This is a genomic window from Pseudomonas sp. FP2254, assembly GCF_030687695.1.
GTDB classification, from domain to species: domain Bacteria; phylum Pseudomonadota; class Gammaproteobacteria; order Pseudomonadales; family Pseudomonadaceae; genus Aquipseudomonas; species Aquipseudomonas quebecensis.
Map to the genome: position 1 here is coordinate 284,977 of NZ_CP117444.1, position 115,343 is coordinate 400,319.

The 115,343-nt window shown below is 61.0% G+C and carries 86 protein-coding genes and 2 tRNA genes (2 of these 88 only partly in view); 46 read left to right on the plus strand and 42 right to left on the minus strand.

The window, feature by feature from the left end; all coding sequences use genetic code 11:
• Together PSH94_RS01290 and PSH94_RS01295 are read left to right on the plus strand one after the other, a co-directional pair.
• Positions 1-1,772 carry the 3' portion of an ATP-dependent DNA helicase RecQ gene (locus PSH94_RS01290; RefSeq protein ID WP_305436182.1) on the plus strand. Its footprint begins 166 nt before the window's first position, so the window shows 1,772 of its 1,938 coding nt (coding positions 167-1,938); its start codon lies off the left edge, out of view; it ends in the stop codon at positions 1,770-1,772.
• 23 nt (positions 1,773-1,795) lie between these two features.
• Complete coding sequence (locus PSH94_RS01295) at positions 1,796-2,227, plus strand: thioesterase family protein (RefSeq protein WP_305436184.1); 432 nt, start codon at positions 1,796-1,798, stop codon at positions 2,225-2,227.
• Positions 2,228-2,291: 64 nt separating this feature from the next.
• Here the strand turns inward: PSH94_RS01295 and PSH94_RS01300 are convergent, their stop codons facing one another.
• The 4 genes from PSH94_RS01300 to PSH94_RS01315 form a co-directional block, all read right to left on the minus strand.
• Positions 2,292-2,771 (minus strand): glycine zipper domain-containing protein, encoded by a 480-nt coding sequence (locus PSH94_RS01300; protein ID WP_181081018.1) that lies wholly within the window; start codon positions 2,769-2,771, stop codon positions 2,292-2,294.
• A gap of 207 nt (positions 2,772-2,978) precedes the next feature.
• On the minus strand, positions 2,979-5,327 hold the full coding sequence (locus tag PSH94_RS01305; RefSeq protein ID WP_305436186.1) for an FdhF/YdeP family oxidoreductase: 2,349 nt from the start codon (positions 5,325-5,327) through the stop codon (positions 2,979-2,981).
• On the minus strand, positions 5,324-6,160 hold the full coding sequence (fdhD, locus tag PSH94_RS01310) for a formate dehydrogenase accessory sulfurtransferase FdhD (protein WP_305436187.1): 837 nt from the start codon (positions 6,158-6,160) through the stop codon (positions 5,324-5,326). Before fdhD ends, PSH94_RS01305 begins: the two co-directional genes overlap by 4 nt.
• Positions 6,161-6,257: 97 nt before the next feature.
• Positions 6,258-7,145 (minus strand): LysR family transcriptional regulator, encoded by an 888-nt coding sequence (locus PSH94_RS01315; protein ID WP_181081015.1) that lies wholly within the window; start codon positions 7,143-7,145, stop codon positions 6,258-6,260.
• A 132-nt stretch (positions 7,146-7,277) separates the two neighbouring features.
• Between PSH94_RS01315 and lysM the strand changes: the two genes are divergently transcribed.
• Complete coding sequence (gene lysM / locus PSH94_RS01320; protein ID WP_181081014.1) at positions 7,278-7,718, plus strand: peptidoglycan-binding protein LysM; 441 nt, start codon at positions 7,278-7,280, stop codon at positions 7,716-7,718.
• A 47-nt stretch (positions 7,719-7,765) separates the two neighbouring features.
• On the opposite strand, the gene yrfG is transcribed toward lysM, so the two are convergent.
• On the minus strand, positions 7,766-8,428 hold the full coding sequence (gene yrfG, locus PSH94_RS01325) for a GMP/IMP nucleotidase (protein WP_305436188.1): 663 nt from the start codon (positions 8,426-8,428) through the stop codon (positions 7,766-7,768).
• Between the two features lie 87 nt (positions 8,429-8,515).
• Between yrfG and nudE the strand changes: the two genes are divergently transcribed.
• Positions 8,516-9,082, plus strand: coding sequence for an ADP compounds hydrolase NudE (nudE, locus tag PSH94_RS01330; RefSeq protein ID WP_181081012.1), 567 nt, complete (start codon positions 8,516-8,518; stop codon positions 9,080-9,082).
• Positions 9,079-9,915: a 3'(2'),5'-bisphosphate nucleotidase CysQ gene (gene cysQ, locus PSH94_RS01335; protein WP_305436190.1), complete on the plus strand. Its 837-nt coding sequence runs from the start codon at positions 9,079-9,081 to the stop codon at positions 9,913-9,915. The genes nudE and cysQ overlap by 4 nt, the downstream gene beginning before the upstream one ends.
• 62 nt (positions 9,916-9,977) lie before the next feature.
• Here the strand turns inward: cysQ and PSH94_RS01340 are convergent, their stop codons facing one another.
• From PSH94_RS01340 to rfbB, 7 genes are read right to left on the minus strand one after another with little or no spacing between them, the layout of a single operon-like run.
• Positions 9,978-10,433: a YiiD C-terminal domain-containing protein gene (locus PSH94_RS01340; protein ID WP_266247447.1), complete on the minus strand. Its 456-nt coding sequence runs from the start codon at positions 10,431-10,433 to the stop codon at positions 9,978-9,980.
• 26 nt (positions 10,434-10,459) lie between these two features.
• Positions 10,460-11,845 carry a sigma-54 dependent transcriptional regulator gene (locus PSH94_RS01345; protein ID WP_181081010.1) on the minus strand — a complete coding sequence of 462 codons (1,386 nt, stop codon included), beginning with the start codon at positions 11,843-11,845 and terminating at the stop codon, positions 10,460-10,462.
• On the minus strand, positions 11,842-13,650 hold the full coding sequence (locus tag PSH94_RS01350) for an ATP-binding protein (RefSeq protein ID WP_305436191.1): 1,809 nt from the start codon (positions 13,648-13,650) through the stop codon (positions 11,842-11,844). Before PSH94_RS01350 ends, PSH94_RS01345 begins: the two co-directional genes overlap by 4 nt.
• Positions 13,651-13,686: 36 nt before the next feature.
• A complete protein-coding gene (rfbD, locus tag PSH94_RS01355; RefSeq protein WP_305436193.1) occupies positions 13,687-14,556 on the minus strand; it encodes a dTDP-4-dehydrorhamnose reductase in 870 nt (289 codons plus the stop codon).
• A complete protein-coding gene (rfbC, locus tag PSH94_RS01360; protein WP_266245439.1) occupies positions 14,553-15,098 on the minus strand; it encodes a dTDP-4-dehydrorhamnose 3,5-epimerase in 546 nt (181 codons plus the stop codon). The genes rfbD and rfbC overlap by 4 nt, the downstream gene beginning before the upstream one ends.
• Complete coding sequence (rfbA, locus tag PSH94_RS01365; RefSeq protein WP_266245440.1) at positions 15,095-15,970, minus strand: glucose-1-phosphate thymidylyltransferase RfbA; 876 nt, start codon at positions 15,968-15,970, stop codon at positions 15,095-15,097. The genes rfbC and rfbA overlap by 4 nt, the downstream gene beginning before the upstream one ends.
• Positions 15,967-17,049 (minus strand): dTDP-glucose 4,6-dehydratase, encoded by a 1,083-nt coding sequence (gene rfbB / locus PSH94_RS01370; RefSeq protein WP_181081005.1) that lies wholly within the window; start codon positions 17,047-17,049, stop codon positions 15,967-15,969. Before rfbB ends, rfbA begins: the two co-directional genes overlap by 4 nt.
• Before the next feature lie 152 nt (positions 17,050-17,201).
• On the opposite strand from rfbB, the gene PSH94_RS01375 reads away from it, so the two are divergent.
• The 4 genes from PSH94_RS01375 to PSH94_RS01390 all read left to right on the plus strand — a co-directional run bounded on the left by PSH94_RS01375 (position 17,202) and on the right by PSH94_RS01390 (position 23,347).
• A complete protein-coding gene (locus tag PSH94_RS01375; protein WP_305436197.1) occupies positions 17,202-20,111 on the plus strand; it encodes an aminotransferase in 2,910 nt (969 codons plus the stop codon).
• Positions 20,112-20,230: 119 nt separating this feature from the next.
• Positions 20,231-21,337: an agmatine deiminase gene (aguA, locus tag PSH94_RS01380; protein ID WP_305436200.1), complete on the plus strand. Its 1,107-nt coding sequence runs from the start codon at positions 20,231-20,233 to the stop codon at positions 21,335-21,337.
• A 237-nt stretch (positions 21,338-21,574) separates the two neighbouring features.
• Complete coding sequence (locus tag PSH94_RS01385; RefSeq protein WP_181081002.1) at positions 21,575-21,787, plus strand: hypothetical protein; 213 nt, start codon at positions 21,575-21,577, stop codon at positions 21,785-21,787.
• Positions 21,788-22,054: 267 nt separating this feature from the next.
• Positions 22,055-23,347 (plus strand): OprD family porin, encoded by a 1,293-nt coding sequence (locus tag PSH94_RS01390; RefSeq protein ID WP_181081001.1) that lies wholly within the window; start codon positions 22,055-22,057, stop codon positions 23,345-23,347.
• A gap of 73 nt (positions 23,348-23,420) precedes the next feature.
• Here PSH94_RS01390 and PSH94_RS01395 read toward each other — a convergent pair whose 3' ends face one another.
• From PSH94_RS01395 to PSH94_RS01415, 5 genes are all read right to left on the minus strand, one after another.
• Entirely contained in the window at positions 23,421-25,550 is a 2,130-nt protein-coding gene (locus PSH94_RS01395; RefSeq protein WP_305436202.1) for a M48 family metallopeptidase, read from the minus strand.
• A 746-nt stretch (positions 25,551-26,296) separates the two neighbouring features.
• Positions 26,297-26,372 (minus strand) — tRNA-Thr (locus PSH94_RS01400).
• Between the two features lie 122 nt (positions 26,373-26,494).
• A complete protein-coding gene (locus PSH94_RS01405; RefSeq protein ID WP_305436203.1) occupies positions 26,495-27,871 on the minus strand; it encodes an HlyD family type I secretion periplasmic adaptor subunit in 1,377 nt (458 codons plus the stop codon).
• A complete protein-coding gene (locus PSH94_RS01410; RefSeq protein ID WP_305436204.1) occupies positions 27,861-30,014 on the minus strand; it encodes a type I secretion system permease/ATPase in 2,154 nt (717 codons plus the stop codon). Before PSH94_RS01410 ends, PSH94_RS01405 begins: the two co-directional genes overlap by 11 nt.
• 46 nt (positions 30,015-30,060) lie before the next feature.
• Entirely contained in the window at positions 30,061-31,413 is a 1,353-nt protein-coding gene (locus PSH94_RS01415; RefSeq protein ID WP_181080986.1) for a TolC family outer membrane protein, read from the minus strand.
• A gap of 347 nt (positions 31,414-31,760) precedes the next feature.
• On the opposite strand from PSH94_RS01415, the gene PSH94_RS01420 reads away from it, so the two are divergent.
• From PSH94_RS01420 to PSH94_RS01430, 3 genes are all read left to right on the plus strand, one after another.
• On the plus strand, positions 31,761-44,063 hold the full coding sequence (locus PSH94_RS01420; protein ID WP_305436206.1) for a retention module-containing protein: 12,303 nt from the start codon (positions 31,761-31,763) through the stop codon (positions 44,061-44,063).
• On the plus strand, positions 43,946-48,466 hold the full coding sequence (locus tag PSH94_RS01425; protein ID WP_305436208.1) for an S-layer family protein: 4,521 nt from the start codon (positions 43,946-43,948) through the stop codon (positions 48,464-48,466). The genes PSH94_RS01420 and PSH94_RS01425 overlap by 118 nt, the downstream gene beginning before the upstream one ends.
• A gap of 124 nt (positions 48,467-48,590) precedes the next feature.
• Complete coding sequence (locus PSH94_RS01430) at positions 48,591-48,929, plus strand: tryptophan synthase subunit beta (RefSeq protein WP_181080258.1); 339 nt, start codon at positions 48,591-48,593, stop codon at positions 48,927-48,929.
• A gap of 47 nt (positions 48,930-48,976) precedes the next feature.
• Here PSH94_RS01430 and lapD read toward each other — a convergent pair whose 3' ends face one another.
• Positions 48,977-50,923 carry a cyclic di-GMP receptor LapD gene (lapD, locus tag PSH94_RS01435; RefSeq protein ID WP_305436210.1) on the minus strand — a complete coding sequence of 649 codons (1,947 nt, stop codon included), beginning with the start codon at positions 50,921-50,923 and terminating at the stop codon, positions 48,977-48,979.
• An 11-nt stretch (positions 50,924-50,934) separates the two neighbouring features.
• Positions 50,935-51,627: a cysteine protease LapG gene (gene lapG, locus PSH94_RS01440; protein ID WP_181080260.1), complete on the minus strand. Its 693-nt coding sequence runs from the start codon at positions 51,625-51,627 to the stop codon at positions 50,935-50,937.
• On the opposite strand from lapG, the gene PSH94_RS01445 reads away from it, so the two are divergent.
• On the plus strand, positions 51,611-51,787 hold the full coding sequence (locus PSH94_RS01445; RefSeq protein ID WP_181080261.1) for a hypothetical protein: 177 nt from the start codon (positions 51,611-51,613) through the stop codon (positions 51,785-51,787). The genes lapG and PSH94_RS01445 overlap by 17 nt on opposite strands.
• Positions 51,788-51,917: 130 nt before the next feature.
• Positions 51,918-52,877 carry a cellulose biosynthesis protein BcsQ gene (bcsQ, locus tag PSH94_RS01450; protein ID WP_181080262.1) on the plus strand — a complete coding sequence of 320 codons (960 nt, stop codon included), beginning with the start codon at positions 51,918-51,920 and terminating at the stop codon, positions 52,875-52,877.
• Between the two features lie 226 nt (positions 52,878-53,103).
• On the opposite strand, the gene PSH94_RS01455 is transcribed toward bcsQ, so the two are convergent.
• The 5 genes from PSH94_RS01455 to PSH94_RS01475 form a co-directional block, all read right to left on the minus strand.
• The gene (locus PSH94_RS01455; RefSeq protein WP_305436211.1) at positions 53,104-54,303 is read right to left on the minus strand and encodes a methyltransferase; all 1,200 of its coding nucleotides are present in this window, start codon (positions 54,301-54,303) and stop codon (positions 53,104-53,106) included.
• Positions 54,284-54,973 (minus strand): ABC transporter permease, encoded by a 690-nt coding sequence (locus PSH94_RS01460; protein WP_305437709.1) that lies wholly within the window; start codon positions 54,971-54,973, stop codon positions 54,284-54,286. The genes PSH94_RS01455 and PSH94_RS01460 overlap by 20 nt, the downstream gene beginning before the upstream one ends.
• Before the next feature lie 38 nt (positions 54,974-55,011).
• Complete coding sequence (locus PSH94_RS01465; RefSeq protein ID WP_181080264.1) at positions 55,012-55,707, minus strand: ABC transporter permease; 696 nt, start codon at positions 55,705-55,707, stop codon at positions 55,012-55,014.
• Positions 55,708-55,781: 74 nt separating this feature from the next.
• Positions 55,782-56,543 carry an ABC transporter substrate-binding protein gene (locus PSH94_RS01470; protein ID WP_181080265.1) on the minus strand — a complete coding sequence of 254 codons (762 nt, stop codon included), beginning with the start codon at positions 56,541-56,543 and terminating at the stop codon, positions 55,782-55,784.
• Positions 56,544-56,556: 13 nt separating this feature from the next.
• Complete coding sequence (locus PSH94_RS01475; protein WP_181080266.1) at positions 56,557-57,330, minus strand: ABC transporter ATP-binding protein; 774 nt, start codon at positions 57,328-57,330, stop codon at positions 56,557-56,559.
• A gap of 552 nt (positions 57,331-57,882) precedes the next feature.
• On the opposite strand from PSH94_RS01475, the gene gabP reads away from it, so the two are divergent.
• A complete protein-coding gene (gene gabP / locus PSH94_RS01480) occupies positions 57,883-59,274 on the plus strand; it encodes a GABA permease (protein WP_253509992.1) in 1,392 nt (463 codons plus the stop codon).
• Between the two features lie 44 nt (positions 59,275-59,318).
• On the opposite strand, the gene PSH94_RS01485 is transcribed toward gabP, so the two are convergent.
• Positions 59,319-59,732, minus strand: coding sequence for a hypothetical protein (locus tag PSH94_RS01485; protein WP_040265693.1), 414 nt, complete (start codon positions 59,730-59,732; stop codon positions 59,319-59,321).
• Between the two features lie 176 nt (positions 59,733-59,908).
• On the opposite strand from PSH94_RS01485, the gene PSH94_RS01490 reads away from it, so the two are divergent.
• Complete coding sequence (locus PSH94_RS01490) at positions 59,909-60,874, plus strand: arsenic resistance protein (protein ID WP_305436214.1); 966 nt, start codon at positions 59,909-59,911, stop codon at positions 60,872-60,874.
• 87 nt (positions 60,875-60,961) lie between these two features.
• Positions 60,962-62,569, plus strand: a complete 1,608-nt coding sequence (locus PSH94_RS01495; protein WP_305436216.1) for a glycosyltransferase family 39 protein — start codon at positions 60,962-60,964, stop codon at positions 62,567-62,569.
• A gap of 168 nt (positions 62,570-62,737) precedes the next feature.
• On the opposite strand, the gene PSH94_RS01500 is transcribed toward PSH94_RS01495, so the two are convergent.
• From PSH94_RS01500 to PSH94_RS01515, 4 genes are all read right to left on the minus strand, one after another.
• Positions 62,738-62,813: transfer RNA gene (locus PSH94_RS01500), tRNA-Phe, on the minus strand.
• A gap of 103 nt (positions 62,814-62,916) precedes the next feature.
• On the minus strand, positions 62,917-63,189 hold the full coding sequence (locus PSH94_RS01505) for an oxidative damage protection protein (protein ID WP_106577463.1): 273 nt from the start codon (positions 63,187-63,189) through the stop codon (positions 62,917-62,919).
• Positions 63,186-64,253, minus strand: coding sequence for an A/G-specific adenine glycosylase (gene mutY, locus PSH94_RS01510; RefSeq protein WP_305436220.1), 1,068 nt, complete (start codon positions 64,251-64,253; stop codon positions 63,186-63,188). The genes PSH94_RS01505 and mutY overlap by 4 nt, the downstream gene beginning before the upstream one ends.
• Entirely contained in the window at positions 64,250-66,469 is a 2,220-nt protein-coding gene (locus PSH94_RS01515; RefSeq protein WP_305436222.1) for an AsmA family protein, read from the minus strand. Before PSH94_RS01515 ends, mutY begins: the two co-directional genes overlap by 4 nt.
• 324 nt (positions 66,470-66,793) lie before the next feature.
• Between PSH94_RS01515 and PSH94_RS01520 the strand changes: the two genes are divergently transcribed.
• The 7 genes from PSH94_RS01520 to PSH94_RS01550 all read left to right on the plus strand — a co-directional run bounded on the left by PSH94_RS01520 (position 66,794) and on the right by PSH94_RS01550 (position 72,632).
• Positions 66,794-68,455, plus strand: coding sequence for an OFA family MFS transporter (locus PSH94_RS01520; protein WP_266245478.1), 1,662 nt, complete (start codon positions 66,794-66,796; stop codon positions 68,453-68,455).
• A gap of 169 nt (positions 68,456-68,624) precedes the next feature.
• Complete coding sequence (hisB, locus tag PSH94_RS01525) at positions 68,625-69,218, plus strand: imidazoleglycerol-phosphate dehydratase HisB (RefSeq protein ID WP_181080274.1); 594 nt, start codon at positions 68,625-68,627, stop codon at positions 69,216-69,218.
• Positions 69,218-69,856 carry an imidazole glycerol phosphate synthase subunit HisH gene (gene hisH, locus PSH94_RS01530; protein ID WP_181080275.1) on the plus strand — a complete coding sequence of 213 codons (639 nt, stop codon included), beginning with the start codon at positions 69,218-69,220 and terminating at the stop codon, positions 69,854-69,856. Before hisB ends, hisH begins: the two co-directional genes overlap by 1 nt.
• Positions 69,857-70,117, plus strand: coding sequence for a DUF2164 domain-containing protein (locus PSH94_RS01535; RefSeq protein WP_181080276.1), 261 nt, complete (start codon positions 69,857-69,859; stop codon positions 70,115-70,117).
• 89 nt (positions 70,118-70,206) lie between these two features.
• Positions 70,207-70,956 (plus strand): 1-(5-phosphoribosyl)-5-[(5-phosphoribosylamino)methylideneamino]imidazole-4-carboxamide isomerase, encoded by a 750-nt coding sequence (gene hisA / locus PSH94_RS01540; RefSeq protein WP_181080277.1) that lies wholly within the window; start codon positions 70,207-70,209, stop codon positions 70,954-70,956.
• A gap of 83 nt (positions 70,957-71,039) precedes the next feature.
• Positions 71,040-71,810, plus strand: a complete 771-nt coding sequence (gene hisF / locus PSH94_RS01545; protein WP_181080278.1) for an imidazole glycerol phosphate synthase subunit HisF — start codon at positions 71,040-71,042, stop codon at positions 71,808-71,810.
• A gap of 66 nt (positions 71,811-71,876) precedes the next feature.
• Positions 71,877-72,632 (plus strand): ABC transporter substrate-binding protein, encoded by a 756-nt coding sequence (locus PSH94_RS01550; protein WP_305436224.1) that lies wholly within the window; start codon positions 71,877-71,879, stop codon positions 72,630-72,632.
• A 2-nt stretch (positions 72,633-72,634) separates the two neighbouring features.
• On the opposite strand, the gene PSH94_RS01555 is transcribed toward PSH94_RS01550, so the two are convergent.
• The 5 genes from PSH94_RS01555 to gpmI form a co-directional block, all read right to left on the minus strand.
• Complete coding sequence (locus PSH94_RS01555) at positions 72,635-74,221, minus strand: serine protease (protein WP_305436225.1); 1,587 nt, start codon at positions 74,219-74,221, stop codon at positions 72,635-72,637.
• 65 nt (positions 74,222-74,286) lie between these two features.
• On the minus strand, positions 74,287-75,072 hold the full coding sequence (locus PSH94_RS01560) for a divergent polysaccharide deacetylase family protein (protein WP_181080281.1): 786 nt from the start codon (positions 75,070-75,072) through the stop codon (positions 74,287-74,289).
• 1 nt (position 75,073) lies between these two features.
• Positions 75,074-76,390, minus strand: coding sequence for a S41 family peptidase (locus tag PSH94_RS01565; protein WP_181080282.1), 1,317 nt, complete (start codon positions 76,388-76,390; stop codon positions 75,074-75,076).
• 31 nt (positions 76,391-76,421) lie between these two features.
• Positions 76,422-77,717, minus strand: coding sequence for a murein hydrolase activator EnvC (locus PSH94_RS01570; RefSeq protein ID WP_305436227.1), 1,296 nt, complete (start codon positions 77,715-77,717; stop codon positions 76,422-76,424).
• Between the two features lie 187 nt (positions 77,718-77,904).
• Entirely contained in the window at positions 77,905-79,431 is a 1,527-nt protein-coding gene (gpmI, locus tag PSH94_RS01575) for a 2,3-bisphosphoglycerate-independent phosphoglycerate mutase (protein ID WP_305436229.1), read from the minus strand.
• A 150-nt stretch (positions 79,432-79,581) separates the two neighbouring features.
• Here gpmI and PSH94_RS01580 point away from each other — a divergent pair, with 150 nt between their 5' ends.
• From PSH94_RS01580 to secB, 3 genes are read left to right on the plus strand one after another with little or no spacing between them, the layout of a single operon-like run.
• Positions 79,582-79,995, plus strand: coding sequence for a rhodanese-like domain-containing protein (locus PSH94_RS01580; protein WP_078731164.1), 414 nt, complete (start codon positions 79,582-79,584; stop codon positions 79,993-79,995).
• A 1-nt stretch (position 79,996) separates the two neighbouring features.
• Positions 79,997-80,251, plus strand: a complete 255-nt coding sequence (grxC, locus tag PSH94_RS01585; protein WP_181080285.1) for a glutaredoxin 3 — start codon at positions 79,997-79,999, stop codon at positions 80,249-80,251.
• Positions 80,252-80,292: 41 nt separating this feature from the next.
• Positions 80,293-80,772 (plus strand): protein-export chaperone SecB, encoded by a 480-nt coding sequence (gene secB / locus PSH94_RS01590; protein ID WP_181080286.1) that lies wholly within the window; start codon positions 80,293-80,295, stop codon positions 80,770-80,772.
• A gap of 114 nt (positions 80,773-80,886) precedes the next feature.
• Here secB and PSH94_RS01595 read toward each other — a convergent pair whose 3' ends face one another.
• Positions 80,887-81,342, minus strand: a complete 456-nt coding sequence (locus PSH94_RS01595; protein WP_305436230.1) for a tRNA (cytidine(34)-2'-O)-methyltransferase — start codon at positions 81,340-81,342, stop codon at positions 80,887-80,889.
• On the opposite strand from PSH94_RS01595, the gene PSH94_RS01600 reads away from it, so the two are divergent.
• Positions 81,341-81,781 (plus strand): hypothetical protein, encoded by a 441-nt coding sequence (locus PSH94_RS01600; RefSeq protein ID WP_305436231.1) that lies wholly within the window; start codon positions 81,341-81,343, stop codon positions 81,779-81,781. The genes PSH94_RS01595 and PSH94_RS01600 overlap by 2 nt on opposite strands.
• Positions 81,782-82,156: 375 nt before the next feature.
• Here PSH94_RS01600 and ntrC read toward each other — a convergent pair whose 3' ends face one another.
• The 4 genes from ntrC to PSH94_RS01620 form a co-directional block, all read right to left on the minus strand.
• Positions 82,157-83,593, minus strand: a complete 1,437-nt coding sequence (gene ntrC, locus PSH94_RS01605) for a nitrogen regulation protein NR(I) (protein WP_181080289.1) — start codon at positions 83,591-83,593, stop codon at positions 82,157-82,159.
• Positions 83,590-84,675, minus strand: a complete 1,086-nt coding sequence (gene glnL / locus PSH94_RS01610; protein WP_181080290.1) for a nitrogen regulation protein NR(II) — start codon at positions 84,673-84,675, stop codon at positions 83,590-83,592. Before glnL ends, ntrC begins: the two co-directional genes overlap by 4 nt.
• 290 nt (positions 84,676-84,965) lie before the next feature.
• Entirely contained in the window at positions 84,966-85,391 is a 426-nt protein-coding gene (locus PSH94_RS01615) for a cupin domain-containing protein (protein WP_305436233.1), read from the minus strand.
• Between the two features lie 94 nt (positions 85,392-85,485).
• Positions 85,486-86,031 carry a chorismate mutase gene (locus PSH94_RS01620; protein ID WP_305436235.1) on the minus strand — a complete coding sequence of 182 codons (546 nt, stop codon included), beginning with the start codon at positions 86,029-86,031 and terminating at the stop codon, positions 85,486-85,488.
• Positions 86,032-86,271: 240 nt separating this feature from the next.
• Here PSH94_RS01620 and PSH94_RS01625 point away from each other — a divergent pair, with 240 nt between their 5' ends.
• Positions 86,272-87,690, plus strand: a complete 1,419-nt coding sequence (locus tag PSH94_RS01625) for an IS1182-like element ISPfl3 family transposase (protein ID WP_305435191.1) — start codon at positions 86,272-86,274, stop codon at positions 87,688-87,690.
• A gap of 132 nt (positions 87,691-87,822) precedes the next feature.
• Here the strand turns inward: PSH94_RS01625 and glnA are convergent, their stop codons facing one another.
• Complete coding sequence (gene glnA, locus PSH94_RS01630; protein WP_017529544.1) at positions 87,823-89,229, minus strand: glutamate--ammonia ligase; 1,407 nt, start codon at positions 89,227-89,229, stop codon at positions 87,823-87,825.
• A gap of 334 nt (positions 89,230-89,563) precedes the next feature.
• On the opposite strand from glnA, the gene thiI reads away from it, so the two are divergent.
• Both thiI and typA read left to right on the plus strand, forming a co-directional pair.
• A complete protein-coding gene (gene thiI / locus PSH94_RS01635; protein WP_253510015.1) occupies positions 89,564-91,018 on the plus strand; it encodes a tRNA uracil 4-sulfurtransferase ThiI in 1,455 nt (484 codons plus the stop codon).
• A gap of 139 nt (positions 91,019-91,157) precedes the next feature.
• Positions 91,158-92,978 carry a translational GTPase TypA gene (gene typA, locus PSH94_RS01640; RefSeq protein WP_181080294.1) on the plus strand — a complete coding sequence of 607 codons (1,821 nt, stop codon included), beginning with the start codon at positions 91,158-91,160 and terminating at the stop codon, positions 92,976-92,978.
• Positions 92,979-93,074: 96 nt separating this feature from the next.
• Here the strand turns inward: typA and PSH94_RS01645 are convergent, their stop codons facing one another.
• Positions 93,075-93,509: a YkgJ family cysteine cluster protein gene (locus PSH94_RS01645; RefSeq protein ID WP_034095454.1), complete on the minus strand. Its 435-nt coding sequence runs from the start codon at positions 93,507-93,509 to the stop codon at positions 93,075-93,077.
• Between the two features lie 228 nt (positions 93,510-93,737).
• Between PSH94_RS01645 and PSH94_RS01650 the strand changes: the two genes are divergently transcribed.
• The 6 genes from PSH94_RS01650 to PSH94_RS01675 all read left to right on the plus strand — a co-directional run bounded on the left by PSH94_RS01650 (position 93,738) and on the right by PSH94_RS01675 (position 103,416).
• Complete coding sequence (locus tag PSH94_RS01650) at positions 93,738-96,188, plus strand: glycogen/starch/alpha-glucan phosphorylase (RefSeq protein WP_181080295.1); 2,451 nt, start codon at positions 93,738-93,740, stop codon at positions 96,186-96,188.
• 158 nt (positions 96,189-96,346) lie between these two features.
• A complete protein-coding gene (locus PSH94_RS01655; protein WP_305436239.1) occupies positions 96,347-99,925 on the plus strand; it encodes a DUF2339 domain-containing protein in 3,579 nt (1,192 codons plus the stop codon).
• Complete coding sequence (locus PSH94_RS01660) at positions 99,925-101,277, plus strand: DUF3999 domain-containing protein (RefSeq protein WP_305437710.1); 1,353 nt, start codon at positions 99,925-99,927, stop codon at positions 101,275-101,277. The genes PSH94_RS01655 and PSH94_RS01660 overlap by 1 nt, the downstream gene beginning before the upstream one ends.
• Positions 101,278-101,374: 97 nt before the next feature.
• A complete protein-coding gene (locus tag PSH94_RS01665) occupies positions 101,375-102,385 on the plus strand; it encodes a class 1 fructose-bisphosphatase (RefSeq protein WP_060754592.1) in 1,011 nt (336 codons plus the stop codon).
• A 176-nt stretch (positions 102,386-102,561) separates the two neighbouring features.
• Positions 102,562-102,816 carry a lipoprotein gene (locus PSH94_RS01670; protein ID WP_034095458.1) on the plus strand — a complete coding sequence of 85 codons (255 nt, stop codon included), beginning with the start codon at positions 102,562-102,564 and terminating at the stop codon, positions 102,814-102,816.
• Between the two features lie 30 nt (positions 102,817-102,846).
• Entirely contained in the window at positions 102,847-103,416 is a 570-nt protein-coding gene (locus tag PSH94_RS01675; RefSeq protein WP_181080298.1) for a lipocalin family protein, read from the plus strand.
• Between the two features lie 68 nt (positions 103,417-103,484).
• On the opposite strand, the gene PSH94_RS01680 is transcribed toward PSH94_RS01675, so the two are convergent.
• Positions 103,485-104,849, minus strand: a complete 1,365-nt coding sequence (locus PSH94_RS01680) for a formimidoylglutamate deiminase (protein WP_305436241.1) — start codon at positions 104,847-104,849, stop codon at positions 103,485-103,487.
• A 147-nt stretch (positions 104,850-104,996) separates the two neighbouring features.
• Here PSH94_RS01680 and hutC point away from each other — a divergent pair, with 147 nt between their 5' ends.
• The 9 genes from hutC to hutH (PSH94_RS01725) all read left to right on the plus strand — a co-directional run.
• Positions 104,997-105,707, plus strand: coding sequence for a histidine utilization repressor (gene hutC / locus PSH94_RS01685; protein WP_370694752.1), 711 nt, complete (start codon positions 104,997-104,999; stop codon positions 105,705-105,707).
• Positions 105,704-106,264, plus strand: a complete 561-nt coding sequence (locus PSH94_RS01690; RefSeq protein WP_253510022.1) for a HutD family protein — start codon at positions 105,704-105,706, stop codon at positions 106,262-106,264. Before hutC ends, PSH94_RS01690 begins: the two co-directional genes overlap by 4 nt.
• 343 nt (positions 106,265-106,607) lie before the next feature.
• Complete coding sequence (gene hutU / locus PSH94_RS01695; RefSeq protein WP_253510024.1) at positions 106,608-108,278, plus strand: urocanate hydratase; 1,671 nt, start codon at positions 106,608-106,610, stop codon at positions 108,276-108,278.
• Between the two features lie 80 nt (positions 108,279-108,358).
• Positions 108,359-109,807, plus strand: coding sequence for a cytosine permease (locus PSH94_RS01700; protein WP_181080303.1), 1,449 nt, complete (start codon positions 108,359-108,361; stop codon positions 109,805-109,807).
• Between the two features lie 69 nt (positions 109,808-109,876).
• Entirely contained in the window at positions 109,877-110,842 is a 966-nt protein-coding gene (locus PSH94_RS01705; RefSeq protein ID WP_181080304.1) for an ABC transporter substrate-binding protein, read from the plus strand.
• A gap of 71 nt (positions 110,843-110,913) precedes the next feature.
• On the plus strand, positions 110,914-111,765 hold the full coding sequence (locus PSH94_RS01710; RefSeq protein ID WP_034095466.1) for a proline/glycine betaine ABC transporter permease: 852 nt from the start codon (positions 110,914-110,916) through the stop codon (positions 111,763-111,765).
• Positions 111,762-112,586, plus strand: a complete 825-nt coding sequence (locus PSH94_RS01715; protein WP_181080305.1) for a glycine betaine/L-proline ABC transporter ATP-binding protein — start codon at positions 111,762-111,764, stop codon at positions 112,584-112,586. Before PSH94_RS01710 ends, PSH94_RS01715 begins: the two co-directional genes overlap by 4 nt.
• A gap of 143 nt (positions 112,587-112,729) precedes the next feature.
• A complete protein-coding gene (gene hutH / locus PSH94_RS01720) occupies positions 112,730-114,253 on the plus strand; it encodes a histidine ammonia-lyase (protein ID WP_181080306.1) in 1,524 nt (507 codons plus the stop codon).
• 25 nt (positions 114,254-114,278) lie between these two features.
• Positions 114,279-115,343 carry the 5' portion of a histidine ammonia-lyase gene (hutH, locus tag PSH94_RS01725; protein WP_181080307.1) on the plus strand. The gene runs 468 nt beyond the window's last position, so only the first 1,065 of its 1,533 coding nucleotides appear in the window; it begins with the start codon at positions 114,279-114,281; its stop codon lies off the right edge, out of view.

Below are 115,343 nucleotides of genomic sequence, written 5' to 3' on the forward strand. Positions count from 1 at the left end.
CGCTGGTGGTGTCGCCGCTGTTGGCGCTGATGCAGGATCAGTTGGGCTTCCTGCAACGCCACGGTATTTCAGCAGGCAGTATCGATTCGGCGCAAAGCCGAGAGGATGCCAATGATGTGATGGCCCGGGCGCGTTCCGGCGAGCTGAAAATCCTGATGATTTCCGTGGAGCGCTTGAAGAACGAACGCTTTCGCAACTTCCTGCAAAGTGTGCAGATCTCGTTGCTGGTGGTGGATGAGGCGCACTGTATTTCCGAATGGGGCCACAACTTCCGTCCGGACTATCTGAAGCTGCCGGACTACCAACGCCAGTTCAAGATCCCGCAAGCGTTGCTGTTGACGGCGACAGCGACGCCCAAGGTGATCGCCGATATGCAGGCCAAGTTCGCCATTGCGCCGGACGACGTGGTCACCACGGGCTTCTATCGACCGAACCTTAATTTGCTGGTCGAACCGGTCAACGGTGCAGACAAGCGCCGCCGTCTTGTGCAGTGGATGAGCGAGCGGGCCAACCAGCCGAGCATCGTCTACGTCACCCTGCAGAAAACCGCCGAGCAGATTGCCGAGCATCTGAACCGTAACGGCATCCAGGCCGAGGCCTATCATGCCGGCTTGCCCCACGATAAACGCGAAGGTATCCAGCAGCGCTTCATGGACGGGCGCTCCAATTGCATTGTGGCCACCATCGCGTTCGGGATGGGCATCGATAAAAGCGATATCCGTAATGTGGTGCACTTCGACCTGCCCAAGTCCATCGAGAACTACAGCCAGGAAATCGGCCGCGCCGGGCGTGATGGCCAGCCTTCGGACTGCCTGGTGCTGGCCAACCGCGACAGCCTCAATGTGCTGGAGAACTTCGTCTACGGCGACACGCCTGAGCAGGAGGGTATTCGCCGCGTGCTCGAAGACTTGCAGGCGGCGCGTAGCGAGGGGCAGTGGGAGTTCCTGCTGAGGTCGCTGTCGGATCACAGCAATATCCGCGAGCTACCGCTCAAGACGCTGCTGGTGCAACTGGAGCTCAAGGGCGTGATCGCGCCGCGCTACGCGTTTTACGCGGAATACCGCTTCAAGTATCTGGTCGACCCCGAGGCTTTATTGGCGCGCTTTGCCGGTGAGCGGCAACAGTTTGTCGCGGCGATCATCCAAGTGTGCAAGCGCGCGAAAACCTGGGCCACGGTGGATTTCGATGCGCTTTACCAGCAGCACAACGCCGAGCGCAGCCGGGTGGTGAAGGCGCTGGATTACTTCCAGGAACAGGGGCTGATCGAGCTGGAAAGCAAGCAGATGACGGAGGTCTACAGCCTGCTGAATACCGATTTTGACCCACAGCGGTTGAGCGCCGAGTTATACACAGGCTTCAAGCAGCACGAGGTGACGGAGGTGGCGCGGATCCACGCCATGCTGGACCTCTTCGCCACTGAACAATGCCTGGGGCAGCGGCTGGCACGGTATTTCGGCGATGAAAATGCGCCGCAACGCTGCGGGCATTGCTCGGTGTGCCACGGGCATGTCGCGCATCTGCCGGCACCGCCGGGTCTGCCGCCGCTTGTGGATAAAAACTTCATGGGGCTGTGCGGTGATTTTATCCACAGGCATCATGAACATACCGGCCAACTGCCCGGCGCTGAACGGCTGACGCGTTTCCTGGGAGGTATCAGCGTACCGTTGTTTACCAAGTTAAAGGCGCGGGGCATTCCGGGTTTCGCTGCGCTGGAAGACTACCCCTACGCCGACGTACGCGAATGGGCCGAGGCTCATTTGCATGACCTGTAACTTCCCTTTCATGAGAGGTATCCATGCCTGACTCAGTGCCGCAACGTGCCGATTACCCTCACTTCCTGTCGATCATCACGCGCTGGCACGACAACGATGTGTACGGCCATGTGAACAACGTCACCTACTACAGCTTTTTTGACACGGCGGTGAATACCTACCTGATTGAACAGGGCGGGCTGAATATCCATGACGGGGAAGTGGTCGGGTTTGTGGTCAGTTCGGCGTGCGATTACTTTGCGTCGATTGCTTTCCCGGAGCGCATTGATATCGGCCTGCGCGTGGGCAAGTTGGGCAACAGCTCAGTGCAATACGAGTTGGCGGTATTCAAGGCAGGCGAGCAGGAAGCCTGTGCGGCGGGGCGTTTTGTGCATGTGTTCGTGGATCGGGGGACAAACCAGCCGGTGACGATTCCGGGAGTGCTACGCGAGGCATTGCAGAGGTTGGTGGCCTGACCGACAAGCCGATGTGGGAGGTGGCAAGCCCCTCCCACAGGGGTGTTGAGGTGTTCTTTAGAGCTTAGCGGTGACGGTAGTGATGTTTGTTCTTGCGATGCCCGTAGGCGTGACCGCGGCCTGGGTGATCGTCACGATAATAGCGACGGTCGTCGCGACCACGATAACCACGGTCATCGTCGTCGCTCTTGTTGCCCATATAGTTGCCCAATGCACCACCCGCGCCACCGCCGGCTGCGGAGCCGACCAGTGCACCTGTGCTGCCGCCGACGCTGCGGCCCACAACGTTACCGCCGGCTGCGCCCAGTGCGCCGCCAATGGCTGCTTCGCCACGGCTGCGTTTGTCGGCGCCGACCGCGCTGCCGCCCGCGCCACCGAGGGCTGCGCCAATCGTCGAACCGGTGTTGCCGCCCAGCTGCTGGCCGACGACAGAACCTAGAACCCCGCCCAATGCGCCGCCCACACCGGCTTCGGTGGTGCCACCGGCCATGGCTGCGCCACTGACCAGGCCAAGGGACAACAAGAGAATCGAGGAGAACTTCATTCGGGAAACCTCAAGGGGATGACGGCGCGATCCTGAGGCTGTATTGACATTGTGACAATAGAAATCCGACCAGTAACACGAGTTGTACACAATTCTCTAAGTTACTGTTTTAACTATGGAACTTAAGTGATTTTTACGAGTCATTAGCTACTTCGGAACGGCCGCTTTTATATAAAAGCGGCCTTTTTTTGTGTCCGAAATGATCGGTCAAGCCGACCGCGACAGGATCAAACCGCTCTCGCTCGCCGTTTCCAGGCGGATCGCCACAAACTTCGACGTTGGCGTATGGCTGCCATCGCCTGTGCTTTCGAGCGGCACCAGCGGGTTCACTTCCGGGTAATAAGCCGCTGCCTGCCCCGCTGGAATATCAAATGCCAGCAAAGTGAAGCCCTTCACCCGGCGCTCGCGTCCATCCTCCCACAACGACACAATGTCGGCCTTCTGTCCTGGCTTGAAGCCAAGTCGGATGATGTCGGCTTCGTTGACGAACAACACGTCACGCTGCCCCTTGACCCCACGGTAACGGTCGTCCAAGCCATAAATGGTGGTGTTGTACTGATCGTGGGAACGCATCGACTGCATGATCAAATCCGGCACGCGCCCTGTGGCGTGGGTGCGTTCGTGGATCAGATCCTTGGGCAGCACGTTCGGGCGGAAGCTGGCGCGGCCCGATGGGGTGTTCCAGCGGCGCGCACCTGCGGAGTTACCCAGATAGAAACCGCCCGGGTTTTTGATCTTCTCGTTGAAGTCCTTGAAGCCGGGGATGGTGTCGGCGATCAGGTCGCGGATGCGTCGGTAGTCCGCTACCAGCCAGTTCCAATCGACCGGCTGGCTGCCCAGGGTCGCGGCGGCGATGCCGGCCAGAATCGCCGGCTCGGATTTCATCAGGCTCGACAGCGGCTGCAATTGACCATTGGAGCCGTGGACCATGCTGAACGAGTCTTCCACCGTCACCGCTTGCGGGCCTTCGGCCTGGATATCGATGTCGGTACGGCCCAGGCACGGCAGGATCAGCGCCTCTTTGCCGTGCATCAGATGGCTGCGGTTGAGCTTGGTGCTGATCTGCACGGTCAGGTCGCAGTTGCGCAGCGCTTGGAAGGTGCGCGTGCTGTCCGGCGTGGCTTGGGCGAAGTTGCCGCCCAGGCCGATAAACACCTTGGAGCGGCCCTCCAGCATGGCGTGGATCGCTTCGACCACGTTGTGGCCGTTGGTGCGCGGCACCTGGAACTGGAAGCGGCGCTCCAGCGCATCAAGGAACGCGACCGGCGGGCGCTCATTGATGCCCATGGTGCGGTCGCCCTGCACGTTGCTGTGACCACGTACCGGGCACAGGCCTGCGCCCGGACGGCCGATATTGCCGCGCAGCAGCATCAGGTTGGCGATTTCCTGAATGGTCGGCACCGAGTGGCGGTGCTGGGTGATACCCATCGCCCAGCACATGATCACGTTCTTGCCTTTGGCGTACATGCGCGCCGCCTGCTCGATTTCCACCAGGGACAGGCCGGATTGCTCGACGATCTCATCCCATGAGGTGTCGTCGATCCTGGCCAGGTAATCCAGCACGTTGGCGGTATGTTCATTGAGGAAGTCGTGGTCGAACACGGCTTCCTTGCCTTCGGCCTGGGCCTGGCGTTCCCACAACAGCAGGAACTTGGCCATGCCGCGCAAGATGGCCATGTCGCCGCCCAATGCCGGGCGGAAATACGCGGTATTGGTCGGCTTGTCGCCGTTGGTGAGCATTTCCAGCGGATGCTGCGGATGCTGGAAGCGTTCCAGGCCGCGCTCCTTGAGTGGGTTGATGCACACCACCTGGGCGCCGCGCTTTACCGCCTCGCGCAAGGGTTCGAGCATGCGCGGATGGTTGGTGCCAGGGTTCTGGCCCCAGACGAAGATCGCGTCGGCATGTTCGAAGTCATCAAAGGTCACCGTGCCTTTGCCGACCCCCACGCTCTGCGCCAGGGCCACGCCGCTGGCTTCGTGGCACATGTTCGAGCAGTCCGGGAAGTTGTTGGTGCCGTAGGCGCGTACAAAGAGTTGATACAGGTACGCGGCTTCGTTGCTGGCGCGTCCGGAGGTATAGAACTCAGCCATGTCCGGGCTGGGCAGGGCATTGAGATGCTTGCCGATCAGATCGAAGGCCGCTTCCCAACTGATGGGTTTGTAACGGTCGCTTGCGGGGTCGTAGCGCATCGGCTCGGTCAGGCGGCCCTGATATTCCAGCCAGTAGTCGCTCTGCTCCAGCAAGGCGGTGACGCTGTGTTTGGCGAAGAATGCACCATCCACGCGGCGCTTGGTGGCTTCCCAGTTGACCGCCTTGGCGCCGTTTTCGCAGAACTTGACCATGCCGCTTTCCGGCGAGTCGCCCCAGGCGCAGCCTGGGCAGTCGAAGCCGCCGTTCTGGTTGGTCTTGAGCATCATGCGCAGGTTTTTCAACGCGTTGTCGCTGGTCAGCCAGGCATGTGCGACGCTGATCAGCGCGCCCCAGCCGCCGGCCGGGCCTTTGTACGGCTTGTAGCGCGGGGTCGGGGTTTGGTCGGCTTGATGATGATTGCTCATGGCTGGTTCTCCATCGCAGGGCTGTAGACCCGCGGCGCACTTTTCTGCGGCAGGTGGATGAGATTGAGGTTGTGTCGGCGGGCCCATTGCAGGGCCAGGCCGGTGGGCGCCGACAGGCTGACCAGGGTCTGGATGCCCGCGCGCAGGACTTTCTGAATCAGTTCGAGGCTGCAACGGCTGGTGACAATCGCCACGCCACCGTCGGTTGGGAGCTGTTGGCGGATCAACGCGCCGATCAACTTGTCCAGGGCGTTGTGCCGGCCGATGTCTTCGCGGCCCAGCAACAATTCGCCCTGGTTATTCATAAAGACCGCCGCGTGCACCGCACCGCTGTGCTGGCCCAGGGGCTGGAAAGCGCTGATGCGGTGACGCAGGCCATCGAGCCACTCAACGGGCGGCAGAGGCGCGCCGGGCAGCACTGGCAGATCCGGCAGGGCTTGTTCCACGGCTTCTACGCCGCACAGGCCGCAGCCGCTGGTGCCCGCCAACTGGCGGCGCTGTTGCTTGAGGTTCCAGAACGCGCGATTGGAAATCTGCACGTGGGCGTACTGGGCGGAGCCCGAGCCACTGAGTTTCAGGTCATACATGTCACTGATGTCAGCGATGATGCCGCTGCCCAGGCTGAAACCGACGATAAAGTCTTCCAGATCGGTCGGGGTCACCAGCATCACGGCCTGGCTGATGTCGTTATAGGCGATCGCCAGCGCCACTTCTTCGGCCAGCGCGGTGCTGTCGACGTTTGTGCGGTCAAGCGTGCAGTATTGATAGCTCTGGCTGGCCGACGCGGGCGCATCTGCTGCAGGCGCCGCGCAGGTTGGGCGCTGGGCGTTCATGGGGCGATACCACCGACGGATTGATCAGTGGTTAGACTAGGCGCGACAAAGCGTCGCGTCTAATTGCCAGTACTGATCTAGCGATAGATGACGTCGATCAAGGCGAGGCCAGCGATTTCTGATACAGCGCGAAACACGCCTCGGCCAGCGCCGAACGCGGCGCGCTGCGGCGCATGATCAGCCCCAGGCGGGCCAGGGTATGGGCATCCTCGATCGGTTGCAGGCGCAGGTGTTCGGTCAGCGCGTCCAGCCCGCCTTCCAACGGCATCACCGCGCAGCACAAGCCGCCATGTACTGCTTGTAATAACTGATGGACGGCATCGGTCTGCAGCAGCGGTTGCGGGTGCAGGCCGCGGCTGTGGAAGTTGTGGTCGATGGATTGGCGAAAATGCATGCCGCTGGTGAGCATGCCCAGCGGCAGTTCGATCAGCGCTTCCCAGCTCAAGGGTGTGTCGCCGAAGCTGAAGAAACGCTGGTCGTACAGCAGGCCCATACGGGTCTCGCCCAAGGCCAGGGAGTCGAAGCGTTCGGTGTCCAGACGCTCCAGATAAGAAACACCCAGGTCCAGGCGATTGCTGGCCAGTTGCTCAAGGATCTGCTCGGAGCTGAGTGCCGACAGCTCAAAGCGCAGGCTCGGGTGTTCTTTGTGCAATTGCTGCATCAGTGCCAAAGGATCGAAGCTCGACAGCGGCACAACCCCCAGGCGCAACGTCCCTACCAGATTGCCACGACACGCCGCTGCTTCGGCCTGCAAACCGTCGTACGCCGCCAGCACGGTGCGTGCCCATGCCAGGACCCGTTCGCCGGGGGCCGTAAAGCCTTCGAAGCGCTGGCCGCGATTGACCAGCGGCAAGTCCAGCTCCTCTTCCAGGCTGCGCAGGCGCATGGATAAGGTGGGCTGGGTGATATGGCAACGTGCCGCGGCCTGGCCGAAGTGACGGGTCTCGTCGAGGGCGATGAGAAATTTCAGCTGTTTGATGTCCATCTTCGCTCCAGGGCTTATTCCAATGGCGGGGGGATTCTAGCGCGTTTGGGTCTTTGGTCGGGCTGGAACGCATTTGTGTATGACTGGTCTAGTCTTGGGCATCTGGAACTCAAATCCCAAGGAGAGCGCACCATGAGTCTTTTAAGCTTTGTTAAGGAAGCCGGCGAGAAGTTGATCGACCTGTTGACGCCGGGCAATGCCAACGCCAGTGAGCAGTTGAAGGAACACGTAGCCAAGGTGGGTCTGGGTAATCCGAACGTGCAGACCACGGTGGAGGGTGACAAAGTGACCGTCACCGGTGAAGTGGCCACCCAGGAAGAGAAAGAGAAGATCCTGCTGGCGCTGGGTAACATTCAAGGTGTGGCCAGTGTGGATGACCAGATCACCGTAACCGGCCCGACTGTTGCCGCTGCCCGTTTCGTCGTAGTGAAAAAGGGCGATACCCTGAGCGCGATTTCCCTGGCGGTGTATGGCAACGCCAACCAGTACAACAAAATCTTCGAGGCCAATAAGCCAATGCTCAAAGATGTGGACAAAATCTACCCAGGGCAGACGCTGCGTATTCCTGAGTAATACAGGGTTGAAAATGTGGGAGGAGGCTTGCCCCCTCCCACATTGGTTCAGAGCCCGACGATGAGATCGCGGTAGTCGCCCACCGCTGCAAACTCGCCCGTGTCCTTTGGCCCCTTCTTGCTATCCGGTTCTTTCACCGCCAGCAAATGCCCCACACCGAACGCCCCCGCGCTGCGCAGAATCGGCAGGGTGTCGTCGATAAACAGGCTGCGGGCCGGGTCGAAATCGATATCCGCTTGCAAAACGTCCCAGAATTGCGGGTTTTCCTTGGCGAAACCGTAGTCGTGGGAGCTGATCAACCGTTCGAAATAGGGTGCCAGCTCGATGCGTTCCAACTTCAACGACAGCGAATCGCGGTGAGCGTTGGTGATCAGGATGACCCGCTTGCCGGCCTGTTTGATGGCCTGCAAAAACGTGTCGGCATCCGGGCGCAGGGCGATCAAGTGCGCGGTCTCCAGCTTGAGTTCGCGTACCGGGAGGTTGAGTTCCGCGCTCCAGAAGTCCAGGCAATACCATTGCAACTGTCCGGCGTTACGCTCGAACAGGGGCTGCAGTTCCATCTCGGCCATGGCGCGGCTGACGCCATGCAACTCGGCGTAACGCTGAGGCAGGTGTTCCATCCAGAAATGGTTGTCGTAATGCAGGTCGAGCAGGGTGCCGTCCATGTCCAGCAGGACGGTGTCGATGGCGTGCCAGGGCAAAGAGGGCATGGGGCGTTCTCACGTAAGTAAAGATATCCGACGCAGACAATCAGAAAAGCCACGGTATAGTAACCCGATCACGCCAAGGAGCCGCTTATGCGCCAGAAACCCACTGTTCTCGCCCGCGAAATAGTCGCCAGTAGCCGTTTGTTCCGCGTGGAGGAAGTGCAGTTGCGCTTCTCCAATGGCGTTGAACGGACCTACGAGCGCCTGGTGGGGCGGGGTGCGGGTTACGGCGCAGTGATGATCGTGGCGATGATCGATGACGACCATGCGTTGCTGGTGGAAGAGTACTGCGGCGGCACGGACGAATATGAAGTGTCACTGCCCAAGGGCCTGATCGAGCCCGGCGAGGACGTACTGGCCGCCGCGGACCGGGAACTCAAGGAGGAGGCCGGCTACGGTGCGCGACAGTTGGAACACATTACCGAGCTGTCGCTGTCGCCGGGCTATATGAGCCAGAAAATCCAAGTGGTGCTGGCCACCGATTTGTATGAAGAGCGCCTGGAAGGCGATGAGCCCGAGCCGATGCGGGTGGACAAGGTCAACCTGCGGGAGCTGTCGAGCCTGGCGCAGAACGAGCAATTCAGCGAAGGCCGCGCCCTGGCCGCGCTGTACCTGGTTCGTGACCTGTTGACCCAGCGCGGAGCCTTCACCGCATGAGCGAACTGTTTCTGGGCCACCCGTTTATTGCCCCCGTGATTGAATTGGCCCGGCAGGCCGGAGAAGTAATCCTCCCGTACTGGCGCGCCGATGTGGCCGTGACCTCCAAGGCCGACGATTCGCCGGTCACGGCAGCGGACCTGGCGGCCCATCATCTGATTCTCGATGGCCTTACGGCACTGGACCCGAGCATCCCGGTGCTCTCCGAGGAAGATGCCGGTATCGACCAGAGCGTGCGTGCCACCTGGCAGCGCTGGTGGCTGGTGGACCCGCTGGACGGCACCAAGGAGTTCATCGCCGGCAGCGAAGAATTCACCGTCAATATCGCGCTGATCGAAGAAGGGCGCGTAGTGTTTGGCGTGGTCTCGATGCCCACCAGTGGTCGTTGCTACTTCGGTGGCGCTGGCCTGGGAGCGTGGCGGTCGGACGTCAACGAAGCCCCTCGACAGATTCAGGTACGCGAAGCGCCGGGGCTGGGTGAGTCCTTTACGGTGGTGGCCAGTCGTCGACACAGCAGCCCTGAGCAAGAGCGTTTGCTCAAAGGGCTCAGTGAGGGGTTGGGTGAGTTGAAGCTGGCCAATATCGGCAGCTCGCTGAAGTTTTGCCTGCTGGCTGAAGGCAGTGCCGATTGCTATCCACGCCTGGCGCCGACATCGCAATGGGACACCGCTGCCGCACAGGGCGTGCTGGAAGGCGCCGGTGGCGAAGTACTGGAGTTGAGCGGTGCGCCGTTCAGTTATCCGGCGCGTGAATCGCTCCTCAATCCGTTCTTTTTGGCGCTGCCGGCCAAGGCGGCGTGGCGTGAGCGTTTGTTGAGCTTGGCGCGTTCTTAACACCTTAAGGAATCTGACTGGGGGAGCTGGCCCGCTCCCAGAGTTGTTTTGTGTATGGGCTTCTAACGGTGCAGAACGTATTGGCCGGTGAAGGCGACCGCTCGTTCGTCACTCCCCTCGTTCACGATCCACGTATCCAACGTCAACCGCGCCCGACCATAGCGCTGGTAGGTCGCGCAAAAGCGCTTCCACACCTTGTCCTCGGGCGCCTGGCAAATCACCGTGGCGTCCCGTGTCACCGGCAGCGGATAGCTGATCTGCCCCTCCTGAATCACGATATGCCCGTCCTCGATGCCTTCTTCGCGCAGCTGCAGGTGCAGCCAGCCCCAGCCTGCCAGCACCGCGCCGCAGTAAAGGCTGCCGCCAAACATGGTGCTCTTGTGGTTGATATTGGCTTGCAAGGGCAGGTGCAGCTGTAACTGGCCGTGTTGCCAGTCGAGCACCTTGAGCCCCATTTCCCGGGTCAGGGGAATGTCGTGGTGAAGGATGGATTCCAGGTAACGGCTGTCGCGGCTCATGGCGGCCTCTTGGCGGATGGGAAGGGTCATTCGTCGTCGGCACCCTGATGAGTGCTGTCGGCGAAGTTCAGCCCGTGCTTGCGCAGTTTGTCGTGCAAGGTCTTGCGCGGTACGCCCAAGGCTTCGGCAAGGCTGCGCAGGGAGCTGTGAGGGCGGGCGAGTTCGGCGGCGATCAGGCTTTTTTCGAACTGTTCGACCTGTTCGCTCAAGCCGCCCGGTGTAGATGTCAGCACGCTGCCGGTGGGGTTGTCGGCCGAGCTGTCCAGGGCCAGTTCCAGGCCCAGTGCAAAGCGTTCGGCGGCGTTCTGCAGTTCCCGCACGTTACCCGGCCAGCTGTGGCGCAACAGCAATGCGCGCTGGCCCGGTTGCAATTCATGCAGCGGCAGGCCGTGGCGGCTGCTGGCTTCGTCGGCGAAGTGCTGGAACAGCATCAGCGCATCCTCGCCGCGTTCGCGCAACGGTGGAATGCGCAGCGGCGCGACGTTGAGACGGTAATACAGGTCGGCGCGGAAGCGGCCCTGGTCAGCGGCCTGGCGCAGGTCTTCCTTGGTGGCGGCAATGATGCGGATGTCCAGCGGGATCAACTGGTTGCCACCCAGGCGCTCGACTACGCGCTCTTGCAACAGGCGCAGGAGCTTGACCTGCACATCCAGGCTCATGCTTTCGATTTCATCCAGAAACAACGTGCCGCCATTGGCGAACTCGAATTTGCCGATGCGGCGTTTCTGCGCGCCGGTGAACGCGCCGGGTTCATGGCCGAACAGTTCGCTTTCGACTACCGATTCGGCCAGCGCCCCGGCGTTGATCGCCACGAACGGCCCGCTGCGTCGGCTCGACAGATCGTGCAGCGCGCGCGCCACCACTTCTTTACCGGCGCCGGTCTCGCCGAGGATCAGCACATCGGCCCTGGTCGCGGCCAAGGCGCCGATCTGCTCGCGCAGGCGCAGCATCTGCGGCGAATGCCCCACCAGGCGTGTGCTCAGTTGCTGGCGGTCGCTGAGGGCCAGGCGCAGGCTGCGGTTGTCCAGCACCAGTCGACGCAGGGCCAGGGCGCGGCGCACGCTGTCGAGCAAGGCGTCGCTGGCGAAGGGTTTTTCGAGGAAGTCGTAAGCGCCGGCGCGCATGGCTTGCACGGCCAGCGGCACATCACCGTGGCCGGTGATCAACAGCACCGGCAGGTCCGGGTCCTGGCCGTGCAGTTCGGTCAAAAGCTCCAGGCCGTCAATACCGGGCATACGGATATCGCTGACCACCACTCCCGGCCAGTCTCGCGACAGCTGTGCGGTGAGGCCGGTGGCTTCGCCCAGTGGCAGGACTTTCAGCCCGGCCAGGTCCAGGGTCTGGCACAGGGCCTGACGCAAGTGCGGATCGTCGTCGATCAGCACCACCTGAATCTGGTTATCGATACTCATACACTGCGGTCCTCGGACGGTTGCAGACTGACGCCCGGCGAGCCGGCGCGCAATTTCAAGGTTAACAGCGCGCCGCCTTCCTTGTGGTTGGCAAACAACAGTTCGCCACCAAAGGCGCGCATCAGCGTTTCACAGATGGCCAGGCCCAGCCCCAGGCCCTGGGTGCGCGTCTTGGTGGTGTAGAACGGCTCGCTGGCGCGGCCCAGGGCTTCCATGCAAAAGCCCGGGCCGTTGTCGCGAATGTACAGGTTGACGCCCTGGGCGGTGGTTTCGGCACTCAGCCAGAGTTTGCGCGGCGGGCCTTTTTCGGTCAGTGCGTCCAAGGCATTTGCCAGCAGATTGCCCAGTACCTGGCGCAGGCGAGTCTCGCCGGCCTGCACCCATAGCGTGGCTTCCGGTAGATCGCGGATCAGCTCCACCTCCATCGAGCGGCGACGTTTGGCCAGCAGCGCCAGGGCATCGTCGAGCGCGGGTTGCAGGGCTACGCTTTCAGGCGCGTGGCGGTCGCGGCGGGCGAAGGCGCGCAGATGGGCGATGATCGAGGCCATGCGCCCGGTCAGCTCGCTGATCAGCTTGAGGTTGCCGCGCGCGTCGTCTGTGCGCTGATGATCGAGCAGGATTTCGGCGTTCTCGGCGTAGCTGCGGATTGCGGCCAGGGGCTGGTTGAGTTCATGGCTGATACTCGCCGACATGGTTCCCAGCGCAGACAACTTGCCGGCCTGCACCAGGTCATCCTGGGCGCGTACCAGTTCCTGCTGGGCGTGCTCGCGTTCCAGCACCTCCTGTTTCAGGCGCCGGTTAAGGCCTTCCAGGTCGCTGGTCCGTTCGGCCACACGCATTTCCAGTTCGCGGCGGGCCTTGGCTTCGAAAGCGATGCGTTCTAGATAATGTCGGCGGCGCTGCATCAACAACCCCAGCAACAGCATCAACGCCAGCAGCGCCGCGCCGCCCACGGCCACCACGGTGCGCACCGGGCGACTGATCAAGGATTTCGGCGCGAGAATTTCTACATTCCAGCCGGTTTCGGCGATGGCCGTGGACTGCCGCAGCCAGGCGCTGCTGCTCAGGTTCAGCGGCTGTGGGTCGCGCGTCGGGTAGGGTTGGATGGCGATGATGGCCTGGCGTTCTTCGGGGGTAAGCGGCCGCGTGGCGCGAAATCGCCATTGCGGGCGTGAGGTCAGGATCACCACACCGTTGTGGTCGGTGACCAGCAGTTGTTCCGGGGTGTTGCCCCACAGGCTTTCGGTGTGGTCCAGGTCGACCTTGACCACCAGCACACCGATGATTTTTGCCCCATCGCGCACCGCTGCGGCGAAAAAATACCCGCGTTTGGCGGAGGTGGTGCCCAGCCCGAAAAAGCGTCCCAGGCGCCCGGCCATGGCTTCGCTGAAATACGGCCGGAACGAGAAATTGCGTCCGACAAAGCTGTCCTGCTTGTCCCAATTGGACGCGGCAAGGGTCTTGCCGGTGGTGTCCATCAGGTACATCACCTCCACACCGGCCTGGGCGGCGACGTCCCTGAGCAATTGATTGGCGTTGGCCAGGTTGGTGCTGACCTGCGGCGCCGCCAGTGCGCTGCGCAAGGCGGGCAGGTCGCCGAGGATCTGCGGCAGCACTTCGTAGCGGTGCAGGGTGCCCAGCAGGTTGGCGACGTATAGGTCGAGGGTCTGACGGTTCTGCCCGGCCAGTTCACTGCGATAGTAGCGCTCGGCCAGGTGCTCCAGCGGCCATAGCAGCGGCGCCAGGCACAACGCCAGCAGCGCGAGGCTGCGCCAGCGGGGTCTTCGCGGAAGGGGTGGAGTCATGGGAGTCATGCGCCTGTGGGTACAGGCGCATTATGCCTAGTGCGGCTGTGCAAGACACTCGCGCAGTGCGTCCAGCCAGTGCGGTTGGCTGACGTGCCATTCGCGTTGCAGACGGCTGCAGTCGAGGCGCGAGTTCAACGGGCGTTTGGCGGGCGTCGGGTAAGCACTGGAAGGGATGGCTTCCAGCTCGGCGCAGGCTTTGCCGGTGGCCCGCAGGTACTCGCCGATGGCCTCGGCAAAGCCGAACCACGACGTTTCACCCTGGGCGGTCAGGTGGTAGACCCCCCATGCTCCGGCATCCCCGGCCTGCCAACGTTCGATCAGGGCGCGGGTACTGCCTGCGATGGTACCGGCCCAGGTCGGCGCGCCAATCTGGTCGGCGACGATGCGCATCTGCGGCTTCTCCTGCAACAGGCGCTGCATGGTCAGCAGGAAGTTCTTGCCGTGGTTGGAGTAGACCCAACTGGTGCGAAGGATCAGGTGCTCGCCTCCCACTGCCGTAATCGCCTGCTCGCCGGCGAGCTTGCTCTGGCCATACACGCCCAACGGGTGCGGCGTGTCCGCTTCGGTGTACGGCGCCGCCTTGCTGCCGTCGAACACGTAGTCGGTGGAGTAGTGGATCAGCGGCGCGCCCAGGGCCTTGGCCTCTTCAGCCAGGATGCCGGGGGCGGTGGCATTGATCGCGAAGGCCACCTCCGGCTCGCTTTCGGCCTGGTCGACTGCCGTGTGGGCGGCGGCATTGATGATCAGGTCGGGACGATGGGCACGGACCTGCCGGCGAATCTGGTCGGCGTTGGTCAGATCCAATTGATCGCGACCCAGCACGATCAGCTCGCCGAGCGGGGGGAGCTGCTGCTGCAGCGCCTGGGAGACTTGACCGTGTTGGCCGGTGATAAGGATTTTCATGGGAACAAGTCAGCTTCCATTAAACGTTTGCCCGCCTGGTCCTTGACGGACAGTTGCGGCGTCTCGGTCAGTTGCCAATCGATTGCCAGCGTTGGGTCGTTCCACACGATGCAGCGCTCAGCACCGGGCTGATAGTAATCAGTGGTCTTGTAGAGAAACTCTGCGTATTCGCTCAACACCACGAACCCATGGGCAAAACCTTCGGGCACCCAAAGCTGACGATGGTTCTGAGCCGACAAACGGACGCTCACCCATTGGCCGAAGTTCGGTGAACTGCGACGAATGTCCACAGCCACGTCGAGTACCTCACCTGCGGTGACGCGCACGAGTTTTCCCTGTGTGTGTTTCAACTGATAGTGCAAACCCCGCAGCACGCCTTTTTGCGAGCGCGAATGGTTGTCTTGAACGAAATTGCGTTCGAGCCCCGTGGCCTGTTTAAACGTCTTGGCGTTGAAGCTCTCGTAGAAAAAACCCCGATCGTCGCCAAAGACTTTGGGTTCGAGGATTACAACGCCGGGAAGTGAGGTTTCAACCACGTTCACTGGCTATCTCCCGCCAGCGAGTACAGGTATTGACCATAGCCGGTCTTGCCGAAATATTTGGCGCGCTGCAGCAGGTGGTTGCGGTCTATCCACCCATTTTCGTAAGCGATTTCTTCAAGGCATGCCACTTTCAATCCTTGGCGATGTTCGATGGTCTGCACGTACGTCGAGGCCTCGAGCAAGCTGTCGTGGGTGCCGGTGTCGAGCCAGGCAAAACCACGGCCAAAGCGTTCAACATGCAGGTCGCCACGCTTGAGATAAGCATTGTTGACGTCGGTGATCTCCAGTTCACCACGAGGCGAAGGCTTGACCGCCTTGGCGATCTTGATCACATCGTTGTCATAGAAGTACAGGCCGGTCACGGCGTAGCTGGATCTTGGCTTGGCGGGTTTTTCTTCGATGGACAGCGCACGGCCTTCCTTGTCGAAGTCGATCACACCGAAACGTTCGGGATCCTTGACCCAGTAACCGAATACCGTGGCGCCGGACGGGCGATTGGCGGCGGTGCGCAATTGATCGCCGAAATGCTGACCGTGGAAGATATTGTCGCCCAGGATCAAACAGACCGGATCATCGCCGATAAACTCTTCGCCGATGATGAACGCTTGGGCCAAGCCATCAGGCGACGGCTGCTCCGCGTAGCTGAATCGCACGCCGAACTGGCTGCCATCGCCCAGCAGGTTGCGGTATTGCGGCAAGTCCACCGGTGTGGAAATCACCAGGATGTCCTTGATCCCCGCCAGCATCAGCACTGAGATCGGGTAGTAGATCATCGGCTTGTCGTACACCGGCAACAGTTGTTTGGACACGCCCAGGGTAATGGGGTGCAAACGCGTGCCGGAGCCACCGGCCAATACGATTCCCTTCATCATGCAATCAGATCCTTCATGTCGGTGTTGCCCAAACGTTCGCCCTGATAACTGCCGTCCTGGACCCTGCGGCACCATTCCAGGTTATCGAGGTACCACTGCACGGTTTTGCGCAGGCCGCTTTCGAAGGTTTCTTCCGGAACCCAGCCCAGCTCGCGTTCGATCTTGCTGGCGTCGATCGCGTAGCGTTGGTCGTGACCTGGACGATCCTTGACGAAGGTGATCAGGTCGCTGAATTGCGCGACGCCTGCGGGCCGCTGTGGTGCCAGCTCTTCCAGCAGGGTGCAGATACCGCGTACCACGTCGATGTTCTTTTGCTCGTTGTGCCCGCCGATATTGTAGGTCTCGCCAACCACGCCTTCGGTGACCACTTTCAGCAGGGCGCGGGCGTGGTCTTCGACGAACAGCCAGTCGCGCACCTGCAAACCATCACCATAGACCGGTAATGGCTTACCCGCGAGGGCGTTGAGAATCACCAACGGGATCAGCTTTTCGGGGAAATGGAACGGCCCGTAGTTGTTCGAGCAGTTGGTCAGCAGCACAGGCAGGCCATAGGTACGCTGCCAGGCGCGCACCAGATGGTCGGAAGCGGCCTTGCTGGCGGAGTAGGGCGAGCTGGGTGCGTAAGGCGTGGTCTCGGTGAACAGATCGTCCACCCCGTGCAGGTCGCCATACACTTCATCGGTGGAAATATGATGGAAGCGGAAAGCGCTTTTGGCAGGTTCGGCCAGCTTATGCCAATAGGCGCGGGTAGCTTCGAGCAGGCTGTAGGTGCCGACGATGTTGGTCTGGATAAAATCCGACGGGCCATCAATCGAACGGTCGACGTGGGACTCGGCGGCCAGGTGCATGATGGCCTGGGGCTCGAAGCGCGCCAGCACGGTGCTGACGGTGGCCTGGTCGATGATATCGGCCTGGACGAACTCGTAGCGGCTGTTGGACGCGATGCTGGTCAGCGACTCCAGGTTGCCGGCATACGTGAGTTTGTCGAGGTTGAGCACTTCATGCTCGGTGTTTTGGATCAGGTGACGGATAAGGGCAGAGCCAATAAAACCGGCACCGCCGGTGATGAGAATACGCATGTCGGGGAGCCTTTTCCTTAGACGGACATCGAGCGAGTGGGGCATAGCTTGAGTTGTGGCGTCGGGCAGCGCAAGTGCAGTTGGCACCGGGGGTTGCTTAACCCAATGAACAATGGCGATATAGGCGCCTGATAAAAACAGAGATCGCCATCATGCTGCTCGCCACGTTGATCCATCGCGCCAGTCTACCTTGCCCGCAAGTAGGCCCCGATCAAGCAACTCAACTCCTGGCGCAGCACTATAGCCTTGCTGGCACTTTGCAGTCGCTCGGCAGCCAGCAAGACCTCAATTACAGAGTCGACACCCCCCAGGGTCGGTTTGTTCTGAAAATCTGTCGAGGTGACTACGCGGCGCTGGAGCTGCAGGCTCAGCACGCGGCGCTCAGTCATTTGCAGACCCACGCCGAGGTGCGCGTGCCCAAGGTGATCAAGACCCTGGCCGGCGATGAATTGCTCACCCTGGCAATCGGCGGACAAACCCTGCACTTGCGCCTGCTGGACTATCTCGACGGCCAGCCATTGACCCACAGGCCCCACCTGGGTCGCGAGGTGATGGCCGGCTTCGGTGACCTGTGCGGCCGCATGAGCCTGGCGCTCGCGCCGTTCGAGCATGGGGGCCTTGAGCGCACCCTGCAGTGGGACCCGCGCCATGCTCTGGAGCTGATCGCCCACCTGTTGGCCAGCCTGCAAGACCTTGCGCATCGCGAGGCGTTGGAGCGCGTGAGCGCGCAGGTCCAAGCCCGTATTCGGCCCCTGGTCGAGCGCCTGCCGTGGCAAGCCGTTCATATGGATATCACCGATGACAACGTGCTGTGGCAGCGTGATGCCCAGCGTCAGTGGCAGATCCAGGGGGTAATCGACTTTGGCGACCTGGTTCACACCTGGCGCATCGCTGACCTGTCGGTGACCTGCGCGGCCTTGCTGCACCACGCCGAGGGCGACCCCTTTGCGATTTTGCCGGCGATTCAGGCCTGCCATGCCGTGACCCCTTTGCAACGCGAGGAGTTGCAGGCGCTGTGGCCGTTGATCGTCGCACGGGCGGCGGTATTGGTACTGAGCAGTGAGCAGCAGCAACATTTGGACCCGGATAACAGCTACTTGCTGAAAAATGCCGAACACGAGTGGGAAATCTTCCACGTGGCCACCTCGGTGCCGTTCGAGCTGATGGAAGCGGCGATTTTGGGCAGCGTTGGCGAAACGCCGACACCGATCGCCAGCCAGGACTTCGCCCCGCTGTTACCGGAGCTGGTCGGCCGCGAATTCGCGTTGATCGACCTGGGCGTGCTCAGCCCACACTTCGAGGCTGGCAATTGGGAGACGCCCGGCGTCGATCGCAGGTTGCTGGACGAAGCGGCCACGCTGCATGGGTTGGCGGCCAGTCGATATGGGCAATATCGGTTGTCGCGTACTCGTCCTGACACTCCCACCGAGGCGGATACCTTTGCTCTGCACGTGGAGCTGCATGTGCCGCATGGCACAGGGGTGGAAGCGCCCTTTGCCGGTACGCTGCACCACGAGGCCGACGGGCGGGTACGCCTGCAGGGCGTCGAGTTGAGCGTGCATGTGTGGGGTGTGAGCACCTCGCTCAAATCCGGTGCATTGTTGGTCGAGGGGCAACGGTTGGGTGAGGTGGTGGCGCCGCTGATCGTGCAGTTGTGTCTTGCCGACCTCGAACCGCCGCTGTTTTGCACCCCCTCGCGCGCGCAGGCCTGGCAAACCCTGTGCCCGTCGCCCGGCGCTGTGCTGGGGCTGGCCTGCGACGCCGAGCCTGAACTGGACGCCCAGACCCTGCTGGCCCGCCGGGACGCCAGTTTCGCCCGCTCGCAGAAGCACTATTACACCGACCCGCCGCGCATCGAGCGCGGCTGGCGCAACCACCTGATCGACATGCACGGGCGTTCCTACCTGGACATGCTCAACAACGTGGCGGTGCTGGGCCATGGGCATCCACGCATGGCCGCGGTAGCGGCGCGGCAATGGTCGTTGCTCAACACCAACTCGCGCTTTCACTACGCGGCGGTCACGGAGTTTTCCGAACGCTTGCTGGCCCTGGCGCCGGAGGGCATGGACCGTGTGTTTCTGGTCAACAGCGGCACCGAGGCCAACGACCTGGCTATCCGCCTGGCCTGGGCCTTCAGCGGCGGGCGCGACATGCTCAGTGTGCTGGAGGCCTATCACGGCTGGTCGGTGGCGGCGGACGCGGTGTCCACCTCGATTGCCGACAACCCTCAGGCCTTGAGCAGCCGCCCGGACTGGGTGCACCCGGTGACCGCGCCCAATACCTATCGCGGTGAGTTCCGCGGGCAGGACAGTGCGCCGGACTACGTAAGAAGCGTGGAACATAACCTGGCGAAAATCGCCGCCAGCAAACGCCAGTTGGCAGGGTTCATCTGCGAGCCGGTATATGGCAATGCCGGTGGCATCTCGCTGCCGCCGGGTTACTTGCAGCAAGTGTATGGCCTGGTACGCGCCCGAGGCGGCGTGTGCATCGCCGATGAAGTGCAAGTCGGTTATGGCCGCATGGGGCGTTTCTTCTGGGGCTTTGAAGAGCAGGGCGTAGTGCCCGATATCATCACCATGGCCAAAGGCATGGGCAACGGCCAGCCACTGGGTGCGGTGATTACCCGCCGCGAAATCGCTGAAGCGCTGGAGGCCGAAGGTTATTTCTTCTCATCCTCAGGCGGCAGCCCCGTCAGCTGCCGGATCGGCATGGCGGTGCTGGATGTGATGGAAGAAGAAAAACTGTGGGAAAACGCCCAAGTCGTGGGCGGACATTTCAAAGCTCGTCTGGAAGCCCTGATCGAGCGTCACCCGTTGGTCGGGGCCGTGCACGGTTCCGGTTTCTATCTGGGCCTGGAGTTAGTGCGCGACCGGCAAACCCTGGAACCGGCGACCGAGGAAACCAAATTGCTGTGTGACCGGTTACGTGAGTTGGGCATTTTCATGCAGCCTACCGGCGACTATCTGAACATCCTCAAGATCAAACCACCGATGGTCACCTCTCGGCATAGTGTGGATTTCTTCGTCGATATGCTGTCGAAGGTGCTCAATGAACAGTTGTAAATAGTCGATTCTTATCGAGAATAAATCGAGCAGGTTCTTATTTCTGCCCTTGATCTGCTTTTAAAGCCGATTTTTATCCGTTATAAAGTTGGCCCACACCCTTCGGAGCACTGATCGCCATGACCACTTTGCACAGCACCCCTCGCGCCGATGGCTTTCACATGCCCGCCGAATGGGCGCCGCAGACCCAGACCTGGATGATCTGGCCCGAGCGCCCGGACAACTGGCGCCTGGGCGGCAAGCCGGCGCAGGCCGCTCATGTGGCCGTGGCCAAGGCCATTGCGCGGTTCGAACCGGTGACCGTGTGTGTATCCGCCGGCCAGTACGAAAACGCCCGGTCGCGCCTGGATGTGCCAAACATTCGCGTGGTGGAAATGTCCAGCGATGACGCCTGGGTGCGCGATACCGGCCCGACCTTCGTGATCAACAACAGTGGCGAAGTGCGCGGGGTGAACTGGGACTTCAATGCCTGGGGCGGTTTCGACGGTGGCCTGTACGCGCCGTGGAACCGTGACGCGCAGGTAGGCGGCAAGATCCTGGAGATCGAGCGCGCGCCCCGCTACCGTACCGAAGGTTTTGTGCTGGAGGGCGGCTCGATCCACGTCGATGGCGAAGGCACGCTTATCACCACAGAGGAATGCCTGCTCAATCGCAATCGCAACCCGCACCTCGACCGCGCGCAGATCGAAGCGGTGCTGAGCGCCAACCTGGCTGTGGATAAGATCATCTGGCTGCCGGACGGTTTGTTTAACGATGAAACCGACGGCCATGTGGATAACTTCTGCTGCTACGTGCGGCCCGGCGAAGTGCTGTTGGCCTGGACCGATGACCCGCAGGACCCCAACTATGCACGCTGCCACGCGGCCATGGATGTGCTGCAAAACAGCACGGACGCCCTGGGCCGCTCGTTCACAGTGCATAAGATGCCGATTCCGGGGCCGTTGTACGCCACCGAAGCAGAGTGCGCCGGTGTCGATCCGGTGGATGGCTCCCAGGAGCGCAATCCGACCGTGCGGCTGGCGGGTTCCTACGTTAACTTCCTGATCGTCAACGGCGGCATCATTGCGCCTAGCTTCGACGACCCGCTCGACCACGACGCCAGGAATATTTTGCAGAACCTGTTCCCGCAGCATGAAGTGGTGATGGTGCCCGGCCGTGAACTGTTACTGGGTGGCGGCAACATCCACTGCCTGACCCAACAGCAGCCCGCTGCGCACAAAAGTTGAGTGCAGTTGTAACAGCGCACTGACGACGGCCTGTCGCTACGCGTTTTCAGCGTGCAAGGCAAGCCCGCGGCCCCGCAAGGTCGCGGGCTTTTTTATGCGCGGGCGCCGGTGAACAGAGCGTCTTGGCATAGCTCTTGTATCGGTGTTGCCATAGCAGTGGCCCAAGGTCATGACTGCGCAGTTCTGTCATAAACCTTGAGTAAGTTAGCCGCTCACGCAGTCGGAGAGAGCGCTGAAATGAACGCCGAAATCAATCCAATGTACGGACGCCCGCTTCACCCCTCGCGGGTCGACGGTGACGCCATCCATGCACTGGCGCTCTGGTTGAAGGAAAACAGCACGCGGCACGTCGGGCAGCCCGACCCGCGCAGTGTATTGAGTGAACGCTACCCGCAGGGGTTGTTCAGTGAGGATGAAGTGCACGCGTTGTGCGAACTGATGCGCAACTAAGTGTCGTTTTTAGATACGCCATCAGCGGCTGCTTAGAATTATTTCGCCTAAATACAGACGATTCACGAAATTGACACATCATTCAGCACGCGACTAGGATTGCGCCCAACGCCTGTGGCTAACCGCCATGACTCTTCCAATAAAAAAAGGCTCGCGCGATGTTCACACATCCGCGGGCCTTCTTTTTTTGGAAAGTCGACACCAGAAAAGTGACATGGAGCCTGGTGTTGCAGCGCGTACTCAACCCGTAATAAGGAATACAAGAATATGTTGAAGCAACGGATGAGTCTGATCGCTCTGGGGATTTTGAGCGCATCGACAGCAATGGCCAACGACCAGGACCAATCCAAGGGTTTTGTCGAAGACAGCCACCTGAATATCGCTGCACGTAACGCCTACATCAGCCGTGACTACAAAAACGGCAAGCAAGACAAAGCCGAGTGGGGCCAGGGCTTCATCGGCAAATTCGAATCCGGCTTCACCCAGGGCACCGTCGGTGTCGGTGTGGACGTGATCGGTCAGTACGCTATTCGCTTGGACGGTGGTAAAGGCCGCAGCGGCGCTGGCGGTATTGACTTTTTCAAGCAGGGTGACAGTGGCTCAGCCGCCGACGACCTGGCCAAAGGCGGCGCTGCCGTGAAGTTCCGGGTATCCAACACCGTGCTCAAGTACGGTGATCAGTTTCCTAACGTACCGGTTCTGGCCTACGACAACTCCCGTCTGTTGTCCGAAACCTACACCGGCACCTCGATCGTTTCCAAAGAGATCGAAGGCCTGCAACTGGACGCCGGTCACTTCACCAAGGAAGCGCGCAAGAGTGCTGAAGGCACCGACAGCGGTAACCTAAAGAGCATCAACTACCTCGGTGGTAGCTATAAATTCACCGAAAGCCTGTCCGCCGCTCTGTACGCGTCCGATATGGAAGACGTGCTGAAGAAGCAATACGTCAACGTCAACTACGTGCTGGCCCTGCCAGAAAAACAGTCGCTGACCTTTGACTTCAACGGCTACAAAACCAAACTGGACAAGAGCTTCGCCGAACAGCGCGGCGATGCCGATGCCCGTGATAACAAAATCTGGAGCCTGGGCGCTACCTGGGCTGTCGGCCCGCACAGTTTCACCGTGGCCCATCAGCGCAGCACTGGCGATACCGGCTACCTGTATGGCGGCTACCGCGATAACACTCCGGACACCGGCATCGGCGACGGCGGCAACACCATCCTGCTGGCCAACTCCTACTGGTCCGACTTCAACGGCAAGGACGAACGTTCCTGGCAGGTCGGCTACGGCCTGGACTTCACCACCTTCGGCGTGCCTGGCCTGACCTACAACGTGGCCTACGTGCGCGGTACCAACATCGACGACGGTACCAACCGTGGCGATGGCACCGAGCGTGAAATCTTCAACCAGTTCAAATACGTCGTTCAGAGCGGCCCAGCCAAAGACCTGAGCCTGCGCGCTCGTGCGTCCTGGCTGCGCGTCTCCAACAACGCCAGCAACTACAACGTAGGTGGTAACGAACTGCGTCTGTTCGCCGACTACCCGATCAACGTGTTCTGATTGATCGCGCGTTGCGCCTGACTTCAGGCCATAAAAAACCCCGACTGGTTCGGGGTTTTTTTATGCGTGCCGATCAGTCCTGACGGCTTTGCAAAATACTGCGCGCCAGCGAGGCGTTCACGTAGTCGGTGATCAGCGTCAGCCCTTCGTAAGGCTCGATCTTTCGGTTATCGATGCACAACTGCGCCATCTGCAGCACCACCAGGCGCTTCTTCTTGTTGAGCCGCACACCCGGAACGCCAAACACCGTTTTGCGCAGCTCGGGCAGCGGTGCTTCGTCCGTGAGTTCAAGCGTTAGCCAGATGCCCTGGATCGGTTGCAGCGAGACATTAGCGATATGCTCGATCGGCAGCGGCTGCGTCAGGTTGGCAAATACAAAATGCTCCGGCGTGAGGCGCAGCGCGATCTGCGGAGCACGCTTGTAACGACGCACGCCCAGCCACACAAACATCAACGCGATGCTGGCGATGGCCGCGCCGGCACCGAAGGTCGACAGCGGCGTGCCTTTCACGCGCGCCGGGGCGAGCCATGGCAGGCTCATGATCACCAGCCCAAGCACCGCAAACGGCACCGCCAATACCGCTGTGACCAGCGCGCGCCGCCGGCCGCCCTCATGCAGGGCGTGCTCGCCTTGAGCGGAAGCGGCCAATGTTTTCAGCAGTTCAGTTTGTGCCTCGTCTTCGGCGGCCACGGCCTTGATCAAGTCCTCGGACAGCTGTTCGCTGAGGGCCGCTGCCGAGCTGAAGAAAGCCGCGAGCTGCGCCTTCGCCGCTTCGACATCCACCGCGCGGGTGGCGTTGCGTTTGGCCTCTTCCAGCGAAACGTTCAGAGCCTGCAGGCGTTCGCCGTTGCAGGGGTGGGAATCGGTCGGGTGCGGCTGTTGAATGTCCAGCGCCTCGGATGGCAGTTGCAACCCTTGCGCGCGCAACGCGACCAGCACAGCGTCGGTCAGGTCCATTGCCGAGGCCGTCTCGCATTGGCTGATCAACGCTTCTTCAATGTGCGGTTGCAACACCGACACCCGCAACAGCGCCGAGGCCGCCGCCGCATTGCCCGCCAGCCGGGCGCCGGCGGCATCGGCCAGCAACTCGCGTTCGCGGCTCCAGTGGTTTACCGCGTGGTCGAAGCGCTGTATGAAAAATACCCCGAACAGGAACGACGGACGCATCAGCCAGCCCTGGATCAGATCGCTGGCCAGCAGGGTGTCGTGCAGTGCCTCCAGGCTGCGATTGACCCCATCGTAGATCGGCAGAAAGCGCAGGCTGTATTCCGTATCCTGCCCCGCGAAGTGCGCCAGTTCATGGCCGATCACCGCACTGATTTCCGCCGGATTCAACAGCCCCAGATACGGCAACGGCACATGCAGCGTACGCCCGCGCACCGAGGTGTGCGTCGGCAGCAACGTGGCGTCACTGGACGTCACGTAAAAGCCCTGGGCCAGGCTCGCCACAATGTGATCCGGCGGCAATGCACCGAGTTTGACGGCCAATTCATTCACCTGGCGCCACAACCCCGGAGCCTGCTCAGGCATCACCTCGCGCGCGAATATCTCCATGGGCGCGGGCGTGAACATGCCCAGCATGTGGCGCAGTTGCTTGAGCAACAACCAGATCGAATACAGGCAGAACGCCGCAATCACCCCCAGCACCGCCATCAGCTTCACTTCGCCACTGCCCAGCCGGCCGACATGCCACATCCCCAGGCCCTCGTAACACAAGGCCAGCGCGACCGCCGCCGCCATCGCTACCGCATGGCTCACCAGCCCATAGGGCAACAACCGACTGCCTTGGGAGAACACGCGTAATAACGTTTCTCGCGACTGCAACGCCCGCCGCCCCGCCCAGTGCGTCCCGGCCAACGCCGCCAGGCCGATCGCCGCCGCGAGCAAACCGAAGCCCATCACCCAAGGCGCCAACATGCGCATGGCACGGTTCACATGCTCTGCAGTGGGCAACTCGGCTTCGACCTTGTCCAGCCGCGAGAGAGCCAACTCCACGCTGATCTTGCCAGTGGCCAGGTCGATACTCGCCGTAGGGTTTTTGGCCGCGAGCGTTCGCAGCTGCTGCCTGGCGATGCTCACATTGCTGCGGTAATCGGCCATTGCCTTGGTCGTTTCCTCAGCGCGTTGACGCTCCCAGTTACCCAGGGCAGTCAACAGCAGCGGGAAAATCACCAGGAGAGCGATGAGTTTTAGAGCATTCATGGGAGTCCGTTCGCAACGCGGGGTATCGGTTATACCGAAAAAGGCGGGGAGCGGGCAAAGGCTAGGTGTCTTTCCATGCCCGGAGGCTCCGGCCTTAACGCAGGGGCACAAGGTGCTAGGACAATGAGAAGCCCGCAATGGCGGGCTCAAACTCTCTTTTTTGCCGCGTCATACATCTAGCTGTTGCGGCGGGCACCGACGGCGATGACCAGAACCTGAATAGCTTTTCCATCAACACGAAACCCGCATGCGAGTAACGGGGGTCAGAACCCTATTTCTGCCGGGCAGCAGCTAACCCGTGTGCTGCAGCATACCTTCGCGAGTCAATACATGATGAATGGTGGGGAACGTCATCACGTTGCAGCGCGTGCTCAGTCATGCCTCTTTGGCTATGGCGATGAAGTGCGCGCATTTTAGACCTGGGCATTTGGCCGAGGTAGTGATGGTGAATTTTTTAGCTGCTATTCAAGCTGTAAGGAAGGACCCGGCTGGAGTGTCAAAGCGTTTGCCGGTAGGTGATGACGTTGATTACTTTCGCGCGTCGGAAAATTTGCCTGAGTTTGACGGCGAAACGCTGTCGGACCTGGCAGATGGGTCGTAAATGTGAGAATCGGGTCTGAGGCAACCAGACCTCGTTTTTAAGTGTGGACACTTTTTGCGCATTTCGGCCAAAACAACGGCCCAAATTTTTCGCGTTTCCCAAACCCCAGAAACCACAAAGCCCCGCATTGCGGGGCTTTGAGATATGGTGCCGGCACCAGGAGTCGAACCCGGGACCTACTGATTACAAGTCAGTTGCTCTACCAACTGAGCTATACCGGCGTGTTAGGGCGACGATTATAGCGACTGCCGAGGTTCTGTAAACCCCTGAAATCTGACTATTTTTGCGAAAACCCAAGTTTTCGCACATCTCCCTGCATTTCCCTTCACTGCTCGTAAAAATATCAGCGCTCGTGCAATGCCTCTGCCCGCGATTTGATGATCGGCTTGAGCAGGTAGCTCAGGATGCTTTTCTTGCCGGTGATGATGTCTACCGACGCCACCATGCCCGGGATGATCAGCAGCGGCTTCTCATCGGTGCCCAGGTGGCTGCGGTCGGTGCGCAGTTTGATGACGTAGAAGGTGTTCTTCTTTTCTTCGTCCATCACGGTGTCGGCGCCGATGGTTTCGAGTTTGCCTTTGAGCCCGCCGTAGATGGTGTAGTCATAGGCGGTGAATTTGATCACGGCTTCCTGGCCAGGATGCAGGAAGGCGATGTCTTGCGGACGGATTCGCGCTTCCACCAGCAGCGTGTCGTCCAGCGGCACCACTTCGGCGATGTCGCTGCCGGGCTGGATCACGCCGCCGACGGTGTTGACCAGCATCTGCTTGACGATACCGCGCACCGGGGAGGTGACCATGGTGCGGCTGACGCGGTCTTCCAGGCCCTTTGAGGTGGCCTGGGCCTTGCTCAGGTTGGTGCGGGCTTCGTTCAATTGGGCCAGGGCTTCGCTGCGGAATTTGCCGCGGGTTTCGTCGATTTTGCGCTGCACTTCGTTGATCGCCGCCTGGGCGCGCGGGATCGCCAGGGTGGTGCCGTCGAGCATGCCTCGGGTTTCCACCTCGGAGCGCTTGAGGCGCAGTACTTCTACCGGCGATATCGCGCCTTGCTGCACCAGCGGTTCGGACATGCCGATCTCCTGGCGCAGCAGGCCCAGGCTGTTACGGTACTGCTCCTGCTTGGAGCTGAATTCACGCAACTCCTGCTGACGTTGCAGCAACTGTTGTTGCAACCCGCCAATCTCGTCCGCCAGTTGCTGGCGTCGGCTCAGGTACAGCGACTCTTCGTTCGAGGCCTGGTTCGGCGCGGTCTTGCGCGCGTTATCGGAGATATTCAGCGGGCGGTTGTCGACTTCCGCGCTCAGGCGTTCGACGCGCAGTTCCATGGCCACGCGGTCGGCTTCGGTTTCGCCGACGTTGGAGGCAAATCGCGTGTCGTCCAGGCGCACCAGCGGCGCGCCGGCTTCGACAATCTGGCCTTCGTGCACATAGATCTGCGCGACGATGCCGCCTTCCAGGTTCTGGATTTTCTGGATGCGCGAGGAGGGGATCGCTTTGCCTTCGCCCTTGGTTACCTCGTCGATAATCGCGAAGTGCGCCCACAACACCAGGAACACGAAGAAGCCGATCACGCCCCAGATGGTCAGGCGTACGATTCGCGGTGCATCGTCCACCAGCGCCTTTTCCACTTCGGGCAATGGCTGGTCGTCGAGGGAGTCGGTGCCTTTGAAGTAATTGAAGATGCCGCGTTTAAAGCGGCCCGAACCGGATTTAAGCGACACTGATCTGCCCCTTCTTCAGTGCTTCCATCACGGCCGCTTTTGGGCCGTCTGCGAGTATCTGGCCACGGTCGATCACCAGCAGGCGGTCGACCAGGCTCAGCAGCGAAGCACGGTGGGTCACCAGAATCACCGTCTTGTTTTCGATCACCGACTGCAGGCGCTGTTTCAGGCGCTCTTCACCGGTGTTGTCCATGGCGCTGGTCGGTTCGTCCAGCAACAGGATCGGTGGGTTCAACAGCAACGCACGGGCCAGGGCGACGTTCTGGCGCTGACCGCCTGAAAGGTTTTGCCCGCGCTCGCCCACCTGCAGCTCGTAGCCTTGCGGGTGAAGCCTGGCGAATTCATGCACGCCGGCCAACTCTGCCGCTTGCAGCACCATCTCGTCATCCACATAGCGTGCACCGCAGACCAGGTTGTCGCGCAAGGTGCCGGCCAGCAATTGGATGTCCTGGGCCACGTAGCCGATGTTGTGGCGCAACTCGCTGACATCGATCTGGCGAATATCCACGCCATCCACCAGCAGCGAGCCGGAGTCAGGTTGATACAAACCCACCAGCAGTTTGGCCAGGGAGCTTTTACCCGAGCCGCTGCGGCCGATGATGCCGATTTTTTCACCGGGTTTTACGCTCAGGTTGATACCGCGCAGCGCCAGCGTCTGCTGGTTCGGGTAAGTGAAGTCGACCTCACGGAACGTCATCGCGCCTTGCAGCGTTTTACGGCTGAGGGGGCGCTCTTCGAAGTTGCGTTCCTGCGGCAGCTCCATCATCTGGTCCACCGACACCATCGTCACCTTGGCTTGCTGGTAGCGCGTCAGCAGGCCCGAGAGCTGCGCCAACGGGCCGAGGGCACGGCCGCTGAGCATGTAGCACGCCACCAGGCCGCCCATGCTGAGGGTGCCATCGATGATCTGATACACGCCGAAAATGATCATCGCCACGCCGGCCACTTGCTGGATCAGCAGTGTGATATTCATCGCCAGGCCGGACAGCACTTTGACCCGCAGCTCCAGGCGGCTGAGGGTGCCGATGGTCTGTTCCCACTGGTATTGGCGTTCGCTTTCAGCGTTGTTGACCTTCACCGCATCCAGCCCGGCGAGGGTTTCGATCAGGCTCGACTGGCGTTCTGCACTCAGCGCCATGGTGCGTTCCAGGGTCGCGGTGAGTGGTTTTTGCAGAAAGTGGCCGATACCCAGCGCCAGCGGGAAAGCGACAACGGGGATCCACACCAGATGGCCGCCCAGCAGTGCGATCACCCCAAGGATGATCAGCGTGAAGGGCAGGTCAATGAGGCTGGTGAGGGTCAGCGAAGTCAGGAAATCGCGCATTCCTTGGAATTCATGGATGTTCTGCGCATAGCTGCCGACCCGCGCCGGGCGCATTTTCATCGCCATGCCCACGATGCGCTCGAACAGCGTCGCAGAAATGATCAGGTCGGTTTTCTTGCCCGCAAGGTCCAGGCACAGGCTGCGCATGCTTTTAAGCAGCAGGTCGAACAGGTAAGCGCCACAGATACCGATGGCCAGCACCCATAGGGTGGCGGTGGCCTGGTTCGGCACCACGCGGTCGTACACGTTCATCACGAATAATGGCGCGGCCAGGGCGATCAGGTTGATCACCAGGCTGGCGGCGATAGCGTCGGCATATAACCAACGCGAGCGTTTGAGCGTGTCTTTGAACCAGGAGCGCGCGCGGGGGATCAGCGTGCCGCTGGTAACGTCAAATTTATGTTGCGGCTGGGCGAAGAAAACCCGACCGCTGTAATCTTGACTCAGTGCCTCACGGCTGACCTGGACTTCGCCGCCTTCGCTTTCGCTGAGCAACAAGCGCGCGGTGTCACCTTCCCAGCCCAACAGCACTGCACTGCGGCCTTCCTTCAACAACAGCAACGCCGGCAGTGCAATGGTTGGGATCTGCTCAAGCTTGCGCTGCAGCAAACGCCCCTGCAAACCCGCCCGGGCCGCTGCGCGAGGCAGCAGATCCGGGCCCAGGCGCTGTCCGGCCAGTGGCAGGCCGGTGGTCAGCATCGCCCGGCTGGCGGGCTTGTAATGCAGGGAACAGAGCGTCAGCAACCCGTCCAGCAAGGGGTCGTCATGCTGACTGCGCGGGTCATGGTTGAGTTGCGCCACACCTATTTCAGAATCCAAGCTGACTCTCTCTTAATGCAGTTGAACGGTTCAACTCCGTCAAGAATCAGTTCATCCCTGGCAGGTTCACCTTCGTTTTGACTTCGTTTTGCACAACCGATGCCAGCGGCGCAACGACGCCCTGGCTTCGCAGCAGTTGGCCCATATCCGCTTTGATGCGGTATTGCGTGTACAACTGCAGGTTTTTGATCTGCGCCAGGCGCTGCGATGCGGTGAACAGTTCGTTCTCGCTGTCGAGCAAGTCGAGCAGTGTACGCTCACCCAGGCTGAACTGCTGCTGGTATGACGTGCGCACGCGCGTGCTGCGGTCCACGTATTCCTGGGCGATCGGCAATTGCGAGGTGGCGTTGTTGTAGGCGTTCCACGCCAGGCTCAATTCCTGGTTCAACTCACGCAAGGCATTGTTGCGGATATCCAGCGCCTGGGACGCCTGGGAGGCCTTGGACTGCAGGTCGGCCTTGTTGCTGCCGCCCGAGTACAGGTTGAACTGCATGCGCAGCATCGCGGAGTAACCGTTGTCGTGGCCTTCTTCGCCGCCGACATTGTTGTTGGCCGAACGCTGCAGCTCTGCGTCGAAGCGTGGATAGAACGTCGACTTGGCGGATTCGTACTGCTTTTCAGCGGCAGCGATGTCCGATTCGGCCGAGCGCAGCACCGGGCTGCTTTCCACCATCTGCCGGCGTGCCTCATCGAGGCTGGCAGGCATCAGGGCGACGAAGCCCTGCGGCCGTTCCAGTTCATCGGGCTCTTGGCCCACGGCGCTTACATAGTTGGCTTTGGCGTCTTCAAGGTTGGTCTGCTCGGTCAGCAGGTTATTGCGCGCCTGGGCCAGACGGGCTTCGGCCTGGTCCATATCGGCCATCCGGCCGACCCCGCGGCTGGTGCGCAATTTGATCTGGTCGAAGATGCGCTCGTGGCTCTTCAGGTTGTCTTCTGCCAACTGCACCATCTCGCGACGAGTCAGGACATCCAGATAAACCTGGGCAACGGTCAGCGCGGTGCGCTCGGTGGTATTGAGCAGGGCATAACCGCGAGAGTTGGCGGTGGCCTGCTGGCGCCCGACTTCATTCTGCGTCCCGAAACCCTGGAACAGGTTTTGCTGGAGGCGAATGCTCGACTCGCCGCGATTCAGGGTTTTCCAGTCATGGCTGTTGCTGGCGGCGCGGGTCGACGTGTTGTCGGAGCTTTCACGGCCATAACCGCCCAGCAAATCGATTTTAGGCAGGTAACCGCCCTGGGCTGCCCGGACCTGATAGTCGGCAGCGATACGTGCGTTGACGGCGGCCTGAATCTCCGGGTGAACATCCACAGCCTTCTGCATGGCTTCTTGCAGTGTTTGAGCCTGTACGAAACTTGCCGCGAGAACAAACGGCACAGCTGTGAATAAGTGCAAACGCATTCTGATTTTTCCCCGGGGATTGGTTGCCTGAAAGCCGCAACAAACTTGAAATATTGCATGGGAGTGGCAACTCGAAATGCCCGTTTTTATTGGGCGCCGGAGGGCGCAAACAGAAAGTCGCGAAGCCGCTTAAATATCAATGTGACATTACCGGGCGGATTGTTTAGGATGACGCCCAATAGGTCAATACCTTGACGGAAAAGTAATTTTTCTGGCGCGCCATCAAAAAATTGACGCCAGTAAGTTTTCGAAGAAATTAAGTACTCCAGCTTATTGAATCGGCACCAGTGACAGGGCCGGTCTCCTGGGTGGATACCCCCTGAATGGCAATACACGGAGAGTCTTTTATGAGCAGCGTTGCGGTCGTCAAAAGCATTGTCGGTCAAGTGTTCGCAGTATCCCCAGAAGGGATCCGCCGCCTGCTGGTAGAAGGTGATCGTCTGTTCGCCGGCGAGCTGGTCGACACTGGCCCGGCGGGCGCCGTTTCGCTGGAACTGACCGATGGCCGCGTCATTGACCTGGGCCGCGACACCCAGTGGAGCGCCAATGCACCTGACTCGACCACCGACCTCAGCGCCGCCACCGCTCAAGCAGCACCGTCCGTCGCCGAACTGCAGCAAGCCATCGCCGCCGGTGCCGACCCGACCCAAGATCTTGAAGCCACTGCGGCAGGCCCGACCGCAGCCGGTGCAGATGGCGCCGTCGGCGGCGGCCATAGCTTTGTCGTGCTGGAAGCGACGGCCGGTGTGGTCGACCCAACCATCGGTTATCCGACCAACGGTTTAAATGCTGCAGATGCGGCGGCTAACACCCTGACCGGCGCTGATAACAACGGCGTCGACCCGCGCAACGTCACTATTACCCTGACCGCCACGCCGACCATCACCGAAGCCGGTGGCGTAGTGGTTTACACCGTGTTCGTCACTCAGGCCCCCACCAGTGACCTGACCGTCACGCTGTCCAATGGCCTCGCTGTGGTAGTCGCGGCCGGCCAGACCTCGGGCGCCCTGAACGTCACCTTCGCCGGCAATGACACGCCTTACCTGGACGCCTCGTCGATCTCGGCCACCATCGCCGGCACCTCCGGCGGCGGCAACCTGATCATCACCACCGACCCGACGCCGGCCGTCACTCAGGTCAATGACACCATCGACACCACCACCGTTACGCTCACCGCGACGGCTTCGGTGGATGAAGGTGGCAAAATCGTCTACACCGCCACCGTGAACAACGCCGCGCAGACCGACGTCACCATCACGCTGTCCAACAACACCACCATCACCATCGAAGCCGGCAAGACCACCGGCACCGTGAGCGTCGATACCCCAGTCAATCTGGCTGATGGCAAAGACCTTAGTGTCAGCGCGACCATCACCAGTGCGACGGGCGGCAATTACGAAAACCTGGCAATCAACCCGCAGGCAGCCACCACCACCGTTAACGCAGTGGATGACCCAAGTGTTTTGCAGGCGGATAGCAGCACCATTGCCGAAGATGGCGTTGCCACCGGCAACGTGCTGACGAACGACAGCGATATCGACAATGTCTTGTCGGTCGCTACGTTCAACGTCGGCGGTGCGACGTTCATCGCCGGTCAAACGGCTGTCATTGCTGGCGTCGGCTCCATCACCATCGCGGCTGATGGCGCTTACACGTTCACGCCGGTCAAGGACTTCAACGGCGACGTGCCGCAGATTGGCTACACCACCAATACCGGCTCGAGCAGCACGCTGGTGGTCAAGGTCGACGCAGTGGACGATCCGAGTGTCCTGCAAGCGGACAACGGCAGTGCACGGGAAGACGGCGTTGCTACCGGCAATGTACTTGCCAATGACGTTGATGTGGATAACGTGCTGAGCGTTGCCACGTTTAATGTCAACGGCACCACTTACACTGCGGGCCAGACGGCCGTTATCGCGGGCGTTGGCTCGATCACCATTGGTGCTGATGGCGCTTACGCCTTTACGCCGGTTAAAGACTTCAACGGTGATGTGCCGCAGATTGGCTACACCACCAACACTGGTTCCAGCAGTACCTTGGACGTGAAGATCGACCCGGTCGATGACGCCAGCGTCCTGCAAGCCGACACAGGCAGCGCGACGGAAGACACCGTTGCTGCCGGCAACGTGCTGACCAACGACAGCGATGTGGACAACGTGCTGACCGTTGCCAGCTTCAATGTGGGTGGAACCACTTACTCCGCTGGCCAGACGGCCATCATTGCAGGCGTGGGTTCGATCACCATCGGCACCGACGGCGCTTACGCCTTCACCCCTGTCAAAGACTTCAATGGTGATGTGCCGCAAATCGGCTACACCACCAACACCGGTTCCAGCAGCACCCTGGACGTGAAGATCGACCCGGTCGACGACGCCAGCGTTTTGCAGGCTGACACCGGCAGCGCCAAGGAAGACACGGTTGCTACCGGCAACGTGCTGACCAATGACAGCGACGTCGATAACGTCCTGACCGTTGCCTCCTTCAATGTGGGTGGGACCACCTACACCGCCGGCCAAACCGCCGTCATTGCTGGTGTGGGTTCGATCACCATCGGTGCCGACGGCGCTTACGCCTTCACCCCTGTCAAAGATTTCAACGGTGATGTGCCGCAAATCGGCTACACCACCAACACCGGTTCCAGCAGCACCCTCGACGTGAAGATCGACCCTGTCGACGATGCCAGCGTCTTGCAAACCGACATCGGCAGCGCGAAAGAAGACACCGTTGCCACTGGCAACGTGCTGACCAACGACAGCGACGTCGATAACGTCCTGACCGTTGCCAGCTTCAATGTGGGTGGGACTACTTACGCCGCTGGCCAGACGGCCATCATTGCAGGCGTGGGTTCTATCACCATCGCTACCGACGGTGCTTACGCTTTCACGCCGGTTAAAGACTTCAACGGCGATGTGCCGCAAATCGGCTACACCACCAACACCGGCTCCAGCAGCACCTTGGACGTGAAGATCGACCCGGTCGACGACGTCAGCGTCCTTCAGGCCGATACCGGCAGCGCGAAAGAAGACACCGTTGCCACTGGCAATGTGCTGACCAACGACAGCGACGTGGATAACGTGCTGACCGTTGCCTCCTTCAATGTGGGTGGAACCACTTACACCGCCGGCCAAACCGCCATCATCGCGGGTGTGGGTTCGATCACCATCGGCACCGACGGTGCTTACGCCTTCACCCCGGTTAAAGACTTCAATGGTGATGTGCCGCAAATCGGCTACACCACCAACACTGGCTCCAGCAGCACTCTCGACGTGAAGATCGACCCGGTCGACGACGCCAGCGTCTTGCAGGCTGACACTGGCAGCGCGAAAGAAGACACTGTTGCCACTGGCAACGTGCTGACTAATGACAGCGACGTGGACAACGTCCTGACCGTCGCCAGTTTCACCGTCAATGGCACTAACTACCAAGCGGGCCAGACCGCTGTTATCGCCGGCGTGGGTTCGATCACCATCGGCACCGACGGTGCTTACGCCTTCACGCCGGTTAAAGACTTCAACGGTGATGTGCCACAAATCGGCTACACCACCAACACTGGCTCCAGCAGCACCCTGGACGTGAAGATCGACCCCGTCGACGACGCCAGCGTCTTGCAGGCCGACACCGGCAGCGCGAAAGAAGACACCATTGCCACCGGCAACGTGCTGACCAATGACAGCGACGTCGACAACGTCCTGACCGTCGCCAGTTTCACCGTCAACGGCACTAACTACCAAGCGGGCCAAACCGCCGTCATTGCAGGCGTGGGCTCGATCACCATCGGTACTGACGGCGCTTACGCCTTCACCCCGGTTAAAGACTTCAACGGTGATGTACCGCAAATCGGCTACACCACTAACACCGGTTCCAGCAGTACCTTGGACGTGAAGATCGACCCGGTCGACGACGCCAGCGTTTTGCAAGCCGACACCGGCAGCGCCAAGGAAGACACCGTCGCCACCGGCAATGTGCTGACCAACGACAGCGACGTCGATAACGTCCTGACCGTCGCCAGCTTCACCGTCAACGGCACTAACTATCAAGCGGGCCAGACCGCTGTTATTGCTGGTGTGGGCACAATCACCATCGGCACCGACGGTGCTTACGCCTTTACGCCGGTTAAAGACTTCAATGGTGATGTGCCGCAGATTGGCTACACCACCAATACCGGCTCCAGCAGCACCCTCGACGTGAAGATCGACCCGGTCGATGACGCCAGCGTCCTTCAGGCCGACACCGGCAGCGCGAAAGAAGACACCGTTGCCACCGGCAATGTGCTGACCAATGACAGCGACGTGGATAACGTCCTGACCGTCGCCAGCTTCAATGTGGGTGGGACTACTTACGCCGCTGGCCAGACGGCCATCATCGCGGGCGTGGGTTCGATCACCATCGGTACTGACGGCGCTTACGCCTTCACCCCGGTTAAAGACTTCAATGGTGATGTGCCGCAAATCGGCTACACCACCAACACCGGCTCCAGCAGCACCCTCGACGTGAAGATCGACCCTGTCGACGATGCCAGCGTCTTGCAGGCTGACACTGGTAGTGCCAAGGAAGACACGGTTGCTACCGGCAACGTGCTGACCAATGACAGCGATGTGGACAATGTCCTGACCGTTGCCAGTTTCACCGTCAACGGCACTAACTACCAAGCAGGCCAAACCGCTGTTATTGCTGGTGTGGGTTCGATCACCATCGGTACTGACGGTGCTTACGCCTTTACGCCAGTCAAAGACTTCAACGGCGACGTCCCACAAATCGGCTACACCACCAACACCGGCTCCAGCAGCACCCTCGACGTGAAGATCGACCCTGTCGACGACGCCAGCGTCCTGCAGGCCGATACCGGCAGCGCCAAGGAAGACACCGTCGCCACCGGCAACGTGCTGACTAATGACAGCGACGTCGACAATGTCCTGACCGTTGCCAGCTTCACCGTCAACGGCACTAACTACCAAGCGGGCCAAACCGCCGTCATCTCGGGCGTTGGCTCGATCACCATCGGCACCGACGGCGCTTACGCTTTCACGCCGGTTAAAGACTTCAATGGTGATGTGCCGCAAATCGGCTACACCACCAACACCGGTTCCAGCAGCACCCTCGACGTGAAGATCGACCCCGTCGATGACGCCAGCGTTTTGCAAGCCGACACCGGCAGCGCCAAGGAAGACACCGTTGCCACCGGCAACGTGCTGACCAACGACAGCGACGTCGATAACGTCCTGACCGTTGCCAGCTTCAATGTGGGTGGAACCACTTACACCGCCGGCCAAACCGCCGTCATCGCGGGCGTGGGTTCGATCACCATCGGCACCGACGGCGCTTACGCCTTCACCCCGGTTAAAGACTTCAACGGCGACGTCCCACAAATCGGCTACACCACCAACACTGGTTCCAGCAGCACCCTCGACGTGAAGATCGACCCCGTCGATGACGCCAGCGTTTTGCAAGCCGACACCGGCAGCGCCAAGGAAGACACCGTTGCCACCGGCAACGTGCTGACCAACGACAGCGACGTCGATAACGTCCTGACCGTTGCCAGCTTCAATGTGGGTGGAACCACTTACACCGCCGGTCAAACCGCCGTCATCGCGGGCGTGGGTTCGATCACTATCGGCACCGACGGCGCTTACGCCTTCACCCCGGTTAAAGACTTCAACGGCGACGTCCCACAAATCGGCTACACCACCAACACCGGTTCCAGCAGTACCTTGGACGTGAAGATCGACCCGGTCGACGACGCCAGCGTTTTGCAAGCCGACACCGGCAGCGCCAAGGAAGACACCGTCGCCACCGGCAATGTGCTGACCAACGACAGCGACGTCGATAACGTCCTGACCGTCGCCAGCTTCACCGTCAACGGCACTAACTACCAAGCGGGCCAAACCGCCGTCATCTCGGGCGTTGGCTCGATCACCATCGGCACCGACGGCGCTTACGCCTTCACCCCGGTTAAAGACTTCAATGGTGATGTACCGCAAATCGGCTACACCACCAACACCGGCTCCAGCAGCACCCTCGACGTGAAGATCGACCCTGTCGACGACGCCAGCGTCCTGCAGGCCGATACCGGCAGCGCCAAGGAAGACACCGTCGCCACCGGCAATGTGCTGACTAACGACAGCGACGTCGATAACGTCCTGACCGTTACGAGTTTCAACGTCAACGGCACTAACTACCAAGCGGGCCAAACCGCTGTTATTGCTGGTGTGGGCTCGATCACCATCGGCACCGACGGCGCTTACGCCTTCACCCCGGTTAAAGACTTCAACGGCGACGTCCCACAAATCGGCTACACCACCAACACTGGTTCCAGCAGCACCCTCGACGTGAAGATCGACCCTGTCGACGACGCCAGCGTCCTGCAAGCCGACACCGGTAGCGCGACGGAAGACACCGTTGCCACTGGCAATGTGCTGACCAACGACAGCGACGTGGATAACGTCCTGACCGTTGCCTCCTTCAATGTGGGTGGAACCACTTACGCCGCTGGCCAGACGGCCATCATTGCAGGCGTGGGTTCGATCACCATCGGTACTGACGGCGCTTACGCCTTCACCCCGGTTAAAGACTTCAACGGTGATGTACCGCAAATCGGCTACACCACTAACACCGGTTCCAGCAGTACCTTGGACGTGAAGATCGACCCGGTCGACGACGCCAGCGTTTTGCAAGCCGACACCGGCAGCGCCAAGGAAGACACCGTCGCCACCGGCAATGTGCTGACCAACGACAGCGACGTCGATAACGTCCTGACCGTCGCCAGCTTCACCGTCAACGGCACTAACTACCAAGCGGGCCAAACCGCCGTCATCTCGGGCGTTGGCTCGATCACCATCGGCACCGACGGCGCTTACGCCTTCACCCCGGTTAAAGACTTCAATGGTGATGTACCGCAAATCGGCTACACCACCAACACCGGCTCCAGCAGCACCCTTGACGTGAAGATCGACCCGGTCGACGACGCCAGCGTTTTGCAGGCCGACACCGGCAGCGCCAAGGAAGACACCGTTGCCACCGGCAACGTGCTGACCAACGACAGCGACGTCGATAACGTGCTGACCGTTGCCAGCTTCAATGTGGGTGGAACCACTTACACCGCCGGCCAAACTGCCGTCATCGCGGGCGTGGGTTCGATCACCATCGGTACCGACGGTGCTTACGCCTTTACGCCGGTTAAAGACTTCAACGGTGATGTGCCACAAATCGGCTACACCACCAACACCGGCTCCAGCAGCACCCTTGACGTGAAGATCGACCCGGTCGACGACGCCAGCGTTTTGCAGGCTGACACCGGCAGCGCCAAGGAAGACACCGTCGCCACCGGCAATGTGCTGACTAACGACAGCGACGTCGATAACGTCCTGACCGTTACCAGCTTCACCGTCAACGGCGCGAGTTATGTTGCCGGCCAAACCGCCGTCATTGCAGGCGTGGGTTCGATCACCATCGGTACCGACGGTGCTTACGCCTTTACGCCGGTTAAAGACTTCAACGGTGATGTGCCACAAATCGGCTACACCACCAACACCGGCTCCAGCAGCACCCTTGACGTGAAGATCGACCCGGTCGATGACGCCAGCGTCCTGCAAGCTGACACCGGCAGCGCGAAAGAAGACACCGTTGCCACCGGCAATGTGCTGACCAATGACAGCGACGTGGATAACGTCCTGACCGTCGCCAGCTTCAGCGTCAACGGCGCGAGTTATGTTGCCGGTCAAACCGCCGTCATTGCAGGCGTTGGTTCGATCACCATCGGCACCGACGGCGCTTACGCCTTTACGCCGGTTAAAGACTTCAACGGCGATGTGCCGCAAATCGGCTACACCACTAACACCGGTTCCAGCAGCACCCTGGACGTGAAGATCGACCCGGTCGACGACGCCAGCGTCCTGCAAGCCGACACCGACAGCGCGAAAGAAGACACCGTCGCCACCGGCAATGTGCTGACCAATGACAGCGACGTGGATAACGTCCTGACCGTTGCCAGCTTCACCGTCAACGGCACTAACTACCAAGCGGGCCAGACCGCTGTTATTGCTGGCGTGGGTTCGATCACCATCGGCACCGACGGCGCTTACGCCTTCACCCCAGTCAAAGACTTCAACGGCGACGTCCCACAAATCGGCTACACCACCAACACCGGCTCCAGCAGCACCCTGGACGTGAAGATCGACCCGGTTGACGACGCCAGTGTCCTGCAGGCCGATACCGGCAGCGCCAAGGAAGACACCCTCGCCACCGGCAATGTGCTAACCAACGACAGCGACGTCGATAACGTCCTGACCGTTGCCAGCTTTAATGTGGGTGGGACTACTTACGCCGCTGGCCAGACGGCCATCATTGCAGGCGTGGGTTCTATCACCATCGGTACCGACGGTGCTTACGCCTTCACCCCGGTTAAAGACTTCAACGGCGACGTCCCACAAATCGGCTACACCACCAACACCGGCTCCAGCAGCACCCTGGACGTGAAGATCGACCCTGTCGACGATGCCAGCGTCTTGCAGGCTGACACTGGTAGTGCCAAGGAAGACACGGTTGCTACCGGCAACGTGCTGACCAACGACAGCGACGTGGACAACGTCCTGACCGTCGCCAGCTTCACCGTCAACGGCGCGAGTTATGTTGCCGGCCAAACCGCCGTCATTGCAGGCGTGGGCTCGATCACCATCGGCACCGACGGCGCTTACGCCTTCACCCCGGTTAAAGACTTCAACGGCGACGTCCCACAAATCGGCTACACCACCAACACTGGTTCCAGCAGCACCCTCGACGTGAAGATCGACCCCGTCAACGACGCCCCTGTACTGGGCAACGCTTCGACCAATGCCTTCGGCGACACCTACATCGAAGGCAAGCCAGGCGGCTACATCGCGGCGAACCTGACGGTCAGCGATGTGGACAACAGTACCCTGCAAAGTGCCAAAGTCACGCTGGTCAATCCCCTGGCAGGAGACTTACTGATTGCAGATGCAAGCAATGCGAAAATCACCGTCAGCTATGACAAAGGCACCGGCGTATTGACCTTGTCCGGTGACGCCACCAAAGCCGAATACCAGGAAGTCCTGCGCTCGGTGCACTTCGCCAGCGAAAGCCAGAACCCGGCCCCGACCGACCGCACACTGACCATCACCGTCAACGATGGCCAGCTCGATTCGGCCCCTGTGACTTCCGTGGTGAAGGTGGTTCCGGTCAACGATCCGCCTGTGGTGCAGTTCGACAGCACCACGTTCACCGAGCAAGCCGAGGCCGGTGCACTGGTCAAAAACCTGAGCATCAGCGACGTCGACAACACCACTTTCAGCAAAGTGGTGGTCACGGTCGATAAACTGGCGTCTGGTGACCTGCTAAGCAGTGCCGATGTGCTCAAGGCACTGGCCGTTGCCGGGATTACCATCACTCAGAGCGGCAGTGCCGCCGATGGCAAAATCGTCTATACCCTCACCAGCAACTCGTCGGCCGGCAGCAGCGCGGCTGACTTCACCAAAGTGGTTGAAGCGATCACCTTCCAGACGCCGGGCAATAACCCGGTCGGCACGGATCGCAGTGTCACCATTGACGTCACCGACATCGGCGGCGGCAACCTTGACCGGGAGCCACCGCAGACCGGCAGTGCCACCGGCAAGGTCACCATCGATCTGTTCAACGATGCACCCACCGCAGCGGCCAACCCGGCTGGTGCAGATGAAGACCATGCGGCGACGATCGTACTGAGCGGCACCGATGTGGACGGCACCGTCGCCAAGTTTGTCATCACCGCATTGCCGGAAAACGGCAAGCTATACAGCGATGCCACCCTGCAAACCGAACTCAAAGCCGGCGACTCAGTGCCGGCGGGTGTCGACGGCAAAGCCTCGGTTTATTTCTCGCCAACCGGCGACTGGAGCGGCAGCACCTCGCTCACCTTTACGGCGGTCGACAATGGCGGTAAAGCCAGCGCCGATACCACTGCAGCAGTCACCATCGCCCCAGTGACCGACACCCCGCACCTGGGCCTGCTCGGCGGCGGCGTCGTGACCGCGATCAACTTCGACAGCGCCCATCTCAACGGTTCGTGGAGCACGGTCGCGGTCGGCGCTGCCAATAACGCAGCAGGTAACGGTACCCCTGCGGCCACCCAGTGGTTGACCGGTAACAGCGACGGCAAGGTCGAGATTGGCCAAAGCAGCGTCTACGGTGTCGGCACCCCGGGCAACAGCCAGGTGATCGAGCTGGAAAAAAATGCCGGCGACGACGCCAGTCTGTACACCATCATCAAGGCCGAAAGCGGTACGGCGTACACTATCAGCGTCGACTACTCGCCACGTGCGGGGGCCGAGAATAACTCGGTGATCGACGTTTTCTGGGGCGGCGTCAAGGTGGGCACCCTGGATGCAACTACCGTAGGCATGAAGACCTACACCTTCGTGGTGCCTGTCACCGCTGACGGTGATGCCAAGCTCGAGTTCAAGGCGCCTACCAGCAATTCGCTGGGTGGCGTGATGGACAACATCAGCGTCACCCAGGTACTGAACACCGGCCTGGAAGACCACGCGATCAAGCTGTCCGCGATTGACGCTTACGCCACCGACAAGGATGGTTCCGAGACGCTCAAGCTGGAGGTCAGCGGTATTCCGAGCGGCGCGACCCTTTCCGACGGTGCGGGCCATACCTTCACCGCGACGGCAGGCATCCAGAGCATCGACATCAGCACCTGGAACAAGGCCACACTGGTCTTTAATCCTGCGCCGGACACCAATGGCCTGGTGAACCTCACCGTAACCGCCACCGCGCAGGATGGCGCAGCATCGCCGAAGTCCGAATCGATTACGTTGCCGATCAACGTCATCGCAGTCGACGACCCTAGCGTTCTGAAAGCTGATATCGGCAGCGCGCAGGAAGACACCGTTGCCACCGGCAACGTGCTGACCAATGACAGCGACGTCGATAATGTCCTAACCGTTGCCTCTTTCAATGTGGGTGGAACCACTTACACCGCCGGCCAAACCGCCGTCATGGCGGGCGTGGGTTCGATCACCATCGGTGCCAACGGTGCGTACACCTTCACGCCGGTCAAAGACTTTAACGGCGACGTGCCGCAAATCGGCTACACCACCAACACCGGCTCCAGCAGCACGCTGAATGTGAACATCGTGGCGGTGGATGATCCGAGTGTTCTTAAGGCTGATACCGGCAGCGCGCGGGAAGATACCGTTGCCACCGGCAACGTGCTGACCAATGACGTCGACGTCGATAACGTCCTGACCGTGGCGAGCTTTAACGTCAATGGCACCAACTACACCGCCGGCCAAACCGCCGTCATTACAGGCGTGGGTTCAATCACCATCGGTGCGAACGGCGCCTACACCTTCACACCGGTTAAAGACTTCAACGGCGACGTGCCGCAAATCGGCTACACCACCAACACCGGCTCCAGCAGCACGCTGAATGTGAACATTGTGGCGGTCGATGATCCGAGTGTTCTTAAGGCTGATACCGGCAGCGCGCAGGAAGATACGGTTGCCACCGGCAACGTGCTGACCAACGACAGCGACGTGGACAACGTGTTGACCGTGGCGAGCTTCAACGTCGGTGGCACCACCTACACCGCCGGCCAAACCGCCGTTATTACAGGCGTGGGTTCGATCACCATCGGTGCGAACGGCGCCTACACTTTCACGCCGGTTAAAGACTTCAACGGCGACGTGCCGCAAATCGGCTACACCACCAACACGGGTTCCAGCAGCACGCTGAACGTGAACATTGTGGCGGTGGATGATCCGAGTGTTCTTAAGGCTGACACCGGCAGCGCGCAGGAAGACACCGTTGCCACCGGCAATGTGCTGACCAATGACAGTGACGTTGATAACGTGCTGACCGTTTCCTCCTTCAATGTGGGTGGAACCACTTACACCGCCGGCCAAACCGCCGTCATGGCGGGCGTGGGTTCGATCACCATCGGTGCCAACGGTGCGTACACCTTCACGCCGGTCAAAGACTTCAACGGCGACATCCCACAGATCGGCTACACCACCAACACAGGTTCCAGCAGCACGCTGAATGTGAACATCGTGGCGGTGGATGATCCGAGTGTTCTTAAGGCTGATACCGGCAGCGCGCAGGAAGATACGGTTGCCACCGGCAACGTGCTGACCAATGACAGCGACGTCGATAATGTCCTGACCGTTGCCTCCTTCAATGTGGGTGGAACCACTTACACCGCCGGCCAAACCGCCGTCATCGCGGGCATTGGTTCGATCACCATCGGTGCCAACGGTGCGTACACCTTCACGCCGGTCAAAGACTTTAACGGCGACGTGCCGCAAATCGGCTACACCACCAACACGGGTTCCAGCAGCACGCTGAATGTGAACATCGTGGCGGTCGATGATCCGAGTGTCCTCAAGGCTGATACCGGCAGTGCGCAGGAAGACACCGTTGCCACCGGCAACGTGCTGACCAATGACAGCGACGTGGACAACGTGTTGACCGTGCGAGCTTCAACGTCGGTGGCACCACCTACACCGCTGGCCAAACCGCCGTCATCGCGGGCGTGGGTTCGATCACCATCGGTGCCAACGGTGCGTACACCTTCACCCCTGTTAAAGACTTCAACGGCGACGTGCCGCAAATCGGCTACACCACCAACACAGGTTCCAGCAGCACGCTGAATGTGAACATCGTGGCGGTCGATGATCCGAGTGTCCTCAAGGCTGATACCGGCAGTGCGCAGGAAGACACCGTTGCCACCGGCAACGTGCTGACCAATGACAGCGACGTGGACAACGTGTTGACCGTGGCGAGCTTCAACGTCGGTGGCACCACCTACACCGCTGGCCAAACCGCCGTCATCGCGGGCGTGGGTTCGATCACCATCGGTGCCAACGGTGCGTACACCTTCACCCCTGTTAAAGACTTCAACGGCGACGTGCCGCAAATCGGCTACACCACCAACACAGGTTCCAGCAGCACGCTGAATGTGAACATCGTGGCGGTCGATGATCCGAGTGTCCTCAAGGCTGACACCGGCAGTGCGCAGGAAGACACCGTTGCCACTGGCAACGTGCTGACCAATGACAGCGACGTCGATAATGTCCTGACCGTTGCCTCCTTCAATGTGGGTGGAACCACTTACACCGCCGGCCAAACCGCCGTCATCGCGGGCGTGGGTTCGATCACCATCGGTGCCAACGGTGCGTACACCTTCACACCGGTTAAAGACTTCAACGGCGACGTGCCGCAAATCGGCTACACCACCAACACCGGCTCCAGCAGCACGCTGAATGTGAACATCGTGGCGGTGGATGATCCGAGTGTCCTCAAGGCTGATACCGGCAGTGCGAAGGAAGATACGGTTGCCACCGGCAACGTGCTGACCAACGACAGCGACGTGGACAACGTGTTGACCGTGGCGAGCTTCAACGTCGGTGGCACCACCTACACCGCTGGCCAAACCGCCGTCATTACAGGCGTGGGTTCAATCACCATCGGTGCGAACGGCGCCTACACTTTCACGCCGGTTAAAGACTTCAACGGCGACGTCCCACAGATCGGCTACACCACCAACACCGGCTCCAGCAGCACGCTCAATGTGAACATCGTGGCGGTCAACGATGCGCCGACGGCAGCCAATGGTGTTGTCGCGAGCAATGAGGACACCTCGGTCGAACTGACCTGGGCGACTTTCGGTGTCAAGGATGTGGACTCGTCCAATCCGAAGGTGGTGTTCACCAGCCTGCCTGCCGGTTCCATCGAGTACAACGTCAACGGCACGTGGGTCAAACTGACGTCGGCGGACCTGAAGACCGATACCTCGGCGGGCAAGGCGTTCAGCCAGTCTGATTTCGATAACCACAACGTGCGTTTCACCCCGGCGGCCAACGAGTCGGGTGACAACAGCTTCGGCGGCACCGGTGTGGGCAACATGCAAGTCGATTACACCCAGCTGAAGTTTCAGGCTACCGACGGCACTGCCTACAGCGATACCAAGATCATCACTGTGGATATCCACCCGGTGACGGACGTTCCTGTCGTGACGGTCGGCGCATTCAGCGGTGTGCCGACCGGCCTGATCATTCAAACCTGGAGCGGCGGCAACCTGCGCACTGATTTGGGAACCAATGGTAACGGGGTGGCCAATTCCAGCGATCTGATCCGCGTGATCGACGCCAAGACCGCCGCCAGCGCGATCACCAGCGGCGTGACCAGCAACGTCAGCAACGGCAATGTGGCTGAGGGGACCGCGACCAAAGTGTCCGGCCTGGTCTATATGGAAGCCGGTAAGAGCTACACCTTCACCGGCACCGCCGACGACAGCCTGGCCATTACCGTGGGCGGCAAGTTGGTCGCCACCGAAACCTGGAGCAAGGGCAGCGCGATTACCGGCACGGCCTTCACTCCGGCGGAGTCGGGTTACTACACCCTCGACATCTACCACTACAACCAGGCCGGCGGCGGCAACTACGACGTCAATGTGTCGATCAACAGCGGCCCGTCGATGTCGCTGGGCAACAGCGGCCTGCAGACCTACACCAGCGTGGACGCCTTGAAAGCGGCCGGCGCGGTGCTGGGCGACAGCCATGTGGTCAATGGCGAAGGCTATTACACCGGCTACGTCTACAACCGTGGCCTGGAAGACACCGCCATCAAGGTCGCGCCGATCACTACCACGTTTGTCGACAACGACGGCTCGGAATCCCACAAGGTGGAAATCAGCGGCCTGCCCGCCGGCACCGTGATCACTGACGGCACCACGGGCCACAGCTTCACGTCGACCGGCGCATCCACGCTGTACGATGTCAGCACCTGGAACCTGAAGACCCTGACGGTTACGCCGTTCAAGGATTCCACCGCCAGCTTCGATATCACCGTGAAAGCGACCGCCAAAGAATTGAGCACCGGCGTTGAAGCGGTCACAACCGGCAAAGTGAGCATCGTGGTCACTGCCGTCAACGACGCGCCTACCCTGGACCTCAGCACCGCGGACGGTTCTGTCGCCACGGGCTTCAACACTTCATACACCGAGCGCGGTACCAGCGGCGTTGCGATTACCGGCAACGTGGCCATCAGTGACGTCGACAGCACCCAGATGCAAAGCGCGACCATCACCCTGAAAAACGCGAGTTCGGGTGACGTGCTCAGCTCCAACCTAGTGGCTGTGGGCGGTACCTACAAAGGTGTCACCGTGACCAGCGTCGGCACGGATGTCAGCGGCAAGATCGTGCTGACTCTGTCGGGAGTGGCTGATGCGGCGACCTACAAAGCGTTGCTTGAGTCGTTCCAGTACTCCAGCACCAGCAAGTACCCAGCCATTGGTGAACGCACCATCGACATTGCCGTGACTGACAACGAAGGTAGCAACAGCCTGAGTTCGTCGGTAGCGACGACCACCATTACGGTCAAGCCTCAGGTCTACACGCCAGTCACGGAAGGCGGTGCGGCGGCGGATACCATTGATCTGGGCTCCAGCTCGGCCAACAACATCGTGGTCGGCGACAAGGGTGGCATCACCACTCCGGGTGCCAACTACAACATCGCGTTTATCGTCGACACCTCGGGCAGTATCGAGACGAGCGCGATGACGTCGATCAAGACCCAGCTCTCGAGTATCTTCGATACCCTGATCGCCAACGCCAAGCTGACGGGGTCCGGCGTGGTGAAAGTGCTGTTGGTCGACTTCGATACCAAGGTTGAATCGCAGGTGTCAGTCAACCTGGCCGACCAGGCTGCTGCCAAGGCCGCCCTGCAGACAGTGTTGAACAGCATGGCTTCGGGCGACGCGACCAACTACCAGGATGCCTTCAACGCGGCAACTGCCTGGTTCAAGAGCAATGACGCGACCAGCAACGCCGGTGCAAAAAACCTGACGTATTTCATTACCGACGGTGAGCCGAATGTCTACAACGCTACGTACGACAACATCAGCCTGGGGTATACCAGCTCTTGGTGGGGGGCCAACGTTACCTTTGACAACAAGGTCAACGCCTACACCTACACCCTGGGCCAGACCACTCCGGTCACTGCAACGATCTACGGTCAGACGCAGGTCATTGTCGACAAAGACGGCAAGGTTTACTCGTACGATTCGTACGGCACCAAGAGCTTCGAAGGGTATGTTGTCTCCGATGGCCGCGGTGGTTTCGATGTCGCGGGCGCTACCGGCAATTCCGGCCGTTATGATTACGCGCTGGAAAACGCCAAGGCCGCTTACACGGCGCTGACGACTTCTGTCACGGGTGGGGTTGAGGTACAAGCCATCGGCCTGGGCAACAGCGTCGATAAGGACATGCTTCAGAAGTACTTCGACAGCGACAAGACAGTCAGCACCATCGACACCGCGAAGCTGGCCGATACCATTACTGGCCACACGGCCGATACCGGTGCCGACAACGTCTTCGGCGGCTCGGGCAACGACATCATCTTCGGTGACCTGATCAGCTACAAAGGCCAGGAGGGCGGCGCCGCGCTCAAGGCGTTCGCCGCCGAGAAGCTGTCCACCACCGTCGACCAGATCGATGACCGCAGCTTGCATCAGTACATCACTGAACACGTGCAGGACATCGGTGCTCTGGCCAACGCGTCGAACATCTATGGCACCAATGACGGCGGCGATACCCTGATCGGTAACGCCGGTAACGACATCCTGTTCGGCCAGGGCGGCAACGACGCTCTCTCCGGCGGCGTAGGCAACGACATCCTGGTGGGCGGCAAAGGTAATGATGTGCTCAGCGGCGGTGCGGGTGCCGATACCTTCGTGTGGCTCAAGGGCGACACCAACACCAACGGCGGTTTCGATCGCATCACCGACTTCAAGCACGGCGAAGGCGACAAGCTGGACCTGTCCGATTTGCTGCAAGGCAATAACGACACCAACCTGGCTAACTATCTGAAGCTATCAACCGATGCTTCGGGCAACTCGACGCTGAGTGTCAGCAGCACGGGCGCATTCACCGCTTCAGGTGGTGGCACGGCCGATGTCACGATCAAGGTCGATGGCGCGAGCTGGGGCAGTGGCAGCGCCGCGATCAACAGCCTGATCGCCGGTGGCGACCTGACCGTCAAGCATCACGACTGATCCTGCGGCGGCGCCAATCTTTCGGGATTGGCGTCCCTTGGGCATCAGCGTCGGGAAAATGTGTGTAATCTCTGCAGAGGCCGCGCGCGGCACCTGCAGGGATTTTTTTATTGGGAGAACGTTGATGTTCTACGTGCAACGCGATCAGAACAACGCTTTGGTGCGCGTCGAGGCGCAGGCTTACGCCGAAGCCACCGAGACGCTACCGGCCGACCATCACGAGATTCAGGCGTGGTTCGCCGACGATGCGGTCGACAACAGCCTCAAGCAGCTCAAGCAAAGTGACCTTGAGATGATTCGAGTGCTCGATGACTTGATCCAGGTCTTGATCACCAAAAACGTGATGAGCATCACTGACCTGCCACCCGCCGCGCAGGTCAAGTTCCTTGAGCGTACCCAGGCCCGGGCGGCCCTGGGCGGGTTGAGCGAACTGATCAATGACGATGAAACCGGTTTGATCTGAGCCGCGTACGCCTGCTTAACGGCGCGGCCGTCAAGAAGGCTTCGCCGCTACTTCCAGGGCGCCGGTTCACCGACCAGTTGGCCTTGCACCCCTTCAATGCCCATCTCGCGAATCACGCGCAATTCACCTTCGGTTTCCACGCGCTCGGCAATCAGCGGTAAATCGATGCTGTGAGCGGCACGCTGGATCGCTTCGATAAAAAACCGCTTGTGGCTTTCCTGATCGATGGTACGGATGTAGCTGCCGTCGATTTTCAAGTACGCCAGGCCCAGGTTCGCCAGGTTGCCGATCATGCTGAAACGCCCGCCGAAACGTTGCAGGCCAAGGCTGAAGCCCAGGCTGCGCATGCGTCGGGTCAGGCGCTCCAGTTGTGATTGCTCGGGCACTTGCTCTTCACCGATCTCCAGCGTCAGGCGCGGTCCCAGCGTGGGATGCTGCGCCAGGCGTTCGAAAACACGCTCCAGCGCCTGAGGGTCGTTCAAGGTGGCGGCCGACAGGTTCAAGGCCACCGATGGGCTGTGTTGGGTCAGGTGCTTGATCACCAGGTCGAGCATCAGCTGATCAAGGCGCGCGGTCCAGCCGAAGCGCTCCAGCCACGGCAAAAAGTGGCCCGCCGCGATGGTCTGGCCCTGTGGGGCGAGCAAACGTGACAGCACTTTGTAATGCAGCACCTGCCGGGTATCACTGCTGCTCACCACCGGTTGGAAAAACAACCGGAAGCGCCCTTGGGTCAGGGCGTTGTCGAGCAAGGTGTGCCAGCTGTGGTGATCGTCGCCGACGGTGCCTTGGGTCTGGTGTTCCAGGCAGACCCATGTCTGGCCGGTACCGGCTTCGGCCTGGGCCAGCGCCTGGTCGGCCAGCATCAACAAGTCGGCCGAGGCATCGCCCGGTTTGTACGGTGCCAGCCCGATGTAGGCCACGGTCGGCGTATCGGTGGCGCCCGTTTCATAGAGGCTTTGCAGGGTGTTTTCCAGCGCCTGGGCCAGTTGCTGCGCTTCATCGCGCACCAGGCCAGGGGCGAGCACGGCGAACTCGCCGCCACGGCTGCGGGTAATCAGGTTCTGGGTTTCGGGGTACTTGGCGCACGTGCGCACCAGTTGCTGGCTGACGGCCTGCAGCAGTTGGTCGGTGCGTTGCCCGCCCAGGCGCTGGTTGAGGCCGCTCAAGTCGTTGACTCGCAACATCAGCAGGTAGCCCGAGCTTGCATCCTCAAGGTTGCTGACGCGGGACTGCAACTGCATCTCGAAATAGCGACGGTTGGCCAGGCCCGTAAGGCTGTCCTGATAGGACTCTACCCGCAGCTTCTCGCTGCGCTCGGTCTGTTCATGGAACAGCGCTTTGAGCTTCTCCACCATCTGGTTCATGGCCTGCACCACTCGGCGCAGCTCAGGGGTGCGGGGCAGGTCGGGCAAGCTCAGGAACTCACGACGGGCGATGGCATGGGACTGCTCGACCATATAATCCAGCGGCTTCAATTGACGCCGCAGCAACAGCGCGCCCAGTACCGCGCTCACCGCGCCGCAGAGCAGCAGCCAGCCGAGGCTCCCCAACGCGCTTTGCCACAGCTTGGCCAGCGCGAACATTGGGTGGCTGACCACCTCCACCCGCGCCGCCTGCTGCCAGCCACGGCTGACGATGGCATCGCCGCCGGCCGGGGCCAGGCCGATCATCTTCACGAACCACGCTGGGACGCTGCTGGCGTCCGGCTCGGCGGCGCGCTCCACCAGTACCTGGTTGGTGCTCAGGTCCACCACGCGGATGCTGGCGTAATAGCCGCTGTCGAAGATCGAACTGACCATCAGCTCGGTCATTGCCGGGTCATCGATATTCGGTGTCAACGACAGCGCCAGCGCGGTGGCGGCGTCCTGGGCATGGGAGCGCAGCTGATTGACGTACTGGGTACGCGAACTTTCCAGGCTGACGAAGAAGCTACCGCTGAACGCGACCACCAGGAACACGCAGATAGCGATCAGCAATTGTTTGAACAGTGACATCGTAGCTCCTGTTAATTATCCGAACCGGTCGGAAACCCTTCGGCGGTCATTTTCTTCAACACATCCTGCCAACGCGACAGACGCTTGGTATCACCGACTTTCTTGTTACCCGTTGCGCCGGTCAGCCACAGCCCTTCGCCGTTGAAGGCATACACCGGCAGCAGGTCAGGACGTTGGCTGGCCGGCAGAATCGGGTCCATCAGGCTGTCCAGCACCAAAGGCATGGCCTCGGGGCTTGAATAGTAGGTCAGTACCATATGCGCACGATTCTGGCGCAAGGCCTTGACGTAGGTAATGCGCAGTTTCTCGGCCGGTACGCCCAGATGACGCAGGCTGAAGTATTTGGCGATGGCATAGTCTTCACAATCGCCGGCGCCTTTCCACAAGGACTGAATGGGCGTCGCCCAATAATCCACCTCGTGCCACAGATCGATATCTTCTTCGTAGTGCAACTGACGGTTGAAGAACAAGTTGACCACTTTGAGTTGTTCGCTCTCGCTGACCTGCTTCTGCGTGGCCAGCAGCTGTTGCCAGGCATCGATGCGCTGCCGCCCCGCGCCCAATGGTCCGTACAACGCTTCGGCTTTGCGGCTGATCTGGCTGAAATCCCAGTCGGCGAGTAAGTCGCCCAGCAGCCCACCGCCCAACACCACCGTGATGGCGAGGCTGTAGAGGAACCGCGAGAGTTTGAAGCGTATCGCCACTGCGCTTACCCAAAACGTGCAGCCTGGAAGGTGTCGCAATGGTGCGGGGATGGCGGGTAAAAAACAATGGCACGATGAAATCACCGCCCAGCAAATGACGGTATTTTTCGTCAGTAAATTGGCAGTTTTCCGCTCGTCTGAAAGGCTGATGGTTTTTTGATCAAAATAATGACACTTCATTGGGCCTGACCCAGAATGCAGCCCATAACATGCTGACAAGAATACGTACGGGCAGACCTGATTGGCCGACCTTTCACGTCTTCGAACGGCGCTGCGAAGGAGCCCCGGCCATGAGCCGCACCGATGATTTATTTGCCTTGTTCGGCAACAGCGTTTCCCGTGACCCGAAGGGCAAAAATGCGCGGCTGCACTTTTTCGGCAGTATTCCATTTGATGACGGCACCCGCGTGAACCGTGAAGATGGCTCGCGCATCCACCCTCATGGGACTCACGGTAATCCGTCATCCTCGCATGTCGAAGCCGCCCCGTTGCGCGCTACCGTGGTGGCTGTGGTCTCGGTTAATGGCGGCGTGGGTCGTAGCACGCTGGTCACGGCATTGAGCAGCGGCTTGCAACGCCTGGGTGAGTCGGTGGTGGCAGTGGACCTGGACCCGCAAAACGCGTTGCGCCAGCACTTCGGCGTTGATCACCTGCGGCCCGGTGTGGGGCGCAGCAGCCTGCTCAACGCGCCGTGGACCACTGCCTTGCAAGCGGGGTTCGCCGGTTGCCAGGTGATCCCTTTCGGCGAAACCGACAGTCGCCAGAAGGAAGGCCTGCAGCGCTGGCTCACGCGCGAGCCGGCCTGGTTGGCCGAGCACCTCTCGGCCATGGGGCTGAGCGCAGGCCACACGGTGATCATCGATACGCCTGCGGGTAACAATGTATATGTGCATCAAGCCCTGAGCGTGGCCGACATCGTGTTGGTGATCGCCCAGCCGAATGCCGCTTGCCTGGGTACTCAGGATCAGTTGGACGCCCTGTTGACGCCCTACCTTGAGCGGGCGCGCGCGCCACGTTGCCACTTCGTGATCAATCAACTGGATGAGCACTCGGCGTTTAACCGAGAGATGCTCGAAGCCTTCAAGCTGCGTCGCAGGACGAGCCCCTCGGTGGTCGTGCGCGGCGACGCGCTCATCAGCCAAGCCCTGGCCTTTGCCACCGACCCGCTGGATAACGCAGCGTCCAGCCCGGCAGCTGCCGATATCAATGAGTTGTGCCGGTTATTGATCGCGCTCAAAAGAGCCGCGTAGAGCGCGGTTTATTCGCTTAAGCCAGACGCTTATGCACAATCGGTTGGACGCGTCATTAAGAAACACTCTTTTTGTGGAGCGTTTCTCATCTGGGTTTAACTGCCTGTTTTAAGTGCACTTTATGATGTGAACAAAAAATGACCAGTACGGCTTTTTGTCTGTGACCCAGGCGTTCAGAGGCCTCGCAAATAAACCATCAACAGAGTTATCCACAGGCTGGGCTGCGTCAATTTGCCCCTTGATCGCGCTCGGCAAGCACCATCAAGTTGCGCGGTGTCAGAGCGGCATCGCAGAAGCTGCCCAGTTCAACGCGGTAGCCTTGTTCCTTCAGAAACAGCGCGCGATCCAGCACCAGCCATATTTCCAGCGGTCGTCGAAACAGCCCGCGTACCAATTCCAGGTTTCTCACCTCGGCCAAGCGAGCCCAGCCGTATGCCTCCAGCGCGGCCCAATCCTGCTGGCCTGTGGATAAACCTTTGCGACTCGCCAGCGCCTCGCAGTAGTCGGCGAACGGCACGTTCAACCACGCAGGGGGCAGAGGCGGGGTGGGTAGGTACTCGTCGCAACCGCGTAATTGACGTTGCAGTTGATCGAAGCCCAGGCGGCGGGCCATGGACGTGTCCCGCTGCTGGCGTACACGCTTGCCGGCGGTGACGGTTTCGCTGAGCGGCAGGCCGAGATCCTCGATCGACAGTCGCAACGTTGATGCGCGGCCCGCCTCGGACAATGGTTGATAGGTCCGTGCGCTGATGCGGTTGTAGCAGCAGGGCGCCAGGGCCAGCTGTTTGCAGCCCTGTGCGCTGGCCAGTTGCAGCAGGCGCACATGCAGGTCACCGCAGGCGTGCAGGGCGACGGGTGTGTGTTCGGCGCTGATGGTTACGGCGGCCATGACGTCTTGCAGGCGATGGGTCGCGGGCAGGCCATGGTGATCGCTCAGTGCCTGCCCGGCGGCGACCAACGCCGGGTCATATTCAAGGCAAGTCAGCTGTTGCCCGGTTTGCAGCAAGCGGCGGCCCAGGTGGCCTTTGCCGGCGCACCAGTCCAGCCAGTGCGTGGGGGCTTGCGCGAACTGCAGGGCGGCGCCGAAGGCCTCGATCTGCTGCCACTTGCGGCCCGGCACATCGACGTTCAGGCGGTGATGCGCGGCGGGCAGGGGGCGGGTCGGCAACTTATCCACAGCACTGAGCTGGCGAGCCTGCGCGGCAAGCTGTGGAAACGGCGCGGGCGCCGCAAGATCGTAGGGGTTGTTGTGGCTGGCTTCGGCGTCGTCCAGCGAGCGTTGACGCAGCCAGCGCGCAAGCTCGGGGTGTCGGGATTCCCAGGCCAGTTGGCGATGGGTAAAGGGCCGTGGTTTCCACAGCCCTTGATGCTCGATCAGGAAGGCATCGAGTGCCTGGAAGCGCGCCTCAACGTCCCTGGCAGGCATCGACGCGCAGCCAGCGTTCCAGCAGTTTGAAACCGCGTACCAGGATGTACGCCATCAACAGGTAGAACAAACCGGCGGCAAAGAAGATCTCCACCGGCAGGTAGGTCCGGGCAATGATGGTTCGCGCCATGCCGGTCAGTTCCAGCAGCGTCACGGTACTGGCCAGGGCGCTGGCCTTGAGCATCAGGATCACTTCGTTGCTGTAGGCCGGCAGGCCAATGCGCGAGGCGCGGGGCAGGATGATATAGAACAGCGTCTTGGGCCTGGACATGCCCAGGGCGCGGGCGGCTTCGATTTCACCCGGTGGGATGGCCTGGATCGCCCCGCGCAGGATCTCGGCGATATAGGCGGCGGTATGCAGGGTCATGGTGGCGGTGGCGCACCAGAACGGATCGCGCAGGTAGGGCCACATGAAGCTGTTACGCACCGCATCGAACTGTGCCAGCCCGTAATAGACCAGAAACAGCTGCACCAGCAGTGGCGTACCCCGAAAGAAGAAAATGTAAGCGTAAGGCAGGGCGCTCACATACCAGCGGCGCGACGAGCGGGCGATGCCCAGGGGGATTGCCAGCAGCAGCCCGGCGATGACCGCGATGGCCACCAGCTCCAGGGTGAGGATGGCGCCCTGTGCCAATTTGGGCAGCCATTTGATGATCACGGCCCAGTTCAGGCCCAGGTCGAAATGCGCCAGCCAGCTGTAGTCGCCGCTCATTGGGTGCTCCTTGCAAAGCCGCGGGCGGCGCGTTTTTCCAGGAAGTGCAGGGTGGTCATGGCCAGTACGGTGAGCCCCAGATACATGAGCGCCGCGACCATGAAGAACGTGAACGGTTGCTTGGTCACCGTAACGCCGATCTGTGCGTGACGCATGATTTCTTCCAGGCCGATCACCGACACCAGTGCAGTGTCTTTCATTAGGATCATGAACAGGTTGCCCAGGCCCGGCAGGGCGATGCGCCACATCTGCGGCATGATCAGGCGGGTGAAGATCCGCAGCTTCGACAGCCCCAGTGCGACGCCCGCTTCGCGGTGGCCCTTGGGGATGGCGAGGATCGCGCCACGGAATACTTCGGTGGCGTAGGCGCCGAAGCACAGGCCGAGGGCGATGACGCCTGCGGCAAAGGCGCTGAGGGACAGGTCGGGATTGCCGAAGAACTCCCCGAGCGCGCGCATCAGGTTGACGGTGCCAAAGTAAATCAGCAGCACCCATAGCAGCTCGGGAATGCCGCGAACAAGGGTCGAGTACGCACCGCCAAGCCACTGCAGCGGCTTGTACGGGGATGTCTTGGCCAGGGCGCCGGCCAGGCCGAGCACCAGCCCCAGGCACAGGGCCGTGAGTGCCAGTTTGACGGTCATCAGCGCGCCGGCGGCGAGCGCCGGGCCGAATCCGTAAAGGTCGAAATTCATGGTGTTTTCATATCGCGGCAGGCATTGCTAAAAGCCGACGCGCGCAAACGAGCGCGCCGGGCAGGCCGTTAGGATCATTCGATGCTGAACGGGAAGTACTTGTCGTTGATTTTCTTGTAGGTGCCGTCTGCCTTGATCTCTGCCAGGGCTTTGTTCAGGCGCTCGCGCAGTGGGTCGCCTTTGCGTACGGCGATACCGATCTTGTCGCTTTCCACGACAGGCTCACCTTTGAATTCAAAGTTGGAGCCGTCTTTGCTTTTGAGCCACTCATACTGCACGTACTTATCCGCCAGAATGCCATCGACACGCCCGGAGATCAGGTCGAGGTAGGCGTTTTCCTGAGTGTCATAAAGGCTGACCTTGACGTTGTAGTCATCTTCCATGTTGCGGTCGTCCAGCCAGGTGCCGGCGAGTGTTGCGCGTTGGGCACCGATGGTCTTGCCGCTGAGATACGCCTTGTCTGTCTTGAAGTCGGTGGCCTTGGGCGCGATGAACTGCAGCTTGTTGGAGTAGTACGGATCGGTGAAGTCGACGGCCTGCTTGCGTTCGTCGGTGATCGACAGCGAGGACACCAGGAAGTCGAATTTCTTGGCGTTCAGGGCCGGGATGATGCCGTCCCAGTCGGACACGTACACTTCGCACTTCTCGACTTTCATCTTGGCGCACAGGGCGTCGCCGATGTCTTTGTCGAAGCCGACCACTTGGCCACTGGCGTCTTTATTGTTGAACGGCGGGTAGGCCGCCTCGATCCCCATTTTCAAGGTTTCTGCCATGGCCGTGGCGCTGAACGCCATCGAAACGGCTGCGGCCAGAAGGAATTTTTTATAGTTCTGCATGCATGTTGCTCCGTTAGCGGTTGCTGGACATGAATTGTTTGCAGCGCGCCGAAAGCGGGTTTTCAAACACCTGCTGTGGCGATCCTTGTTCCTCGATCAAGCCCTGATGAAGGAACACCACCTCACTGGACACCTGGCGGGCAAAGCCCATTTCGTGGGTAACCAGCAACATAGTGCGGCCTTCTTCGGCCAGCGCGCGGATCACACTAAGTACTTCCTGAACCATTTCCGGGTCAAGCGCGGAAGTGGGCTCGTCGAACAGGATGACCTTGGGCTGCATCGCCAGGGTGCGGGCAATGGCGGCGCGTTGCTGCTGGCCGCCGGACAATTGCGCCGGGTAGGCATGGCGCTTGTCGGCAATGCCGACCTTGGCCAGCAGGGCTTCGGCCACTTCGATGGCTTCGGCCTTGCTCTGCCCGAGCACACGGCGGGGCGCCTCGATGATGTTGTCGAGGATGCTCATGTGCGGCCACAGGTTAAAGTTTTGAAACACAAAACCGATTTCGCTGCGCAGGCGGTTGATCTGCCTGCCGTCGGCAGCCATCAGCTCGCCGTTCTTGGCAGCCTTGAGCTTGAGTTCTTCGCCGGCCACCAGGATCTGGCCCTGGTGTGGGTTCTCCAGCAGGTTGATGCAGCGCAGGAAAGTGGACTTGCCGGAACCGGAAGAACCCAGGATCGAGATCACGTCGCCGTCGCGAGCGGTCAGCGAGATACCTTTGAGTACCTCCAGCTCACCATAACGTTTATGCAAGTTGCGGATTTCAAGCGCGGGCGTGGCCTCGGCCATGTGGGGTCCTCATTGTGTTCTGCGTGCCTGCTGCAGGGCCGCCTTCATGGCGAGGCGCCAAGCTAGCATAGCGTCCGGATGGCAGCCAACAGCGTGGCGGGCGGTAAACAGACGGCGTGCGGCAGGGTGTCGCATCGGCACAGCGGCGTGTCGCGCCGTCAACAACCGAACAAGCGTTTGAACCCGCAACGCCGCAGGCTTCGCGTCAAAAAGGGCGCGATGGTGCCAGCTTTGGCCAGGTGTTGGAAGGGTTAAAGGGGCAAACGGTCGCTATCGGCGCCTTTATGGGGCGTTACTTATTTTTTGTGTGTGTTTTTGGTGCGCGTATCGCTTGGGATTGTGAGTCGCTCGGTAACGCTATAGCGGAATGCCATTGTTCTCAATGACTTGCGATTGCTCTTCAAAACTCCTGCAGCCCGCGTCAATTGCGGCTTTGTAACATTTTGGCGCAAATCTTGCGTAAAAAATAAAGAACGCCCTGTTGGTTTCTTTTCACGAGGAGGATCCCAGGTCGGGCGGACCGTTTTCGCAATTCCTCGCAAAGGTGTGTCAATGAGTAGTACGCAAAGCTCCAATGACCTCGAACAGGGGCTCAAGCCGCGCCACGTCACGATGCTGTCGATTGCCGGCGTCATCGGTGCCGGTCTGTTTGTCGGCTCCGGCCACGCGATCGCCGCTGCCGGCCCTGCGGTGCTGCTGGCCTATGCCGCCGCGGGCACGTTGGTGGTGCTGGTGATGCGCATGCTGGCCGAAATGGCCGTGGCGTCGCCCGACACCGGTTCGTTTTCCACGTATGCCGACCGTGCGATCGGCCATTGGGCCGGTTTTACCATCGGTTGGTTGTACTGGTGGTTCTGGGTGCTGGTGATTCCATTGGAAGCCAACGCGGCCGCCACGATCCTGCATGCCTGGTTCCCTGATGTGGCGATTTGGGCGTTCACGCTGGTGATTACCCTGCTGCTGACGGCCACCAACCTGTTCAGTGTGAAGAACTACGGTGAGTTCGAGTTCTGGTTCGCGCTGATCAAGGTCGTGGCCATCGTGGGTTTCGTGATCCTCGGCCTGGCGGCGATTTTCGGTTTCCTGCCGACCAGCCAGGTCAGCGGCGTCTCGCACCTGTTCGACACTCAGGGCTTTATGCCTAACGGAATGGGCGCGGTGCTGGCTGCCATCCTGACCACCATGTTCTCGTTCATGGGCACTGAGATCGTCACCATCGCCGCGGCCGAGTCGAAGAACCCGGGCCAACAGATCACCAAGGCGACCAACTCGGTCATCTGGCGTATCGGCCTGTTCTACCTGTTGTCGATCTTCATTGTTGTCTCCCTGGTGCCTTGGAACGATCCGACTCTGGCTGCGGTAGGTTCCTACCAGACCGTGCTTGAACGCATGGGCATTCCGAATGCCAAGCTGATCGTTGACCTGGTAGTGCTGGTGGCGGTGACCAGTTGCCTGAACTCGGCGCTGTATACCGCTTCGCGCATGCTGTTCTCCCTGGGCCGTCGTGGTGACGCCCCGGCCGTGGCCAAACGCACCAACAAGAGCGGTACGCCTTACTGGGCGGTGATGCTGTCCACCGGCGCGGCATTCCTTGCCGTGTTCGCCAACTACGTGGCTCCGGCCGCGGTGTTCGAATTCCTGCTGGCCAGCTCCGGCGCTATCGCCTTGCTGGTGTATCTGGTAATCGCAGTGTCGCAACTGCGCATGCGCCAGAAACGCACGGCGGCAGGCGAGAAGATTGTCTTCAAGATGTGGCTGTTCCCCGGCCTGACCTACGCGGTGATGGTGTTCATCGTGGGCACGTTGACCATCATGCTGTTCCAGGAAGCGCATCGCGTGGAGATCATCGCGACGGGCATCCTGAGCCTGCTGGTAGTGGCGGCGGGGTTGATGGTGTCGAGCCGGCGCAAGGCTCAGAGAGTAGGGGCTGCGGTGCTTAACTGACCGCCATTCCACTGTGGGAGGGGGCAAGCCCCTCCCATTTTTTGTCAGTCTTGCGAGTTGGTAAGGGCTTGGGAGGCGGCAATGTAGTCCGCTTGAAACTGCGGCGATTCGATCCACGCCAGTGCGGCGGCTTCATCATCGCTGTCCGTGGCCCACTGCCGGTACTCGATCAGTGCCGCCAGGATAAAGTCGGTAGCTTCTTCTTCGCCTTCCTGCTCAAGTACCAGCGCGAGCAGCGGGTGGGCCAGGAATGCCGCGCATAGCGCTTGCTGACTGATCTCGCCGGCAACGCGCATCTCCACGAACAGCTCTGTTAAATCCACCGACTCCAAATCGATACGGCTGTCATCGCCGGCGAACGCATCCGGCTTAGTCGCGACCGCGCGCTGGGTGCGGTTCTGTTTGGCCTTGGCCTTGGCCCGGTGGGCACGTTTTTGCTGCTTGTTCGGCGAGGCCATGGGCTCACGTCCTTGGGGTCAGGATCTGGGTCAGGTATTGAAGCGCAGGTTGGCGCAAATCCCAAGGGTATCTGCCATTAATTGGCTGGCATGTTCTCGCCGTTCCAGCCGCTCGCCTGGTAATCACGCCAGTAGATGCTTAGGCTTGCGCCTTTGCGTTCCACCAGGGCGTTTCCATGACCCGCGACACCCTCGAACATCACCAAATCCCTATCTACTTCGTCACCGTCCTGCTGGCTGTCGGCTTCGGCCTGCTTGCGCCTTCGTGGGGGCACGGCCTGGGTGTGTGGATCACACCGGCCATCGCGGTGCTGATGTACGCGATGTTCCTGCAAATTCCGTTTCTGGACCTGCGCGAAGGCTTGAGCCGCAAGCGCTTCATGGCGGCCTTGCTGCTGGCTAATTTCATCCTGGTGCCCTTGCTGGTGTGGGGGCTGACCCTTGGCTTGGCGGAGCGTCCGGCGCTGCTGGTGGGGGCGTTGCTGGTGTTGCTGACGCCGTGCATTGATTACGTGGTGGTGTTTACCCATATCGGTAAGGGCGATTCGCGGTTGATGCTCGCGGCGACGCCGGTGCTGCTTTTGCTGCAGTTGCTGCTGTTGCCGCTGTACTTGGGGCTGATGCTGGGGGCGCAATCCGGCGTGGTGATTGACGCGCAGCCGTTTGTGCAGGCGTTTGTGCTGCTGATTGTGGTGCCGATGGTGGCGGCGGTGGCGACCACGTTTGTGGCGCGTAGGTCGGCACTCGTCGGCGCTTGGAACGCGGCTTGGGCCTGGCTGCCGGTGCCGACGATGGCGCTGGTGCTGTTTGTGGTGATCGGTTCGCAGATCACGTCGGTAGTGCGCGATTTCAGCCTGTTGCTGCCGGTCATTCCGGTCTATGTAGGTTTCCTGTTGCTGGCGCCGCTGACGGGCGCCTTGGCCGCGCGGCTGTTCGCGTTGCCGAGTGCGCCCGCGCGGGCGGTGACGTTCAGCGCGTCGACGCGCAATTCGCTGGTGGTGCTGCCGCTGGCGTTGGCATTGCCCGAGGAGGTGCGTGGGCTGGCCGCGACGGCTGTCATCCTGCAAACCCTGGTGGAGCTGGTCGGCGAATTAATCTACGTGCGCCTGGTGCCCGCACTGGTATGGCGTGGCGGGCGCTGAAGGGTGAAAGATTGAGGGTTGTTCAGGCGTTATTCAGCAGGGCGACCGGCACCATAGGTCGGCGCTTTCTACCTGGCAGGTCAATCGATGGATCACCGCAACCGCTTTCGCCTGGAGTCCCTGGGCATTTTTCTGTTCGCCCTGATGCTGTTTACGCTGGGCATCTGGGACCAGCAGCCGCAGGGATTTGACGGGCGCTGGGCGCTGTTCCTGCAAGAAATGTATCGCCACGGCGCCAGTCTTTTTCCCACCACGTACGGCCAGCCCTACGCGGACTACCCCGGCACCGCGACGTTCTTCAGCTACCTGTTTGCCCGCCTGTTCGGTGCGCCCAATCATCTGGCCAACGTGCTGCCCACGGCGCTGGCTTCCGCCGGTGTGGTAGCGCTGATGTATCGCTTGCTGGCCCCTTCGAGTCGTCAGTGGGCGCTGCTCAGCGTGCTGTTGACACTGCTCACCACGCAATTGCTCGAAAAGTCCCGTTCGGTGTGTCTGGATCAGATGGTGGCGTTGCTCTGTGTAGGTAGTTTCTATCTGCTGCACACGGGGGAGCGCTTGGGTTCTCGATGCAGGCAACTGGCGGTCTTCCCGCTATTCGTGCTGGGCTTTGCCATACGCGGGCCGCTGGGGTTGATCGAGGTGTGCGGTGTGGTGTGCGTGTATTGGGCGCTGGGCAAACCGGGCGAGCGGGTCAGGCAGGTACTGATCCACGGCATCATCGGACTGATTTTGCTGGCGGCGTGCTGGTGGCTGCTGATGAGGCTCGCGCGGTTCAGCGGGGGCGAGGGGTTTGCCGCCGAGGTATTCAGGATGCAAGTGGGCGGGCGCCTGGATGAAAGCGGCGAGCCGTTCTATTTCTACTTCCAACTGAGTTTGTACCGCTACTTTCCGGTAGTGCCCCTGGCGCTGGCAGCGTTGTTTGCGTTGCGTCATCGCTGGTCTGAGCGTTGGGTAAATGATGACATGCAGCTCATGGTGCGACTGGGAGCCTGCGGTTTGATGATCCTGATCGGGTTGTCGGTGCCGCATTTCAAGCGGGCTTATTACATCCTGCCCATGGTGCCGATGTTCGCCGCTGTCGCCGCCTATGGGCTGCTCCAGGCGCAAGGCTGGCTGACTGGCGTGCGCCGCTGCTACGAAGTGCTTGTCGCGGCTTTGCCGTCGTTGTGCGTGGTCGCGGTGTTTGTGTGTCGGCATGCATGGGAGAAACACGGTTACTGGCCTGACATCTCGTTGCCGCTGTTGATTGGTTCGCTGCTGGTGCTGCAGGTGGCCGCGCTGATCGCCTGGCGTCGGCCGCTGCGCTTGGTGTGGCTCAGTTTGATAGCGCTGCTGGGGCAATGGCTGATGCTGGTAAGCGTGGTGGAGCCGGCCAAGGACCTGCAATTCGATACGCGGCAGTTTGTCGGCCAGGTCGAGGCCCTGCGTGCCACGCAGCCGGGGCCGTTGGTGTTTGTCAATCTGGCGCGGGACACCTGGGCGGTGCGCTACATGATGAACCTGGATCACGATGAACAGCCGCTGTTCGTCGGTCGTGATCAAGTGCAGCGCCTGGCAGCGTTACCGCGCCCGGTATGGGTGATCGTCGCGCGCAAGGAAACCGCGTTGTTGAAGCAGACGCCGTTGGAGCATCTGGCTCCGGCGTTCAATGGGCGATTGAATGACAATCCGCTGATGGTGTTTTTGCTGGAGTGAGGTGAGTTTTTTGTCTTGCGGGAAAGCCTCGAAGGAATGGGGCTAATAGAGCGGTTCATTGCTTCGAGAACAGGCCTGGGGGCGTCAAATCCCAGGCAATAAAAAACCCGCACCAGGCGGGTTTCTTATGTGTTTCAGATGATATGTGCACCACCTGAAACTAATGAGTGGTGCCCAGAGACGGAATCGAACCGCCGACACGGGGATTTTCAATCCCCTGCTCTACCGACTGAGCTATCTGGGCAACGGGGCGCATTAAACGGGTTTTTCAGGGGGTCGTCAAGCAAGTTTTCAAAAAATATTTAATTATTACCGTCGCTTACGTTCCGACCCCGGTTTTTGATCAGTTATTGAGCAGGTGGTACGTAGCCGTCGGCCTTGGCGTAATCCTCGCCGGAAAAGAACTTGTCCATTTCGCCCTGCAGGTATTTGCGGTCTTCGGCGTTCATCATGTTCAGGCGTTTTTCGTTGATCAGCAGGGTCTGGTGTTTTTGCCAGTCGGCCCAGGCTTTGGCGGAGACGTTGTCGAAAATGTCCTGGCCCTTGGCGCCGGGAAACGGCGCGCGTTCCAGGGCAGGCAATTCTTCGTGGTACTTGCGGCACATGATGGTGCGGGTCATGACGACTCTCCTGCGTTCAATACATCGGCCGCGCGTTTGAGCAGTTTTTTCACCGGGGCGGCAAGGCCCAGGCGCGGCGGGGTGGCGAGGTTATACCAGAGCCAGTCGGCCTCGGCCACGTGATGGGCCGATTCCTGCACACGGACCAGCAGCGGTTCGATGGCCAACTGGAAGTGGCTGAAGGTGTGGATCAGCCCCGGCAGTGCCTGTTGCCTGCCCAGCTTGAGCGCATGCTGGTGGGCGAGGTGTTCCAGGTCCTGCAGGTCGTCCAGTTCCGGCAGGCTCCACAGGCCGCCCCACAAACCGGTGGACGGGCGGCGGTAAAGCAGAATCGCGCCCTCGGCATTGGCCAGCATCGGCATGAGCGTGCGCTTCTGCGGAATGCTCTTGCGTGGCTTGGGAATCGGGTAGCGCGTTTCCAGGCCTAGCCTATGGGCCTCGCAGCTCGTTTCCAGCGGGCACAACAGGCAACTGGGTCTGCTGCGGGTGCACAGGGTTGCGCCCATGTCCATCATCGCCTGGGTATAGGCGTTGACCCGGTCATGAGGTGTGAATCGCTCGGCGGTGGCCCACAGTTGCCTGGCTACCTTGGGCTCGCCTGGATAGCCTTCCTGCGCGGTAAATCGTGCCAGTACGCGCTTGACGTTACCGTCGAGGATCGGTGCGCGCAGGCCCATGCTCAGGCTGGCGATCGCGCCGGCGGTGGACAGGCCGATACCGGGCAGCTCGGTGAGTTTTTCCACATCCCGCGGAAACTCGCCGCCGTACTCGGCGACCACAATCTTCGCGGTCTTTTGCAGGTTGCGTGCGCGGGTGTAGTAACCCAGGCCCGTCCACAGGTGCAGCACTTCGTCTTCCGGTGCGGCGGCCAGGGCTTGGACCGTCGGCAGCGAGGCCATGAACCGGTCGAAGTAGTTGAGCACGGTGCTCACCTGGGTCTGCTGCAACATGATCTCCGAAACCCACACCCGGTAGGGTGTGATGCCCTGTTGCCAGGGCAGGTCATGGCGACCGTGGCGGTCGTACCAATCCAGCACCGCCGTTGAAAACTGCTCGTTTCTCATCGTTTGAACAGGCCTTTGAGCGCGTCTTTGAGTTGCGGGTTGACCTTGTCGAGTTTCTCTTCGAGCTTCTCGTTGAGGCGGTTGCCGGCGGCCTTGACGGCAACCTGGCCGAGGCCGTCCTTGTCCAGGCGGCAGGCTTTGGCGCCCAGCTCCAGCGGGCCGCGGCAACGCAACGGCACTTCGATACCCTGGAAGTTGGCACCCACTTCGCAGGCCGGGTCGGGCACTTCGCGCTGGTCGCCCTCGACAATGATGCCAACCCGGTAATCCATGCCCAGCACGCGCAGGTCCACGTCACCGTTGCCGTTGACCGTCAGGCCGGGGATGCGCACTTTCAGGTCCGGGTTGTTGGCCACGCCGTTACGGAACGTCAAGTTGCCCCTCAGCTCCTGGAATGGCGTGTCCTTGCCGCGTTGCTCGCCGCTCAAGGTTTTGCGGTTGAGCAGGGCGATGCCGGTGCACAGTTGCTGTTCAAGGTTGGCGTTGAGCAGCACGCCATTGTTGATTACGAAGCTGGCGGTGCCGTTAAGGCTGTCGATCAGGGCTTTCTGGCTGTTGCCACGGCCGCTGAGGTTGCTGTCCAGCGTCACCTGGCCTTTGACCGGCGGCGTCTGCCCCTGGGCCTGCAGGATGCGTTCGACGGGGACTTGTTTGATGCGGGTTTGCAGCGCGAGCACCGGGATGTCCTGACGCACATCCAGATTGCCGTTTGCCTGGAAGGTGCCGTTGTAGAGCCCGCCGCTCAGGGTGTCGAGCTTGAGCTGGCCATCGACGCCGGACGCTTTGAACACCGCGTTCTGGATCGGCAGTTTGCTCAAGGTCAATTGGCCGAACGCGAGGTCTGCATTCACGTCGAGCGTGCGCAGGCGCGTCAGCGGCAGCAGCTTGTCGGTGCTCCAGGCGCCTTTGGTCGGCGCCTCCGGCAGCGGCGTGGTGCCGCCGGCGGCCATCGCGCCGGCCTCGCTGTTCTGGACTTCGGCCTGGCGTGCGGCGCTGGCACCCTTGGCGGATTCGGACTTGGCGGGCAGGTAATTGTCGGCGTTGAACGTGTCGCCCTTGAGTTGAACGCGCAGCGACTGCCTGGCGAAGTCATCCACCGCCACGCGACCGGTGAAGGTGCTGCCGTCGAGTTTCAGGTTCAAATCTTCCAGGGCGAGGCTGGTCGGCGTGCCTTTGAGGCGGCTGACCAGTTCGACTTTGCTCAGGCTGCCCTCGGCCATCGGCGGCAGCGGGTTGCCCACGCTGTCGAGGAACTTGGCCAGGTCGAACTGAGCGATCGACAAAGCGCCGTTGAGTTGCGGGGTCTTGTCCAGGTCGTTGATCTTCAGCTCGCCCAGGGCACGCAATTGGTTGGCCGAGAGCTTCAGGTTGGTCCATTCGGCGATGTTGGCCGCCTGGTCCACCAGCAACTGGCCTTGGGTGGAAAAGCTTACGGTCTTGCCTTGCAGCGGTTCGCCCGTGGCTTCGCCGCTGATGCGCATGTCTTCGAACTGGTAGCGCTTGAGCGCACGCTGGATGCGCAGATTACCGGTCAGTTCGGTCTTGAGGCGCATCACCGGCTGGTTACTGCCGAAGAACGCAGTGAGCTTGACCGGAATGCTCGCACCTTCATGAATGGCGCCGGCGCTCAACTGAATGCTTTCGGCGCTGAACTGCTTGCCGGTCTGTTCGTCGTTGTATTCGACGCGTGCGTTGTTGATGGTCAGGCTGTCGATGTCCAGGCGGATGGGCTGGGCCGGTTTCTCCGGTTTGACCTCGGCGGCTGGCTGCGCCGGTGTGGGCGCGCTGGCGGTCGCTTCGGAGGCGTCAGGGACGTTCTTGCCGATGTCTTCCCAGTTGCCGTGACCCTGCTTGTCGCGGTTCAGGCGCAGGTTCAGGCCTTCGACACGCACATCGCTCATTTGCACTTCACGGCGCAGCAGCGGCAGCACGCGTACCGACAGGCCGAGCATCTGCAGGTCGGCGAACGGTTGGGTCGGATTGGTCAGGGTCGCCACGCTGGCTTCGTGCAGTTCCAGGCCCAGCCAGGGGAACAGGCTCCAGCCGATGTCGCCATTGAGCGTCAGCTCGATGTGGGCCTTGTCGCGGGCAATCTGGCGGATCTCATCTTTGTAGTCGTTGGGATCGAAGAGGTGGGTCAAGGCAAAGCCGAGAGCCACAATGATCAGCAACAGCCCGAGAAGTACCAGACCCAGGATTTTGCCGAACGCTTTCATGGGCGAGTCCTTGTATGTCGATTTCAAAAATTAGCCGCAGAGTATAACGCCCGACGGCCTGCGTCAGTTCACCGATCGTTACATTGTATCCATGGGGGCGAGAACAGGTTTTTGGCGTCAAACAAACTGAAATTCCTTAAAAAGGTGATGGCATTTTGGTTTTTTTCGCGTTTGTAGATGCTAATCTCTGCGCGTTCGTCCGCCTTCTGCGACCTATCGTCGCGCCAAAATGGAGTTTCGCTCAATAAAACGGCCACGCTTTGCGTGCAAGGCCGGGGGGAAGCGCGCCTGACGGACGCATACCAATAACTGGGGGAAACACCAATGAGCACTCGCACGGCGGCCGCTTCTACAGCCGCACAGCCAGCGTTCCTGTCCAAGGAACGCATCATCGCCAAGCCCGGGTTCAACCGCTGGCTGGTTCCACCGGCCGCCCTGGCCATCCACTTGTGCATCGGTATGGCCTATGGCTTCTCGGTGTTCTGGTTGCCGTTGTCCAAGGCGCTGGGGATCACCGCTCCGGTTGCCTGCGCGCCGGACATGAGCTTCATCGCACAAGTTTTCTCGTCCCAATGTGACTGGCCTATCTCGATGCTGGGCTGGATCTACACCCTGTTCTTCATCTTCCTGGGCTGCTCGGCGGCGATCTGGGGCGGCTGGCTGGAACACGCCGGGCCGCGCAAGGCCGGCGTTGTATCGGCATTGTGCTGGTGCGGCGGCCTGCTGATCTCGGCGCTGGGGATCTATACCCACCAGATCTGGCTGATGTGGATCGGCTCCGGCGTGATCGGCGGTATCGGCTTGGGCTTGGGGTACATCTCGCCCGTGTCGACCCTGATCAAGTGGTTCCCGGACAAGCGCGGCATGGCCACCGGCATGGCGATCATGGGTTTCGGCGGCGGCGCGATGGTGGGTGCACCGCTGGCCGCGGCGCTGATGGGCCATTTCGCCTCGCCGACCAGCGTCGGCGTGTGGCAGAGCTTTCTGGTGATGGCTGCGATCTACTTCGTGTTCATGATCGGTGGCGCGCTGTCCTATCGCGTTCCGCCGACCGGCTGGAAGCCTGAGGGCTGGACCGCACCGGCGAAAAAAGCCAGCAATGCGATGATCACCCACCGTCACGTACACGTGAACGTGGCGTGGAAAACCCCGCAATTCCGTCTGGTATGGCTGGTGCTGTGCCTGAACGTCTCGGCCGGTATCGGCATTCTGGGCATGGCGTCGCCGCTGTTGCAGGAAGTGTTCGGCGGCAAGCTGCTGGGCGTGGACGTACCGTTCGGCCAGCTGGATGCCGGGCAACTGGCCTCGATCGCAGCGATTGCCGCAGGCTTCACCGGTCTGTTGAGTCTGTTCAACATCGGTGGCCGGTTCTTCTGGGCGTCGTTCTCCGACTACCTGGGGCGTAAAAATACCTACTTCGTGTTCTTCGCCCTGGGCTTTGCCCTGTACGCGTTGATCCCGAACCTGGGGCACCTGGGCAATGTGGCGCTGTTCGTGGCCGCGTTCTGCATCATCCTGTCGATGTACGGCGGTGGTTTTGCGACCGTGCCGGCGTACCTGGCCGACCTGTTCGGTACCCAAATGGTCGGTGCGATCCACGGTCGACTGCTGACGGCCTGGGCGGCCGCGGGCGTATTGGGTCCGGTGCTGGTGAACTACTTGCGTGAATATCAACTGAGCATCGGCGTTGAACGCGCTGCGGCCTATGACATCACCTTGTACATCCTCGCCGGCCTGCTGGTGCTGGGTTTCATCTGCAACCTGCTGGTGCGCCCGGTGGCCGACAAGTACTTCATGACCGACGCGGAACTGGCCGCCGAGCAGGCGCTGGGCCATGACAAGGGTGCCGATGCCAGCACCGTGCTGGAGTGGAAAGCATCCGCCGCCAGCAAGCCAATGGCGATCGCCGCCTGGCTGGTGGTGGGTATACCGTTGGCGTGGGGTGTGTGGGTAACCCTGCAGAAGACGGCTGTCCTGTTCCACTAAGTTGATTGCAGGCGGGCGCACCATCCTGGAGCGCCCGCTTGTATGCACATGTCTATCCCCGACATTGCCCGCCTCAACTCGTCAGTCTTATCCCCTCCGATGTTTCTGTTTAGCGCCCGCGCCCCTATAATGGCTGCCTTTTTCGCCCAACGATTTTGCGGAGCTGGTAATGGTCGAACGTATGGCGTCCGTCGAGCGCGACACTCTGGAAACCCAGATCAAAGCCTCGATCAACCTGGATGGCACCGGAAAGGCCCGATTTGATATCGGCGTCCCTTTTCTTGAGCACATGCTGGACCAGATCGCCCGTCACGGGTTGATCGACCTGGATATCGTCTGCAAGGGCGACCTGCATATCGATGACCACCACACCGTGGAAGACGTCGGCATCACGCTCGGGCAGGCGTTTGCCAAAGCCATCGGCGACAAAAAAGGCATCCGTCGCTACGGTCACGCCTATGTGCCGCTGGACGAAGCGCTGTCGCGCGTGGTGATCGACTTCTCCGGCCGCCCTGGCCTGCAGATGCACGTGCCATACACCCGCGCCACCGTGGGCGGCTTCGATGTCGACCTGTTCCAGGAATTCTTCCAGGGCTTCGTTAACCACGCCCTGGTCAGCCTGCACATCGACAACCTGCGCGGCACCAATACCCACCACCAGATCGAAACCGTGTTCAAGGCTTTCGGCCGCGCGCTGCGCATGGCCGTGGAGCTGGATGAGCGCATGGCCGGGCAAATGCCCTCGACCAAGGGCGTGCTGTAATGCAGACGGTCGCGGTTATCGATTACGGCATGGGTAACCTGCACTCGGTGGCCAAGGCCCTCGAGCACGTAGGCGCCGGCAAGGTGCTGATCACCAGCGATGCCAAGGTGATTCGCGAAGCCGACCGTGTGGTGTTCCCAGGCGTTGGCGCGATTCGCGATTGCATGGCCGAGATCCGCCGCCTGGGCTTTGACAGCCTGGTGCGTGAAGTCAGCCAGGACCGCCCGTTCCTCGGCATCTGCGTGGGCATGCAGGCCTTGCTCGACAACAGTGAAGAGAACGAAGGCGTCGACTGCATCGGCCTGTTCCCAGGCCAGGTGAAGTTTTTCGGCAAAGACCTGCATGAAGACGGTGAACACCTGAAGGTCCCGCACATGGGCTGGAACGAAGTCCGCCAGACCGTGGATCACCCGCTGTGGCACGAAGTGCCGGACATGGCGCGTTTCTACTTCGTGCACAGCTACTACATCGCCGCCGCCAAGCCCGGCCAGGTGGTGGGTGGCGGGCACTACGGCGTCGACTTTGCCGCGGCGCTGGCCGACGGTTCGCGGTTTGCCGTGCAGTTCCACCCGGAGAAAAGCCATACCCATGGCCTGCAATTGCTGCAGAACTTCGCCGCGTGGGACGGGCGCTGGTAAGTGGCCAGGAAGCCGAAACCGCCGATCCTGACCCTCACGCCCGAACAGGAGAGTGAGGCGACCGTCAAGATCAAGCGATTCATGGAGGACCGCTTCGAGCTCAAACTGGGCTCGTTCGAGGTCGCCGAGATTCTTGAGCTGTTCACCACCGAAGTGGCTCCGCACTATTACAACAGGGCGATTTTCGATACGCAGACGCTCCTTAAAGAACGGTTCGAAAGCATAGAAAGCGACCTGTGGTCGCTTGAAAAGAGCAGCTGAAAGCTTCAAGCCCAGGCTGCAAGAATTGATACGCGTGCTTGCTTGCAGCTTATAGCTTGCAGCTTGCAGCTCTTTGACGAAGGAAAAGCATGCTAATTATCCCCGCTATCGATCTCAAGGACGGCGCCTGCGTACGTCTGCGCCAAGGCCGCATGGAAGATTCCACCGTGTTCTCCGATGACCCGGTGAGCATGGCTGCCAAATGGGTGGAAGGGGGCTGCCGTCGTCTGCATCTGGTGGACTTGAACGGCGCCTTCGAAGGCCAGCCGGTCAATGGTGAAGTCGTCACCGCCATCGCCAAGCGCTACCCGAACCTGCCGATCCAGATCGGCGGCGGTATCCGCTCCCTGGAAACCATCGAGCATTACGTCAAGGCAGGCGTGAGCTACGTGATCATCGGCACCAAGGCGGTCAAAGACCCGGCGTTTGTCGCCCAAGCCTGTCGCGCGTTTCCCGGCAAAGTGATCGTGGGCCTGGATGCCAAGGACGGTTTCGTCGCCACCGACGGCTGGGCTGAGATCAGCACCGTGCAGGTGATCGACCTTGCCAGGCAGTTCGAAGCCGATGGCGTGTCCGCCATCGTTTATACCGACATCGCCAAAGACGGCATGATGCAGGGCTGCAACGTGCCGTTCACCGCGGCACTGGCGGCGGCGACGAAGATTCCGGTGATCGCTTCCGGCGGTATCCACAACCTGGGTGACATCAAGTCACTGCTGGACGCCAAGGCCCCCGGCATCATTGGCGCCATCACCGGCCGTGCGATCTATGAGGGCACGCTGGACGTGGCTGAAGCTCAAGCTTTTTGTGATGGCTACGCGGCCAGCTCCAAGTCGTAGGCTGCAAGCTGCAAGTAAAAGCAGATCTGCTTCTACTTGCAGCCTATAGCTCAAAGCTTGCAACTCTTATCGGAGATAAGCCCATGGCTTTAGCCAGACGCATCATCCCTTGCCTGGACGTCGACAACGGTCGCGTGGTCAAGGGCGTCAAGTTCGAGAACATCCGCGACGCCGGCGACCCGGTGGAAATCGCCCGTCGCTACGATGAGCAGGGTGCCGACGAGATTACCTTTCTCGACATTACCGCCAGCGTCGACGGCCGCGACACCACCCTGCACACCGTTGAGCGTATGGCCAGCCAGGTGTTTATCCCGCTGACCGTCGGCGGTGGCGTGCGCACCGTGCAAGACATCCGCAACCTGCTCAATGCCGGCGCCGACAAGGTTTCGATCAACACGGCGGCAGTGTTCAATCCCGAGTTTGTCGGCGAAGCGGCACAGCACTTCGGCTCGCAATGCATCGTGGTGGCCATTGACGCCAAGAAGGTCTCCGGCCCCGGCGAAACCCCGCGCTGGGAGATCTTCACCCACGGCGGCCGCAAACCCACCGGCCTGGACGCGGTGGAGTGGGCGATGAAAATGGAAGGCCTGGGCGCCGGTGAAATCCTGCTGACCAGCATGGACCAGGACGGCATGAAAAACGGCTTCGACCTGGGTGTGACGCGCGCCATCAGCGATGCTTTGGGCATTCCGGTGATCGCTTCCGGCGGCGTCGGCACCCTGCAGCACTTGGCTGACGGTGTCATCGAAGGCCACGCCAGCGCGGTGCTGGCGGCGAGTATTTTCCACTTTGGCGAGTACACCGTTCCTGAGGCCAAGGCCTACATGGCAGCTCGCGGTATCGTCGTTCGCTAAACGTTGCTGGACACCATGGCAGGCGCGCGGCACTCTCTGCGCTTGCCATGGATTTCGGTAACCTTCATGTTCAAACACCTGCTGCTCGCCCTCGCCGGCACCTCCCTCCTGTTGGCCGGCTCGGCCCGCGCCGACGACGCATCCGGCAGCCCTCTGGTGCTGCTCACGGAAAATTTCCCGCCCTATAACATGGCCAAAAACGGCAAGAACTTCGCCAAGGACGAGAACATCGAAGGCATCGCCGTGGACATCGTGCGCGAAACCTTTAAGCGCGCCGGGATCTCTTACGACCTCACCTTGCGTTTCCCTTGGGAACGAATCTACACGCTCGCCCTGGAAAAGCCCGGTTATGGTGTGTTCGTCATGGCGCGCCTGCCGGACCGCGAAGCGCTGTTCAAATGGGTCGGCCCCATCGGTCCGGATGACTGGGTATTGCTGGCCAAGGCCGACAGCACTATCCAGCTGGACGACCTGGAGCACGCACGGCGCTACAAGATCGGCGCCTACAAAGGTGACGCCATCGCTGAAAGCCTCGAAAAACAGGGGCTCAAGCCTGTGGTCGTGCTGCGTGATCAAGACAACGCGCAAAAGCTCATGGATGGCCGGATTGACCTTTGGGCCACCGGCGACCCGGCCGGGCGATACCTGGCGCGGCAAGTCGGCATCACCGGCTTCAAGACGGTTTTGCGCTTCAATAGCGCCCAGCTCTACCTCGCGCTGAACAAGAACGTACCGGACGAGCAGGTGAGCAAACTGCAGGCGGCGCTGGATCAGCTGCGCAAAGAAGGCGTGATCGACGAGATCATGGCGCGTTACCTCTAGCCTCAGCGCGGCTTGAGCAGGTCCACACGCAGGGTAGACGGCTGGTCCGCCTGGTCGAAGGCATAGGTACAGATTTTGTACGGTGTGTTTCTGACGCTGATCACCTGGGCATACTTTTCCAGCACCATGCCGGGGTGATCATTGAGTGGGTAGACCAGGTCGATGATCTCGTCCTCTTCATCCGCCGCCGCAGGCGCCGGCGGGATGGGCTGATAGCCCACGGGGCGCAGGCAATCGGTGGTCGCCGCAGGGCCGTACTTGTAGGTATAGCGGTGCATGAATGGCGGCGCCAGGTTCCAGATGACGGTATAGGCCGCCGAGCCTTGTTTATCCAGGTTGATGGTCACATTCGGCGTACGTGCCGGCCCTGGCTCGGCGAGCTCGACCGCAAGGGTCAGGGCGTTTCTCATCATGCCGTTGGTTGCGCGCTGTTCTGCGGACTCGACCCCGACAATACACAGCATGTGCATCCCCGTTTGCGGGCCGATGGCGTCGTTCACGTAGGCGCCTTCCGCTTTGATCGGCACGCTGTAGAGCGCCGGGTTTTCGCAGTCGATGGCGCGGCGGGTGGTCTTGTAGCGATAGAACGGAGTATTGGTGGTGAAGGTCAGGTTCCAGCGCGGCACGATGTCTTTGCCTTTGCCATCTGCGGGCTTGATGAAGTACTGCTGGATGGGCTCCGGGTTCTGAAAGGTGATGGATGTGGTCGGGTAGAGATCGCAGTGTTCGCTGTCGGCCTGCAGCATGCCGTCGACGAAACACTGATTGAGGAAGCTCACCGGGCTGCCGTAGTTCGTCTCGGGGTGCCAGACAGCTGTACCGCCATGGATTTCACACGGTGCATCGCGCTGGCATTTGCGCTCCTCTGGCTGGCCTGTGGTGCTGGTGCTGAGGATGCCGAACAGCTGGTTGGTCGTCCGGTCCAGCAAAGGCGCGCCGAAGCTGCCCACGCCGACGCCCAGGCACTGGTTCTTCAGGGTGACCCGCCACACAAACGGCTGCTCCACCAGTTCGCGTGACGTTTGTTGCGTGCAGGCGGACAGGTGCAGGGTGTCCCATTCCGGAGCGATCAGGGTGAGAATATCAACGCCACTGGCAGGCACTTCTTCCGCCAGTTTCAACGGCTGGATGCCGGCCTTGATCAGGTCGGCCAGTGAAGCCTGCAACTCGACAATCGCCAGGTCGACCCCTTGGCTGCTTCCCCATTTCAGGGTTTTCAGCGGGTAGGTCTTGAGGGCTTCGAGGGTGTCGTCGAAGTAGTTGAAGCTGATGCTGCCCTTGATCGGCAAGTCGCGTTGCACCGCGCCGTTCAGGCGGTGCAGGCAGTGACTGCTGGTCAGCACATAGGCCGGACCGGACGTGCCGTCCTCGGTGCGCGTGTCCAGCAGGCTGGCGGTACAGAGCGTCTGGGTTTCGTTTCTGATTCGGCCGATACCGTTCCAGTGGTCGTGCTGATGCTGGGCGTTGGATAGAAGGCGGGCAGGGCTGGCGTTGGCCAGGCCTTCGCCGAAATCCTTGGGCGCGGCATGCAGCGTGGCGCAGAGACTGCCGAGCAGCAGCCCTGAAACAACCCTGTGTGTGATGTTCATAGAGTGTCCTTACAGAATGAGTCGAAGGCTCACTATTCAGGACTGAGGGGCGCGAAAGGCTGTAGTTATCTAGGGGCCGGGCGGTAAGTGCCGTCCCTGCCATGCCCGGCCATGGCCAGGTTGCTGCGCACGCTGATCATCAATTTGATATCGATCCACTCAACGCCTTGGGCCTTGAGCTTGGGCAACTCGCGCTCCAGCACCGCGAGGGTTTGCGGGTAAGGATGCCCGATCATTACTGCCGAGCCCTGTTTGTGCGCCAGCTTGATCGCGGTTTGCAGTTGCGTGGTAATCGCCGCTTCCGTGCGTTCGTCGTCCAGGAATACATCCCGCGAAACATGGGCCAGGCCAATTTTCTGCGCCTCGGCGGCGGCCACGGTCTGTGCGCTGGTGCGGCTGTCGACGAAAAACTTGTTGCGCCGTTGCAGCTCTGCCATCAGCCAGGCCATGGCTTGTGGCTGGGCGGTCATGCGGCTGCCCATATGATTATTGATGCCGGCCGTATAGGGCACCGCATTGAAGGCCGCATCCAGGCGTTTGCCGAGTTCTTCGATGGGGAGTTCGGGGTGCCAGGCGAATGGGCCGGTGGCTGGGTCCATGGGCATGTGCAGGATCACGATCTTGCCGGCCTTGTGTGCCTCGCGGGCGAATTCGGCGGCATGGGGCGTGTCGGGCATGATCGCCGTGGTGACCGGCCCCGGCAGGGCCAGCACGCGACGATCCCTGGGCAGGTTTTGCCCAAGGTCGTCGATGATCAGGGTGAGATAGGCTTTGCGGGGCTCGCCGGCAGGGGCCGCGTGGGCGACACCTGCCAGGCTGCACAGCACAGCGATGATCAGGGCAAAACGCATATCAACGGCTGCGCGTGATGCTCAAGCCCTTGAGCAGGCTCAACGCCTGGGCCAGTTGGTAATCGTCGTCCTGCGGCATCGGCTTGGCTTTGGCGCCGCTGCCGGTCGGCTGGTCGGCGCCGCCGTTGCCATTGCCCAGGTGACCTTGCAGGTCGGCCTCTTTGTAGTACTCGCTGTCGATCTCGTTGGTGATCCTGGCCTTGCGTACTTCGATGTCCGGCACGATGCCCTGAGCCTGGATCGAACGCCCGTTCGGCGTGTAGTACAGCGCCGTGGTGATCTTCAGAGCGCGCTCGTTGTTCAGCGGCAACACGGTCTGTACCGAACCTTTGCCGAAACTGGTGGTGCCCATCAGCACGCCACGCTTCTGGTCCTGCAGGGCACCGGCGACGATTTCCGAGGCCGAGGCGCTGCCGCCGTTGATCAGCACGGCCAACGGCACGTTCTCGCTGAGGTCGTTGCCGGTGGCCGAGAAGCGCAGCTCGGAATTGGCGATGCGGCCCTTGGTGTAGACGATCAGGCCCTTGGTGATGAAATGGTCGACCACTTCCACCGCCGACTGCAGCACGCCGCCCGGGTTGTTGCGCAGGTCGAGCACAATACCGCTGAGCTTCTTGCCGTTGTCCTTGCGCAGCTTGGCCAGGGCCTTGGCCACTTCGTCGCCGGTCTTGACCTGGAACTGCGTGATGCGGATATAGCCGTAGCCCGACTCCAGCAACTGGCTCTTCACGCTCTTGACCGTGATGGTTGCGCGAGTCAGCGTCACGTCGAACGGGTTGCCGCCGTCGCGCACCAGGGTCAGGGTGATTTTCTGGCCGATCTTGCCGCGCATCTTGTCGACGGCTTCGGTCATGGTCTGGCCGCGGGTCGGCTGGCCGTTGATCTTGACGATAAAGTCGCCGGCCTGGATGCCGGCCTTGGAGGCCGGGGTGTCGTCGATCGGCGAGACGACCTTGATGTTGCCGTCTTCGGCGCCGACTTCAATGCCCAGGCCGCCGAACTCACCGCTGGTGCTTTCCTGCAGCTCGGCGAAATCTTCCGGCCCGAGGTACGCGGAGTGCGGGTCGAGGTTGCTGAGCATGCCCTTGATGGCATTTTCCAGCAGAGTCTTGTCGTCTACGGGTTCGACATAGGCTGCCTTGATGCGGTCCATGACCTCGGCAAAGGTGCGCAGCTCTTCCAGCGGCAACGGCGCCTTGGTGGTCGCGGCCGTGGCGGCGGGTGCGGCCGGAGCGGCCTGGTCGGCAAAAGCCAGAGGCGCGCCGATCACCAGGGCGATCGTCAGGGCCAGCGAAGTGAGGCGGGACAAATGCAGCATGTCGAACGAACTCCTAATGTAGATGCGACCCTTATCCTTGGGTTCTGCACCATTGTGCGGGATCGCTTGGGCGACCCTGCTGACGAATAGCGAAGTACAACGCCGGGGTGTCCTGGCCGCCACTGTTACCGACAGTGGAGATGGATTCACCGGCTTTTACAACATCACCTGCCGACTTGAGTAATGTCTGATTGTGGCCGTAAAGGCTCAAATAGCCATTCCCGTGGTCGAGAATCACCAATAAGCCGGCCCCGCGCAGCCAATCGGCAAACACTACGCGGCCACCGTGGACGGCGTGGACCTGGCTGCCGGCAGCGGCGCTGATCATTACACCATCCCACTTGGCGCGGGTGTCGTCGCCGCGGGTTTCTCCGAAGCGTGCCAGTAATCGACCATCAACCGGCCATGGAAGTTTGCCGCGTGCCGAAGCAAATGGCCCGCCGAAGGATTCCCCGGCGCTGGAAACCAGCGGGCCGGGAGCCGCGTGCGCCGGTTTACGCGGCGCCGGCGCATCCGAGGTGGCGGCCAGCTCGGCCTCGCGCTGGCGCTTTTTTTCCGCTTCCTGCTGGGCGATCAGCGCTTTCTGCCGTGCTTCTTCGGCCTCACGCGCCTGGCGGGCCAGGGTTTCTTCGATGGTCTTGAGTACTTTCGCCAGGTCGGCCTGGTCCTGTTCACGGGCCTGCAGCTTGGCATCGCGTGCCTTTACATCGTCATTGAGCTTGGCCAAGGCCAACTGGCGTTCCTTGCGAACCTTGTCCAGTTCGTTGCGCTGGGCGTCCAGGCTGCTCTTCTGGTCTTCCAGCTGCGACTGCTGGTTAGTGATCTCCTGTTCCACATTGGCCAACTGGCGCAGGGTCTCGTTGAAGCTTTTCAATTGCTCCAGGCGGGCCTTGCTCAGGTAATCGTAGTAGGTCAGGGTGCGCGCGAATTTTTCCGGGTTCTGCTGGTTGAGCAGCAGCTTTAAGTATTCCTGGCGGCCGCTCTGGTAGGCGGCGCGGGCCTGGATCGCGATCAGGCGTTGCTGTTCAACGCGTGCGCTCTGGAGTTTTTTTTTCTCAGCGTCGAGTCGCTCCAGTTCCGACTCGCTCTTCTTTAGTTCTTTTTGCAACTCCTGGACTTGCTTCTCCAGCTTGCCCATTTCGGTTTCCGTACCGCGCAGGTCTTTCTGCACTCCGGATTTTTCTTCCTGGAGCTTGCCGAGCAGTTTCTTCAACTCGGCAATGTCCTGACGCGTAGCGTCCAACTGTTGTTGGGTTTGTGCGCGCTCGTCGGCAAACACCGGTTGGAGCAGGCAGACAAGAGCAAGGGTAATCAAGGCGCGAAGCATAGAGGCGGGCGACACCAGGGGGAAAGGGACGGCCTAGTATGCCCGCCAAGCGCTGCAAAAAAAACGCCCAATTCGGGCTCGCGGACAAGTTAGGCGCCGAGTGGCGGTGGTATGGCAAAAAGATATCTACCAAACACCGCAGATCCAATGTGGGAGAGGGCAAGCCTCTCCCACACGGTTGTTTGGATCAGACCAGGATTGAGGTGCCAGTCATCTCTTTGGGCTTCTCCAACCCCATCAGCATCAACATGGTCGGTGCCACGTCCGCCAGCACGCCGCCCTCACGCACTTTGAAATCGCGCTTGCCCACATAGATGAACGGCACCGGCTCGGTGGTGTGGGCCGTGTGGGCCTGACCGGTGGATTCGTCGGACATCTGCTCGCAGTTGCCGTGGTCGGCCGTGATCAGCGCTTCGCCGCCGACGTTTTCCAGGGCGTCGACAATGCGGCCGACGCACCGGTCCAGGCATTCGACGGCCTGGGTGGCGGCCTTGAGATTGCCGCTGTGGCCGACCATGTCGCCATTGGCGTAGTTGACCACGATCACGTCGTAGCGCTGGTGTTCGATGGCGTCGACGATTTTGTCGGTGACTTCCGGCGCGCTCATTTCCGGCTGCAGGTCGTAGGTGGCGACTTTCGGCGATGGGATCAGGATACGTTCTTCGCCGGGAAACGGCTCTTCGCGGCCGCCGGAGAAGAAGAAGGTCACGTGGGCGTATTTCTCGGTTTCAGCGATACGCAGCTGGGTCTTGCCGTTTTTCGCCAGGTAATCACCCAGTACGTTTTCCAGGCTGCCGGGGGCGAAAGCCGACGGCGCCGGGATGTTCGCGGCGTATTGGGTGAGCATCACGAACTCGACTTTCGGCTGGCGCGCGCGCTCGAAGTCTTTGAAGCCGGCGTCGACGAATACGTGGCTCAGCTCGCGGGCGCGGTCGGCGCGGAAGTTCATGAACACCACGGCGTCGCCGTCTTCGACTTTCACCGGCTCGCCGATGGTGGTGGCTTTGACGAACTCATCGCTCTCGCCCCGCGCATAGGCAGCTTCCAGGCCTTCCTGGGCGGTGGCGGCGTGGAATTCGGCCTGGCCGTCGACAATCAGGTTGTAGGCCTGGGACACGCGATCCCAGCGATTGTCGCGGTCCATGGCGAAGTAGCGGCCCACCAGGCTGGCGATGCGGCCCTTGCCCAAGGCGGCAAAGGTGGCATCCAACAGCTCGATAGACGATTGTGCGCTTTTGGGCGGCGTGTCGCGGCCATCAAGGAAGGCATGCAGGTAAATCTTGTCGGCGCCGCGCTTGAACGCCAGTTCTGCCATGGCGACCAGATGATCCTGGTGACTGTGCACGCCGCCATCGGACAGCAGGCCCATGAAGTGCACGGCCTTGCCCGCAGCGACTGCTTTATCTACCGCCGCGCAGATGGTTGGGTTTTCGAAGAACTCGCCATCGCGGATCGCTTTGGTCACGCGGGTAAAGTCCTGATAGACCACTCGTCCGGCGCCCAGATTCATATGGCCGACTTCCGAGTTGCCCATCTGGCCGTCCGGCAGGCCCACGTCCATGCCCGAGCCGGAGATCAGGCCGTTGGGCACAGTGGCGGTCAGGCGATCCAGTACGGGCTTGTCGGCCGCGTATACGGCGTTGTCGTGGTGGCTTTCACTGTGTCCGAAGCCATCGAGAATTATCAGGACCAAAGGTTTAGGCGTGGTAGTCATAGATCCTCTCGCGGCGTTAATAAGGAAGACAATGGAAAAGGGAGTGGCAGTTTAAAGCGAAGTTCCGACCACGTCACCGCTTTACGGGGGTTGGCCCCCCCTGGCGGCTGTGTATACTTACCGCCATTTTAACGCCCTGGAACCTCCTTGATGGTTGATCACCTGATTGCATTTGCCACTGCCCACTATCTGCTCGTGGGTGCCTTTGTCATTCTGCTGGCGCTGCTGATCGCTCATGAAATGAGCCGTGGTGGCCGCAGCCTGAGCACATCGGAACTGACCGCGCTGGTCAACAAGGATGAAGCCATCGTGGTGGATATCCGCCCCGCCAAGGATTTCGCCACCGGCCATATCGTCGGCGCCCTGAACATTCCGCAGGACAAGCTGATCGCACGCCTGCCCGAGCTGGAAAAGCACAAGGCCAAGACCATCATTCTGGTCGATGCCCAGGGCCAGCACGCCGGCACCCACGCCCGCGAGATGCTCAAGACTGGTTTCACCGCTGCCAAGCTGTCGGGCGGTATCAGCAGCTGGCGCGCCGATAATCTGCCGCTGGTGAAGTGATATGAGCCAGGTCATCGTGTATTCCAGCGATTGGTGCCCTTACTGCATGCGGGCCAAGGCCTTGCTCGAGAAGAAGGGCGTTGCTTTCGAAGAGATCAAGGTCGACGGCAAACCCCAGGTGCGTGCCGAGATGGCCCAGAAAGCGGGGCGTACGTCCGTGCCGCAGATCTGGATCGGTAGCCGGCATGTTGGTGGCTGCGATGATCTGTTTGCCCTGGAGCGCGCCGGTAAGCTCGATGCGTTGCTGGACGCCTGACTCCCAACCCTTAAAGACCCCAAGATAAAGAAGGATCTGCGATGACTGATCAACAGAACACTGAAGCAGCAGAAGCCCAAGGCCCGCAATTCTCGCTGCAACGCATCTATGTGCGCGACCTGTCGTTCGAAGCGCCGAAAAGCCCGGCAATCTTCCGCCAGGAATGGTCCCCCAGCGTTGCACTGGACCTCAACACCCGCCAGAAATCCCTGGAAGGCGACTTCCACGAAGTGGTGCTGACCCTGTCGGTTACCGTCAAGAACGGCGAAGAAGTGGCCTTTATCGCTGAAGTTCAACAGGCCGGCATCTTCCTGATCCAGGGCCTGGACGAAGCGTCCATGAGCCACACCCTCGGCGCGTTCTGCCCGAACATCCTGTTCCCGTATGCCCGCGAGACCCTGGACAGCCTGGTCACCCGTGGCTCGTTCCCTGCGCTGATGCTGGCTCCGGTGAACTTCGATGCCCTGTACGCTCAAGAGCTGCAGCGTATGCAACAGGAAGGTTCGTCGACGGTTCAGTAAGCGCGAACCCAATGTGGGAGGGGGCTTGCCCTCGATAGCGGAGTTTCAGTCGTCATCCAGGTGACTGACCTACCACTATCGGGGGGCAAGCCCCCTCCCATATTTGTTTGTGTATTACTTGAAACCGAGCTGGCGCCAGCCCTCGTAGACGGCTACGGCGACGGTGTTCGACAGGTTCAGGCTGCGGCAACCCTCGCGCATCGGCAGGCGCAGGCGATGGCCATCGGGCAGTGCGTCAAGTACGTCGGCGGGCAGTCCCCGGCTTTCAGGGCCGAACAGGAAGGCATCGCCTTCGGCAAAGTTGGCATCGTGGAACGGCCGCGAGCCTTTGGTGGTGAACGCGAACAAGCGCGGCTGGCCTAGGCTTTCCAGGCAACTGGCGAGGTCGGCATGACGCTTGAGGGTTGCGTACTCGTGATAATCGAGGCCGGCGCGGCGCAGGCGTTTGTCGTCCATGTCGAAGCCCAGCGGCTCGATCAGGTGCAGGTGGCAGCCACTGTTGGCGCACAGCCTGATAACGTTGCCGGTGTTCGGCGGAATTTCTGGTTGAAAAAGGATGACGTGAAACATGCACGGCTCCGAAGGCAAAGATGGGCTGCATTCTACCCTCGAAGAGGACCCAAGACCGAAGCTATTGCCGAAGGTCATGGGCTCGTTGGCGATTGTCGGCCTGATGATCGGCCTGATGATCGGCCGCTTGACCATTCCCGGCCCGGTTGAATTGCAGCAGGTAGAGACGGCGGCGGACGGCGTTGTACTGTGGTTCAACAGTGAACCCAAACTGCATGGCGAACACATCGACGGTACGCTGGCGTTGTTGTTTGACGCCCAGGGCAAGGCTGCCAGTGGGCAAGTCAAGGTCAACGACAGGGATGTGAATTGGCGCATCCGCAAGACCGACGGCGGCTTGCTGCTGAACCTGGTCGCGGCGCGGCCGTTGCGTGGGGAGTGGAAAGGCGAGGAGGTCGATGACCGCTGGCGGCTGGAGGTCCATCTCCAAGGGCAATAAAAGAGGGAGTTCCCGGCCTGCCTGTACCAGGGCTCCCAAAACGGGGTGAAGCCGCGAAGGCTTCGATATTAAAGAGGGGATTCTCGGCCTGCCTGTACCAAGGTCCCCGAAACTGGGTAATACAAGAGTTATTGCAGGGCGCGTGCCAGAGTGGCTAAGTTGTGCCAAAAAACTTCTTCAGAACGCGCAAGGCCCCGGGATACGGGGCCTTGCTGTTTTCGGGGTTCAGTTTTTTCTCAGCGCCTCTGAGGTTTCAGGCCTTGGATCCATGCTCGATGCCGGTTCATGGTGCATTGAAGCGGTGCATGCTCTTGAAGCTTTATGAAGGTCCAAATGTGGGAGCCCTTCCCACATTAAACCTAGGTAGATTGGAGATCAGGCGTCGTCGCCCTCATCGTCATCCCCACCATCCACCTTCATGCCCAGTTCCTTGATCTTGCGCGTCAGGGTATTACGACCCCAACCCAGCAACACAGCGGCATCGCGACGGCGGCCGGCGGTGTGCTTCAGTGCGGTCTCGATCATGATCCGCTCGAATGCCGGTACAGCGCTGTCCAGCAGGTTCGACTGACCGCGTGCCAGGGCCTGGTCGGCCCATTGGCGCAAGGCCTGTTCCCAGTTGGTCACTGGTGCCGAATCCTGCGGCAGGCTCAGCAGCTCCGGCGGCAAGTCGCTGATGTGCACTTCGCGCCCGGACGCCATCACCGTGATCCAGCGGCAGGTGTTCTCCAGCTGGCGTACGTTACCCGGCCATGGCAGGTTCTTCAGGTATTCCTCGGTTTCGCTTTTGAGCACCTTCGGCTCGACAGCCAGTTCAAGGGCAGCGCGGCTGAGGAAGTGGCGGGCGAGGGTCGGGATATCTTCGCGGCGGTCCGACATGCGTGGGATATGGATGCGGATCACGTTGAGACGGTGGAACAAGTCTTCACGGAATTTGCCCGCGTGCACCAGGGTTTCCAGGTTCTGGTGGGTGGCGGCGATGATGCGCACATCGACCTTCACCGGGGTGTGCCCGCCGACGCGGTAAAACTCGCCATCGGCCAGTACGCGCAGCAAGCGGGTCTGAGTGTCGGCCGGCATGTCGCCGATTTCGTCGAGGAACAGCGTGCCGCCGTCGGCCTGTTCAAAGCGCCCGCGACGCAGGTTGGCCGCGCCGGTGAAGGCGCCTTTCTCATGGCCGAACAGCTCGGACTCCATCAGATCCTTGGGGATCGCCGCCATGTTCAGCGCGATAAACGGCGATGCCGCCCGCGGGCTGTGGCGGTGCAGGGCGTGGGCCACCAACTCTTTACCGGTACCCGACTCGCCGTTGATCAACACGGTGATGTTGGAATGGCTCAGACGCCCGATAGCGCGAAACACTTCCTGCATCGCCGGCGCTTCGCCGATGATTTCCGGGGTGCGGGTCAGAGTCGGTGGCGCTTCCTGATTCTGCTGCTCCTGGGCGTGCTGGTTGGCGCGCTTGACCAGCGCCACGGCCTCGTCCACATCGAAAGGCTTGGGCAGGTACTCAAAGGCGCCGCCCTGATAGGAGGCGACAGCGCTGTCCAGGTCCGAGTGCGCGGTCATGATGATCACCGGCAGGCGCGGATGCTGCTCGCGAATCCGCGCCAGCAGGTCCAGGCCACTGGCGCCGGGCATGCGGATGTCGGAGATGATCACGTCCGGCTGCTGGCGTGCCAGGCGGCTCATCACGCCGTCGGCGCTGTCGAAACTCTGGGTGGTCATGCCTTCCTGTTGCAAGGCTTTCTCCAGGACCCAGCGGATAGAACGGTCGTCATCGACGATCCACACAGTTTCACTACGGCTCATGTCGATGGGGCTCCTTGTTCCAGTGGCAGAAAGATCGAGAACGTGGTGTGGCCGGGATGGCTCTCACATTCGATCAAGCCCTGATGCTGGCTGATGATGTTCTGGGTAATGGCCAGGCCCAGCCCGGTACCGTCCGGGCGGCCGCTGACCATGGGAAAGAAGATTGTTTCCTGCAGTTCCGCGGGAATGCCCGGGCCGTTGTCGATGATCTCGACCTTGGTCACCAGGCGGTGGCGCACATGGCCGATGGTGAACTGGCGCAGGGCGCGGGTGCGCAGGCTGATGCGACCCAGGCGCAGCTCGTTCTGGCTGCTGATGGCCTGCATGGCGTTGCGCACGATATTGAGCACCGCCTGGATCATCTGCTCGCGGTCGATCAACACGTCGGGGATGCTGGGGTCGTAGTCGCGCACCAAGGTAATGCAGCCTTGGCTTTCGGCCTCCACCAGTTGGCAGACGCGTTCGAGCACCTCGTGCACGTTGGTCAGCGCCAGCGACGGCAACTTGTTGGAGCCGAGCATGCGATCCACCAGGTTACGCAGGCGGTCGGCTTCTTCGATGATGACGTTGGTGTAGTCCTTGAGGTTCTCGTCCGGCAACTCGCGGGCCAGCAGCTGTGCCGCGCCACGGATACCGCCGAGGGGGTTCTTGATCTCGTGGGCCAGGCCGCGCACCAGCATCTTGCTGGTTTCCTGCTTGGACAGCTGAGCTTCCTCTTTGGTAATGCGCAGCAGGCGATCGCGGGGGTGTACTTCAAGCAGCAGCAGGGTGGCGCCGTTGCTCAGGATCGGGGTTACGGCGTAGTCGACGGTGAGGGTCTGGCCGGTAAGGGCGGTGAGCATCGCTTCGCGCTTGGTGAAGGGATGCGCCTGTTCAACCGCCTGGCGCAACGAACTCAAGGCCTCGGCCGACTCGGTGAACAATTCGCTGATGAACTGGCCATGGCTGCGCTGGCCGCTGATGGCCAGGAGCATCTCCGCCGCCGGGTTCATGTACTCCAGACGCAGATCGTCGTTGAGCAGGATGGTCGCGGTGGTCAGGTTATCGAGTAGCAAACGGTGCAGTGCATCGCTGATGGTCATCAGGACCTCTTTTGGAGCAAGGCGCGGGCTTGAGGCACACGCTGATACCAAGAAAATGCAAAAACCAAACCAAGGCTCCGAAAAGAAGCGCGCAGGCCCTGAAATAGGGGTTTTTGGCGCGCAACTATGGCGTTCTGCCAGCTTTGCCGTGAAGTTTCGAACCAAATTGGGCTGATGAGGTGAGTAGGGTGCAGCTTGTCGCACCAATATAGTGCGAATTGATGACGTTTGTTCAGCAAGCGTGAAGGCAGGGTCGTTTGGGGTAAACGATCCTGCGCTGCGTACAACGGTCAGTGGGTTCGAGAAAGCGGTATACCGGGGCTGCCGGCATAGAACACCAGCAGTTCGACCGGCGTGTCGCCGGTACTGCCGCGATGCTCGATGTCCACCATTTCGGCCAGCGTATCGCCTTGGCGCAATGTGCGGGTGGCGCCGCTCTTACGGGCTTCGACCAGCAATTCGCCGGAGAGGATATACGCCGCGTTGGGAATGGGATGGGTGTGCCACGGCAATTGGGTATTGGCCGGGATTTTGAGGCGTATCAGGGTCAGCTGTGGGACGCCCGAAGGGTAAGCCGTGTAAGGCGTGCCATCCCATGACTCGCTGCTTTGCAGCAGTAACTCGGTTTTGATGGGGGTCGTATTCGGTTGTGAAGTGGTGCAGCCGAGCGCGGACAGGCACGCGGCTGCAGCGATCAAGCCGCGGAGGGATTTCATGGGGCCATCCTGTGTGGTGAATGACCCGTCAGGCTAGGGTGAGCCTCCAGTCGGAAGATGCCGGAAACTGCCTAGGATGAGGTAGTCCACGTATTTATTTGCTGACGGGTGCCTGGAGGCAAAGCTCGCCAGTGGCGCGGGCTCCCGCTATCTGCATCAAGGGCTCGTGCAGCGGCTCGTGAATTGCCATGGCCACCCATTGAGGGCATTGCGGGTTGTGGCGCTCTGGGGCGAAGTCGGCTAATTGCTGCAAGAGGCGTTTTTGCAGCTGATCCAACTGCGGGCGGATTTTACCCACCAAGTCCGGGCGTGGCAGGTCCGGGGCCTTGCCCATGAACTGCCAGTCGGACAGGCGCATGTATTGCACGAGTTTGTTGGCCTCGATCTGCGCGGCGAAAAACTGCTCGGCAACGGCGGGGTCGAGTTTGTAGCTGGGTGCCTGGGCTGCGACGCTGGCGAGCACGTCCTGTTCACGCTGTTTATCCTCAACCGGCTTTTTGCTGTCCCATTTGCTCAGGGCGACCTGGTCGGCGATGGTCAGGCGTTCGGTGATGCTGTTGAGTAAAGGTTCCAGGCTGGGCGGTGCAGCGAATGCACTGGCGCTGACAAATAACAAAGCGAACACAAGTCGACGTTTCAAGGCTGTTCTCCTTGTGGCAGGGGGCTAAACCCCGATAGCAGCGTGTCAGTCAGCACCTGTATCAGCTGATCCACCGCTATCGGGAGCAAGCGCCCTCCCACCTGATTGGGTTTGCAGATACGGAGCTGTTTAATCCGCGGGCAAAAAAAGACCTCCCGAACAGACTGTGTGAAAACCTAGCAATCTGTCCGGCCCTTTAAGAGAATGCTCCGTATCGAAAGATACGGAGCATTTTTCGTTATGGCCTACATACAAGGCGAGTCCCGCAGCCAGACCAGCCTGTTCCCGGTCTCGCTGGAGGAACTGATCCCTGAAGATCACCTCGTACGGGTCATCGACCTGTATGTCACCAAGCTCGATCTGGGCCAGCTCGGTTTTGAGAAGGCTCAGCCCAAGGCCACTGGGCGCCCAGCTTACGACCCCGCCGATCAGCTCAAGCTCTATCTCTATGGCTATTTTCAGCGCATTCGATCGTCGCGGCGCCTAGAAGCTGAGTGCCAACGCAACATCGAAGTGATGTGGTTGATCAACCGGCTTAAACCCGACTTCAAGACCATCGCCGACTTTCGCAAGAACAACAAAGTAGCGTTCGTTACGACGTGCCGAGCTTTTGTGCAGTTCTGCCGATCCGTCGGCTTGATTGCGGGCGATCTGGTTGCGATCGATGGCAGTAAGTTTCAGGCAGTCGCTTCCTCGCGACGCCACCTGAATTTGAATCAGCTCAAGCGTCAGGAGGAGAAGCTGGATAAACGGATCGCCCAATACCTGGCTGACCTGGATGCCGTTGATAAAGCAGAGGGCGAGCAAGTGGTCGATCGCACTGCGATCAAGGCGGCACTGGCGAAGCTTGAGGCCAAGCAGCAAGACAACCGTAGTTGCCAAGCTTTGATGAAGTCGATGGGGCTGGAGCAATTCAACACGCACGAAAGCGATGCCCGAATGATGCGCACGCCAAAGGGGGCTCGTGTTGCCTATAACGTGCAAACAGCCGTGGACGCAGAGCACTGTCTGATTTTGCACCATGAGGTGACGCAAGATGGTGACGACCGCAAACAGCTTGAACCCATAGCTAAAGCTGCCAAGGCCGAACTGGGGCAGGACACGCTGACCGTGACAGCCGATATGGGCTACTCAAATGGCCAGCAATTCCAGGCGTGCGAGGATGCCTCCATTACCGTGTACGTGCCGCCAAACCGAACTTCGAACCCAGGCGGAGAGACATTATTCGAGCGCCAGGACTTTACCTATGACGCTGAACAGGATCGATACCAGTGCCCGGCAGGTCAATGGCTAACCCTGAAGCAGCGTTGCAAAGGCGACCGGATCTACCAGGCGGCAGTCAGCGACTGCGCTGGATGTGCGCTGAAAGCCCAATGTACAAAAGCTCAGCGCCGCTATGTCTCACGTCACGCACAAGAGGAAGCCTTTGAGCGTATGGCACAGCGGATGCAACTGCATCCAGAGATGATGGAGCGACGCAGATCCATCGTGGAGCACCCGTTTGGCAATCTCAAACAATGGCTATTTGGGAACGGGCGGTTCTTGCTACGACAACTTGAAGGGGCGAAAGCTGAAATGGCCCTGGCCGTGACCGCGTACAACTTCAAGCGGGCGATCAGTGTCTTGGGAGCCAAGAAAATGATGCAACTGATGGACTGAAGAGCCTTTTTCAGCACAAAAACAAACGCCCCGAACAAGTCGGGGCGTTTGGTCTAAGGCCTGTCAGTGTGTTTTCACACAGTCTGCGAAGGAGGCCTTTTTCATCACGCTGCGTCAAGCAGCGCTACCGGATCAGCAGCTGTAGTACAGCTCGTATTCCAGTGGGTGTACGAAGGTGCGAACTTTGATTTCTTCTTCGCTTTTCAGCTCGATGTAGGCATCGATGAAGTCGTCGCTGAATACGCCGCCTTTGGTCAGGAAAGCACGGCCCTTGTCCAGCTCTTCCAGGGCTTCTTTCAGGCTGCCGCACACTTGTGGGATCTCTTTGGCCTCTTCAGGCGGCAGGTCGTACAAGTTTTTGTCGGCGGCGTCGCCAGGGTGGATCTTGTTCTGGATGCCGTCCAGGCCGGCCATGACCAGGGCCGCGAAAGCCAGGTACGGGTTGGCTGCCGGGTCCGGGAAGCGCGCTTCGATACGGCGAGCGCGTGGGCTGGACACGTAAGGAATACGAATCGAGGCGGAACGGTTGCGAGCCGAGTAGGCCAGCATGACCGGTGCTTCGAAACCTGGGACCAGACGCTTGTAGGAGTTGGTCGACGGGTTGGTGAAGCCGTTCAGGGCCTTACCGTGCTTGATGATGCCGCCGATGAAGTACAGGGCGGTGTCGGACAGGCCGGCATAACCTTCGCCGGCGAAGGTGTTCTTGCCTTCTTTGGCGATGGACAGGTGAACGTGCATACCCGAACCGTTATCGCCGTACAGCGGCTTAGGCATGAAGGTCGCGGTACGGCCGTAGGCATCAGCCACGTTGTGTACGCAGTACTTCAGGGTCTGGACTTCGTCAGCCTTGGCGACCAGGGTGTTGAACTTCACACCGATTTCGTTCTGGCCGGCAGTCGCCACTTCGTGGTGGTGAACTTCGATGACCAGGCCCATTTCTTCCATGGCGTTGCACATGGAGGTACGGATTTCGTGATCGTGGTCGAACGGCGGGACCGGGAAGTAGCCACCTTTGACGCCTGGACGGTGGCCTTTGTTGCCACCTTCCACGTCCTGGTCGGACATCCACGAACCCTGTTCGGAGAAGATCTTGAACATCGAGCCGGAGATGTCGGATTTGAATTTGACCGAATCAAAGATGAAGAACTCTGGCTCCGGGCCTACGAATACGGTGTCGCCGATACCGGTGGACTTCAGGTATTCCTCGGCGCGCTTGGCGATCGCACGTGGGTCGCGGTCGTAGCCTTGCATGGTCGAAGGTTCGATCACGTCGCAGACGATGATCAGGGTTGGGTCTTCGGTGAACGGGTCGAGCACGGCAGTGCTGTCGTCCGGCATCAGGATCATGTCGGAGGCTTCGATGCCTTTCCAGCCGGCGATGGAGGAACCGTCGAACATTTTGCCTTCTTCGAAGAACGCATCATCCAGCGCATCGCGAGCCGGCATGGTCACGTGGTGCTGAGTGCCTTTGGTGTCCGTGAAGCGCAGATCAATCCATTTGACGTCATGATCTTTGATGAGTTGAACCGACTTCGACATAGTGTCCTCCGGGTGGCTTCGGGCTGGGGTAGTGGAGTTAGCCCTTAGAATGTGGGTGATGCCGGCGCGGATAGTCCGCCATGGCAACCTGCCTCACAAGAGAGCAAATTGCATGCCAGTGCGCCAACATGGGTTTTCTGTTCCAAAAACGCCCCTATAAAGGTGCATTGCGACAAAACCGCAAAAACAGCGCACTGCAATGTCGCATCATCTGCATCAAATGCACTTCTTTGGTGCGTGACAGCTGAGGTGCATATTAACTGGTTAAACCTTGAGCGATTTCCGCTATAATCCGCGCCCCCCTTTTTCGGCAGGCCCTGCGCGCGCTGTTTCCATGAAATTAATCGTTAAAGTCTTCCCCGAGATCACCATCAAGAGCCGACCGGTACGGACGCGTTTCATCCGTCAGTTGGCCAAGAACATCCGTGCCGTGCTCCGCGATCTGGACCCGGCTGTGGTGGTGAATGGCGTGTGGGACAACCTCGAGCTGGAAACCCGTGTCACCGACCCCAAAGCCTTGAAGGACATGACCGAGCGCCTGAGCTGCATGCCGGGTATCGCGCATTTCCTGCAGGTGGACGAATACCCGCTGGGCGACTTCGACGACATCACCGAGAAGTGCAAGCGGCACTACGGCGGCGCGCTGGAAGGCAAGATTTTTTCGGTGCGCTGCAAGCGTGCCGGCAAGCATTCGTTCAGCTCGATGGATGTCGAAAAATACGTCGGCAGCAAGCTGCGTCGCGAGTGCGGCGCCGCCGGAATTTCCCTGAAAGCGCCGCAAATTGAAGTGCGCATGGAAATTCGCGACCAACGGTTGTTCGTGATCCATAGCCAGCACAACAGTATCGGCGGCTACCCGCTGGGCGCTTTGGAACAGACCCTGGTGCTGATGTCCGGCGGTTTCGATTCCACGGTGGCGGCCTACCAGATCATGCGCCGCGGCCTGATGAGCCATTTCTGCTTCTTCAATCTGGGCGGGCGTGCACACGAATTGGGCGTGATGGAAGTCGCGCACTACATCTGGAAGAAGTACGGCAGCTCCCAGCGTGTGCTATTTGTGAGCGTACCGTTCGAGGAAGTGCTTGGGGAAATTCTCGGCAAAGTCGATAACAGTCATATGGGCGTAGTATTGAAGCGTATGATGTTGCGCGCTGCGTCCCGAATCGCCGATCAATTGCAGATCGACGCGCTGGTGACCGGCGAAGCGATTTCCCAGGTCTCCAGCCAGACGCTGCCCAACCTGTCGATCATCGACTGCGTCACCGAGAAACTGGTGCTGCGCCCGCTGATCGCCAGCCACAAGCAGGACATCATCGACCTGGCAGAGCAGATCGGCACCGCCGCCTTTGCCAAACATATGCCGGAGTACTGCGGGGTCATTTCGGTGAATCCCAAGACCCACGCCAAGCGTCACCGCGTGGAGCATGAAGAGAAAGAATTCGACATGGCGATTCTGGAGCGTGCGCTCGAGAACGCCAAGCTGGTCCCGATCGATCGCGTGATCGACGAGCTGGGCCAGGATGTGCAGATCGAAGAAGTCAGCGAAGCCCTTGCCGGCCAGATCGTCATCGACATCCGTCATCCGGATGCCGCTGAAGATGAGCCGCTGGAAATTCCTGGCATCGACGTACAAACGCTGCCGTTCTATGCATTGAACGCGCGTTTCAAGGAACTGGATAACAGCCGTCAGTACCTGCTGTATTGCGACAAAGGCGTCATGAGTCGCCTGCATGCTCACCATTTGCTCAGTGAGGGGTATGCCAATGTGCGCGTTTATCGACCGAGCTAAGAGCCCGGGGCTGTTTGCCTGTGGCCTGCGTCACCGGCCCCCCGACTCTGCCGTCAAGCTGTAACGGCAAGGCCTGACTCTACTGTTAATCGCTGCCACGACCTGACAGCACACCGAATCCTCTGATCGAGATACACAAGTGATCGAAAATCTACGTAACATCGCCATCATTGCTCACGTTGACCATGGTAAGACCACCCTGGTAGACAAACTCCTGCGTCAATCCGGCACCCTGGAGCGCAACGAGCTCAACGACGAGCGCGTGATGGACTCCAACGACCAGGAAAAAGAGCGCGGTATTACCATCCTGGCGAAAAACACCGCCATCAACTGGAACGGCTACCACATCAACATCGTGGACACCCCGGGCCACGCCGACTTCGGCGGCGAAGTAGAACGCGTAATGTCGATGGTCGACTCCGTGCTGCTGCTGGTTGACGCTCAAGACGGCCCTATGCCGCAAACCCGTTTCGTGACCAAGAAGGCTTTCGAAGCCGGCCTGCGTCCGATCGTGTGCATCAACAAGGTTGACCGTCCAGGCGCGCGTCCGGACTGGGTTCTGGACCAGATCTTCGACCTGTTCGACAACCTGGGCGCCACCGAAGAACAGCTGGACTTCAAAGTCGTCTACGCCTCGGCCCTGAACGGCATCGCCGGTCTGGACCACAACGACATGGCCGAAGACATGACCCCGCTGTACCAGTCGATCGTCGACAACGTACCTGCGCCGAAAGTCGACCGTGACGGTCCGTTCCAGATGCAAATCTCGGCACTGGACTACAACAGCTTCCTGGGTGTTATCGGCGTTGGCCGTATTGCCCGCGGCAGCGTCAAGCCGAACACCCCGGTTGTGGCTATCGGCGCCGATGGCAAGAAACGCAACGGCCGTATCCTGAAGCTGATGGGTCACCACGGTCTGCACCGTATCGACGTTGAAGAAGCTTTCGCCGGCGACATCGTATGCGTGAGCGGTATGGACTCGCTGTTCATCTCCGACACCCTGTGCCAGCCGGACAACGTCGAGGCGATGAAGCCTCTGACCGTTGACGAGCCAACCGTTTCCATGACCTTCCAGGTAAACGACTCGCCGTTCTGCGGTAAAGAAGGCAAGTTCGTGACCTCCCGTAACATCAAGGAGCGTCTGGACAAAGAGCTGCTGTACAACGTTGCACTGCGCGTTGAAGAAGGCGACTCGGCCGACAAGTTCAAGGTATCCGGCCGCGGTGAGCTGCACCTCTCGGTACTGATCGAAACCATGCGTCGCGAAGGCTTCGAAATGGGTGTTGGTCGTCCGGAAGTGATCATCCGTCAGGTTGACGGCGTGAAGCAGGAACCGTTCGAAAACGTCACCATCGACACCCCTGAAGAATCCCAGGGCAAGGTCATGGAAGAGATGGGCCTGCGTAAGGGCGACCTGACCAACATGGTGCCGGATGGCAAGGGCCGTGTACGTCTGGAATACAACATCCCTGCTCGCGGTCTGATCGGTTTCCGTAACCAGTTCCTGACCCTGACCAACGGTGCTGGCATCCTGACCTCGATCTTCGATCGCTACGACACCATGAAGTCCGGCGACATGTCCGGCCGTCAGAACGGTGTTCTGGTTTCGGTTGAAACCGGCAAGGCGCTGACCTACTCCCTGGAAACCCTGCAGGCGCGTGGCAAGCTGTTCGTTGAACACGGTCAAGAGATCTACAACGGTCAGATCGTTGGTCTGAACAGCCGTGACAACGACATGGGCGTCAACCCAACCAAGGGTAAGAAGCTCGACAACATGCGTGCTTCGGGTAAAGACGAAACCATCGCCCTGGTTCCACCTGTTCGCTTCACCCTGGAACAGGCCCTGGAATTCATCCAGGACGACGAGCTGTGCGAAGTCACGCCGAAGTCGATCCGCCTGCGTAAGAAGATCCTGGACGAAGGCGAGCGTACCCGCGCTGCCAAGAAAGCCAAGAACTGAGTTAACTCAGGCTGAATGAAAAACGCCCCCGGTCGAAAGGCCGGGGGCGTTTTTTTATGCCTGAACGTTCCCGCGCTCTGCGTGGGAACGATCAGATCAGAACTTATCGAGGGTCTTGAAGTTAGTCTCGCGCACCACTTCTTTAGGCTTATACGCGCAATACCCCGGCCGCGGCCCGATCTTCGGGTGGTTACGGCAGGTGTCCGGGCGCTTGTCGTAGATGGTGCAGAAGCGCGTCTTGCGGTCCAGGTACAGGCAATCGTTGTTGCTCATGCGCTGCAGGGTAAAAATCTCGGATTTGTTGTTGTAGCGCTCGACGATGCCTTCCTTCTGCAAGCGCTTGGCGATGTTCTTCGGCGGGTCGCCGCGTTCGAACTCATCAACGATGCCAATGCGGATCAAGTCCTTGATCTTCACCTCTACCGGCAGCGTGCAGCAGCTGGACACGCAGCCACCGCACATATGGCTGGAATATTTCTGCCAGGTTTCGAGACGGTCGAGTTCCGCGGCGGCGATCAGTTGAGGCTTCATCAGGGTTCCAGGATGGGGCGGTAGCAGGGCGCGCGATCATACCGGGATTGATGATTTTTTGAACAATATTTTCAGCTTTTTCCTTTGCGGCAGGGATTGGGCACGCCCCCTGCATCTAATCCCGTCAACAGTAAATGAGTTAAAAAATTGACGAACCAGAGCCTGCAACCGCGTGTCAGAGCGTCTAGGCTCTAGCAACTCCTTCTATCTCGCCCGAGGTCGCATTTGATGTCTCAGGAACCACTTGCACGAGAAGCAGAGGTAGCCGCGTTCCGCGATGCCGTCTTGACCAAACTCACCTACGCGGTGGGCAAGGACCCCGATCATGCCTTCGACCACGACTGGTTCGAGGCCATTGCGCTTGCCGCCCGCGACCAGATGGTCGAACACTGGATGGACCATACCCGGCGCATCTACCGTAAGGGCCAGAAGCGGGTGTATTACCTCTCGCTGGAATTCCTGATCGGTCGCCTGCTCTACGACAGCCTGAGCAACCTCGGCGTGCTGGAGATAGCCCGCGATGCGCTGGCCGAACTGGGCGTCGACCTGGAACGCATCCGCCTGCTCGAACCCGATGCGGCGTTAGGCAACGGTGGCCTCGGACGCCTGGCTGCATGCTTTATGGAAAGCATGTCGACCTTGGGGATTGCCGGTCACGGTTATGGCATTCGTTATGAGCACGGCCTGTTCCGCCAGGCGATTGTCGATGGCTGGCAGCAGGAGCAGACCGAACGCTGGCTGGACTTCGGCAACCCGTGGGAGTTTGAGCGGGCCGAAGTGATTTACCCGGTCGGTTTTGGCGGTGCGGTGGAAACCCTGCCGGACGCTTCCGGCAAAATGATTCAGGTATGGACGCCGGCCGAGACCGTACGCGCAGTAGCCTACGACACGCCTGTGGTGGGCTGGCGCGGTGCCAGCGTCAACACCCTGCGTCTGTGGCGTGCCCGGGCGGTCGAAGACTTGCACCTGGAGCGCTTCAACGCCGGTGACCATTTGGGCGCCGTCGCCGAGGTGGCCCGCGCCGAAAGCATCTCCCGTGTGCTTTACCCGGCCGACAGCACCGAAGCCGGTCAGGAACTGCGCCTGCGCCAGGAATATTTCTTCGTCGCAGCCTCTTTGCAAGACCTGCTGCGCCGCCACAAGAACATGCACGGCTCGGTGCTGAGCCTCGGCGAGCATGCCGCGATCCAGCTCAACGACACCCACCCCTCCATCGCCGTGGCCGAATTGATGCGCCAGTTGGTCGACCTGCACGATATTCCGTGGGAAGCCGCGTGGGACGTGACCGTCGAAACCCTGTCGTACACCAACCACACCCTGCTGCCCGAAGCACTGGAAACCTGGCCGGTCGGCCTGATGGAGCGCATGTTGCCGCGGCACATGCAGATCATCTACCTGATCAACGCCCAGCACATCGACTCGCTGCGCGCCAAGGGCATCCACGATTTCGACGTATTGCGCGCCGTGTCGCTGATCGAAGAAGACAACGGCCGCCGCGTGCGCATGGGCAACCTGGCGTTCCTGGGTTCCCACAGCGTCAACGGCGTATCCGGCCTGCACACCCAACTGATGCGCAGCACGGTGTTCTCCGAGCTGCACAAGCTGTACCCGGAACGTATCAACAACAAAACCAACGGCATCACCTTCCGCCGCTGGCTGTACCAGGCCAACCCCAAGCTTACCCAGATGCTGGTGGACGCGTTGGGCCCGGATATTCTCGACAACATGGAGACGCGCCTGGGCGAGCTGGAAACCTTCGCCGAGAAGCAGACCTTCCGTAAAGCTTTCGCCGAGCAGCGTCTGCACAGCAAACGCGCCCTGGCCGAGATCATCCACGAGCGCCTGGGCATTTCGGTGAACCCGGCGGCGATGTTCGACGTGCAGGTCAAGCGCATCCACGAATACAAGCGCCAGTTGCTCAACCTGCTGCACACCGTGGCGTTGTACCAGGCGATCCGTGCCGAGCCGGGCACCGACTGGGTGCCGCGCGTGAAGATCTTCGCCGGCAAGGCCGCGGCGAGTTATCACCAGGCCAAGCTGATCATCAAGTTGACCAACGATATCGCCCGCACCGTCAACAACGACCCGACCGTGCGCGGACTGCTCAAAGTGGTGTTCCTGCCTAACTACAACGTCAGCCTGGCGGAAAGCATCATCCCGGCGGCGGACTTGTCGGAGCAGATCTCCACGGCGGGCTTCGAAGCTTCGGGCACCAGCAACATGAAATTCGGCCTCAACGGTGCGCTGACCATCGGCACCATGGACGGCGCCAACGTGGAGATGCACGAGCGCGTGGGCGCCGATCACATGTTTATCTTCGGCCTCAGCGCCCAGCAGGTGGAAGCGCGCAAACACGCCGGTGAATTCCACGCCGGGCCGGACATTGCCGTGTCCCATCGTCTCAACGATGTGCTGCAGGCGATCCGTGGCGGGGTGTTCTCGCCGGACGATCCGGGCCGCTACGTCGGTTTGATCGACGGTCTGATCGATTACGACCGTTTCCTGGTGTGTGCCGACTTCGATTCCTACTGGGATGCCCAGGCGCGGGTCGAAGCGCATTGGCATGACTCCAAGGCGTGGTGGCGTTCGGCGGTGCTCAACACCGCGCGGATGGGTTGGTTCTCTTCGGACCGGACCATTCGCGAATACGCCACCGAGATCTGGAAAGCGCTCGACTAAACCTGGCAAATCGAAAGTACGGGAGGGGGCTTGCCTCCGATGGCAGGGTGTCAGTTTGCAGATATGTGGACTGGTACACCGCTATCGGGAGCAAGTCCCCTCCCACATTGGTTGCGCGTCGATATACTGAGCGCCGGTTCGCTTAGGGAATATCGTCGATGCAATGGATTTTCATGCTGGTTGGCCTCGTGCTCGGCTGGACGCTCGATGAGTCGTTCTATGATGCAGGCATGGCTGCGCTGCTGGGGCTGGGCATTGGCCAGGCCATTCGCCTGTCGATGCTGTCGTCCAAGGCGGACCAACAGGCGCGCCAGCTGGAGATCGCGCAAAAAGCCCTGAGCGCCGTCGAGCAGCGTCTGGCGCAATTGGAGAAACCCGCACGACAACCCGATCCCACGCCTGCGCCGGCTGCACGCGCGGTGTTTGTCGAGGCGCCTGTCGCCGAATCCGCCAAAACCCCACCCACACCGCAAACCAAGGCGCCCGAACTCGTCTGGGAATTGCCGCCTGACCTCGCACCCGTGGCCGTCGCCAAACAAGCCAGCCAACCATTGCCCGACGATGTGTGGGCATCGGCTCCAGTACCTGCACCCGCACCTGCACCGCGTGCTAAAGAACCTGCCGTACCCCGTGGCCCCAATCTGATTGAGCGTGCCCTCGGCGGCGCGCGTAACTGGCTGTTTGGCGGCAATACCGTGCTGCGCGTCGGTGTGGTGCTGTTATTTCTCGGCCTGGCGTTCCTGCTGCGCTATGCCACCGAAGGCATGGTGGTGCCGATCGAGGTGCGTTACGCCGGTGTGGCGGCGGCGGCCGTCGGCCTGCTGGGCCTGGGCTGGTGGTTGCGACTGCGCAACAGTCACTATGGGTTGATGCTGCAAGGCACCGGGATCGCGGTGTTGTACCTCACGGTGTTCGCCGCGATGCGTCTGCACCCGCTGATCGATCCGAGCGCGGCGCTTGGGCTTTTGGTGGCGGTGACGGTGTTTTCGGCCATCCTGGCGATTACCCAGGACGCGCTGGGGCTGGCCTGCGCGGCGGCGCTTGGCGGGTTTGCCGCGCCGATCCTGACGTCTACCGGTTCAGGTAATCATGTGGCGTTGTTCAGTTACTTCGCCTTGCTCAATACCGGCATCCTCGCCATCGCCTGGTTCAAGGCCTGGCGCTTGCTCAACCTGATCGGTTTCGTCGGCACCTTCGGTATCGGCTTTGCCTGGGGCCTGCGTTCCTACACCCCGGAACTGCTGTGGAGCACCGAGCCGTTCCTGGTGTTGTTCTTCCTGATGTACCTGGCCATCGGCCTGTTGTTTGCGCGCCGCAAATTGTTGGAGATGCGCGACGCGCCGGAAGACGACAGCCGTGGCGCACTGTTGCGCTGGTCGGCGGCCAAGGGCGATTACGTCGACGGCAGCATGCTGTTCGGCCCGCCGCTGGTGGGCTTTGGCCTGCAGTTCGCGCTGGTGCAGCACCTGGAATTCGCGGCGGCGTTCAGCGCGTTGGGCCTGGGCATCATCTATATGGGCCTGGCTCGAATACTCAGCGGCGGGCGCGCGTTGCTGCTGGCGGAAACCTGCCTGGCTCTGGGCGTCATATTCGCCAGCCTGGCTATTCCACTGGGGCTGGACGCACGCTGGACCGCTGCCGCCTGGGCGGTGGAAGGTGCCGGCATCTTCTGGCTCGGCTTGCGTCAGCAGCGGCCATTGGCCCGGGCATTCGGCCTGTTGCTGCAACTGGGTTCTGCGTTGGCGTTCCTCAGCGAACTGCATCGGGGCGAGCACACCCTACTCGAAGGCGCGCCATTGGGCGCGCTGCTGCTGGGCGCGGCGTTGCTGTTCAGCTTCGATCAATTACGCAAAGCTTCGACCGAGCAGGCCGCAGAGTGGGAGCGTAAAGGCCTGCCGGTACTGGCCAGCCTTGGCTTGAGCTGCCTGTACCTGCTGGCACCGTTGCTGCTGCTGACCCAAGGTACCGCGATCAGCTGGGCCGTCGCCGGCCTGGTGACACTGTTGATCGGCCTGCGCATCGGCTCCAGGACGTTCCTGTTTACCGCGTTCGCCGTGCAACTGTTGGGCGGAGCGCTGTTCCTGCTGCGCCTGAAGGGCGGTGAAGGCGAAGCGGTGTTCGACGCCGGCTGGAGTGGTTTGTTGACCGCGTCACTCATCGGCCTGGCCTTGATCGGCGGCATGTTGCTGGCGGCGCGTGACGACCGGGTGCGCGGCGATGTGCGGCTGTTGCGTGGGTTATCGGTGGTATTGCTCGCCGGCCTGGTGCTGATCAACCTCGCGGTGCTGTTCGTGCTGCCATGGGCCAGCGCCAGTGGCGTATGGGCACTCAGTGGTTTGTTGATTATCTGGCTGAGCCTGTACCTGCAACAGCGCGTGAGCTTTGTGTTTGGGTTGTTGCTGCAACTGATCGGCGGCGGTTCGTTCCTGCTGTCGGTGTCGGCGCTGCTCGGGCCGTTGTCCGGCGAGGCTCTGCGGCCCCTGGCGCACAGCGGCTTCTGGACACCGATGGTGCTGGGCCTGGCCGCGCTGGTCGGCGCCTGGCGCCTGCAACGTCAGCCTCATGCGCCGCTGTTTGCCGCGCTGAAGCTGCAGCGTCTGTCCGACCTGCTGCTGGTGTGGGGCGCGGCCTGGTGGACCCTGGCGGTGAGCGGCGAAGTGCTGCGGTTTATTCCCGACGAGCTGCAAGGCTCCGTCTTGCTGGGGACTGCGGCGCTCAGCGTGGCGATCTGGAGTGCCTGCGCGACGCGCTTGCGCTGGGCCTCCCTGGGCATGCTTTGCACCCTGCTGATGCCGGCGGCGGGCATGGTGTTGCTGGTGTCCGCCCATACCTATTACCACCCGGCGGCGCACTACGGCTGGCTGGCCTGGTTGGCAGTGTTTGCCGTGCATTTCGTCTCGCTGCGGCGGTTGGCGGCGGTGGTGCCTGGCAAAGTGCTGAGTATTGCCCACGTGTTGGGCTGCTGGATGCTGATCGGTGTGCTGGCCCTGGAACTGCGTTACGGCCTGTTGAGCCTGTCCAGCGAATACAACGCCTGGCGTTGGCTGGGTTGGGCGATTCTGCCGAGTCTGTACCTGGTGCTGGCCGCCGCGCCGCGCCAATGGCCGTGGCCGGTGGCGGTGTATCCGCGTGAGTACCGTGTGCTCGCCGCGCTGCCCCTGGCGGTGTTGATGCTCGGCTGGTTCTGGCTGGCCAACACCTTCAGCGACGGCACGGCCAAGCCGCTGCCGTATGTGCCGCTGCTCAACCCGCTGGACCTGGGCCTGCTGTTCGCCTTGCTGGGTGTGTACCTGTTGTCGCGCAGTGTGGCGCCGCAACGTGGACCACGGGCGCAGCTGATCGCACAAGGTGTGGCGGGTGTTTCGCTGTTTGCGTTCTTCACCGCGCTGGTGATGCGCACCGCGCACCACTGGGGCGGCGTGCCATTCCAGCTGGATGCGCTGCTGGCGTCGATGCTGGTGCAGGCCAGCCTGTCGATCGTGTGGACGCTGATCGCCCTCGGCCTGATGATCGGCGGCCATTTGCGTCATCGTCGCGATGTATGGCTGATCGGTGCGGCGCTGATCGCAGTGGTGGTCGCCAAGCTGTTCTTTGTCGAGCTGAGCAACCGTGGTGGCCTGGCGCGGATCGTATCGTTCATCGGCGTGGGCGGGTTGTTGCTGGTGGTGGGCTATTTCGCACCGCTGCCGCCCAAGCGTGCCGAACCCGTATTGGAAACTGAAGGAGCAACCTCTTGATCGGTAAGTTGAGCGTGGCCGTGGCGGGCATGTGTGTAGCGCTGTCTGTGGGGGCCCAGGAAGGTCCGGCTGATTTCACCACGCAGGTGCCGCTGAGCGTCAGCGGCAACGGCCCCTGGTATCGCCTGGAACTGCCCCTGGCCGTACAACTGAATGCGCGCCAGGCCGATCTGAGCGACCTGCGGGTGTTCAATGCCGCCGGCGAGCCGCAGGCGTATGCGTTGTCGCGCCAGGCATCGTCAAGCTCGGAAAGCCGTGTGCTGACCGACGTGAAGTGGTTCCCGCTGTACGCCGCCGACACCCGCGAAACGTTACCCGGCGTGGTGATGAAAACCACCACCGAAGGCACTCTGGTAGAGATCAAGCCGTCCACTGCCGCCAAGCCCGGCGGGCAGGTGCTGCGCGGTTGGGTGCTGGATGCCAGTGCGATCAAGGCGCCGTTGCAGCAGTTGAGCCTCGACTGGAGCCTTGAACAGGAAGGCTTCCAGCGTTTCACTATCGAAGCCAGCGATGACCTGCAGCACTGGGAGTCCTGGGGCGATGGGCAAGTGGCGCGATTGTCGTTCGCCGACCAACGGGTTGAACAGCATGATGTCAGCCTGCCCGGTCAGTCCGCGCGTTACCTGCGCCTGCTGTGGCAGGGCCAGGCAGCGCCAGTGCTGACATCGGCCAAGCTGGTAAGCGCTACTCGCAGCAGCCTGCCGCAGCCGCTGGTGTGGTCGCCGCCGCTGGCGGGCGAGCGATTGGGGGCCGGTGAATACAGCTGGCAACTGCCCGCGGGCCTGAGTGCCGAGCGCATGCGCATCGAATTATCGCAGCCCAACACCCTGGCGCCGGTCAATGTGTCCGGGCGGCGCGACAGCCAGCAGAGTTGGCAGCCGTTGAGCTCGGGCCTGCTTTATCGCCTGACTCAGAACGGCCACGACGTGGTGCAGGATGAGTTGCCGTTGCCGGGCCAGGTGCTCAACCAGATCCGCTTGCAGGTGGACGAGCGCGGCGGTGGTCTGGGTGCCCAGGCGCCGGCGTTGCGTTATGCGGTGCGCGCCACGCAGGTGGTGTTCCTGGCGCGGGGCGAACCGCCGTTCACGCTGGCGCTGGGCAATACCACGGTGAAGGCCGCAAGCCTGCCGCTGTCCACGCTGATCCCTGACTACAGTGCCGAGCGTCTGAGCGCCCTGGGGCAGGCCAGGGTAGCGGGCGAGGCAGTGGTCAAACCGGCTGTCGTTGTCGTAGCCCCCGAGGTGGGTCGCGACTGGAAGAAGCTGGGTCTATGGGCCGTGCTGCTGCTGGGCGTGGCCGTGCTGGGAGCCATGGCCTACAGTTTGTTGCGCAAACCGCAGGGCCGGCCGTGAACTCTATTGGGGTTAAATCCTCTGATGAGAGGAAATCAGCCCCGACTCGCGCTAAACTGCGCGGGTTTTCAAGCCCCCCCATTCATCGGAGCCTTCCATGTCCCGCGTTACCTTGAGTCGCTATTTGATCGAGCAGACCCGCAGCAACAACACGCCTGCCGATCTGCGCTTCCTTATCGAAGTGGTGGCGCGTGCCTGCAAGGAAATCAGCCACGCCGTGTCCAAAGGTGCACTGGGCGGTGTCCTGGGCAGCATGGGCACTGAAAACGTGCAGGGCGAAGTGCAGAAGAAGCTCGACGTGCTGTCCAACGAGATCCTGCTTGAAGCCAACGAATGGGGCGGTCACCTGGCCGGCATGGCGTCCGAAGAAATGGACAATGCCTACCAGATCCCGGGCAAATACCCTAAAGGCGCCTACCTGCTGGTATTCGACCCACTGGACGGTTCTTCCAACATCGACATCAACGCACCGGTGGGCACCATCTTCTCGGTACTGCGTTGCCCGAACGAATACCTGAGCCAGAACGAAGCCCTGAACGAAAAGGCCTTCCTGCAGCCAGGCACCGAGCAGGTCGCCGCCGGTTACGCGATCTATGGTCCACAGACCATGCTGGTACTGACCCTGGGCGACGGCGTCAAGGGCTTCACCCTGGACCGCGAGATGGGCAGCTTCGTGTTGACCCACGAAGACATCTCGATTCCTGCTTCCACCCAGGAATTTGCTATCAACATGTCCAACCAGCGTCACTGGGAAGCGCCGGTACAGCGCTACGTCAATGAGTTGATGGAAGGCGAAGAAGGCCCGTTGAAGAAGAACTTCAACATGCGCTGGGTGGCGGCAATGGTGGCCGACGTGCACCGTATCCTCACCCGTGGCGGCCTGTTCATGTACCCACGCGACAGCCGCGAGCCGTCCAAGCCGGGCAAGCTGCGCCTGATGTACGAAGCCAACCCGATGTCGTTCCTGGTCGAGCAGGCGGGCGGTGCGTCCACCGACGGCCACCAGCGCATTCTCGACATCCAGCCTGAAGGCCTGCACCAGCGCGTGGCGGTGTTCCTGGGTTCGAAGGAAGAGGTTGAGCGCGTCACGGCCTATCACAAGCAGTAAGCTGCCGCGACCGGTAATCGGTGTGGTTGTGAGCCGGTTCACCGTTAAGGAAGCCCCGAAACGTTTCAGCGTTTTCGGGGCTTTTTTGTTTTCGCCCGTCGGGAACCAGACACCTCTTTTCCCTTCTAAGCTTCTGGCAGATACCCAAGCTGCTTCGCCCCTCCAGGAGTTTTCCCATGTCGTTACGTCGTCTCGCCCTGCTGACTTTTTGTGTTGTGTTGGCCGCTTGCAGCAAGGTCAACCAAGAGAACTACGCAAAGTTGTCGGCCGGGATGCCCAAGGCCGAGGTGGAGTCGCTGCTGGGTAAGCCGACGGACTGTTCCGGCGCACTGGGCATGTCCAGCTGCACCTGGGGTGATAAAAACAGCTTTATCAGCGTTCAATATGCCGGTGACAAGGTTCTGATGTTTTCCGGGCAAGGCCTGAAGTAAACCGGGGCGAGAGCCTACGGGAGAAGAAGAATGATGCGTTTTGTTTTGTTTCTTTGTGCCAGCCTGTTTTTGGCGGGCTGCGCCAGTCATTCTGGCGATGATCTGCAACCCAAGACCGCGAGCAACGTCAACCTGCATCGCTACCAGGGCACCTGGTATGAGCTGGCTCGCTTGCCGATGTACTTCCAGCGCAACTGCGCGCAATCCGAAGCCCGCTACACACTGATGCCCGACGGCGATATGTCGGTGTTCAACCGCTGCCTGACGAACCAGTGGAAGTGGGAAGAAGCCAGGGGCACGGCCACACCGCAGGTGCCGGGCAAGACCGACAAGCTCTGGGTCGAATTCAATAACTGGTTCACTGCACTGTTGCCGGGCGTCGCCAAGGGCGATTACTGGGTGTTGTATGTCAGCGATGACTACAAGACCGCCATCGTCGGCAGCCCGAGCCGTCGCTATATGTGGATTCTGTCGCGCACGCCGACGGTGAATGCCGACACCCGCGAAGACCTGCTCAGCAGGGCGCGTCAGCAGGGGTATGACACCACCCGGTTGATCTGGCGTACGCCGGACAAGCAGATGGCCAAGAGTTCGCAGTAACCCTGGATCACCACAAGGCTACATGTGGGAGGTGGTAAGCCCCTCCCACATTAGTGATGGGTCGTCTGTCAGCCCAACAAATCCTTCAGCACTTGTGTGAATGCCCGGCGACTGTCTTCCTCTCCAGCATGCTGCCCATCGCGCACGACCCACTGGCCGTTGACCAGCACATCGCGCACCTGCCGATCACCGCCGGCAAATAACCAGCGATTGAGAATGCCGTCCTGCGTGGCGGTGGCCAGGTACGGGTCGTTACCGTCCAGCACGATCCAGTCCGCGCGTTTGCCCACTTCCAATCGGCCTATCGGCTGCCCCAGCGCCTGGGCGCCGCCGTCCAGTGCGGCATCGAATAAAGTGCGCCCGACCATCGGTTGATCGCTGCGATACAAGCGATTGCGGCGCTGATCGCGCAAGCGTTGGCCGTATTCCAGCCAGCGCAGTTCTTCGACCACGCTCAGGGACACATGGCTGTCGGAGCCGATGCCCAGGCGCCCCCCTTGAGCAAGAAAATCCACCGCCGGGAAAATCCCATCGCCCAAATTGGCTTCAGTGGTCAGGCACAGACCGGCAATCGCCCGGCTTCTGGCCATGCGCGCGACCTCTGCCGCGTCGGCATGCGTGGCGTGCACCAGGCACCAGCGCTCGTCGACTTCGACGTTGTCATACAGCCATTGCAGCGGACGCTTGCCGCTCCAGGCCAGGCAGTCGTCGACTTCTTTTTGTTGCTCGGCGATATGGATATGCACCGGGCACGCCTTGTCGCTGGCTGCCAGGACGTCATTGATCTGTTGGGGCGTCACAGCGCGCAAGGAGTGGAAGCACACGCCCAGATGCTGTGCCGGTTGTGCTGCCAGGATCGGTTGCAGGCGTGCTCGCAGATCCAGGTAGCTTTCCGTGCTGTTGATAAAGCGCCGCTGGCCGTCATTTGGCGCCTGGCCACCAAACCCGGAGTGGCTGTAGAGCACCGGCAGCAGGGTCAGGCCGATGCCGCTGGCACTCGCCGCCTGGCTGATCTGTCGCGACAGTTCCGCAGGGTCGGCATAAGGCTGACCATTGATGTCGTGGTGCACGTAGTGAAATTCGGCCACCGAGGTGTAGCCCGCCTTGAGCATCTCGATATACAGCTGACGCGCGATCACCTGCAGTTGGTCCGGGTTGATCTTGCCCACCATGCGGTACATCAGGTCGCGCCAGGTCCAGAAACTGTCATTCGGGTTGCCGGCCACTTCGGCCAGGCCCGCCATGGCGCGTTGGAATGCGTGGGAGTGCAGGTTCGGCATGCCCGCCAGCACCGGGCCTCTGAGCCGTTCGGCGCCATCTGCGCTCGCGTGGGGTTCAACGTGGGCCAGCAGGCCATCGGCGCTGACTTCAAAGCGTACATCGTTGGCCCATCCACTAGGCAGCAGCGCGCGTTCGGCGAAGAAAGCGGACATGATTAGAGCACCCCGGTCGTGTGTTTATTTGTATATACATATACAGACGTTTGCCTGCTCGGTAAACTCCGGCAATCTATGCATCTTTTCCTACTGCAAGGATCCCCCGTGCCGACTCCGCCCGCCAACTCTTCGCTGGCTGCCCACATGGACGAAAGTCCGGCGCCCTTGTACGCCCGCGTCAAACACATGATCAGCCAGCAGATTCTCAACGGTAACTGGCCGCCTCATTACCGCGTACCGTCGGAGAGCGAGCTGGTCAGCCAATTGGGCTTCAGTCGCATGACCATCAACCGCGCCCTGCGCGAGCTCACCGCTGAAGGTTTGCTGGTGCGCATGCAGGGCGTCGGCACCTTCGTCGCCGAGCCGAAAAGCCAGTCGGCGCTGTTCGAAGTGCACAATATCGCCGATGAAATCGCCTCCCGTGGCCACCGGCATACCTGCCAGGTCATCACCCTGGGCGAGGAAGCGGCGGGCTCCGAACGCGCCGTCGCCCTGGAGATGCGCGAAGGCGGGCGGGTATTCCACTCGTTGATCGTGCATTACGAAAACGATATTCCCGTGCAAATCGAAGACCGTTTCGTCAACGCCCTGGTCGCGCCGGAATACCTGCAGCAGGACTTCACCCTGCAAACCCCCTACGCGTATCTCAATCAAGTGGCGCCGCTGACCGAAGGCGAGCACGTGGTGGAAGCGATCCTTGCGGACGCCGCCGAATGCCAGTTGTTGCAGATAGAACCCGGCGAGCCGTGCCTGTTGATCCGTCGCCGCACCTGGTCCGGCCGTCAGCCGGTGACCGCCGCGCGTTTGATCCACCCCGGTTCCCGTCACAGTCTGGAAGGACGTTTCAGTAAATGAGTGCAGTAAAAGTCTGGCGCGCCACTGAATACGTGCGCATGCCGTGGAAGAACGGCGGCGGCAGCACCGAAGAAATCACCCGCGATGCCGGCGAGGGCCTGGAAGGCTTCGGCTGGCGCCTGTCGATTGCCGACATCGCCGAATCGGGCGGGTTTTCCACCTTTGCCGGCTACCAGCGCGTGATCACTGTGATCAAAGGCGCAGGCATGGTGTTGACGGTGGATGGCGAGGAGCAGCGCGGGTTGTTACCGCTGCAACCGTTTGCCTTCAAAGGCGACAGCCAAGTGTCATGTCGCTTGATTACCGGGCCGATCCGCGATTTCAACTTGATCTATTCCCCTCAGCGTTACCACGCGCGGTTGCAATGGGTGGATGGTGTGCAGCGGTTCTTCAGCACTGCGCAAACCGTGCTGGTGTTCAGTGTTGCGGATGAAGTGAAGGTGATGGACCACATATTGGGTCAGCATGATTGCCTGCAGGTAGACGGTAACAACGGCTTGCTGGATATCGCTATCGCCGGTCGCAGTTGCATCATCGAACTCACTGCGCGCGGTTAAAAAAGTGGGAGGGGGCTTGCCCCCTCCCACATTTGTTTCTCACTGTTCTTACGATGTGTTTCCAGGTCTCGCACCAATTTGTTACCGAACGCCCCAGCGTGGCGCAAAACCGCGCTGTCGTGACAAACCTTCCTCGCTATAAAACCCCTTCGTAAGAAATTTCATCATCCCTCGAAGCCTCAATTTCCAAGGCTCGTGCGGTCTTTGCAAAAAAAATCAAACCCCCTGCACAGAAAGTTGGCCGCTTGATTGCATATGCTTGTATGTACAAGTAAAGATGTGTGTGTAAGACCCTGCTTCGCACCATCCCTGTTCGCGCATCGATCGCCGAGGAGTCTGAGTTGTGACCAAGCCTACAAAATACCGTGACGTTGAAATCCGCGCCGCCCGCGGTAACAAGCTCACTGCCAAGAGCTGGCTGACCGAAGCGCCTCTGCGCATGCTGATGAACAACCTCGACCCGCAAGTGGCCGAGAACCCGAAAGAACTGGTGGTCTACGGCGGTATCGGCCGTGCCGCGCGCAACTGGGAGTGCTACGACCAGATCGTCGAGAGCCTCACCCAACTGAACGACGACGAGACCCTGCTGGTGCAATCGGGCAAACCGGTCGGTGTGTTTAAAACCCATAGCAACGCTCCGCGCGTATTGATCGCCAACTCCAACCTGGTGCCGCACTGGGCCAGTTGGGAGCACTTCAATGAGCTGGATGCCAAGGGCCTGGCCATGTACGGCCAGATGACTGCCGGCAGTTGGATCTACATCGGTAGCCAGGGCATCGTCCAGGGCACCTACGAAACCTTCGTCGAGGCTGGCCGCCAGCATTACGACAGCAATCTCAAAGGCCGCTGGGTGCTTACCGCCGGCCTCGGCGGTATGGGCGGCGCGCAGCCGCTGGCCGCGACCCTGGCCGGTGCGTGCTCGTTGAACATCGAATGCCAACAGGTCAGCATCGATTTCCGCCTGAATAGCCGCTACGTCGACGAGCAGGCCAGCGACCTCGACGACGCCCTGGCCCGCATCGCCAAATACACCCAGGAAGGCAAGGCCATCTCCATCGCGCTGCTGGGTAACGCGGCGGAAATCCTGCCGGAACTGGTCAAGCGCGGCGTGCGCCCGGACATGGTCACCGACCAGACCAGCGCTCACGACCCCCTTAACGGCTACCTGCCGGCCGGCTGGACCTGGGACGAATACCGCGCCCGCGCCAAGACCGAACCGGCCGCCGTGATCAAGGCCGCCAAGCAGTCGATGGCCGTGCACGTCAAGGCCATGCTGGAGTTCCAGAAACAAGGCATCCCGACCTTCGACTACGGCAACAACATCCGCCAGATGGCCCAGGAGGAAGGCGTCGAAAACGCATTCGACTTCCCAGGTTTCGTACCGGCCTACATCCGTCCGCTGTTCTGCCGTGGCATCGGCCCGTTCCGCTGGGCGGCGCTGTCGGGCGACCCACAGGACATCTACAAGACGGACGCTAAAGTCAAAGAGCTGATCCCCGACGATGCACACCTGCACAACTGGCTGGACATGGCGCGCGAGCGCATCAGCTTTCAGGGCCTGCCGGCGCGTATCTGCTGGGTCGGCCTGGGCCAGCGCGCCAAGCTCGGCCTGGCGTTCAATGAAATGGTGCGCAGCGGCGAGTTGTCGGCACCGGTGGTGATCGGCCGCGACCATCTGGACTCCGGCTCGGTGGCCAGCCCGAACCGCGAAACCGAATCCATGCAGGATGGCTCCGACGCCGTGTCCGATTGGCCACTGCTCAACGCCCTGCTCAACACCGCCAGCGGCGCTACCTGGGTTTCGCTGCATCACGGCGGTGGCGTGGGTATGGGCTTCTCCCAGCACTCGGGCATGGTCATCGTGTGCGACGGCACCGACGAAGCGGCCGAGCGAATTGCCCGCGTGCTGCACAACGACCCGGCCACCGGGGTGATGCGTCACGCAGACGCCGGTTACCAGATCGCCATCGATTGCGCCAAAGAGCAGGGCCTCAATCTCCCGATGATCAAGTAACCCCATGTGGGAGGGGCCAGGTCCTCTCCCACCGTTGACCGGCGGCGAACCCAAGACAATCCATCAGAGGTTGAAAGTAAATGGCTGACACACGTGCAACCACCCCATTGATCGAAAGGCGTTCGATCGATTACATCCCGGAAGCGGAAAGACACGGTCGTCTCTTGAGTCAGTTCACCCTGTGGATGGGCGCCAACCTGCAGATCACCGCCATCGTTACCGGAGCCTTGGCCGTGGTGCTCGGCGGCGATGTGTTCTGGTCGTTGATCGGTCTGTTGATCGGCCAACTGCTGGGCGGCGGCGTGATGGCATTGCACGCGGCGCAAGGCCCCAAGCTGGGGCTGCCGCAGATGATCTCCAGCCGGGTGCAGTTCGGGGTCTACGGCGCGGCCATTCCGATTGTGCTGGTGTGCCTGATGTACCTGGGCTTCACCGCCACCGGCACGGTGTTGTCCGGCCAGGCGCTGGGCCAGTTGTTCGGCGTCACCGACAGCGTCGGAATTCTGATTTTCGCCAGTGTCATCGTGTTGGTCACGGTGCTCGGTTATCGGGTGATCCACTTCATCGGCCGCGTGGCCAGCGTTATCGGCGTGATTGCCTTTGTCTACCTGTTCAGCCGCCTGATCAGCCAGGCCGACGTCGGCGCGCTCCTGCAGATCCGTCATTTCAGCTGGAGCAGCTTCCTGCTGGCGGTGTCGCTCGCGGCATCCTGGCAGATCGCTTTCGGGCCTTACGTGGCGGACTATTCACGCTACCTGCCGAGCGGGACGTCCTCGGTGAAAACCTTTCTCGCCGCAGGCGCAGGTTCGGTGGTTGGCGCGCAAGTGGCGATGGTCCTCGGCGTGTTTGCCGCGGCCATGTCCAACGGGCAATTTGCCGGTCACGAAGTGGCCTACATTGTGGGGCTGGGCGGCACGGGTGCCACCGCGGCGCTGCTGTATTTCAGCATCGCGTTCGGCAAGGTCACCATCTCCACGCTGAACTCCTACGGCAGCTTCATGTGCATTGCGACCATCATCAGCGGCTTTCGCGGTCGCCTGGAGGTCACGCGCATGCAGCGTCTGGTGTTCGTGCTGGGCATTGTCGGTACGGCGACCCTGATCGCCTTGCTCGGGCAGCACTCGTTCCTCGGCGCGTTCAAGTCCTTCATCCTGTTCCTGCTGGCGTTTTTTACCCCCTGGAGTGCGATCAATCTGGTCGACTACTACTGCATCACGCGCGATCGCTATGACGTGCCGGCGCTGACCGATCCGAATGGTCGCTATGGACGTTGGAACCTGCTCGGTATCAGCGTTTATGTCGTCGGTGTACTGGCGCAGTTGCCGTTCATCTCCACCAAGTTCTACACCGGCCCCCTGGTGGCCGCCCTGGGCGATGTGGATATTTCCTGGATCATCGGCCTGCTGCTTCCCGCCGCGCTTTACTACTGGGCTGCGAAAAAGTGGCCTGCCGCACACCCCGAACACCTGATCCTGCCGCCAGAGCAGGGCGCTGCACCGATGACAAACGGGCTGGTTGCACAAGCCTGAGGGGACGTGGACAGGGCAGGATGCCTACTGACTGCCGTAATCCATTTCATGATTGGGAGCGTCACAACAATGAAAATGCATAAGACCCTGTTGGCCACCGTATTCTCTGCGGGCTTGCTGGCTACTGCCGGCGCCCAGGCGGCCGGTTGGTGCGAGTCCGGCAAACCGGTGAAATTCGCCGGCCTGAACTGGGAAAGCGGCATGTTGCTCACCGACATCCTGCAAACCGTGCTGGAAAAAGGCTACGACTGCAAAACCGACAGCCTGCCGGGCAATTCCATCACCATGGAAAACGCCCTGAGCAGCAACGACATCCAAGTGTTCGCCGAAGAGTGGGTCGGCCGCAGCGAAGTCTGGAACAAGGCCGAGAAGGCCGGCAAAGTGGTCGGCGTCGGCGCTCCAGTGGTAGGGGCGATCGAAGGTTGGTACGTGCCACGCTACGTGATCGAAGGCGACGCCAAGCGCAAGCTGGAAGCCAAAGCGCCGGGCCTGAAAAACATCGCTGACCTGGGCCAGTACGCCGCCGTGTTCAAGGACCCGGAAGAGCCGTCCAAAGGCCGTTTCTACAACTGCCCGGCGGGCTGGACCTGCGAGCTGGACAACAGCGAAATGCTTAAAAGCTACGGTCTGGAAAGTTCCTACACCAACTTCCGCCCAGGCACCGGCCCGGCGCTGGATGCCGCCGTATTGTCGAGCTACAAGCGCGGCGAGCCGATCCTGTTCTACTACTGGTCGCCGACGCCGCTGATGGGCCAGGTCGACCTGGTCAAGCTTGAAGAAAAACCCGGTGTGGATAAGAGTGTGAGCATCAAGGTCGGCCTGTCCAAGACCTTCCACGAGCAAGCGCCGGAACTGGTGGCCGTGCTGGAAAAGGTCAACCTGCCGATCGACCTGCTCAACCAGAACCTGGGTCGCATGGCCAAGGAGCGCATCGAGTCGCCGAAGCTGGCGAAAATCTTCCTCAAGGAACACCCTGAAGTCTGGCACGCCTGGGTGAGCGACGAGGCTGCCAAGAAAATCGACGCGGCCTTGTAGGTCGAGCGTGCCCGGCTACCCTGAGAGGCAGCCGGGCGCCTGGCCACACCCCACTGGATCGAGAGCACGCTATGTTTCCTGAGAGTTTTACCTTTTCCATCGCCGACTGGGTCAACGGTTGGGTGGATTCACTGGTCACCAACTATGGCGATGTGTTCAGGCACATCTCCGACACCCTGTTATGGGCCATCGTCAACCTGGAAGGCCTGCTGCGCGCCGCGCCCTGGTGGCTGATGCTGGCCATCGTCGGCGCCGTTGCCTGGCACGCCACCCGTAAAGTCCTGACCACGGCGGTGATCGTCGGGCTGTTGTTCCTGGTGGGTGCCGTCGGCCTGTGGGACAAACTGATGCAGACCCTGGCGCTGATGCTGGTCGCCACGGTGATTTCGGTGTTGATCGGCATCCCGCTGGGCATTCTGTCGGCCCGCAGCAATCGCCTGCGCTCGGTATTGATGCCGCTGCTGGACATCATGCAGACCATGCCCAGCTTCGTGTACCTGATCCCGGTGCTGATGCTGTTCGGCCTGGGCAAAGTGCCGGCGATTTTCGCCACGGTGATCTACGCCGCACCGCCGCTGATTCGCCTGACGGACCTGGGCATTCGCCAGGTCGACGGCGAGGTCATGGAAGCTATCAACGCCTTTGGCGCCAACCGCTGGCAGCAACTGTTCGGCGTGCAACTGCCGCTGGCGCTGCCGAGCATCATGGCCGGTATCAACCAGACCACCATGATGGCGTTGTCGATGGTGGTGATCGCCTCGATGATCGGCGCCCGAGGCCTGGGTGAAGATGTACTGGTCGGCATCCAGACGCTGAACGTCGGCCGTGGCCTTGAAGCCGGGCTGGCGATCGTGATTCTTGCAGTGGTCATCGACCGCATAACCCAGGCCTATGGTCGTCCACGGCATGAGGCGAGCAAATGACTACCGTCAGCAAAATCGAAGTGAAAAACGTCTTCAAGATTTTCGGCAATCGTGCCAAGGACGCGCTCTCGCTGATCGGCCAGGGTAAGACCAAGGACCAGGTGCTGGCCGAGACCGGCTGCGTGGTCGGTGTCAACGACCTGTCCCTGAGCATCGGCACCGGCGAAATTTTTGTGATCATGGGCCTGTCCGGCTCGGGCAAGTCGACCCTGGTGCGCCATTTCAACCGCCTGATCGACCCCACCAGCGGCGCGATCCTGGTGGATGGCGAAGATATCCTGCAACTGGACATGGAAGCCCTGCGTCAATTCCGTCGCCACAAGATCAGCATGGTGTTCCAGAGCTTCGGCCTGCTGCCCCACAAAAGCGTGCTCGACAACGTCGCCTACGGCCTCAAGGTGCGCGGTGAAAGCAAACAGGTGTGCGCCGAGCGCGCCCTGCACTGGATCGACACCGTGGGCCTGAAGGGCTACGAAAACAAATACCCGCATCAGCTCTCCGGCGGCATGCGCCAACGGGTGGGCCTGGCTCGTGCCCTGGCGGCCGACACCGACATCATCCTGATGGACGAAGCCTTCAGCGCCCTCGATCCGCTGATCCGCGCCGAGATGCAGGACCAGTTGCTGGAGCTGCAGAAGACCCTGCACAAGACCATCGTGTTCATCACCCACGACCTCGACGAAGCCGTGCGCATCGGCAACCGCATCGCGATCCTCAAGGACGGCAAGTTGATCCAGGTCGGCACCCCGCGCGAGATCCTGCATTCGCCGGCGGATGAGTATGTAGACCGGTTTGTCCAGCGGCGGGCGGCGGTGGTCTGACCCAGGTCCTGTGGTGAGGCTGCTGGCCCTATCGGGAGCAAGCTCCTTCCCACATTTGATCGGGTTCACACTGTCCCAACGTGGGAGGGGGGCTTGCCCCCGATGAGGCCGGCAAAGCTGTAGAGAATATGAAGAGATCAACAATGTCCCAGGCACCAAAAATCACCATCGCCGACACGCCATTGCGCTGGCAGGACGTGGTCGCCGTGGCCCGTCATGGCGCTGTCCTCGAACTGTCGACCCAGGCCTGGGCGCGGATCGATAACGCCCAGGCCATCGTGCAGCGCATCGTCAGCAGCGGTGAGCGCGCCTACGGCGTGAACACCGGGCTGGGGGCGCTGTGCAATGTGTCGCTGCAAGGCGAACAACTCAGCCAGCTGTCGCGTAACACCTTGCTCAGCCACGCGTGTGGCGTCGGCCCGGCGCTGAGCGATGAACAGACCCGCGCGATCATCTGCGCGGCCCTTGTCAACTACAGCCACGGCCATTCCGGCCTGCACCCGCAGGTGGTGCGGGCGCTGCTGGCGCTGCTCAACCATGGCATCACCCCGCAGGTGCCGTCCCAGGGATCGGTGGGTTACCTGACCCATATGGCCCACGTCGGCGTAGCGTTGCTGGGTGTCGGCAATGTGAGCTATCGCGGCGGCATCGTCTCGGCGCAGCAAGCCTTGCAGGCCGAAGGCTTGCAGCCCGTTGAGCTTGGCGCCAAGGACGGGCTGTGCCTGGTCAACGGCACGCCGTGCATGACCGGCCTGAGCTGCCTGGCCCTGGCCGATGCCCATCATCTGCTGCAATGGGCCGACGTGATCGGCGCCATGAGCTTCGAGGCCCAGCGCGGTCAGCTCGATGCGTTCGACGCAACCATCATCGCCCTCAAGCCCCACCCAGGCATGCAACAGGTGGGCGCCAACCTGCGCGCGTTGCTCGACGGCAGCGAGGTGATCGCCGCCAGCCAGGGCATTCGTACCCAGGACGCTTTGAGCCTGCGCTCGATCCCGCAGATCCACGGTGCGACGCGTGACCAGGTGGCGCACGCCACGCGGCAGATCGAGACCGAACTCAACAGCGTCACCGATAACCCGCTGGTGCTCGGCACGCCGGACAACTACCGGGTGGTGTCCCAGGCCAATCCCCACGGGCAGTCGGTCGCGCTGGCGGCGGATATGCTCGCCATCGCCATGGCCGAAATCGGCTCGGTGGCCGAGCGCCGCCTGGACCGCTTGATCAACCCCCATGTCAGCGGCTTGCCGGCGTTTCTGGTGAGCAACCCCGGGGTCAACTCCGGCATGATGATCGTGCAGTACGTCGCCGCGTCGTTGTGCGGGCAGAATCGCCAACTGGCGCAGCCGGCGGTGCTCGATAATTTCGTTACCTCGGGCCTGCAGGAAGACCACCTGAGCATGGGCACCAATGCCGCGCTCAAGCTGCACCAGGTATTGGCCAACGTGACCCAGATCCTCGCCATCGAGTACTTGCTGGCGGCCCAGGCCTTTGAATTTTTAAAGGCGCAGCGCTTCGGCGTCGGCACCGAGCGTGCCTGGCGTTTACTGCGTGAACATATCCCGCCCTATGAGCAGGACCGCTGGCTGGCGCCGGATATCGCGACCGCCGCCGCGTTGCTCAAGGACACCGCTTTGCTGCATCAAGCACTTCCCCATTTGCACTGAACAATAATTCCAAAGGAGCATCACTGTGACTGCGCTAAACCTGATTCCGGGCCAACTGAGCCTCGCCCAACTGCGGGCCATCTATCAGCAGCCGGTAACCCTCAGCCTGGATGACAGCGCATCGGCGCAGATCGACGCCAGCGTGGCGTGTGTCGAGCAGATCCTCGCCGAAAACCGCACCGCCTACGGCATCAACACCGGCTTTGGCCTGCTGGCCTCCACGCGTATCGCCAGCGCCGACCTGGAAAACCTCCAGCGTTCCCTGGTGTTGTCCCACGCCGCCGGTGTTGGCGAGCCGATCAGCGACGCATTGGTGCGGCTGGTCATGGTGCTCAAGGTCAACAGCCTCAGCCGTGGCTTCTCCGGTATCCGTCGCGTGGTGATTGACGCGCTGATCGCGCTGATCAACGCAGAGGTGTACCCGCATATTCCTTTGAAAGGTTCGGTGGGCGCCTCCGGTGACTTGGCGCCCCTGGCCCACATGTCCCTTGTGCTGCTCGGCGAAGGCAAGGCGCGCTACAAAGGCGAATGGCTTGAAGCGAAAGACGCGCTCAAGATCGCCGGCCTCGCGCCGCTGACCCTGGCGGCGAAGGAAGGCCTGGCGCTGCTTAACGGTACTCAGGTGTCCACGGCGTATGCCTTGCGCGGCCTGTTCGAAGGTGAAGACCTGTTCGCCGGCGCCCTGGCGTGCGGCGGTCTTACCGTGGAAGCGGTGCTGGGTTCGCGCTCGCCCTTCGACGCACGCATTCATGCGGCTCGCGGTCAACGCGGGCAGATCGATTCGGCGGCGGCCTACCGTGATCTGCTGGGTGAAAGCAGCCAGGTCTCGCAGTCGCACCAGAACTGCGACAAGGTGCAGGATCCGTATTCCCTGCGTTGCCAGCCACAAGTCATGGGCGCCTGCCTGACCCAGTTCCGCCAGGCTGCCGAAGTGCTGGCGGTGGAGGCCAACGCCGTCTCCGATAACCCCCTGGTATTTGCCGCCGAAGGCGACGTGATTTCCGGCGGTAACTTCCACGCCGAGCCGGTGGCCATGGCCGCCGACAACATGGCACTGGCCATCGCCGAAATCGGTTCGCTCAGCGAGCGC

Excerpts from the sequence above, each read along its gene's own strand:
- glnL (WP_181080290.1), bottom strand. The coding sequence starts at position 84,675 with ATGACCATCAGCGATGCACTGCACCGTTTGCTACTCGATAACCTGACC.
- grxC (WP_181080285.1), top strand. The coding sequence starts at position 79,997 with ATGAGCCAGGTCATCGTGTATTCCAGCGATTGGTGCCCTTACTGCATG.
- PSH94_RS01665 (WP_060754592.1), top strand. The coding sequence starts at position 101,375 with ATGTCCCGCGTTACCTTGAGTCGCTATTTGATCGAGCAGACCCGCAGC.
- PSH94_RS01420 (WP_305436206.1), top strand. The coding sequence starts at position 31,761 with ATGAGCAGCGTTGCGGTCGTCAAAAGCATTGTCGGTCAAGTGTTCGCA.
- PSH94_RS01465 (WP_181080264.1), bottom strand. The coding sequence starts at position 55,707 with ATGAATTTCGACCTTTACGGATTCGGCCCGGCGCTCGCCGCCGGCGCG.
- hisA (WP_181080277.1), top strand. The coding sequence starts at position 70,207 with ATGCTAATTATCCCCGCTATCGATCTCAAGGACGGCGCCTGCGTACGT.
- PSH94_RS01300 (WP_181081018.1), bottom strand. The coding sequence starts at position 2,771 with ATGAAGTTCTCCTCGATTCTCTTGTTGTCCCTTGGCCTGGTCAGTGGC.
- secB (WP_181080286.1), top strand. The coding sequence starts at position 80,293 with ATGACTGATCAACAGAACACTGAAGCAGCAGAAGCCCAAGGCCCGCAA.
- PSH94_RS01415 (WP_181080986.1), bottom strand. The coding sequence starts at position 31,413 with ATGCGTTTGCACTTATTCACAGCTGTGCCGTTTGTTCTCGCGGCAAGT.
- PSH94_RS01670 (WP_034095458.1), top strand. The coding sequence starts at position 102,562 with ATGTCGTTACGTCGTCTCGCCCTGCTGACTTTTTGTGTTGTGTTGGCC.
- PSH94_RS01705 (WP_181080304.1), top strand. The coding sequence starts at position 109,877 with ATGAAAATGCATAAGACCCTGTTGGCCACCGTATTCTCTGCGGGCTTG.
- PSH94_RS01690 (WP_253510022.1), top strand. The coding sequence starts at position 105,704 with ATGAGTGCAGTAAAAGTCTGGCGCGCCACTGAATACGTGCGCATGCCG.
- hisB (WP_181080274.1), top strand. The coding sequence starts at position 68,625 with ATGGTCGAACGTATGGCGTCCGTCGAGCGCGACACTCTGGAAACCCAG.
- bcsQ (WP_181080262.1), top strand. The coding sequence starts at position 51,918 with ATGAGCCGCACCGATGATTTATTTGCCTTGTTCGGCAACAGCGTTTCC.
- PSH94_RS01375 (WP_305436197.1), top strand. The coding sequence starts at position 17,202 with ATGCTGCTCGCCACGTTGATCCATCGCGCCAGTCTACCTTGCCCGCAA.
- PSH94_RS01645 (WP_034095454.1), bottom strand. The coding sequence starts at position 93,509 with ATGAAGCCTCAACTGATCGCCGCCGCGGAACTCGACCGTCTCGAAACC.
- PSH94_RS01700 (WP_181080303.1), top strand. The coding sequence starts at position 108,359 with ATGGCTGACACACGTGCAACCACCCCATTGATCGAAAGGCGTTCGATC.
- cysQ (WP_305436190.1), top strand. The coding sequence starts at position 9,079 with ATGAGCGAACTGTTTCTGGGCCACCCGTTTATTGCCCCCGTGATTGAA.
- hisH (WP_181080275.1), top strand. The coding sequence starts at position 69,218 with ATGCAGACGGTCGCGGTTATCGATTACGGCATGGGTAACCTGCACTCG.
- PSH94_RS01555 (WP_305436225.1), bottom strand. The coding sequence starts at position 74,221 with ATGAACATCACACACAGGGTTGTTTCAGGGCTGCTGCTCGGCAGTCTC.
- rfbB (WP_181081005.1), bottom strand. The coding sequence starts at position 17,049 with ATGCGTATTCTCATCACCGGCGGTGCCGGTTTTATTGGCTCTGCCCTT.
- hutH (WP_181080306.1), top strand. The coding sequence starts at position 112,730 with ATGTCCCAGGCACCAAAAATCACCATCGCCGACACGCCATTGCGCTGG.
- PSH94_RS01550 (WP_305436224.1), top strand. The coding sequence starts at position 71,877 with ATGTTCAAACACCTGCTGCTCGCCCTCGCCGGCACCTCCCTCCTGTTG.
- PSH94_RS01345 (WP_181081010.1), bottom strand. The coding sequence starts at position 11,845 with ATGAGTATCGATAACCAGATTCAGGTGGTGCTGATCGACGACGATCCG.
- PSH94_RS01470 (WP_181080265.1), bottom strand. The coding sequence starts at position 56,543 with ATGCAGAACTATAAAAAATTCCTTCTGGCCGCAGCCGTTTCGATGGCG.
- PSH94_RS01315 (WP_181081015.1), bottom strand. The coding sequence starts at position 7,145 with ATGGACATCAAACAGCTGAAATTTCTCATCGCCCTCGACGAGACCCGT.
- gpmI (WP_305436229.1), bottom strand. The coding sequence starts at position 79,431 with ATGACTACCACGCCTAAACCTTTGGTCCTGATAATTCTCGATGGCTTC.
- hisF (WP_181080278.1), top strand. The coding sequence starts at position 71,040 with ATGGCTTTAGCCAGACGCATCATCCCTTGCCTGGACGTCGACAACGGT.
- PSH94_RS01295 (WP_305436184.1), top strand. The coding sequence starts at position 1,796 with ATGCCTGACTCAGTGCCGCAACGTGCCGATTACCCTCACTTCCTGTCG.
- PSH94_RS01390 (WP_181081001.1), top strand. The coding sequence starts at position 22,055 with ATGTTGAAGCAACGGATGAGTCTGATCGCTCTGGGGATTTTGAGCGCA.
- PSH94_RS01505 (WP_106577463.1), bottom strand. The coding sequence starts at position 63,189 with ATGACCCGCACCATCATGTGCCGCAAGTACCACGAAGAATTGCCTGCC.
- PSH94_RS01680 (WP_305436241.1), bottom strand. The coding sequence starts at position 104,849 with ATGTCCGCTTTCTTCGCCGAACGCGCGCTGCTGCCTAGTGGATGGGCC.
- PSH94_RS01600 (WP_305436231.1), top strand. The coding sequence starts at position 81,341 with ATGCACGGCTCCGAAGGCAAAGATGGGCTGCATTCTACCCTCGAAGAG.
- PSH94_RS01495 (WP_305436216.1), top strand. The coding sequence starts at position 60,962 with ATGGATCACCGCAACCGCTTTCGCCTGGAGTCCCTGGGCATTTTTCTG.
- PSH94_RS01710 (WP_034095466.1), top strand. The coding sequence starts at position 110,914 with ATGTTTCCTGAGAGTTTTACCTTTTCCATCGCCGACTGGGTCAACGGT.
- PSH94_RS01520 (WP_266245478.1), top strand. The coding sequence starts at position 66,794 with ATGAGCACTCGCACGGCGGCCGCTTCTACAGCCGCACAGCCAGCGTTC.
- PSH94_RS01490 (WP_305436214.1), top strand. The coding sequence starts at position 59,909 with ATGACCCGCGACACCCTCGAACATCACCAAATCCCTATCTACTTCGTC.
- PSH94_RS01560 (WP_181080281.1), bottom strand. The coding sequence starts at position 75,072 with ATGCGTTTTGCCCTGATCATCGCTGTGCTGTGCAGCCTGGCAGGTGTC.
- PSH94_RS01475 (WP_181080266.1), bottom strand. The coding sequence starts at position 57,330 with ATGGCCGAGGCCACGCCCGCGCTTGAAATCCGCAACTTGCATAAACGT.
- PSH94_RS01430 (WP_181080258.1), top strand. The coding sequence starts at position 48,591 with ATGTTCTACGTGCAACGCGATCAGAACAACGCTTTGGTGCGCGTCGAG.
- PSH94_RS01580 (WP_078731164.1), top strand. The coding sequence starts at position 79,582 with ATGGTTGATCACCTGATTGCATTTGCCACTGCCCACTATCTGCTCGTG.
- glnA (WP_017529544.1), bottom strand. The coding sequence starts at position 89,229 with ATGTCGAAGTCGGTTCAACTCATCAAAGATCATGACGTCAAATGGATT.
- mutY (WP_305436220.1), bottom strand. The coding sequence starts at position 64,253 with ATGAGAAACGAGCAGTTTTCAACGGCGGTGCTGGATTGGTACGACCGC.
- PSH94_RS01625 (WP_305435191.1), top strand. The coding sequence starts at position 86,272 with ATGGCCTACATACAAGGCGAGTCCCGCAGCCAGACCAGCCTGTTCCCG.
- PSH94_RS01570 (WP_305436227.1), bottom strand. The coding sequence starts at position 77,717 with ATGCTTCGCGCCTTGATTACCCTTGCTCTTGTCTGCCTGCTCCAACCG.
- PSH94_RS01455 (WP_305436211.1), bottom strand. The coding sequence starts at position 54,303 with ATGCCTGCCAGGGACGTTGAGGCGCGCTTCCAGGCACTCGATGCCTTC.
- lapD (WP_305436210.1), bottom strand. The coding sequence starts at position 50,923 with ATGTCACTGTTCAAACAATTGCTGATCGCTATCTGCGTGTTCCTGGTG.
- PSH94_RS01395 (WP_305436202.1), bottom strand. The coding sequence starts at position 25,550 with ATGAATGCTCTAAAACTCATCGCTCTCCTGGTGATTTTCCCGCTGCTG.
- PSH94_RS01615 (WP_305436233.1), bottom strand. The coding sequence starts at position 85,391 with ATGAAATCCCTCCGCGGCTTGATCGCTGCAGCCGCGTGCCTGTCCGCG.
- aguA (WP_305436200.1), top strand. The coding sequence starts at position 20,231 with ATGACCACTTTGCACAGCACCCCTCGCGCCGATGGCTTTCACATGCCC.
- PSH94_RS01340 (WP_266247447.1), bottom strand. The coding sequence starts at position 10,433 with ATGAGCCGCGACAGCCGTTACCTGGAATCCATCCTTCACCACGACATT.
- PSH94_RS01350 (WP_305436191.1), bottom strand. The coding sequence starts at position 13,650 with ATGACTCCACCCCTTCCGCGAAGACCCCGCTGGCGCAGCCTCGCGCTG.
- PSH94_RS01485 (WP_040265693.1), bottom strand. The coding sequence starts at position 59,732 with ATGGCCTCGCCGAACAAGCAGCAAAAACGTGCCCACCGGGCCAAGGCC.
- PSH94_RS01715 (WP_181080305.1), top strand. The coding sequence starts at position 111,762 with ATGACTACCGTCAGCAAAATCGAAGTGAAAAACGTCTTCAAGATTTTC.
- PSH94_RS01595 (WP_305436230.1), bottom strand. The coding sequence starts at position 81,342 with ATGTTTCACGTCATCCTTTTTCAACCAGAAATTCCGCCGAACACCGGC.
- rfbA (WP_266245440.1), bottom strand. The coding sequence starts at position 15,970 with ATGATGAAGGGAATCGTATTGGCCGGTGGCTCCGGCACGCGTTTGCAC.
- ntrC (WP_181080289.1), bottom strand. The coding sequence starts at position 83,593 with ATGAGCCGTAGTGAAACTGTGTGGATCGTCGATGACGACCGTTCTATC.
- PSH94_RS01565 (WP_181080282.1), bottom strand. The coding sequence starts at position 76,390 with ATGCTGCATTTGTCCCGCCTCACTTCGCTGGCCCTGACGATCGCCCTG.
- hutC (WP_370694752.1), top strand. The coding sequence starts at position 104,997 with ATGGACGAAAGTCCGGCGCCCTTGTACGCCCGCGTCAAACACATGATC.
- nudE (WP_181081012.1), top strand. The coding sequence starts at position 8,516 with ATGCGCCAGAAACCCACTGTTCTCGCCCGCGAAATAGTCGCCAGTAGC.
- PSH94_RS01385 (WP_181081002.1), top strand. The coding sequence starts at position 21,575 with ATGAACGCCGAAATCAATCCAATGTACGGACGCCCGCTTCACCCCTCG.
- yrfG (WP_305436188.1), bottom strand. The coding sequence starts at position 8,428 with ATGCCCTCTTTGCCCTGGCACGCCATCGACACCGTCCTGCTGGACATG.
- gabP (WP_253509992.1), top strand. The coding sequence starts at position 57,883 with ATGAGTAGTACGCAAAGCTCCAATGACCTCGAACAGGGGCTCAAGCCG.
- lysM (WP_181081014.1), top strand. The coding sequence starts at position 7,278 with ATGAGTCTTTTAAGCTTTGTTAAGGAAGCCGGCGAGAAGTTGATCGAC.
- PSH94_RS01650 (WP_181080295.1), top strand. The coding sequence starts at position 93,738 with ATGTCTCAGGAACCACTTGCACGAGAAGCAGAGGTAGCCGCGTTCCGC.
- thiI (WP_253510015.1), top strand. The coding sequence starts at position 89,564 with ATGAAATTAATCGTTAAAGTCTTCCCCGAGATCACCATCAAGAGCCGA.
- fdhD (WP_305436187.1), bottom strand. The coding sequence starts at position 6,160 with ATGAACGCCCAGCGCCCAACCTGCGCGGCGCCTGCAGCAGATGCGCCC.
- PSH94_RS01655 (WP_305436239.1), top strand. The coding sequence starts at position 96,347 with ATGCAATGGATTTTCATGCTGGTTGGCCTCGTGCTCGGCTGGACGCTC.
- PSH94_RS01675 (WP_181080298.1), top strand. The coding sequence starts at position 102,847 with ATGATGCGTTTTGTTTTGTTTCTTTGTGCCAGCCTGTTTTTGGCGGGC.
- PSH94_RS01515 (WP_305436222.1), bottom strand. The coding sequence starts at position 66,469 with ATGAAAGCGTTCGGCAAAATCCTGGGTCTGGTACTTCTCGGGCTGTTG.
- PSH94_RS01305 (WP_305436186.1), bottom strand. The coding sequence starts at position 5,327 with ATGAGCAATCATCATCAAGCCGACCAAACCCCGACCCCGCGCTACAAG.
- rfbD (WP_305436193.1), bottom strand. The coding sequence starts at position 14,556 with ATGAAAATCCTTATCACCGGCCAACACGGTCAAGTCTCCCAGGCGCTG.